The sequence below is a fragment of the Affinundibacterium seohonense genome, from assembly GCF_014284305.1.
Classification (GTDB): domain Bacteria; phylum Pseudomonadota; class Gammaproteobacteria; order Burkholderiales; family Burkholderiaceae_D; genus Undibacterium; species Undibacterium seohonense.
The window spans coordinates 115,344-225,518 of the sequence record NZ_JACOFW010000007.1 but is presented as its reverse complement, the minus strand read 5'-3'; the positions used below and the strand labels follow the sequence as shown (position 1 = coordinate 225,518).

Here is a 110,175-nt window from a genome sequence, read left to right as displayed (position 1 = left end):
TGAGCATAGAATTCGTAGTCGCCTGATTCGCGCCAGAACAGCTTTATGCAATGAAATACGCGGCCTGTTAGGTGAGTTTGGTATTGTGATTGCGCTAGGGGTATCGCAGGTTCGGCAAGCTTTGCCTGTGTTGTTAGAGAATTCCGATGGCAAACTCAATGCACGTTTTTTACAGTTATTGCGTGAGTTGGCAGAAGAACTCAGAGAAGTCGACGATCGCGTGAAGGCACATGATCAACGTATCGCAGCAGCAGTGAAATCAGATGAGCGTATTCAACGATTAATGGCAATTGAAGGTTTTGGTCCGATTTCGGCCAGCGCCTTAGTCGCAGCAGTGGGTGATGCAACACAATTCTCTAGTGGTCGCGATATGGCCGCCTGGTTAGGTCTGGTGCCGCGACAGCACTCGAGTGGTGGCAAAGAACGACTTGGGCACATCAGTAAGCGTGGCGATACGTATTTGAGAACGCTCTTAATTCATGGTGCCCGAGCGGCATTAAATGCGTGTGGCAATAAACTAGATCGACGTAGCCGATGGGCACAAGGTTTGATGTTAAGGCGAAACCGAAATATCGCCACAGTGGCCTTAGCGAACAAAAACGCAAGAATTGCGTGGTCAATCTTGAGCAAGCAAGAAGTCTATCGAGGTGCAATGATGTAGTCGCTGAGGGAAGTATTGAAGTCGAAAAAGTGTTTCAGCAGTAATTGCGAATTTTTGAAGTGATGGCAAACAGGTTAGACCGGCGCTTGAATCACCAGCCTATTGAAAAGGCCCACTGTCTTGACAGAGATAAGGTCGCTAAGGCGTTTTGGAGCAGGCGCGCAGATTCCATTATGGCTCGGGCGCGACGGTGCCCAGATAGAAGCCGGATATACGCGAGCAGTTACACCTTTTGTTTGAACAAAAAAATTTGCAATATTGGAGGAGTCCATATACGTTGATAACAGAAGATGGAACAAACCAAGCCTGACTGAGATTCAGATCGATCTGCTCTGCGTAGAACATCGAGCTACCTAACTTGCCGAGATTTTCACGCAAACCCGCTTCGGCTTTATCGGCATGCTGCGCAGTTTCTAATGTTAATTTGACTGAGGTACTGGTATTGATACCATCGGCATCTGACAGGCTCAACACAAGCCCGGTATCGGTTTCTGACAAGTTTAACCACAAGCCAATTTTGCGATCCGAGGACTTTTTGGTCAATGCCATTTCCCAATGTTGATCACGATTGCGATGGACTGACATACCGACTTTTAAACTAGCGAATTCCGCCATTTTCTCATTCGGATACACGCGCCAAATCACGCCATTATCATTAGTCGATTTCTTTTCGACGGTGTTGGCATGCACACCGACGACTTCACGTTTGTGCATATAGTTGAGGCCATCGCCATTAGCCAGATCCTCGTTGGTTTCTAATTCAAACCAATCCGGTCCTAAACGCGTTACATAACCGATATGCAAACCGACAAATTTAGGCGAGTCAAACGCACCAATATCTTCTCTGCGACCATTAGCAAAATACGCAGTATGACCGCGGTGAAACGTCTTATCGACATTGGGCGTAAAGGCGATTTGTGTATGACCGCTGGAGGCACGATAGTATTCAGGACGACGCTCTAAAATTTCATCCAACAATAAGCGATAGTGAGCGGTGATATTTTTCACATAGCCCATATCTTTATAACGACCTTCGATTTTGAGTGACTGAATACCCGCATCGAGTAGAGCTTCCAGATTGGCGCTTTGATCATTGTCTTTCATCGACAATAAATGCTTGTCATAAGCGACCACTCTGCCCTCACCATCGGTCAAGGTATATGGCAAACGGCAGGCTTGTGAACAATCACCACGATTTGCGCTACGACCATCTTTGGCATGTGAGATATAACATTGACCGGAAAAAGCCACACACAAAGCGCCGTGTACAAAGTATTCCAAGGGCGTATTGGTTTGCGCCTTGATCGCTTTGATTTGTTCCAGTGTGAGTTCCCGCGCTAACACCAATTGCGAAAATCCAGATGCGCCTAAAAAGTGGGCTTTCGCTGGTGTACGAATATCGCATTGCGTACTGGCATGAATTTGAATCGGTGGAATATCTAATTCCATCACGCCCATATCTTGCACGATCAAAGCATCCACACCTGCATCATAAAATTGATGGATCAATTTTTGCGCAGGCTCTAGTTCACTATCATGCAGAATCGTGTTGAGCGTGACAAAAATGCGGGCATGATAACGATGCGCAAATTCCACCAATTTGGCGATCTCACTGATCTCATTACTGGCATTGTGACGTGCTCCAAACGAAGGACCGCCGATATAGACCGCATCAGCACCATGCAAAATCGCTTCACGACCGATCTCCACAGTCTTGGCAGGTGATAGCAATTCAATTTCGTTGGTGCGTAAGGTCATGGCGGTGCTTAATTGTGGGGTCTAAGGAAGGCGCGATTATAACAAAAGCGAGCTGTCTCGCTCATGTCGACAGGATTAAGCGTCAGAAGTATTGCTTTGTTGATCTAACCAAGCTTGCGCTTCTGACATGGTTAAGTCCAATACCTTCTTCATTTCTGTGAAAAGTCGTTCAACCACCTCAGCTTGTCCGGCTTTGATAGCGCTTTCCAGCGCTCGAGAAGTTTCCACAAAAGCAATTGCCCCTAGCGTTCCCATAGAGCCACGCATGGTATGAAACACACGGGCTGCCTCTTCAACCCGCTCTTCCTGCCAGGCTAGTTGCGCTTGCTCAAATTGACCTTGTGCTTTCGCCACCATATTTTTTATCAAACCAATGAAAGTACTCCGGTAGGTAGGATTCCCTTCGCAGAAGGCCATAAAGCGATTCGGGTCAAAGTATTTTGCTGGCGCCTCTTCACTGCTATCCGCGACTCGCTCAAACTCGTCGCGTTGACGAATTTCATATCCCTGGAATTTCAAATAGCGTTCAAGCGCGCTTTTTAGCTCTTTGCTTTCTAAGGGCTTACTCACGTAATCATCCATCCCAGCTTGCAAACAAATTTCTTTATCACCATGCATAGCGGCAGCGGTGACCGCGATAATTCTCGGTTGGTGAATACGCGAATTCCGCACAATTTTGGTGCTTTCCAAGCCGTCCAACACCGGCATATGCAAATCCATCCACACCACTTCGAATGCTTGTTGTATCGCGTCGGCAGCTAAAATTTGATCAACCGCTTCACGCCCGTCATTCGCATACGCGGTCTGATAACCTAAACGCTCTAGCATCATTCCAGCCACTTTACGGTTGGTGGGATTATCGTCTACGACCAACATACGTATAGGGAAGCGCTCTCCCAGATTCGGCCGTCCTTGGCGGCGTTCTTGTTCAATCCGATGTTCAGCGTCAGCACCACGCGTCGCATCTGGTACGAACAATAACTGTAATAAGGCTTCCGCCAAATGCGATTCTCGTACTGGCTTTAAAAGATAAGAAGCACCTAGCTGATCTAGTTCTTTTTCACGGTTTTCGGCTTGCATCACAATCGCTAGGACGGGCAATTGCGCCAACTGTCCTGACGCCCGGATGGCATGAATGAAATCGGTTGTCTGCAGATTATTTTGTTCGACGTTCACCATAATCAGAGCCACGTCCTTGGCATCGACTTCCTGCAACTGATGAATATGTTCGAGAATTTGCGCTGGCATCCTATAGCCAGCTAAACGTTGTTGCATGACACGCGCACTGTTGGCATTCTGATCGATCAATAAAACACCCTTGCCACTCAAAGATTTCAATTGTTCGCGCGCCGCCATTTCGCTCGTATTTGGATTAATCGCTGCCTCATCCGTGTACGCTTCAGCCACTATTTGCACCGTAAAGACGCTGCCTTTTCCTTCTACGCTATGCAAGCTGATGCCACCGCCCATCAGTTCTGCCAAACGTCGACTAATCGCCAATCCTAAACCCGTTCCGCCATACTTACGGGTGGTGGCTGCATCGATTTGCGTGAATGCTGAGAACAAATGTTCGACTCGATCAGCAGGTATGCCTATCCCCGTATCTTTAACATGGATCTGCAGCATGTCTTGGCTGGCTGCATCATTGGCGACCAGACTTACCTGAATGATGACTTCCCCTTGCTCGGTGAATTTGACCGCATTACTCAAGAGGTTTAACACAATTTGGCGAACGCGCGTAATGTCGCCGAGAATAAAGCGCGGCACATCGACATCAAATTCATATAAGAGCTCCAGCCTCTTCTGGTTTGCCGCACTGGCCAGCAAGGCGATGCAATCTTCGATCATCTGTTGCAATGAAAACGGTTCGCATTCCAACCCCATTTTTCCCGACTCTATTTTCGAAAAATCCAAAATATCATTAATGATCGTCAACAAAGCATTTCCTGAAGTTCGTATTGTTTCAACATAGTCATTTTGTTCGGCATTGAGCGCAGTACCCGCTAATAAATCGGTCATCCCAATCACCCCATTCATCGGAGTGCGTATCTCATGACTCATCGTTGCCAAAAACGCCGCTTTTGCGTTGGCTGCTTGCAAAGCTTGTCCAGTTTGATGTTCTAAGTCGATCGTTCGCGCCAATACGCGAGCTTCAAGTTCGGCATTTTGCGCTAGCAAAGCATCACGAGATTGTTTCAAGGCATCGGCGGTATGTCCCAACTCATCGCTAATTTGTTTAAATTCGACGAAATTTGTTCGTATCACACCGGGATCGAGATCACCATGACCTAATTTCACGGCTGCGCGAGCAATTGCACTGATACTGACGTTAAGCCGCGCCGCAAACCAAATTCCAAAAGCCGAAGCGATCAAGGCTAACACGACCGCTAATGCGACCGTCTTCTGGCTCTTTTGCTTAATTACATAATTAAAATCTTCTGCTGGCACGGCAATGACCAAGCGCCATTCAGGAAAATTCACATCTGCACTCTGATTGTCCGCCAACACATTTGAGGTTAGGCTGCGTCCCTGATTTAACACCATCGCATGTGCCAGATAATTTTTCTGACTAAATTCAAACTGAAAATTTTCACAAACGCTGCTGCCTTTGCAAAGCACGCTGTTTGCCTGCTCTTCCGGCATCCTGACCGCGCCAGAACTCGTTTTGAGACGCGCTGGCATCGCATGCATTGCATGCCGAATCAGAGGTGAATTTGCCTCAAGAGCGGAAATTCTCGGCACATCTGGAGAGCCCAACAACATGTTTTCGATCGAGGTCGCGACTAGATCACCTCGGTTGTCAATGATGAAAGCGATCGCATTTGGACTGATATCCAGATTATGTAAGGAGTGACTCAACAATTTAAAGGACACATCCAAGGCCAGTACGCCAATGATTTCACGTTGGGCATTGCGCACCACCGTCGCATGCGCGACCTGTAATTGATTACGTGAAAATGAGGGATAGACATCAGTCCATGCACGTCTGTCACTGGCTTGACCTGTCCTATCCGCCGCCTGCATGGCAGCGCTGTACCAAGGACGTGTGCTGGCGTTATAAGGCTGTTTGTCCTTGCCTATCATCATGCGACGATCTAAAGGATAGGCGCTACGATAATGACGGCGAAAACTCTCACCTGGTTCTTGCATCACGACATCCGGCAGGGTATCTTCGTCATACACGTTGATCGCCCGATAGCCGCCATTCAATTGGGCATAACTGATGAATTTGACTAAGCGGGTCCCGCGCATGGCGCCCCATGCCACTTTTTCAAATTGATCTAAACTGGTGAAATTCTTACTATCTGGCTCGCCGTTGACCGCGTCACCATAGCTAGAAAAGGAACTGAGTAGACGTGATGGTTCGGCTAAATCGGCATCCGCAGCTTCACTGGCGCGCAAACTCGCCTGCACCATCACCGCATTGGCAGCATCCACCGCGCTTTGTTGTGCGGCACGATAGGCGAACCAAGTTATGAGCAAGGCAGGCAGCAATACCAGCACACCAATGGCAAATGGTAAAAATAACTTGAGCTGGAGATTCTTCACGCCAACGATGTCCTTTGTAATAGCAAAAAGCGTTCTCTTTGGAAATAAAACGTCGATAAATCAGTATCTAAGGCGTGCTATGAAGTGTCAATCCCTTTCACAAAAGAAGCGACATAAACCGACAAAACATGCGCTGCATAACGCACAATTTGTACCATTGACGACATAGACTAAGCGCAAAAAGCACGATAAGTGCAGTCCCAAAAAACGATGAAATCGAGAGGAAATCCAACAATAATTTCAAAAAAAAAGCAGATTACGAACAATCTGCTTTTTTCTGCATCGGCAAGCGATCAAGAGTCATACGACGCGTCCAAGAGTTTCCTTACATTTTTTGACCACTGAAAGTTCCCTGTCCAGCCTGGTTGCCCTCTGACTGCCACATACCGACCACACCACCAGTTTGCAAATCAATATTCCCAATGAACTTTGCGCCGCCCGCTTTACCACTGCCGGCTAAATGCATTTCACCATCTGGGCTGACTGAGCCACTGACATTAAAATTAAAATTGAATTTGGTCGATTTCCCCATCCCGGTGACATTGCCATTTTTATTCACCATGACGTTGACTGTACCCTCGTCATCACCCGCAAATTTCACAGTATACATCCCGACCACGCCAGACGAGGCGGCACTTGGACTACGCGTTGGCGCAGTCGCGGTAGCAGGCGCAGTATATTGCTGCGCTGCCACCTGTGCAGGTGGTGTTGCTTGAATCGAATTGGCGGCATTGTTTTTGGAAGCCTGAGATGTCGCCTGAATTAGCTGATCTTTGTTCCTGACGGTTTGTACGATTTTATTGTAGTTATCCAGCAGACTGGCCGCAATTAACTTACCTTCTGGCGTTTTGCTGTAGCCGCCGGCGCTGGCCCAACCAAAGCCGCCCCACCCCCAACCACCGAGGCTAAAGTCCATTTTGCTAGCCTGACCTTCGGCACTCGCTACTTGTATCCCAGAGCGGACATCAGCCAATAGCAAGGTGGTTTCCGCTTCCTTAAATTTGACTCCACCAGCCAATCCACCCAAAGCACCGAGAGCGCCACCAAAACGACCTAATAGACCACCGACGGCACCACCGACACCACCCGTATCACTAGCAAATTGCACTGAAGGCGTCATCACAAAATCAGCCGCTTGTAGCTGTCCACCACCGACATTGGAGCCTTGTTGTAATTGGCCAGCATTCGCCAGTTCACGCTCTTGACGAATGTTTTGCATCGCCACACCGCGCTCGACCACCGTGAAACATCCAGATTCTTCAACGATCATTCGCAACATCGTCGATGGCGAGCCCAGCTTATAGTTCGACAACGATGCCAGCATGTGGCTTTGTGGCTCGACTACCGCCAGCGTCCCGAGATTTTTTGCACATTTTTCGATCGCGCCTTTTTGTATGCTCTGTGCTTGTGCTGAAGATATTCCATAGCAACTTAAAAATAGCGCAGCCACAATAGTCAGCGAGGATTGGCGATTCATTGGTCAGGTCCTTTGGTTGAATTTACATGATCATCAGTCATTTTTTTCACAGTATCGCGCAAAAAAATGAAGCTTGCGAGTATAACTTAAATAAACGCCAACATTCGATATCAACCGATGAGAGGTATCCTTGATACGACAATTGCGACAATTACGAGCGGCAATGCAAGCAAGCGCGTCACCATTACGACACGCTTGTTTGCACCTCAATTAAAAAAGAAAAGACAGTTTACTTTGCCGCTTTATTGGCTTTTGCGCGCGCCTGAATATCGCTGTTCCACACATCAATCTGCGCTTCATGCTTGAGTAACTTCGCACCAGGATCGACGGTATACACCGCATGCATAGGCAAATTCACTTCGCCCTTGCCTTTATGCATAGGAAGCTTAATGAGTTTTTGATTGACCCGAACTTCGACAGGCAAAGGAAATTCACTGCCATCAGCAACTTTCCACTGCAAGTGCAAAGTATTACCGACTTTATTTACCAACAAGTCTGGAATAGCGGCATGCCGTAAATAGCCATTAAAAAACCAATGCCAATCTTTGTTCGTGACTTGATTTACGATCTGAATGAATTCTTTCGTCGTGCTGTATCTTGGTGAAAAATTTCCCGGTCTAGGATCATTGCGGCCGTAAATCAACAGCCGAACAGCTTTAAAAAATGCCTCATCACCGATTTGCCCACGCAGCGTATGCAGGATATGTGAGCCTTTAAAATACACATCGTTGCCTGGTCCATTGGACACATCATGTTCACTCATGGAGTGCCCAGTCACCATGGGAAATTTATTCACAATACGAATGCGCTGCTCATGCATGCCGACTTGATAATCACGCTCGCCGCGCAGATATTGCAAGTACAAAGGCTGCATATACGAAGCAAAGCCTTCGTGTAACCAGAAATCGTCCCAGTTCTCATTGGTCATTTGATTGCCGAACCACTCATGCGCGAATTCGTGATGTAAGAGCCAATCATAACCATGCGGGGATTTTTTATAATCATTACCGTAGGCATTGATGGTTTGATGTTCCATACCCAGATGCGGGGTTTCGACGACACCCATTTTTTCATCACCAAATGGATACGGTCCAAATTTGCTTTCAAAAAAATCCAACATCGGCGCAAACTCCGCCATCAGACCCTTAGCTTTTTGCTGATTCCCGGGCAAATACCACATGCGTAAAGGAATTTGATTGCCAAAACGACTTTGGTACACATCTTCCAACAATTCATACGGGGCAACATTAATAGCAATGCCGTAGGTGCTAGGTTGCTTAATCTGCCAATGATAAGTACGCCAACCCTCTTTCTCATCCATCCCTTGCGCCACGCCATTACCAGCCACCACCAAAGGCGACGGTACGCTAATATGCAAGGTCATTAACTTTGGCTTACCCATAGGATGATCGATACAAGGCCAAAACAAATCACAGCCTTCACCCTGCACCGCCGAGGCGATCCACGGTGCTCCCGTCGGCGTTTTACTCCATACAAAACCGCCATCCCACGGCGCACGATTAGCGATCCTTGGCACACCCTGATAAACTATCTTGACTTCGGCACTCGCTCCTTTTTTTAATGCTGTGCTTAAACTCAGAGATAATCGTCCATCTGGATTACTGATCGCTTCTTGGCTTAACACTTGCCCATTGACGCTAACAGAACTTATCGGCAAATTTTTATCTAATTCCAAAACGATGCGTTTCAATTCTGCAGTGGCAGTGAAATTTAAGATCGCCACGCCATTAATACTGCGTGTTTGCGGATCTAATCGCAAGCTCAGATCAGCTTTTTCAAATACCATTGCTAATTGTTCGGGACTACGCTCAGTTCCCGAACTCATGGTAAAAACGCTGGGAATCGAAGACGCTGGCAAAGGCGCTTGCGCGTGCACATTGCCCGCAAAAATCAAGGCAAGGGAAAGACTTAAACTAGAGAGTTTGATCATCATTGGCGTCAATAAGTGAAGATTGTGGAATAGATATATTTAGAGTATACGCGAGGCAATAAAGTTCCTCAAGCTGTCAGTTTAAAGAATTCGCAACTCAGACATGGCATACTACGGAAAAAATTCTCTGGAAAGCCGCATGCTCACCCCTAAAATATTTACCGCCATCCTACTTAATCTAGGCCTAGCGTATGCGCTCACGCAGCCTGTCATGGCACAAGACAAACTGCCCCCCACAGTTGAAAATCTATTGATCAAAGCCGGCTTACAGAAACAACATATGCAAATGCTCGTGATGCCAGCACGTGAAGGGCTTCCGGTATTTAATCACCAGTCCGACAAAATCGTCAGTCCCGCATCCACCTTGAAACTACTCACCAGCTTTATCGCCTTAGATCAGCTCGGCCCGAATTTCCGCTGGAAAACACAAATTTACAGTGAAGCGTCGATTCAAAACCAGCAATTACGTGGAAACCTGTACCTCAAAGGCGGTGCCGATCCGAATTTAACTTTCGACAAACTCAGCCAATTATTACGAAGCCTGCGTCAACAAGGTCTGCGTGACATCGTCGGTGACATCGTGCTTGATCGCAGTTACTTTCAACCGACCAGACCAGAAATAAATGCGCCCATCTTTGATGAAAATCCATCGGCCTATTACAACGTGATTCCGGATGCATTACTTGTACACAGCAATATCAGTGGCTTTGCCATCAATGCCGATACCAGCACGGTCGATGTCAAATTAACGACACCGATGGATAATCTACTGTTGAACAATCAGATGTCATTAAGCAACGCCCCATGTAGTGAATGGAAAAATAGCTGGCAAGCACCACAGGTCACCATCACGGAGCAAACCCAAATCAACATTACGGTGCGCGGCACCTTTCCCAAAAATTGTCAAACCAATGTCTATCTCAATCTAATCGAGCGAAATAATTTTATCGGCAGCATGATACGTGCACTGTGGAAGGAGTTAGGCGGTAACTGGCAAGGACAAATCGTCGATGGCACGGTACCACCTACCGCCAAGTTATTACTGCAAAAAGATTCAGAAACGCTTGCCGACACAATCCGCATTATCAATAAATTTTCTGACAATGCGATGGCGCGTATTTTGTTTTTGACCATGGGCGCAGAGTCGCCGATCGCCAAAAATTTTGCTGACACCAGCCAGGCAGCCAATGCTGTCGTACGCGACTGGTTTGCCCGTCATGGGATCGTAGACAGTGGTTTGGTGATAGAAAATGGCTCAGGCTTATCGCGACTTGATCGTATTAGCGCGCAGCAGTTAGCCGGGATTTTACGTGTCGCTGCGAATAGTAATTGGTATCCAGAATTCGCCACTAGCTTACCTATCGTCGGCATTGATGGCAGCATGCGTTCACGTTTGAAAGCCAGCATGGCAGAAGCCAAAGCGAGAATCAAAACGGGTTACCTAAAAAACGTCATGGCCATCGCTGGCTATGTACGCGATGTTCAAGACAAAGACTGGATCGTCGTGGCGATTATCAATACCGATGAACAAGCCGCCAGCAAGGGCAAAGCGGCATTAGATGAAGTCATTAACTGGTTAGCCAATGGCAGGCAGTAAGGACATCGAGCCATGGGAACTCTACCGAATTGACAGCTCATACCCAAGATCCTGTCGTTGGTCTAAAAAACCGAAATTAGCAAAGCTTTTTGTATAAAGTGCAGCTCTTGTTCACATGACGTTTAAGGAGTTCACATGATAGGCTTTTTAATCTGGATCGTATTGTTTGTGCTGTGTTGGCCATTAGCACTGATCGCCCTACTGATGTATCCCATCATATGGCTACTAACACTACCATTTCGCTTGATCGGTATTAGTGTCGAGGCCATTTTTGAACTACTGCGTGCAATCTTGTTTTTACCTGCACGAATTCTAGGTGGAAAACCACGTTAAAGGCTTTCCGCTGACATTGTCATTGGCATTGAATTTAATGCCCGCTTTTAATGCACAGTATTGAACAGATCCTGTAATTCTTCGCACCAGTCTTCAGCATCATGCAAGCTGATGCCGAGATACTGACACACCATGGCACCGGCTTTATGCCACTCTGGAAAAACATCTTGGCCTTCGTATTTTTGAATCGCGTATTCAGCTAGAGCGGATAAGGCAATCAGGCCACGCACGCCATCTTCGGTCGAGGTGTCCTCTAAGGTTCGATAATCATGATGTAGCAAAATCGCCGTATAGACTTGCTCTGGCAATCCCCAAGTCCGCGCCATCAAAGAACCAATTGAGGCATGATTGGTAATGTGATGTTGATCTTCGATCTGCGTCAAAGGCAGGTCAAATTCGCTATTCGCCTTTTTCCAAGTATCAACATAATCAGGAAACCGCTCCATCAAAATTGGCACCCCGATATCGCAAAATAAACCAAACGTGTGTGCCACATCAGGAGAGCAAACGGGCAAACGACGTACCATTGCGCTCAAGGCTTGCGCTCGTTTGCTAGAAAAATCCCAAAATTTGCCCATCGAACTTGCGCTACTCGTGATGGATTGACGGGCGATGATGCCGGTCATCAAAGTCCCAGTTTGATTAATCCCAATTAAACTCACCGCATGATCAACCGATTGCGCTTTGAGACGCAAACCAAAGAACGACGAATTCGTCAGCTTCAACAAGGATGCCGCCAATGCCACATCATTGGCAATGATCTTTGCCAAGCCCTTTGCACTCGGGTCATCCTTATTCAACTCTTTCTGCAAATCCACCAATAAACTAGGCCGTGGAGGAATACGGATGGTTTTTAATAAACTATCCACCGCTTGCTTATCAGTCACCGGGGCTCGGACTTGTTGATTCATGTTAAGGTCAAAATAAGGTCAAAAATTATAATGAATTACCTGCTCTTGTTTGCCCGACATTAGACATTATTTCCAAGTGGAAATCAATTCAACATTGCAAAAATAAGCACTAATTTTATTTTAAAGGTATAGCCAATTGTCTATCAACCGGTACCGCCGTCACGCTATTTTGCGGAGAACCTTCAATTAACTTGTCAGAATAAGTCAGATAGACCAAGGTATTGCGCTCGACATCGACCATGCGAACGATACGTAGTTTCTTAAACAAAATTGACAAACTCTGATTAAAAACTTCCTCTTGCTGTTTCAATGGCTTTTCAAAACTAATTGCACCAACCTGACGACACGATATCGAGGCCTCGGCTTTGTCCTCAGCTAGGCCCAAGCCTCCTTTAATCCCACCAGTCTTAGCGCGAGAGACATAACAAGTCACGCCTTTCACTTTCGGATCATCATAAGCTTCCACCACAATTTTGTGATCGGGGCCTATGAATTTAAACACGGTATCCACACTGCCAATTTTTTGCGCATGCACCATTCCGGAAGTCATCAATAAAATCAATGCGACTACTTTTGTCCGTTTCATATTTCATATTCCTTGTAAGAAAACACCCCGTTCACTTTACACCTATTTTCAGTTTGCTCAAATCGATGCCAGCCGACTCTGAGACCATAGCACTAATTTCCTGCTACAATCTTGCCCCATGTTCTCTTTATCCCTTTTTCATCGCCTACGTCGCGCCAACAGGCTCGTGATCGCTGTGTTATTCCTTTACGGACTAACCCTCAGCGTTGCGATGGCGGCGCCTATGGTGGAGGGAAAAGGCATGAGCATGCTGTGTACCAGCACCGGCATCAAGTTCGTCAATGAATCAGGCAAGATCGTTGACGGCAAAACCACCACGCACACTTTAGAGTGCTCGTTCTGCGTGCCGACAGCAATTGCTCCTGCTCTGCCTGCGATGGATGTATGCCCACCTGTACACACGCTTTCTTACGCGACATTATCTATCCCAGCAGCACGACTTGCTGCCATTGTTTCCGCGCCCCTGCCCGCTCGTGGGCCACCACAGTTCAACTAAATCACACTATCGTCCGCACACAACTTTTGTTTGTGCGACAAATTATGACGAACTTTACCGCGTGAGCATCAAGCAACGCGCGTTCTGATCGTTCGATTATTGATTTATTTGTGCGCTATCAACGCAGGCCAAGCACGGTCTGCGCCAAGTTGCCACAGCTGTTGAACTTTAGCTTATGAAAACCTCTTTCCAACAAAACGCGATCGCGTTTGCCATTGCTGCCGCATTCCCGATTATTTCTGCAACTGCGTTTGCCGATGACAAATCCCTCGAAGATCTACAAACTCGCAAAGATCAAGTCGAGCGGGTCACGATTAAAGGCGATCGCCCAACCACTTTACCAACCGAAATCCCAACGACAATTGAAGGCATCAGCGCCAAACAATTAGAGAACAGCATCAATGCAATCGATGCAGAAGACGCGTTAAAGTATCTGCCAAGTCTGTTGGTTCGTAAGCGTTATGTAGGCGATTACAATCACGCCGTATTAGCAACACGCGCCTCTGGTACAGGCAATAGTGCGCGTTCGATGGTGTATGCAGACGGCATACTTTTGTCAAATTTACTCGGCAATGGCGCAACCTATACACCACGCTGGGGCTTGGTAACGCCTGAAGAAATCCAGCGCGTTGATGTTTTGTATGGCCCATTTTCTGCAGCCTATTCAGGCAACTCGGTTGGTGCGGTCGTTGACTATGTCACGCGCATGCCAGAAAAATTCGAAGCGCATGCCAAGTTAGTCGGCTTCTCAGAAAATTTTCAAGAGTACGGCACCGATAAAAAATTCAGCGGCAAACAATTGAGTGGCAGCCTCGGTGATAAGCAAGGCGCATTTTCTTGGTGGGTGAATATCAATCGTTTGGATAGCGACGGACACCCGATTGCTTTCACCAATAAATTAGTTTCTGCTGGCGTCACTGGCACCGCCGGAAAACCCGTTACTGGTGCTATCGCTGGTAAAAATCCGCAAGGCCAAGATTGGTGGTTAATGGCAGCAACAGGCCAATATCACACTATCCAAGATCACGCCAAAGTCAAAATCGCTTACGACATCACACCAACACTCAGAGCTAGTTACACTTACGGAGTATGGCGCAACGATATGGATAGCACAGTAGAAAGCTATTTGCGCGATGCTTCAGGCAATGCAGTTTACAGCGGCGACGTGAATATCGCGGGTAAAAAATATACGATCAATCCTACCGATATGGCGAATAGCAAAAATCAGCTTGAGCATATCACCCACGGTCTGCACGTGAAGAGCAACACCAAAGGCGCTTGGGATTGGGAAGTCGCGGCGAGTTTGTACGACTACAACAAAGACATTGCACGTGCACCGACAGTCGCAATCCCGACGGCAAATTCCGGTGGTACTGGTCGTATCACCGACGGCAGTGGCACAGGATGGAATACCTTTGCGTTGAAGGGTATCTGGCGTCCAAACGCAGAGCACACAACAGAATTTGGCTATCAACGAGAAGCCTTCCAACTGCGTACGCTCGTTTCTGACACCGCAGATTGGATCAATGGCGCACCAAGCAAACGCTTCTCTGCTTTCCAAGGCGATGCTGAATTAAACAGTTTTTATTTGCAAGATGCATGGCGCATTAATTCGACTTGGAAAACCATTTTGGGTGGCCGATTTGAACAATGGTCAGCGCATGATGGTGCCATTTCGAATGCGACCACCACTTTGGGATTTGTTGATCGCGACGAAAACTATTTTTCACCCAAGGCTGCAGTCGCGTTTCGAGCGAGTGATGAGCTGACACTCAAAGCCTCACTCGGTCGCGCGGTGCGTATGCCCACCGTGTCTGAGCTCTATCAAGGTACAGTATCGACCCAAACCATCGTCAACAACGATCCGAATCTCAAGCCTGAAAAATCGTGGACGAGTGAATGGAGTGCAGAACAATCATTGAACGATGGCAAAGGTTTATTGCGCGCCACCTTCTTCCATGAGGACACGGTCGATGCCTTGTACTCACAAACCAATACCTTGCTCACACCGAATATCACCAATATTCAAAACGTCGACAAAATTCGCACGAATGGTTTAGAGCTGGCCTATCAAAACAGTGATGTCTTCGTTTCTGGACTAGACCTCGCAGCCAGTGTCACTTATGCCGATTCCAAAATCGTCAAAAATGACAAATTCCAAAAGAGTGTAGGCAAGTGGCAACCACGTGTTCCGCAATGGCGCGCCAACTTTGTCGCCAGCTATCGTGCCAATGACAAGCTGACGACGACGTTTGGCGTTCGCTACAGTGGTCGTCAATACGGTTCATTAGACAATAGCGACAACAACGCTTTCACTTACTTTGGTTTTTCTAGTTTCTTGGTCGCTGACCTGCGCGTCCGCTACAAGTTAGATAAACAATGGAGCGCTGCGATTGGTATCGATAATCTCAATAACAAAAAATATTGGGCTTTCCACCCTTATACGCAACGTAGCGTTGTTGCTGAGTTGAAGTTTGATTACTAACTGAAGGTCAGATTGCGAATATCTTACGCGATGAACGTGTACGACTGAACTTGAAAAGGACTTTGGGTGATGAGCCTAAATGTCCCCACTCCCGCATACGGGAGAGGGCTAGGGTGAGGGTGATTCAGAAACCGCACTGCCATTTCACAAGACAAGAAGTGAAAAGACAGCGTGGTTTAGATTTTTGAATATCGTAAATCTAGTCTGACACCCCCTCATGCCCGCCCCTTCTCCCGCTTGCGGGAGAAGGGAGTTACCAGTATTGGGATCAAGTCCGACTTGAGCTCATGTGAATTGCAGATTTACTCAAAAGAGATAAGGATTTTAAGATGACTTGCAAATCAGTGTTATCCCTCAAGCGTCGACAATTTCTGGCGATTAGCTTGGCTTTGGGTCTATCAGCTTGCGACAAAAATGCAGTCAGTTTCAATAGCATCGACATCACTGGCGCAGACTATTGTCGCGACTTCAAACTCAGCGATAGCGACGGAAAAGTCCGACAGCTAGCTGATTTCAAAGGTCGTTACGTCTTGGTCTTTTTTGGTTTTACACAATGCCCAGACATCTGTCCAACGGCACTCGCACGCGCCGCGGAAGTGAAGCAAAAACTCGGTAAAGACGGTGATCAGTTACAAGTCATCTTTATCAGTATTGATCCCGAACGCGACACCGCTGATTTAATGCGTGCTTATACCCAAAATTTTGATGCTAGCTTTCTTGGCCTGCGCGGCAGCGATGAACAGACAAAACAAGTTGCCGATGAATTTAAAGTCTTCTATGCTAAGGTCGCCACTGGCAGTAGCTACACCATGGATCACTCCACCTTGAGCTATCTATTCGACACCAAAGGCAAAATCCGATTGGCAATGCGACACGAACACAATGCAGATCAATTTGCAGCTGACATTCGCCAACTGATGAAGCAAGCATCCTGAGTTCTTTATTTTTTACTTTGTAGTAAATAAATTTTTATGTAGTCCCCACCACCGAAAGGAAAGACCATGAAACAAATCATCACTCCCCTCTTCGCTGCACTCAGCTTAACACTCAGTGCTGCTGCGTTTTCTCAAGTCGCGGTAAAAGATCCATGGGTACGCGCCACAGTCGCTCAACAAAAAGCAACCGGTGCCTTTATGCAATTGACCGCAACACAAGACGTGAAGCTGATCTCTGCAACTTCACCAGCAGCAAAAATGGTCGAAATTCACACCATGGAAATGGATAAAGACGTCATGAAAATGCGTCAAATCATGAGCCTCGATTTGCCAGCAGGTAAAGCAGTCGAATTAAAACCTGGCAGCTACCACGTGATGTTGATGGGCTTAAATGCGCAAGTGAAAGAAGGTGATATCGTGCCTTTGACCTTGACCGTTGAAGGCAAAGACAAAAAGACCCAAACCATCGAAGTCAAAGCAGTGGGTAAAGCAATGAATACCTCTGCACACAAGATGAACCACTAAACGAATACTGCTGTTCAGTTAAACCCAAAAGATCGAGGTGTCATCCCTGCGTAAGTAGGCCCATATTCCCTCTCCCGCATGCGGGAGAGGGTTAGGGTGAGGGTAGTTCAGATATTGCATAGTAATTTTTAAGGCAAAGTAGCGCAGAAGTCGCTTTTTTTACTTAAATATTGCTAGTCAAAGCTAAAACTCCCTCATACCCGCCCCCGACCAAAGCATTCAGGAGCAGGCATTCCGTGTGAATGGCATTACGCAAAGCAATGCTCAACTGAACAGCATGAACACCAAACAAATAAAGAAAATATGCAAAAAGCAGGAGGGAAAATGAAGTCCAATTTATCGATGTTTTTCAGCACGATGCGTTGTTTCAATGTCGCTGCGATTGTGGCATTAGCGATCTGGCACGGCTATGCCTTTTATCTGAATCAAGCGATACAGAGAACACCGCCAACGCCAGTCATTGAACTCAAGCTGATAAGTCCAACAAGTCACCAAACACAACACCACGCAATACAAGTGATGCAAGCAAACAATGCCATCCATAGCGCAATCTAAATCGACATCATGAAAAAAATTTTATTACCTCTCTGCTTACTCACTTTCGCCAACATCGCCAACGCCCATGTCACGCTAGATCAAGCCAAAGCAAAGGCAGGCAGCTATCACAAGCTCACATTTAAGGTCGGGCATGGCTGTGAAGGTAGCACCACACACACCGTCAAAATCGTACTACCTGAAGCAGCGACTGGCGCCAAACCCATGCTTAAACCAGGCTGGAAAATCGACACGGTCAGCCAAACCCTGAGCAAGCCCTATGAGTCGCACGGCAAAAAGATCAGCACAGGCGTAAGAGAAGTAACTTGGAGCGGCGGCCAATTACCTGACGCTTTCTACGATGAATTTTCAATCCAAGTCAAACTCAGTGATGAAGTCGGCAAGCTGTATTTCAAAGTCACCCAACTCTGCGAAAAAGGTCGTCTCGATTGGATAGAAATTCCAGCAGAAGGCCAAAGCAGCAAAGGATTAAAAGCGCCTGCCCCGGTTCTCGAAGTCGAAGCGAAGAACGAGCCTGCACCACATCACTAAGCCATCTGACATTCTGCTTACTGAATTTGTATGAGCAAAGGCAGCAGCATTCACTGCCTTTGAAAACATTTGTTCCAATCACTTTTGACTCTGTTTTTACAATTGAAAAATCCCATCAAAGCTTCTTGGAAACGCCCCGCCACCTGGTTTCGCTGGCATCGCTGGCTTGGTTATCTGATCGGCTTGCAATTACTCGCGTGGATATTAGGCGGTTTGTTATTTGCCATTGTGCCCTTTCAAACCCTAGTCAAAGGAAAAGATCTCGTCAGCAAACCTAGTCTCAATTTTCCTGAGCAATGGCAAATAGATCCTAGCAAATTCCCAAGCGAACATGGCGCTTTGCAAGGCTTACAAAGCATCGTGTCTGCACAAGGCTTGGCTTTGCGACTGCAATTCAAAAATAAAAGTCTTGTTACCGACCTTCACGGCGCGCCACTCAATGCACCGACACGAGAACAGATTCAAACTTTCGCCAAACAAATTTATCGCGGCGATGGCGATTTCGTAGCGGTACAACACCTCTCCTCCGTACCAACGCAATTAGCCATCGTCAAAGAGCTAGGTGCGCGCAAGAATGTTTGGTTGGCACAGTTCAATGATAGTCAGAGAACGCGCCTTTATTTTGACGCCAACACGGGCGAGTACATCACGGTTCGCACCGATGCTTGGGTCTGGTACGACTTTTTCTGGCGCTTGCATGTGATGGATTATTCTGAGGGAGAAGATTTCAACAATACTTTGCTACGTATAGCGACGATATTCGCCTTCTTGATGATGGTGACAGGTCTGGTTTTGAGCGTGCGGAATTTGTTGCGTAAGCGGTTTTGATGAAAATCGTGACTCATAACGGCAATGCAAAAGGAAATCTACATTTTCACTATGCCTCCAATTCTTATTCTCCTTAATGAACGGCAATAGTAGGAATGTAAAAACTATTGACTTGACTCTCGCAAACCGATTGATAGAATGACCAGCTTTCGTAATGACGCTTTTCATCAATTTTTTAGTACAGCTGAAATTCTGAAAAGTTAGAGAAAAACGTTTATTCATGCGGGTTTGGAGGGTTTCAATTGAAGAGCATTATGCGTCAAAGGCCTTTTTCACCCGTCATTTCACCGTCTATATCTAATTAAATTTCATGAAGATATTACTGTCTCGCGTCATTTCAGCTGTAGTTTTCTTTAAGTTGTTATCTCCAACTCTCGTGTTCTCATGTACGCCTCCTGCTCCATATTCTGAGTCTCAAGAGGAGCAAAGAATTAAGTCATATAGGGAAGCTCATTCTGTATTTACCGCCACAATCGTTAAAGTTAAGAAGGTGGTTATTAGGGAAATGGACTTCGATATGCCTGGTGAGATAGTAGTTTTTAAAATAGATCGTATTTTTAAGGGTAAAAGGAAAGCAGGTGAGCTTTACACAACGAAGACTAATCTCTCAAACGGGTCTTGCGGAATTAGCGCCCTTAATGATCCTCCTTGGTTGGAGGTTCCGCCAGGCGACAAGCCTATAAAAATGTCTCGCCAATGGATTATTTATAGTTATAGTGATGGGAAATCGGTAGACGCTCTTAATCGCGGTGGTTCAGCTCTGCCCGTAAATATCAGTTCTAATGGTCTAGATTTTGAATCTCTTGAGGCGCTTCATCAGTCCGAGCTGAAAGCAAAAAAGAATGCGCGGCAATCAAAACATTGAAAATATTTAACTCAACAATCGACTCAGACGCTACGCGCCAGTCATCTTTACATTGAGACACCGCCCATGGCGCGCTTAGAAATTCTCGAAGAAAGTGTTTCATTTCCACTTGAGCTTGCCCCAGGCACGGCAAGTTACTCAGGTGTGCCGGACTCAGTGCTTGAGTTATCGGCACACGTCAAACCATGGCATTTGGTTGGTTGGCACGATGAAACTTCGAATACATTTGGTCTCGCAAAAAAACATCAATCTGTTGTAGTCGATCGAGCGGGAATAGCTAGCCTTTCGGTTAGTTTCATGCGTCCAGCCAAAGGGCGCGGCTGGGTTTCCCTTGAAGCAAAGAGCAAAGAAGGCATAGCCACAGTGGTACTGCTTCAAACGCTTATCTACAGCAGCGAGGCATTAGAATGGCTACAAGCGAAGCAAAAAATGTTGGAATCATTGTTCGCCTATCCACTAGCCTTCGATGATTACGGTTCGGGCTACTAATGCAAGTTAAATAGCGTAACCCTGCAGTCGCGTTGGACCGCCAACAACTTGCGCTTGTTAGTTCTCTCAGAGCGGTGCGGTGCGGTGCAGTGCACTCCACCTCCTTCACTTTCACGATAAATATCGCGTCTAGGTCGTGAAAGTCTTTTGACAAACATTTGCCATCGTCGACAAGGCGATAAGCAAACATTGAGCTATCTGAAAACACATTCAGCCCAGTGCGCAATAATTTGCTTTACACTTATGCGCCGTCAATGCCAACTCAATGATCTTGTTTGTCGATTCAAGGATTAAGAGCTGACTTTTAGGACTACTTATTGAACTTGGCTGTTTAACTTGACTGCTCGACTCAATTGCCCATTTCGCGCTTTTCGCCTTTAGCCAGACACTAACTCCGTACCATGCTCAAAAAACTCGTCAACTATTTCTTGCAAGGCTTACTGTTTATCTCGCCTTTAGCTTTAACCGCTTACATTCTCTTGCTTTCATTTGAATTTACCGATGGATTGTTAAGAGAGAGCTTAGTCATGTTGATTGGTCATGACATTCCTGGCTTGGGCTTAATGATCATTGTCATGCTGTTGATTTGCGTTGGCTATTTTGGGCAAACCTTTATCGCGCAACCCATCAAGCGTTTAATCAGAAAATCCATCGCGAATATTCCTGTATTGAATGAAATCTACTCGTCACTCAATGATCTTTTTTCGGCTTTTGTCGGCGATGAGAAAAAATTTAATCGCCCGGTTTTGGTGCTGATCAACCCCGAAGCCAAGTTAGAAAAACTAGGCTTTTTGACTGAACATGATCTGTCGATCTTAGGTCTTGAAGACAAAGTGGCCGTGTATTTTCCGCACTCGTACAACTTTTCTGGTGAGTTGTTTATCGTACCGAGCAATCAAGTACGCGCGATTGATATCAGCCCGACTAATGTGATGAAATTTATCGTCTCTGGCGGTGTTTCTCAGCTAGAGAATAAGCACCTAGATTAAGAGCGCAATTGTTTGAGTCAATCATAAATAATTTTAATGGCGCATTACCATTCAATAATGGTTAAAGCTCTGAGAAGGCGCTTATCGTTCCTGAGGTGTACGAGTTCTCAGCTTCTTTTATCCTTAAGTCGGAAGAAGATGTCTATTTTTGCAGTGCAAGGTTTCATACCTTGATTTCCAAAGTCGCAATCTTGTCAGCTTCGATACGAAAAAGGTAGCGAAGATCAATCTGATTTCCAGGGAAGTTACCCGTTAAACGACCAGTGACAACGGTTAGATCATTTTGCTCCACGCATCCAAGTATCTCAATTGCATAAGTATATTTATTTGATGCTGCCGCTTTCCATTGCTTAATCTGATCAATCCCCTTGTAAGTTTTTCCTTCATCTTTTACAACCGCAATCTCAGTGAAACATGCTGCTATGGTTTCACTATCACCTTTATCAGCGAGGAAATAGCTTGCGATTGGTTTGGGTAGTTGGACTTGCATGTTATTGACCTCTTAAAATGACGTGAAAATCGACGTGGGCGATCTAAATTGATATGTCGCTAGGATGGGGCTAAACTCAGCATTTAACAAGAACCCACTAAAAAGTAAGGTACACACAAAAAAGTATGCAGAAGCAATGGACTCCCGTATCTGCCGCAGATGGCGTAGAGCAGGCACTAAAGATTATTGAAGGAAAGTGGAAGCTCGTGATTCTTTTTCATTTATTCGATGGGAAGCTATTGCGATTTTCCGAACTAGAAAAAGCCATTCCCGCGATCACACAAAAAATGCTCACTCAACAGCTTCGCCAATTAGAGAATGACGGAGTGATCAAACGAATCGTGCATCCACAAGTGCCACCGAAAGTTGAATACTGTCTAACCGAATGGGGCCAAGCAATGTGCCCTGCGCTCGATGCGTTGTTGACATGGGGATCTACGCGCACTAATGCAGATTGATTTTCAATCGTGTCAAGGAAATTAAACATGTCTCGAATTTTTATGCGCGTTAAACGCGAATCTCAACTATCTATTAATTGGCAGCATTCCCAACGAGACATTTAGCTAGCGTCATTCAACAATTTAATGCTCCCTTTGCGTTAACATATTTCTTCGCAAGGATGTTCGTTTTGCGCATACAGGCTCAAATTATGGATACTCCTTCAAAGACACTGTTCAAGCCTCACTTTTTGAAATGCATTTCTATCGGTGAAGCACCTCCCCCCAAAGCCTTGTAAAGGGCGATGAGATTGCTCATTTCTGCGCGGCGTAATTCAAGAAGTGATAGTCGTGCTGCATGCATTTGCCTTTGCGAATCGAGCAATTCTAGCCGGCTTTCAATACCTGCACGGTAACGCAAATTCAATAGCTCAAGCCGTTTTTCTGCACTCCGTACGACCGATTGCTGTGCCTCGATCTGAGGAGCATAAGTTTCACGACCAGCGAGGCCATCCGAAACTTCGCGGAATGCGATCTGGATTGCCCTTTCATATTCTGCAACAGCACTGGACTTACGAACTTCAGCCAATCGCAACTCGGAACGTAGTTTTCCTGCACTGAAAATTGGCACAGTGATTTGAGGTACGAAGTTCCATACGCTCCTTTCGTTGCCAAAAAGATTCCGCATTTCAGGACTGCTGTAACCGAAAGAAGACGTCAAGGAAAGGCGCGGAAAAAATGCGGCACGCACCACGCCTATGTCGGCATTAGCCGCCCGTAAATTATTTTCGGCTTGCAGAATATCTGGACGGTTTATCAACAATTCGGAAGGCAAGCCAGATTGTAAAGCGTATCGAGGTAGCTGTTCTAGCAGCGGGGCGACTGGTAAATCATCTGGTAGCTCTACGCCAAGCAACAACCGCAAAGCATTACGTGCCTGTGCGACAGAACGGGTACGCCCCTGTAGATCTGCCTCGGCACTAGCGACCTGCCCTTCTGCCTGTGCTATATCAAGTCCGCTGACTTGATTAGCAGCTTTTAATCCACGCGCGAGATCCAAGGACTTTTGCCAATCCAGCAATGTCTGTTTGGCTACTTGCAGTTGTTCCTGAGCGACCAATTCAACGCAGTAAGCATCTGCGACCGCGGCGATTAAAGAAATCTGAACCGCTTTTCTTCCTTGTTCACTCGCCAGATAGCGCTCGAACGATGCATCAGATGAGGCGCGCGCCCGTCCGAACAGATCAACTTCAAATGCATTCATGCCAAATGCAAAACTAAACTGGGTTCCAATATCAGTTGCGTTACTACGTTGGCGTACGACGCCAGTGGCTACGTCGATAGAAGGCAATTGGGCCGCACGCTGAACGCCGAATTGTGCCTTAACGGCTTCGACATTCAATGCAGCTAATCGCAAATCTCGATTATTCGTCAATGCAAGCTCTATCAGACGTTGTAAACGTCGCTCGGGAAAAACCACTTGCCAGTCCAGCTGAACTGCACTAGTCGAACTGTCGATCGATTGTGTCAATGGATAATTCTTCGGAACCGGTGCCGCCGGCAGCATTAAGACAGGCGTCAATGAACACGCTGATAGCTGCAGGGCAATTAGTAGTGTAAGAACACGCTGCTTCATTGAATCACATCCTTCTGCTCCAAAGCAGTGTCTGACAGTTGTGTTGCGTGCATGGCTTTAATTCGTTCTTGTACCCTCATAATAGATACAAAAAATATCGGAACAAAGAATATAGCCAAGAAAGTCGCGCTGACGATGCCCCCAAAAACTCCGGTGCCGATTGCGTGCTGACTCTCAGCACTAGCGCCAGTCGCAAGCATTAGTGGCAACACACCGAGGCCAAATGCGAGCGAGGTCATCAAAATTGGCCGCAAACGCAGACGCGAAGCCATAAGCACAGCTTCTGTCACACTCTTACCTTGCTCACAAAACTGTTTCGCCACTTCGACGATCAAGATTGCGTTCTTTGTGGAGAGACCAATTACGGTAATCATGCCAATCTTGAAAAATACATCGTTCGGCAATCCACGTAGCAACACTGCAGTTACTGCACCTAGGAGGCCCAAAGGTACGACAAGTATGACAGTCAACGGAATACTCCAACTTTCATAAAGTGCCGCAAGCACCAGAAATACGACCAACATCGACAAAATCATCAACATCGGTGCTTGTGTTGCTGATTGCCGCTCCTGTAAGGATTGCCCTGACCAATCTACACTAAAACCTGGTGGAAGTTGTGCCGCCAAACGTTCTATTTCCGCCATCGCTTCACCACTAGAAATACCAGGTGCGGCGGCACCAGAAATTCGCGTAGAAGGAAAGCCCTGATAGCGCACCATCTGAAGTGGAGTTTCATTCCACATCGGACGCACCAACTCAGACAAGGGAACCATTCCTCCATTCAAATTGCGCACATGTAGCTTAAGTACATCGTCAATTTGCATGCGCGCTGATGCATCTGCCTGAATAATGACTTGCTGCATACGTCCAGCGTTCGGGAAGTCGTTAATGTAAAGTGAGCCCATTGCGGTAGATAGCGTGTCGCTAATATTTGTGAAAGAAACTCCCATGGCTTCAGCTTTTCCCCTATCGACGTCGAGACGAATACTTGTACCATTAGGCAGCCCTTCTGGGTAGACGCCAGATAGCTTTGGACTCTTCGCCGCGAGTTTTATCAATTGTAATTCAGCAGACTTCAATGCCGCATAGCCCTGATTGGCACGATCCTGCAGTCGCAAGCTAAAGCCAGAGCTAGTGCCCAGTTCTTCGATCGCTGGTGGTAATTGATGCATGACCGTCGCTTCGGCGACCTCCGACATCGCGGCCGATGCTATTGCCATTTCTGCTTGTGGCGAGGTCCCCTTTCGTTTATCCCAATCCTTCAGGGTCGCGAAACCCATCGCAGCATTCGATCCAGAACCAGAGAATCCGAAGCCAAGTATCGATAAGCTCGAATCGATACCTGGACGCGATGCAGTGTGTTGTTCAAATTTCTTCACGACTTCTAAGGTGCGCTCCGCAGTGGCATCTGCCGGCAACTGAATAACCGTCATAAAGTAACCTTGGTCTTCTTCGGGCAAAAACGCCGAGGGCAAAAACTTGAGTCCCATAACTAGTGCCAGAGTCAATACAGCAAATACCAACATCACACGACCGGAGCGCAAGATTAACTTGGCGACTCGTGATTCATAACGACATGTCAGCTGCGCAAACCACCGGTTAAACCAGCCCAAAAAGCCCAGCTTGTGATGATGCATTGGACTAAGGGGCTTCAGCATCGTCGCGCAAAGAGCTGGCGTCAAGGTGAGCGCAAAAAATGCAGAAAAAAGAATTGAGACAGCCATCGATATACTAAATTGCTGGTAAATCACACCGACGGAACCACTTGCAAACGCCATGGGAATAAACACGGCGGTAAGCACCAACGTTATACCAACGACAGCGCCAGTGATTTCCTGCATTGCCTTGATCGTTGCATCACGAGGAGATAAACCTTCTTGCGCCATAATACGCTCAACACTCTCGATGACGACGATCGCATCATCAACGATAATACCGATCGCCAACACCATGCCAAACATAGTTAGTACGTTGATTGAAAATCCCGCTAGCAACATCACGGTAAATGTACCCAGTAAAGCGATAGGCGCTACGATGGCTGGAATCAACGTATAACGGATGTTCTGAAGAAAGAGAAACATCACCAGAAATACCAACACCATCGCTTCCACTAGCGTATAAATGACTTTTTGAATTGAGAGTTTGACGAACGGTGCAGTATCGAACGGGATGGAATAGCTCATACCCGTCGGCAAAACTTTATTCAGATCATGTAGTCTTGCCTTAACTGCGTCTGCTGTCCTAACAGCATTCGCGCCTGGCGCAAGTTGAATCGCCGCCGCTGTCGCAGGCATACCATTCTCGCGGATAGCCATCCCGTAAGACTGTGCGCCCAACTCAACCCGCGCGACGTCACCCAATAAAACTTTTGATCCGTGGGTATTGGCTTTGAGAATAATGGCAGCAAATTCTTCCGAGTTAGTGAGTTGACCTTGCACTGTCATCGGTATGGTTACGCGCTGTCCAGGGATAGTAGGCGATCCGCCAAGACTTCCTGGTAAAATTTGGGCATTCTGTTGACTGATGGCGCTGGACAAATCTGCCATGGTTAAACCGTAGCCAATCAGTTTAACTGGATCGACCCAGATTCGCATAGCCTTTTCGGCACCAAACAATTGCACACGTCCAACGCCATCGATACGGCGCAATTCATCCACCATATTACGCGCCATGTAATCACTTAATTCAACTTCACTAAATTGGCCGCTCTCTGCTTTCAATCCGATGATCATCAAGAATCCCGAGGACGCAGATTCCACAATCAATCCATTCTGACGCACGACCTGAGGTAACCGTGCCTCAACCGATTTGAGTTTATTTTGTACATCAACCTGCGCCATCTCTGGATCGGTACCTGGCTTGAAGGTAATCGTAATCGACGCTGAACCAGAGGTATCAGCGGACGACTCGAAGTACAATAAATTTTTCACACCGGATAGTTCACGCTCTATCAGATTTAACACGCCATCATTCATGGCTTGCGGCGAAGCTCCTGGGTAAGTTGCCATAATGGTGACGCTAGGCGGAGCAACCGACGGATAACGTGCAACCGGAAGCTTCGAAACAGAAATCACTCCGATCAAAATGACGAACAAAGCGATCACCCATGCGAATACCGGACGATGAATAAAGAACTTAACCATAGCAATGTATCCTTAAAAATCAGCGTGCAATGGTTTTTTCGACCGGGCGTTCAAGCAGTTTCACCATCAAGCCGTCAGACAATCGTTCCATGCCGTCAATTGCGATGCGTTGACCTTTTTTCAAACCCGACACCACACGATAATTACCCTGAGATAGCTCTCCAACTTCAACTGGAGTAAGTTGTGCCAAGTTCTGGGAATCAATCGTCCAGACATGTGCTTTACCACCCAAGCGAACCACCGACTGTTGTGGCACTGTCAAAGCATCGCCATAACTCGCCAGCGGAACCCGAACTTGTACGAACATTCCAGGTAGCAGTTGTCGCTTTGGATTTTCGACCTGCACGCGCAATAGCACATCACCCGTACCTGAATCGACATTTATGCCTGTAAATAAGATCTGACCAGGGCTCTCGTACATATCCCCATTGCTAAGTAAGATTTTGACTGGCAAGCTATTTCCGATGTCAGCACTTCCTTGACTAAGCGCCTTTTGCAGAGTATCGAGCGATGCCGCCGGTCTGCGCACATCGACATACACTTTGTCGATTTGTTGAATTCGCGCCATCGGACCGCTATCGGTACTAGCAACAAGTGCACCTTCGGTGACCAGCGCTTGATCAATGCGCCCCGAAATCGGTGCTTCTATTTTCGCGAACTTCAAGTCAAGTTGCCGACGAGCGAGTGTCGCGTTGGCCTGAGCCACATCAGCGGACGCTTGTTCTCGTTGAGACACAGCGTCGTCGTAGACTTGACGACTGACGGCTTCAATCTCGACCAGCGGCGCCAAGCGCTGCGCTTGTAACTTTGCGCGTGCAAGTGCAGCCTCCGCTCCTCGCAGAGAGGCAGCGGCGATGTCTCTCTCAGCGATAAACGTTGCCGGATGAATCTGAAAAAGCGCCTGTCCTGCCCGAACCTCTCGGCCTTGCTCAAATAAGCGTTGTTGTACGATGCCGCTCACTTGGGGGCGAATTTCCGCAACTCGCAAAGGTGCCACCCGACCGGGGAGATCCTCAGTTATGATTAAGGGGGACGATTCCACCAAGACAGCGACCACCTGTGGCGTAGGAGATTTTTCCAACGACTGCTCTTGCTCACAACCTGCTAGTATTATGGCAAATGTTAATACGCGAAAACGCAAAAAAAAACGAACCATCTTCATGCAAAAATCTCTTCAAAAATTGAGGATAACCCGCTCATTATGCGTTGACTTAGTGGCGTTTTCGAGGAGAGAATGTGGAGATTTGATGGAGACTATTCAGCAATGTTAGAACCGCGAACAACAACCTCCATTGCTAAGGAGCTTATTCTAATTGCAGAAGATGAGGCTGAAATCTCCGAAATCCTCACTGCATATTTATCTCGCAGCGGTCTACGTTGTTTACATGCCAAAGATGGCTGTGAAGCACTGGATTTGCACCTGTCCCACAAACCAGATCTTGTGCTCCTCGATGTCCAAATGCCCAAACTAGATGGCTGGCGCGTACTTTCCGAAATTCGCCGTCGCGGCAATACTCCGGTCATTATGCTTACAGCCATGGATCAAGACATCGACAAACTGATGGGCTTACGCATAGGCGCAGATGATTATGTGGTCAAACCATTCAATCCAGCCGAAGTCGTTGCACGAATTCAGGCCGTGCTACGCCGAACATCCGCGCAGTGCGTCTCCGACAACCAACGAATTATGCGAGTAACTCCGTTCGAAATTGATCAGGAAGGCCATAAAGTAACGGTAAACGCGAACGGAGAAATGCAGCCTCTCGAACTCACATTAACTGAATTCAAACTACTCATACAACTTGCACGGGCACCTAAGCGTGTCTTTAATCGTACAGAACTATTAGCTAATTGTTTACCTGAAAGTGATGCTTTAGAACGTACTGTCGATAGCCACATAAGCAAGTTGCGCAAGAAACTAGAACTGTTGGGTATCACGGGTATCCCAAGTGGCGTCCGTGGCGTTGGCTATCGTCTATGGGATCAAGCATGAAATTAGTCGGGTTAAGCCGCCAGATCGCACACACCATGGCGGTGATGGCCTTAGGCATCACATCTCTCGTAGTGATCGCAGCCTATGTCTTCTACTACGTATGGGAAACCTATTGGCCTGAGCAAATTCCGGCAATTGGACTTATTCCAACCGGTCCAGAATGGCTATTGATTTTGTGCTCCGCGACCATCGGATTGACGATAGCGATCATTGTGGCAATTAATCTTTCACGCCGTATTTTAGTTCCTTTGAACTCTGTGACAGATAGCATTAGAAAGCTGGCGCAGGGTGATTTATCGGCACGAGCAGTTGCGAATGACCATTCACTCGGCGAGGCAACGCAGTTAGCGGAAGATTTCAACTTACTTGCCAGCAAATTGCAACGCATGACTGAAGAACAGGCATTCTGGAATGCAGCAATCGCGCACGAACTACGGACCCCAGTTACAATTTTACGTGGACGTTTACAAGGTCTGGCAGAGGGAGTCTTTTTGCCGGATGAAAAACAATTTCAAAGTTTGCTTACTCAGGTTGAGGCACTAAATCGCCTGATTGAAGATTTACGTGTAGTAAGCCTCGCGGAAAACGGACATCTTTCCTTAAGCCGCCAAGAAGTCGATCTAACGGTTGAAATCCGATCACTGGTCGACTTTATGAGCGCGCCACTTGCTGAAGCAGGCCAACATATAGTCTTGGATCTACAAGCAACAATCGTCTACTGCGATCCGGCTCGGGTCCGTCAGGCGCTGTTAGCATTACTCGAGAATGCAAGAGAGCATGCAACGCCAGGCAAGATATTAATTCAAACCTACGTGAAAAATGAGGTATATCGACTATGCGTTATCGATGAGGGACCTGGGATCCCAGATGCCCTCGTTCCTCATGTATTTACAGCCTTCCGACGCGCACCTGACGCCCGCGGCAGTGGAACCGGATTAGGACTAGCGGTGGTTGCGGCAATTGCACGGGCACATGGTGGGCAGTCAAAGTATAGTACGACATCACAAGGTGGTTCCAAAATCGAGATATGTTGGCCGTATCAGATTGCAAAATCTGGAGGAACTCATGCTTGACCAATCTGATTAAAAGGAAAAAGAAGACGCCAGCTCCACACGTCTTGTTCAAACCTACTTGTATGAACAAGCCATACGTCGCTACTACCGCAGCAAAACCCGTCACACAAAACAACTGCCTAAAGTTAGAAGCTTGGTGAGTAATCAACTAGAGTCTATGCAAATCTAAACGAGCCAAATCATCCGATCGTTCTTACTGCGGACTAGCAAACTTCGGATTCTTCAGGAATTTCTCATCCGTCAAAGTGCCCAAAAAATTCACCAAATCAATCTTGTCTTGCTCACTCAAATTGATCCGCGTAATCAAATCACTTTTATAGGGATTTAATCTGCCATCGCCAGCATTTTGTCCGCTGGTAATGTGTCGTCCACCAGCCGCATAAAAGTCCAAAACGTCTTTCAAACTAGCAATAGAGCCATCATGCATATACGGCCCTGTGACCGCTACATTGCGTAAGCTCGGTGCGCGGAAAGCGCCCATGTCTTGTGGCTTTGATGTGAATTCAAATAGGCCACGATTGGGGAAAGGAAATCCGCCTTTGCCGTCAATGTTATACAAACCGGTATTGTGAAATGGCGTTTCCACTGGACTTAATCCAACGAACTTGGGTTGATCGTTAAAATTAAAACTGCCATGGCAGTGAAAACATTCTGCGGTTTCGCCCATGAACAAATTCATGCCACGTATTTCCGATTCGGTGAATGTCACCTGCTTGCGTAAAAACTGGTCGTACTTAGATTCATTCGAAATTAAAGTACGTTGAAAACTAGCAATCGCTGCGATGATGTTGGTGAACGTGACAGGATCGGTCTCTTTAGGGAACGCGGCTTTAAACAAATTAACGACTTTGAGATCATTTTTAAAGCGATTCAACACCTCTGTTTTATTGCTATCGTTGATCCCCATTTCGACAGGATTATCGCCAAACATGGGTACTTCCATCTGCCTTTCAAGTTCGGTCAGTGCTGGATTCGCCCAAGTCAAAGTGGCGTGATAAACCACATTCGCTAGGCCTTGCGAATTGCGAGGATGAACATCGCCAGTTGAACCTATCGCTAGCGGCTTACCATCTGTAAATGCCTTGTCTTGGTGATGGCAAGAGGCACAGGCTTGCGTGCCATTGCCTGACAAACGCTTGTCATAAAATAGTTGACGCCCCAATTCGACTTTTTCATCCGTCAAGGGATTAGAGATCGGAATCACAGGCGCGGGAAAACCATTCAACGCTGGCGTTGTTGGGGTCGCATGTGAATGCGTTGCAGAGGGGCCACCTCCGCCACTACCACCTGCTCCACACGCAGTTACCAGAAAACTGGCAACTGCGATACTACTCAGAGCAGCGATAAATCTTCGGCTACGTTGATTGTTCACGAATCTATGCACTTACTTTTTTCATTAATCTCATTATTTGGTACGAGCGACGAAGATTGATTGAACGCCCGCAGAGGTCGTCGCACCTGTCGCTAGATTGATTTTCATGTTGTCGAAAATCGCTTTGCAATCAGTGTCGGTCGCGCCAGACATACAGCCTGTTGCACCAGCCAAATCGGTGGTCAAATCGCTGCCTGCAAACAAGGCATTTAAATCCAAAGAGATTTTTTGTGTGTTGTAATCAAAGCTCGCCAATTTGACTAACATGCGATTGGAATTCGTACAGCTATAGGCACCCGTGGTTGCATTGGTTGTGCAACCGCCTGAGCCCAAATGGACATTCCATGTACTAGCCTTGTTGGTCGTTGTCGTTGGAGGAGTTGTCGTTGAATTGGTTCGTACCACGTCCACGCCACCGACAGGATTGACTTCTAACTTCATGAACTTGCGGCCGGATGTCCAGCTCCATGCCATTGCTTGCACGTTCATAGGCTTTGCGGCAGCCGCATAGTCTGTGTGATTTAACTCGGTTGGTACACCAATTTCATAAGAAATACCTTTATAGGCGGCACCAGGAACCGTCCCCGTTATTACGGCGTTAGTTGGTAATGTTGTGCCGCCACAAGCAGCGCTTCCGCCATCAATCAGGCTAATCAAGCTGACCTTATCGTTCTGCCAGTCGTTCGCAGTTAAGGTAACTGGAACAGCTTTATCGTTCGCATCAATCAGATTCACATTAGAAATATAGAAGCGCGCATCTTTCAATTCTGCGGTCGTAGCTTTACTTCCAAGACTGGTAATCGCTGTGCCGCATTTCACTGCACTGCCATTTGCCAGCAAATCAAAATTGACGCTAACTTGCATGGTCGCAGGGTAAGTCGGCGCAGTTGGTGCCGCTGGGCTACTGGAGCCTCCACAAGCAGCCAGAGTTAAGCTTGCTGCGATGATCGTCAATGATGTGATCGTTGAAGCATGTGAATGTTTCATTGTATTTCCTAAAAAAATGGGTAAGAAAAGGGGGGTAAGAAACTAAGCAATCGATTAAAAGTGCGATTGAATGCCGACGGTCGCTGCCCATTTAGGGCTTAGTTGTTGACCCATGACATGTTGATAAACGGGGACTTGCACGAATCCATAGGCATGGGTCTGCGGTGTAATTTTGTAGCTCAGCCCTGGACTAATCGACAAGCTGCGCCCGCCTGAATCGGCTGGTTCGGCATAGATGCCGGAATCAGATGCGCGTTGCTGGAAATTCAATTGCAACATGGGCGACAAAGAGCTAGTCCATAGCGTACGTATACCAAGATCGACACCGATTTTACGACCCGGTTTGAAGCCATCCCGTTCTTGCAACGGTGCTTCCAAATTGGCTTGTACAAACCATGTCGTCGCGATATCCGAGAGCACTCTACGGTAGTAAACACTTGCCAACAGATCATTGGTTCCCGTACCAGGCTGCAAACTTCTTTCCGCTTTGGTTCCCGTTAAATTGGCAATATCAAATTTACCGGTAGCGAGTTTGATTCCTACATGTGCCCCGACCACTGCTGCGCCGCCATCCTTGGTATCTTGTAAGCCAGTTTGATAACGGGCGGTGATCCGTGCATCACCGATTTGGCGAAAATTCCAACTAACCGGCTGCCCTGCTTCTGCATGTTGATGACGCCGATCAATAAAAGGAATGGCGGCAGAGACGCCCCAGTTTTCGTTAATGCCATGATCGACATTCAACAACCAACGGCGGCTGTCTGTTTCTTGCTCTGCATTGCGCGCTTCGAATCCCGTCAAATTAACTTTTTTGAAGCCGCGCATTAGCTGATTTTGACGCACGGTTTCAAAACGCAGATCGTAGCGATATCCACGTTCCATCCACGCGCCCTGCACCGCCCAATCGGTATTCACCAAGCAGAAGCTACTACCGCAAGAAGCCTGCGCCTGCTCCGAATAACTCAGCAATTCGAACGCTGAGCAAACCAAAACGGCCACTTTCAATGGCATTAAATGATTGTTGTGTTTCATAATTTTATCGTGAATAAGTAAAGCTTTTTCCACTGCATCGGCCTCAGCGCGTTGTCACGCTCCACCCAAAAAAAGAGCAGAACGTGACTACGCAGAAGCGATCGGATCACGCGGCTAGCGCATGTGTCGCAACTCTGTGTTGGTGAAAATCCAAACCCTTGCTACGAATATTGGTCGGGGTGGTTTTTTCCAGTACGTGCTGCTTACGCAGGCTAGCCAGTACACGGCAGACAGTTTCGGGAGTTGAGTGAACGATCTCAGCGATATTGCCGAGGCTAGGAAGATTGCAGGTTGCCGACACATCAGAGTTAGTCTCAATAACCGACAAAATGCGCAACAATCGTTTGATACGGTCTTCGATAGCGCCTGTTCGCATGCTCACCACTTCGCGACAACGTTGATGTACCTTACTTAAGGATTCAAGCATGAGTGGCATAAGCTGAGGTGTCTCGACGACATTTAAGGGCGCCAAGCACACAGGAACCAGCGCACGAATCAATAAAGATTCGTTCAAACCTGCGACGTGTTCCATTCCCAAAATGTCGCCAGCAATCGCCAAGCGAACGAAGTTCAAACTGCCATCCTCGCCGACACTATCAATTCGCATAGAACCTGACTCGATGCGCCAAAGTAATTGCATATCACGTGAGCTCAACTCTTCACGCGCCTCAAGATGACGCGCACGACGGTGGGTTAAATGATGTTTCATTTCTTATCCTTCGCCTGCTTCCAACATAGAAACAAGCAATGCGTTTTAACAAAACCAGAACAGATTGAGATCAGCTCGCCACAGCGAAGCGAAGCCTGATCAAAATTGATCAAACCTGTTCAAGGAACACAAAGGGAATTAAGAAATGAGGCGTGGGGGCGCGCGGACAGCGGGTGCCATCCAAGCTGTTTGGGTATGAAAGAAGGTCGAAAACGGACTATACGACTGCGCGTGTTCCGCCAGAACAAAGGAATAGACAAATTGCGTAACAGCGAGCCCAAAACTACCTGCGTGCGTCACACAGTAAGAGCAATGCTCAAGATGAATCGAGTTAGGAGCGTCGGCTGGTTTTTCCTTGCTTTGAGCAAGAATACTTCCATCAGCGGCGAGCTTGATCCATACCGAGCCATTGGCAGAACACAATTCTTGCCAAGTCCCCGACTCCGACACTTGCGACTGAGAAGTAAAATTAAGTCGCTTACCCGTCTTCAATTCCACTGCTTGAGAAACCAAAGGCATAAGCGTGTTTAGAAGAATCGCAAAAATGGCGATCCAGCTATACAGACGCTGATTTAGTAGGGTTCGTAGCATGGAAGCAAAAGAGATTTATGAATCAATACAAAGACAGAAAATTCTATCTGCGTGCGAATTTTAACCGATGTCGCTGGTGGCTAATTGATTCAAATCAGTTTTTTAATGGGCAAAATTACATTTAAGTTCTAAATTTATCAAAATCATCAACACGGATGGCGTGGCGATATCACGTCTTCAGTGCGAGAAATTGATGACGCTTTACAACTTCATGGCACTGAAAATTTTGGCGATAAGCTGTTCGATGTAATTATGAATTCTTTCGTGTGAGTTTTGCCTGACTTTTGCGTGTGGATTGCATCTCCAAGGATTTTTACAATCAGCAAATGCAGAATATCGATATGAAGAACGAGATAAGCTAATTGCGTACCACTCGCAGCTTTTATCTGTTTAGTTGAATACTATTCAGCATTCACATCGAAGAACAATCAGACGCAATTCGTGTGTTAAAAGTGTGGAAACAAATTGTTTTTTTATTGGTGTTCGGGTATGTTTGCATTTTATGAAATTGACTCACATCAAATAATACGGAGAACTAATGAGCATTTTATATCTAGTAAAAAAGAATGATGAGTTCGTTTCATTTTGCTCTTGTAAAGAAAGTTTAGTTGGTGATCCTGGCCAGTTGGATTGCCCTTGGTGCGGTTGTGGATGGTTATTTTCTTGCACAAAATGTAGAAAAGCATTTTCTTTTGCGGTCGCTACCGAGATAGACAAAACGTGGGAAGAAATTGCGGTAGAAGATCTTTATGGCTACAGTAAGAAACAGCCAACACATGAAGAAATATCTGAATGGGTTGAAGCTATGAAGGCGATGCAATCCGATATCGAGTTAGGAAAAACTTATGTTTATCTTGACGGTGTTTTTATACCCGCAGACGAAGAAAATTTTTCAATGGAAGGTTGGTACGCTAAGCATGAATTTGAGTACGTACCTCAAGTTGCAGCGCTTAAGAATGCAGAAATTGAAAAACTGGTTTTATCAAATCCAGAGTATTGGCGTAATAATCGAATGTAAAAAGTTGCTGAAGGACCGCACACTTCGTTGCTAGATAGTTTTTAAATCGCTGTTTGCGGTCTTGATGCGCAAAAGTATTCGATAAATTGACCATTTATAGCTTGGCGCTTAGCTCGGTCTTGGATCTCGCAAACAAACCTCGTACTGATACCCTCAATTGAAAAAAAGCATGACCGACCTTGAATCCGTCTTCAAAGAACTCCGAACAATCATGCTTCCCTATGCAGAAAAGCTTGTTTCAATCAAAGACGATGCCACCGAATTGTATGTGGATACAGCGCACATTCAAAAGAACAAGAAGCCGCTGTTCTTCGGCGCGGTTCAGATCAAGAAGGCCTACGTCAGTTTTCACTTAATGCCAGTCTACATAAAGCCAGAACTCTTGGAAGGCTTGTCGCCAGAGCTCAAGGCGCGAATGCAGGGTAAATCTTGTTTCAACTTCGCAGCGTCCGACAAGACACTCTTCAAGGAACTCGCTGCACTCACCAAGGCGGGCTATGCCAGCTATAAGGAACAAGGCTTCGTGTAGGTAGTGAGATCCATAAGCTCAATAAGCTCTCATGGATTGCAATCGGTCGTCGATACGTATAAGCATTTTCGCAAATACACTCTTGAACTGCCGATCAACGTCATGCGTGCTGACTAAACAGCACGCATGATTTTACCTAAGATGACAAATGAGAGATGTCTCAAGTACCATGCCTGCTTGATTGCGGACGCAGCGCGCTTGCTGCACCAAATGTCGCCAAAGCCAAAGCGACACAGGCGCCACTCGGTGCATCAAAATACCAAGATGCACTCAGACCTAAACCGGCTGCCACAATCGTCACGGCTATCGCTAAGCTCAAAGATAAGCCGCGGTGCACCCACAAGGCTGGGCTGATCAAACTGGCGAACACCACAAACAAACCAAGAATTGGAACTGCCATACTGGCGATCACGGCAAAGAGTGGATAAAAAATCAGATCCTTCTTTAACGATGACTGCGCCAATAACAAAACCAAACCAAGAACGACTGCACAAGCCGCTAATGAAGCGACTTGTGGCCAGCTTGCCCACAGCATATCGGCAGCTAATAACTCCGCCATTCTTTCGCGACCATGAGCATCGATACGCGCCCCCAATAAAGACAAACTCGCACCCGCGACATACACTAAGCCAATCAAAGCCTCACGCTGTGCAGGCCAGCGCTTTGCCATACCCGCCACCAAACCTGCACACAAGAGAGCACCCAAAGCCGCGAAAATTTGCGTGGTCACGGCATTGGAATCATGCAACAAGACAGACACCCAAAGTGCCGCTGCGGCGGCAGCTTGTGCCAGTGCCAGATCAATGAAGACCACACCACGCGACAAGACTTGCACACCCAGCGGTGCTAATGCCATGACCCCAAACGCTAGCGCTAGGATAGGCACTAAAAACCACCACTCCATCATTTGGCTCTCACCCTCACCAAGCTCGTGACTAGTTGCTCATACCAGGTCACTAAGGCGTCGGCTGCTAAAGGGTTTTCTGTCGTAGCAGGTAAGACCAATAAAGGCGCTTGAATACCCGCTTGGCTAGTTAACCACTTAGCAGCGCGCGGGTCTTGGTAAGCTGCCACGACCACCGCTTCAACAGGCGTCGTTTGTAGCAAACTCAATTGACGCTGCAGATGCGCTGGTGTTGGTGCCATCCCTGGTTTCGGTTCCAAATCACTGATTTGCTCGATACCAAGCCAGCGCCATAAGTAGGCAAAGGTCGTGTGTTGCGATGCTACCCGCATTCCCTTGAGCGAGGCAGCACGCTTCTCCCATTGCTGGACTTGCTGTGACCACATTTGGCTAAATGCTTGTGTACGCTGATTGATGGCAGAAGCTTCTTGTGGAAACAAACCAGCAAAGCGTTTGGACAAAGCATGTGCCACTTTCAAAAAGCGATGCGGGTCAGTATGAAAATGTGGATTTCCCTCGGCGTGGACGTCACCGGAGAATGGTGTTCCGACCACACCAGGACGAGGATCAATCATCTCGATCTGTTCCGACGCGAAAAACATGCCTTGAGCACCATTCTGTACTTTTGAGTTACCAGCCCGTTGTTGCAGCATCGGCAGCCAAGCAGATTCCAATTCGCCACCAGTGCAGACCGCGACATCTGCGCTACGCAGTTGCGCGATCAAGGCTGGTCTTGCCTCGATGTGATGTGGATCTTGCTTGGCATGGGTCGCCACGTGAATCTTGGCATTCGGCAAAAGCACGCGCGTTAATGCTGCCCATTCCGGTTCGCAAGCGAATACTGTTATCGTCTGTGCCCCAGCGTTGGCAACGAAAGCGCCGCTGACCAAGACGACTTGTAACGTGGTTTTGAGTTTAGAAAGTATGTGCACCGTGCGCTCCAAAACTAAATATCGTTTGTAGTTGTACTGACCGTTTGGTGACGTTTTCCATGCCATAGGCATCACGCTGCTGCGCCACCTGCAAACGCACGACTTGGCGATGGCTTTGTTTCCACGCCAAAGTCACGCTGTCTTCTTTTAGTCGACCAGGATGAAAGTGATCACCGTGCGGAGTGCTGACTTTTAGCCTATCCATACGACCACCTATTTCCCACGATGGATCAAAACGCCACACCAGGCTAATCGAGCTTGCATAGTGCTTATCGGATGGTGTCGCAAATCGATTCAATTGTGAGACGCGCGCAAATTCAGCATTGAATTTAATCTGCTCACGTTGATTGTTTCCATCCGGCGACCACTTCCAGGTCAAGTCCGCCATCCACATTTTTTTACCTTGGAACAGCGCACCGTGAGCATGGTTATGTTCTTCTCCATGCCCTTCGTGTTCGTGATGATCGTGCTCGTCCTCAAGCAGCGCTTCACGTTTGTTATGAACGCGCGACAAGCCAACTTGCCAGCTATGCGATAGACCGACATCGCCGCCCAATTTGGCAGTCAAAGTGCCTATCCCGAACTGCGGGCTGGGCATCGCTTCCTGCACCAATTGTTTGCCACGAAACACTTCAGCACCAAAACTCAAATACAGTGCCGTCGGTGCCGTCCAATTCAAACGCAAACCATCATCAAACCAATGTCCACCCAGAAAGGCGCGATACAACAAGGGGCGTTCAGAGAAATCATCGGCATGCGGGTGCTGCTCATTTTGATACCCGATTTGCGAACCGAAACGACCGACACGTGCCTGCAAACCGAAAGGCAAGGCACGCGTTTGCAACCAAGCTTCCTCTAATTCGGTTTCAATTTTTTTCTCGTGACTATGGGTCGCAACACCGAATTGGGCGCTGAAATAATCACCTAATGGTCCTTGCGCCATCACGTCACTATGACCCAGAGCCAAGCCTGATTGACGTTGGCCCAAGCCCAATTCTTTGGAAGTGTAGGCGACATCAAGTACCGCACCGAGTTTCCAATCCTTCATTTGTGCCATCACTGGCGCGCTCAGCATCAGGCCGGCGCAGATAAACATTTTTTTCATCGACTAATCCCCACCCATAATGCCGTTGCTGGAACAAAACTCAGATCGCGGCGAGCCGATACGCTGGCAGTCGCTGTATTGAAGTGAACCAGTTGACGCGCAACCGGATCGGTAAAGTAGATTTCGTCCTTCGCCCCATTCGCACTAATTGCAGGCCAAGGCGCGGCTGTTGGCATGCTAGGAATCAAACCAACAATGCGCGATACATTGCTCCAAGTCGTGCCTTGGCGCTGCAGAATACTGAGATTCCCTTTGTTATCCAAAATGTAGAAACGATTGCCGCTGCGGTCAAAGCCGGAAGCGCGCTGTACCGTACCGTTTTCCCAACCGGTGACCGTGATTGCTGTTGCGCTCGCATTAGTCCCAGCGATGGCGTAGAAACGCGTTGTCACTGGCGCTGGCGCAGCACCTTCTGATCCGATGGCGATGAATTGTTCCGGTGCTTTGACATGTCCCATCAAAGTGCCGATGCGAATCGGCGTCAGAATTTTCTTATCACTAACGGTGTTAGGACCTGTATGTTCGATGAGCATCACGCCATCCATACAACCCACTGCAGTGAATTTACCCGCTGTAAAACTGCCGTGCATGCCATTGCAGCGCGTTGCCAGTTGGCGATCTAAAGTGTAAGTATTGCCATTGCGTTGATAGAGTTGCACATGGGTCGGCAGAGTGTCACTCGCATCGGCAGCACGACTTACGCTAAGAATTTTATTGTCGATAGGCTCAGCAAAACCGTGGATAGAGAAATTCAAATCAAAACCTGCTGCAACCGCACCGCTAGCGATCGACGCATCGGTAATCAATCGAACGCTGGAATTTTTAATTGGAGTAACGGCGCTATCGCCATCAAAAAATATCGCAGCTTGCTTGCCAACTTGAACGTCATAATGGGTTGGACGAGAACCAGCTAATTTCCAAGTCATCAGCTTTGATCCCTGCTTGTAATCATGTAAGTGATTCACATGATCTTCTTGCCATATGCCACCATCAACAAACTGCACCAGATCTTGCGCGCGCTGTGTTGCAACGACATAGCGACCGTTCGGGCTGGCGTACAAACCAGCGCCAGCATTGTCTAATTGATGCGTGGCTTCGGTAACGTGACTATCCAAGTCGCGCAAGATAAGATTTTTACTATCTTTTTCAGCGATCGCGAGGCGGCCTGCGGTATCGATGGTGACAGTCGTGTCATCCTTCTTTTCTGTCGTTGCAGTATCACTACCACCGCACGCCGCCAACAGACTTGCCAAGCTCAATGCCAGCAGTGTTTTTACCGGTTGGTACTTATTTTTCTGTTTCATGAATCACTTTCCTTTTGTCTTTATTTCAATAGTAGGTAAAACGAATTTGCTTGGAATACTTTGTGTTGAGCATGGTGCTTGACTATGCTTTCAACGATTACTCAAACTTTTTATTCTTATAAATAAACCGTAGAAAACAGATGAAGTCGTCACATTTCAAGATATTGATCGAATATGGCGATTGTTAAGAAACCAAAAAAGCCACTAAAACCCTCAAAAAAACATCTTTATTGCTAGACTAATTTATAGCACCAACTTGCAACAGGGTTGCATAATAGGGTAAAAAATTTGTTTGTGCAACAGAGTTGCATTTAAATTTGCGTTCAACTAGAATTCTGCAATTGCAACTGTGTTGCAATTATTTTCTTTTAATTTTCGGAAAACGGCGACCACAAAAAGGCTGTTTTTCTCGCCCGATCAAGCGATCGGCAGGCAAATTTAAACGCAAGGAATTCAGGTTGAAGATCATGATTAAACTCGGCGACTATCTTGGGGTATTTGCATCGGCACTTTGCCTGCTGCATTGCGCGCTGACGCCCGTCGCTTTATTGATACCCTTCTTGACGCAAATTCCGCATCACGATGACTTCCATTATTGGATGATCGCCGTGGTTGCCTTACCGATTATTTTTTCTTTAATCCCTGGCTTCGCGCAGCATCGCAAAGCCATCGTATTGCTATTCGGTTTAACTGGTTTTGTCTGTTTTCTGGCATCAATTTTTTGGGTTGGACCACGTTATGGCGAAATTGCGGAACTCATTCTGGCTAGCATAGGTGGCGTCAATTTGATCATTGCGCACATCAAAAACCGTGGCTACTGCAAGGCATGTGCATTGGCACCTGGAATGACGCGTGCAGCTGCGACTTCAAGTACAGCAACTTCACTTAACAATTGATTGATTTCAATTCGACGACATCTTTTACAACTGATCACTTTTCCTACCAATGAGCACACACATGACTCCCCCCTTACTTCCTGTTACGGTCTTATCTGGTTTCTTGGGCGCTGGTAAGACGACCCTACTCAATCATATTTTGAACAACCGCGAAGGTCGCCGTGTGGCAGTGATCGTCAACGATATGTCAGAAGTGAATATCGATGCCGATCTGGTGCGTGAAGGTGGTGCTCAACTATCTCGTGCTGAAGAAAAATTGGTTGAAATGAGCAATGGTTGTATTTGCTGTACCTTGCGCGAAGACCTGCTTGTTGAGATTCAACGACTAGCAAAAGAAGGTCGCTTTGATTATTTATTGATTGAATCAACCGGCATATCTGAGCCTATGCCTGTTGCAGAGACTTTTACATTCCGCGATGATGAAGGCCGCAGTCTTTCCGACATCGCATGTCTCGATACCATGGTCACGGTGGTCGATGCGTTTAACTTCTTACGCGATTACAAATCGACGGATTCACTGCAGGAACGTGGCGAATCCATGGGGGAAGAAGACGAACGAAAAGTCGTCGATCTCCTGATTGAACAAGTCGAATTCTGTGACGTCATCGTTCTTAATAAAGCCGACTTAGTTAGCCAAGATGAGTTCGAACGACTACACGGCATTTTGCGTAGCTTGAACCCACGTGCTGACATTGTTCCCGCTAGTTTTTCCTCCGTGGATTTGGATCGCATTTTGAATACCGGTCGCTTCAATTTTGAACAAGCCTCAGCTGCGCCAGGCTGGTTAAAGGAAATGCGCGGTGAACATGTTCCTGAGACCGAGGAATATGGCATCAGCAGCTTTGCTTATCGCGCACGACGCCCTTTTCATCCGCAACGTTTTTGGCAGCAAATTCATTATGGCATGCAAGGCGTGATTCGCTCTAAAGGCTACTTTTGGCTAGCAAGCAGAATGGAATTAGCAGGCGAATGGTCGCAAGCAGGCAGCATTTGCCGCCATCATCCCGCTGGACTTTGGTGGTCTGCGGTGGATCGCTCCGAATGGCCGCAAGACCAAGATTATCTTGATCGTATCTTGAATAAATGTATTACGCCTTATGGCGATAGACGACAAGAATTAGTGTTCATCGGTATGGGGCTTGATCAAGAAGCGCTGTCGTCGCAATTAGATCTGTGCTTACTAACCAACGCTGAAATGGCGCTCGGCGAATCTGGTTGGAAAAACCTGCCTGATCCGTTTCCAAGTTGGATTGATGAAGAATCTCAAGACGCAAGCGAGGACTTCGAACAAGAGATAAAAGTGCAACAAGTCGAGAAGGAAATCAGCAATGCTTAATTTTGTCGAACTCAATAGCACCTCCCAACCCATTACGGGACACGCGCTCAATCCTATCTTTGACGATAAGGGCCTAATTCCTTGCGTCGCTCAAGATGCGAAAACCAAACAGGTTCTGCTTTTTGAGTGGATGGATAGACGGGCTTTTGAACGCACGATTAGTACTGGTGTTGCTCATTATTTTGTACAGCATCGCAAAGGAGTGTGGCGTCGCTATCCGCGCCCGGTTGGACGATATCCAGTACGCGAAATGCTACTCAATGAGGAGCAAAACTGCCTACTTTTAGTCGTTGATGTGCCAAAAGAAGATAGCCCCACCCATGTCAGCTCTTCTTGCTTTCATCGAGAATTCGACTGGCAGGATTAAAGATGCAATTTCAACTGTCTCAGAGTTTTATATTTGAAGCAGCACATAGCCTGCAAAGGAAATTCGACCAAGCCAGTAGCGCCAGAATTCACGGTCACAGCTATCGTGCCACGGTTTGGTTATCAGGAGAACCAGACACAAAGACCGGCATGGTGACAGATCTCGACTTGATCAGACAAGCAATTGCCAACGTCCGTGACGAGCTCGATCACCGCTTACTCGATGAAGTGCAAGACCTAGGTCCGGCCACCTTAGAAAATTTGTGCACCTATATATGGCAACGACTTTCACCCGCCCTACCCCAACTTTGTCGTATCAAAGTGGCTCGCGGCCTGACTGGTGATGCTTGCGAATTGATCAAATAAACAAAGCACACAAATAAAAACCTAAGACAACGACAAGTGACTTTCCAATGACTATGAAAAAAATCCTCTTTGCGCTGATTGTTGGCATCCTCGCCTTAAGCCACGCGCCAAGTTTTGCACAACAAAAGAGTTCCTTGCACGCCCACGTGCACGGACAAGCGCAGTTGCAACTAGCGATCGATGAATCGCAAGCAGTGTTGAGCTTTTCCAGTCCACTCGATAATTTCTTGGGCTTTGAGCGTGCGCCTAAGGATGAAGCCGAACAAGAAAAAGTAAAGCAACTGCTCCTGCAATTACAAAATCCGCTTCTATGGATTGAATTAAGCCCAGCAGCGCAATGTCAAGCCGGGCAGATCAAACTCGACTCTCCTGTAATCACCGGTAAGCAAAAGACAAACGACGAGAAAAAGCATGGTGATTTGCGTTTTGACTTGGAACTGCAATGCAAAAACCCACAGCACTTGCGCAGCCTAAAAGCCAAGCTATTGCAGCAGTACAAAGGCATACATCGTCTCAAAGTAGAAGTCGTACACGCAGGAGGACAGCATGCCAAAACCTTACAGGCAGACGAAATCAACATGACTTGGTAAGGCCAAAGACTTTGTTCAAAACAAAAAAAGATAGCTTTCGGACTATGCCATGTATGCCATAAATAAAAACAACAACAATACGGACGCCCCTTTATTGCAAATGCAGGATGTGCAATTTGCGTGGAAAAACACCGATCCCAACTCCACATCAGCACAAATGCATATCGCTGCTTTCAGCATGAAGGCGGGCGAGCGAGTATTCATACACGGGCCTAGCGGTTGTGGCAAAAGTACCTTGCTGAGTCTATGCTCAGGTATCAATGAACCGACTAAGGGCCATATCCAACTATTAGGGCAAGATCTCAAGCAACTGAAAGCATCGCAACGCGATCAGTTTCGGGTTGACCATCTCGGCATCATTTTTCAACAATTTAATCTCATCCCTTATCTCGATTTGATTAGCAATGTCATGCTGCCTTGCCAGTTCTCCACACGACGCTTAAAAGCGGCCTGTGCCAGCACGGGGAGTGATCAAGTCAAACCATCGATTGCACAGCAGGCTGCCAAACAGTTATTGACGCAACTCGGCATCGCCGAAACCAACTGGAACAAGCCTGCTGCGAATCTCAGCATAGGCCAACAGCAACGTGTCGCCGCAGCACGTGCCTTAATCGGTAGCCCGCAACTCATCATTGCCGATGAGCCGACCTCTGCGCTCGACGAAATGCATCAACAAAGTTTTATGGAACGCCTGATCTCTCAATGCGAAACCTCGATGGCTGGCTTGATTTTTGTCAGTCATGATCAACGCTTAGCTCGACATTTTGACCGCCAAGTCGATTGCCAACAATGGCAGGTAAGAACATGAAAGCCTTATCAAAAATCGGCGCAAGCTTGCGCATGAGTCTGATCTTGCAGATCGCCCTTAAGAGCGCCTTAAATCGGCGCTACACCTTGGGATTAGTGGTGTTCGTGATTGCAATTTCTTGCGCGCTCTTACTCACAGTAGAACGAGTGCGACAAGATGCGCGCAGCAGTTTTGCACAATCGATCGCAGGAACCGACTTGATCATCGGTGCCAGAACCAGCCCGATTCAATTGATGCTGTACTCGGTTTTTCGCATCGGTGATGCCAGCAACAATATTCGCTGGGAAAGCTATGAAGCCATCACGCGCCATCCTGCAATTGCATGGTCAGTGCCGATTTCTTTAGGTGATTCGCACAAAGGCTTTCCGGTACTTGGTACCAGTGCCGCCTACTTCCAACATTTACGTTATGGACAAAAACAAGCCTTGCGTTTGCGTGAAGGTCGCTTCTTTGAAGACGGCGCAGATCATGTGTTTGGTGCAGTGATTGGTGCAGAGATTGCGGCGCAGTTAAGTTATCAAGTGGGCGACAAGATTGTTCTGAGTCATGGTATGCCTACAAAGAAAATACAACAAGCGCAACTGACGCAAGAACACGCCGACAAACCATTTCAAGTGATCGGCATTTTGGCACGCACGGGTACGCCAGTGGATCGCACCGTGCATGTCAATTTGCAAGCGATAGAAGCGCTGCACTTGGACTGGCAAGCAGGCGCGCCCATCCCACAGTTTTCCATCGCCCCAGAACATGTGCGTAAGTTTGACTTACAGCCACAACAAATTACGGCTGCCTTAATCGGCTTAAAGAATCGTAGCGCGGTTTTTCGTGTGCAACGCTCCGTCAATAGTTTTGCGGATGAAGCCCTGCTCGCGGTGATTCCTGGCGTAGCGCTGGACGAACTCTGGCAAATGCTAAGCCAAGTAGAACAACTACTCTTTGGTATCGCTGCCTTGGTTGCTCTGATTAGTTTTTGTAGTTTGATCGCGGTCATTTCCGCCAGCTTGAATGAGCGACGGCGCGAACTCGCGATTCTGCGAGCAGTCGGTGCAAGCCCGATGTATATCGCAAGTTTATTGTTACTTGAAAGCGCCATGCTGAGTTTGCTTGGACTGTTCTTTGGCATTGCCATCGTCGATTTGATGAGTCTGATCGGCGCTAGCCATTTGCAAGATCATTTCGGCATTAGCTTGCAAATGAGTTTGATACGCAGCAGTGAATTACCCGCTATTGGAGGGTTATTGTTAGCGGGTCTTTTAGCAGGATTGATTCCCGCTTGGCGTGCCTATCGCTACACCCTCAGCGATGGTTTATCGACGCGCTTATAAATTAGCAATTCTCAAAAAACATAAAACAAATTTACCAAGCCATGACTATGACTCTAAAAAGAATGAAACTCTTAAGCATTGCTGCTATCGCGATCACCCTACTGATCAGCCTCAACATGCTTGCAAGCAAACCCAGCGCTGCGCAAAGTAAAGAAGCAGAAAAAACAAAAAGCTCGGCCGCGAAAGCCGATCCACATGGCGAATACAAAATTGGGGAGCGACTAAAGCCAAACAAGCCAAACAAGTCAGCAAATAGCGCAGTCCAGAGTGCGAGCAAAGACAGCCCAAAAGATGCGACAGGAAAGCCGATTAGCTTTAAGACCATCTCTTGGGAAGATCTCATTCCCGCTAGCTGGGACCCGAGCGCCGACTTTAAAGATATGGATCTAGGTAACTTTAACGATGCTGATCCACGCGCGATTTCTGCTCTTAAGAAACTCAGAACGGCATGGGATAACGCGCCAACCAACCCTTTGTTCAATCAGAAGTATGTTCGGATTCCTGGCTTTGTCGTGCCGCTCGATATCGAAAACGGCAAAGTCGGTACTTTTTTGCTAGTTCCTTATTTTGGTGGCTGCCTACACACCCCGCCCCCACCTGCGAATCAGATCATCGAAGTCCAGTTAGAACAAGCGCAAGCGATTAAGACCATGGAACCTGTCTGGGTCAGCGGTCAACTAGATAGCGTGCGTAGTCAGGCCGAACTGGGAACCGCAGGCTATCGACTCAATGCGGTCAAAGTTGTGCCTTACAAGTAATCGACGCGCCGCAAATTTTTTCTTTTTTTTACACTTTTTTTAATCAATAATTCACGAATCAAAGCAAATGAACCAAACAACTCACACCGCATTCGCCATCTTATTGGCAAGCTTATATCCGCAACTGGCGAACGCTGAAGAAACGGCTTTAGCAAAAAACAGCCAAACAAACACCATCGAATCTTCGACGCAGACATCTGAGCAAATCAAAAAAAAAGATGTGCCGCAACAAGTCAAAGTGCAAGGGCAAAAGCAATATAGAAATTTATCTGTCGCTGGTGCCACCAAAAACGATAGTTTGCTAATTGACTTACCACTGGCTGTACGCGTGATCAGCGCAGAACTCTTGCAGGACACTGGGGCAAACACCTTGCGCGATGCCTTGGATCTGAGCAGTGGCATTCAACGTCAAAGCAATCTGGGTGGCTTGTGGGATAGCTATGCGATGCGTGGTTTCACAGGTGATCCTAATTTTGGTTCTGACTACATGGTCAACGGCGTCAACTCAAGTCGCGGCTACAACGGTATTCGCGACAATGCAAATACGTATGCGATTGAAATTTTGAAAGGACCGGCTTCCGCACTCTACGGCCGCGGTGAGCCTGGCGGCACTATCAATATTCTCACGAAGAAACCACGTTTCGATTCTGTCTACCAAGTTGACATGAAACTAGGCAGTTTCCAAGAAAAACGCATCGCGGTAGATTTGACTGGTCCCATCAGCCAACAATTCGCCTATCGCATCAATCTCGCAAGCGAGTCTAGCGAAAGTGGCCGTGACTATCACAAGACAGACAGAACCTTCATCGCTCCATCTTTTTTATGGCGCCTCAATGACCACACGACCTTGTCTTATGAGTTAGAAGCGAATGAACAGAAATCACCGTTTGATCGCGGCGTGGTAGCGGTAAAGGGCCAACTTGGCCTCATACCAAACTCGCGTTTCCTAGGCGAACCAGCAGATGGACGCATGCAAACGAAATCCTTAGGACACCAAGTATTCTTCCAACATGACTTAAATCCAAACTGGACTTTACAATCCGGCCTCTCATATCGCGACAGCGAAATCAAAGGTTTTTCAACCGAAGCGAGCAATCTTTTGCCCGACAATGAGACCTTACGTCGTCAACGCCGCCATCGTGATTTTTCTGCGTCTGACCGCAGCGCACGTATCGAGATCGCTGGCAATCATCAGATCGCCGGTGTACAACATCAGACTTTATTTGGCGTCGAACATGTCCAGTTTGCAGACGAGCGAGTCCAACTCAGACGAAATCCCTCCGCAAGCAATCCTTATAGCATCAATATTTTCAAGCCAGTCTATGGAAAGCAGGCTGACCCTTTGACGATGTCGATCAACACGAAGGAAAATCAGGAAGCCAACGCCGTTTATTTGCAGGACCAAATACACTGGAACACGCAGTGGAAAACCTTGCTTGGCGTTCGCTTTGATCGCTATCAACAACGTGTGGAAAACCGCCGCACAGCAACAGTCAATCAACAATCTTTGCAAGCCAGCAGCCCGCGTATTGGCGTCGTTTATCAAGCCACGCCTAGCCTAGCTTGGTATCTCTCCGCGGCACAAGGTTTTCGGCCGAACAGCGGCGTTAGCATCAACAATACCGCGTTTCCCGCAGAAGAAAGTCGCTCTTACGAACTTGGCATGAAGTGGGAGAATGCCAAGAAAAATTTAAGCAGCACGATCGCGATTTTCAACATCGATAAACGCAATGTACTCACGACCAATCCAGTGAACACAGACTTCTCAGTCACCGCTGGTGAGCTCAAGAGTCAAGGGATAGAAGTAGATGTAGAAGGCCAATTGCAAGACAATCTCCGCATCACTGCGGCTTATGCTTACACCGATGCGAAGGTCAGCCGTGGTGATAACTTAATCTTGACTGGCAGCCGCTTCCCGAATGTTCCAACCCATAGCGCCAACCTCTTTCTTAAACAGAGTTTTCAGCTAAACGGCAATGCGAGCGGCATCGGTCTAGGCTTGCAATACATAGGCGAACGCTATGGCGACGTGGCGTTGAGTAGCAACTTCATCTTGCCTGCATATACAACGGTCAAACTGGTTGCCGACTATCGTATTAACTCGACAATGCAACTGCATGTTCAAGTGAATAATCTAACGAACCGTCAATACTTCGCCAGCGCTTACAGTCAAGTGTGGGTACAACCTGGAAGTGAGAGACAGATCAGCGCCAATCTGCGCGTAGCTTTCTAAGACTTTCATTAATTTAAACGAGAGCTGAATGAGTCGGTAGCGTAATTGGTGAATGATCCAATTTACGCTGCCGCACTTGTCAATCCAAAGCGATTTTTCCATAAGCCAAGTTCGACCTCACTCCACCTTCAGTATAAATAACAGCGTGAATACCAGCATGAATACTAGCATCGCAGCCAACATCAACATAACGCGAAACAGAATCAATGCGATCGACAGCTTGCGAGGCGTCATCATGCTTCTCATGCTGGTTGATCACGTACGCGAAACAATTTATCTACACAGGCAAGTTGGCGATCCTATGCTGGTTGAGCAAACAGATCCTGCTCTATTTTTTACCCGACTAACAGCCCATTTTTGCGCACCCATATTTGTATTTTTGGCGGGCTTGTCTGCATGGCTCTACGCAAATCCCACACATCTTCATGGCGCAAAGCGCGATGCTACTGGCTTTCTCGTTAAGCGCGGGTTATTTCTCATTGCACTCGAGTTCACGATAATCAATTTTGCTTGGGTGGGACATTTCCCGCCAACGATTTGGTATCTACAGGTCATCTGGGTTATCGGTTTGGCGATGATTTGCTTAGGATTGCTCCATAAGCTTCCACGTTCCCTATTGTTATCGCTCGGTATTTTGATAGTGGCGGGACACAATATGATTAGCGATATCAAGATCGTTAGCGACCACCCTGCCTACACGATTTGGACCATCCTCTTTCAACGCGGATTTTTACCAGAACCTCTTGCGACGATTAAAATCAGCTATCCCTTATTGCCATGGATAGGCATTATCCTGATTGGTTTTGCTTGTGGACCACTGTATCAACAAGGAATCAGCAGTTTGCAACGCCAACGCCGCTTAATCACCATTGGACTAGCCGCACTTGCTGCCTTATTGCTCTTGCGCAGTTTCAACATCTATGGCGAGAACCAACATTGGCAACACTACCCCGATTTCATCAGGACCAGCATGTCCTATCTCAACTTCCAAAAGTATCCGCCGTCTTTACTCTTTAGTTTACTAACCATAGGCACTGGCATGCTCTGTCTCGCATGGTTTGAACGCAGCAACAATCGTTTCACGCAACTCTGCGCTGAGATCGGTTCTGCACCAATGTTCTATTACATCCTACATTTGTATGTATTGTTGATTTTGCAGACACTCTTAGTGCATATTTTTGGTGCCAATCACGGCAATCGATTTGGCGTCGATTATGTCTGGCAAGTTTGGCTTTGCGCTGCACTCTTGGTCCCAATATTGTATTTTCCTTGCCGCCAATTTGCGGTATTCAAGCGGAATAGCAAACAAGCTTGGGTGCGGTATTTGTAATTTCATGCGGTTAGAAAAAATACCTTTGAAATCTAATGCGATGAACTTCACATCGATTCGCCTAGCGACTGCAAAGAATTAGCGCCATCTGCGCGGATTTCAAAAGATTGGAAACAAACTGTTTTCCTTTTGAAGTCCGCATGAATTTTCCTCTTACTTAAATCACACCACTATCAAAATAGATATCTCCACGGAGAATGTACTGTGCTAGATTCTGGTTCACGGACAACAAACCGCCCTCATCAACAAAAACCAGGAAACAAAATGAAGTGCATTATTCTAGGTGCTACCGGCTTGGTGGGACAGCAATTACTTAAACTGGCATTGATCGATCCGCGTGTTGAACAAGTCATTGCACCGACTCGAAGAGCCATTGCAGTGCATCCAAAACTGCTGAATCCTATTGTCGATTTTGCGCGATTGCCAATGAATGCAGATTGGTGGCATGCCGATTTGGTGTTGTGCGCTTTAGGTACGACGATGCGGCAAGCTGGTAGTCGGCAAGCTTTTTTTGCAGTGGATCATGATTACGTGTTGCAAGCAGCGCAGGCGTGCAAGAAAGCGGGTACGCCAACTTGGGTGTATAACTCCTCACTCGGAGCCGACGCCAAAGCGCGGTCATTCTATTTACAGGTAAAAGGACAGATTGAGTCTGACCTTGCGCAAATAGGATTTACCTCGCTTGGTGTTGTGCGCCCTTCATTTCTTGACGGTGGTCCTCGACCAGAAAAACGCATAGGCGAAGCAATCGCGATTCGCATTGCAAAATGGATTGCACCTATTCTTCCCCAACGTTACCGCGCAGTTAGCACCAACAAAGTGGCTCGCATGATGTGGCAACTTGGAATCGCAAAAACAGCTGGTCTAAGGGTGATCGAATCTGAGCAGATTTATCAACTGCCAGAAACTTCGTAAAGAATAGTCAAATCAAATCTCTTTCAAACCGCCATCGAGTTCTAGTTCTATACGCTTGCATAAAGTACGCAAAATTTTGACCCTGGCAAAATTTTTGTCGTTGGCTTCGATGAGTGTCCATGGTGCTTCGCCTGTGCTGGTGCGATCGATCATGTCGCACACTGCCTGTTGGTAGGCGTCCCATTTCTTACGGTTACGCCAATCTTCGGCGGTTATTTTAAAACGCTTGAACGCAATCTTTTCGCGTTCTTTGAAACGCCGCAATTGCTCGGCCTGACTCACTTGCAGCCAGAATTTAACGACAATGACGCCGGCTTCGCTTAGCTCATGTTCAAAGTCGTTAATCTCGCCGTAAGCGCGTGACCAATCGGCTTGTGTACAGAATCCTTCGACTCGCTCGACCAGCACACGACCGTACCAAGTGCGGTCAAATATCGTGAAACGACCAAGGCTAGGAATGTGTCGCCAAAACCGCCAGAGGTAGGGCTGCATGCTCTCTTCTTCGGTTGGTGCAGCGACGGGAATGATCTGATACTGACGCGCATCTAATGCGGCGCTGATTCGTCGAATCGCGCCACCCTTACCTGCAGCATCGGCGCCTTCAAAAGCGCACACCACCGAGCGACCTTTAAAGCGTGGGTCGCGCGCCAGCTCGGCTAATCTTGCCTGCCACTGCGCCAATTGTTTTTCATAGCTGCGCTCTGCGAGTGATTGTGTCAGATCTAATGCTGACAATACTGAGCGGAGATTGATGGTACTCGGTTGAGGCAACATGGGGGCACTCTCAACCGCCACTGTATTTTTTACCGCCGCGAGTTTGGCGCGAATCGCATCGAGCAAGGTCTGGCCCACCGTCAAATAGCGATAGCGATCATCAGTACCTTCGACGATGATCCATGGTGCGGCCGCCTTGCTCGTCATTCTGAGCATGTGCCCTGAGACTTTCTGTAATTTGTCATAGGTTTTTAACCTATCCCAATTCCATTTCGTCACTCGCCAGGCGGTGCGGGGATTACTTTCTAGTTCTTTTAGACGTTGCTTCTGTCCTTCGTAAGTCAGATGAAACCAAAATTTCAATACCAAGGCACCTTCGTTGATCAGCATCGTTTCAAAGCGATTGATTCTATCGATCTGTGCATCGAGCTCGATTTTCGACATGCTACCTGCAAGCCTTTGCCCAATCGGGTCGGAATACCAAGAGCCAGCAAAGATACCAATTCGTCCCTTAGGCGGCAACGAACGCCAAAAGCGCCACATCGCTGGACGACTGCGTTCTTCGTCACTTGGCTGCGAAAAAGCGATTGTTGAAATGAAACGGGCATCCATCCATTCGTATAGAACATTAATGGTTTCCCCCTTGCCCGCGCCATCTTGACCGCTAATCAATAACACGACGGGGAATTTCCCGTGTTTGAATAATTCAATCTGCGCATCGAGTAAATCCGCTCGCAAAGCTGGGACTAATTTCTTATATTTTCCCTTGCTGACTTTATGGCCTAACTCGGCTGATTCAAACATGATGTCCGCCCTTAATTGAAATTTGCTCTTGTGAACACACAACTAACTTATACAGGTTTCTAACCGATCTTTTCAAGGAGTAGTTTGTACCCTGCATCAACTACAACAACCACATAATAAATTCATATTTTTTTCATCATAGGTCGATCGAATTACATGTAAAGGCAAGGTGAAATTACATGCCAAAACACCGATACAACAAGCTGAAATTCGACAAATAACTATATTCCACACAGAAACAAAAACCAGAGTAGTATTTAGGAGGAATGGAATATTTTTTTCATTAATAAGCAACGCTCTTCAAGTTTGTAAGCGATGAGGATCAAAGATGCAAGACATATCGTTTGAAGATTTGACTACCCTCTTCTCTTTGGTACTTGACCACGTACCGATTGGCGTTGTGATCTTGGATCAAGATCTGCGCCTGCGTTTTATTAATCAGCGTCACGCACAAAATAACCGCCTAACAGCATCCGAACAGCTTGGCAAAAGACCGAGCGAATTCATTCCTGATATCGCCTCCATCATAGAACCCAAACTGCGCTTTGTTATCGAGCATGGCATTCCTTTGCTCAACCAAGAGATACATGGCAAGACAGGGCAAGAAAATAGCCCATCTCTACACAGACTAGCAAATTATTATCCTTGGAAAAATTCCTCGGGTCAGATCCTAGGTGTGATCGGCATCATTCAAGACTCTCAGGTTGATCAATTCTCGCAAAAAATGCTCGAAGAGAGTGAATTGCGTCTACTCAATGTCTTGGACAATCTATTTACTTTCGTCGGTGTTTTAGAATTAGATGGCACACTAAGCCACGCTAACAAAGCACCACTGGACGCCGCTGGGATTTGTATCGACGATGTGCGTGGCAAAAAAGTATGGGATTGCTTTTGGTTTGAACATGATGCACATTTGCAGGGACAAATGCAACAATGTGTACAACGTGCGCTTCGTGGACAGGTATCCCGTCTCGATATGCAAGTTCGTATGCGTGATGGGCAGTTGATGTGGATCGATTTCATGATGGCACCACTACGCGACAGCCAAGGCAACATCACGCATTTGATCCCATCTGGGAACGATATCTCGCAACGTCATCATGATGCGGAAGCCTTAAAGATTTCAGAGTCACGTTTTCATTCCATCGTCGATTCATCCGATGAAGCGATCATTTCGAAAAATCTCGATGGCATTATTACAGCGTGGAATCCAGCAGCAGAGCGGCTACTTGGTTATACCGAGATTGAGGCTCTAGGCAAAAAAGTGACCTTGCTCTTTCCGCCGGGTAAAGTGAATGAAGAACGTGCTCTGTTAGAACGAATCGGTAAAGGTGAACATATCTCGCCATTTGAAACCATGCGGGTGCATAAAGACGGTCACCTTGTGGAAGTCTCGGTCACCATTTCTCCCCTACGCGATCAACATGGCAACATCATTGGTGCTTGCAAACTAGCGCGTGACATTAGTCTGTCCAACAAACAGAAAGCGCAAATACAACGCTCACTCGAAGAAAAAACTTCGCTACTACATGAAGTCCATCATCGCGTTAAAAATAATTTACAAATTGTCTCTAGCCTCCTAAACATGCAGGCGCGCAAAGTTTCCGATGATGCAGCCCAGGCCATCAATGAATGCCAAATTCGGATTCGTTCTATGGCCTTAGTACATCAATTACTGTATGAATCCGAGAACTTATCGAACGTCGATTTGTGTGAGTATTTACAGCAATTGATCACACTGACAAAAATTAGCTATCAAGATCAGGACATGCCAATCGAGATGGAATTTATTCACGATAACGAGATCATTTCGCTCGACGTTCAACGGGCAATTCCGTGCGGACTCATCGTGAGTGAATTACTGTTGAATGCAATGAAGCATGCCTTCAAGCTTTCTCAAGCGGGGAAAGTCCGTGTACACCTTGTCAGAAACGATGCCGAATCTAACCAAGTGGTTAGTACGTCGTCAAGAGTCAAGAGCTCCTATATCACCCTGACTGTCAGCGATAACGGTTGTGGACTTCCTGCGAACTTCGTGTGGGGCGGTCGCAAGAGTTTGGGCGCACAATTAATTCCTATGTTTGTACAACAACTTGATGCAACATTGCAAACCACCTCAAGTACAGAGGGTGCGATGTTCACCATTCAGATACCTGAGCGTGATGAAGGAGCCGACTATGCAAACTGAACGTATCTTAATCGTCGAAGATGAGCCCGTCGTTGCACTTGATCTGCGACAGACACTGGAAGAAATGGGACATGAGGTGGTGGCGATCAGTCACAGTTTTGAAACCGCGATGGAATCCGTGATTCGTGACAATCCAAGCTTGATCATGATGGACATCAACTTAAAAGGCGATATCGATGGTATCGATGCCTGTGATGCTATCTACCAGGGATGGCAGCTACCAGTGATTTTTTTAACTGCCTACGTCGATGAAAAGACCGTCAATCGCGCCGCAGCCTGTGGGCCATTTGGTTACATCATCAAGCCCTATCAAAAAAAAGAACTCTATGCATCCTTACAAATAGCACGCGCTCGACACAATGCTGAAAGTGCACTTTCACGCTCTGAGGAACGGCTTGCTTTGGTCATCGAAGCCGCCGATCTAAGTATTTGGGAATGGAACTCGACCGATCAAGAGGTTTGTGGTGATCCTAAATTCGATAGTATCTTTGGTCAATACCTTCGTCCTTACACTAGCAACTTGGCCAAAATGTTAGAACGTGTGCATCCAGACGACCAAGCCCACGTCGACCTCATGTTACAGACCAAGGGTTTCTTTAATTTTATTTTTCGCTATCAACGCGACGACGGCGACTATTCTTGGTTGGAGCTGTATGGCAATTTACGTGAGAAAAAAGATAGCAGCATCTTTATCCTTGGCGCGGTTCGTGACATCACCAAACAAAAAGACCTAGAGCAGCAACTCTTGCAATCGAGTGTGGTTTATAGTGCGGTGGCCGAAGGCATTATGATACTGGACAAAAACGGCCAGCTTATTTCCACCAATCCGGCCTTCACGCGTATGACTGGACACACGACTGAAGACATTATTGGTCAAGTCCCAACCGATTTTCTGTTGATCCGTCAGGATGCGACTCCCAGCTATCAAGCGATTGCGGATTCTGCCGAAGGAGCGTGGTCAAGTGAAGGACTGTGTCAGTGTCGCGATGGGCGCATTTTTAATGCACTTCAACAAATTTGCACCGTCCGTGATGAAGAGGGAAAACTACTACAGTTTGTGCACACGATTTCCGATTTGACCGCGATTCGTGCCAGTGAACGTCAACTTGTCTTTCTTGCTTATCACGACTCACTCACCAAACTACCTAACCGGCGCATGTTCATGGATCGCTTGAAGCACGCGATGGCAAACAACGAGCGTAGCCACCAATACGGTGCGATCTTATTTATCGACCTAGATGATTTCAAAATGCTCAATGACACCTTAGGTCATGATATGGGCGATGCACTCTTGGAGATGGTCGCACAACGTTTACAATCTTGCGTCCGTGAATGTGACACTGTTGCACGCTTGGGCGGTGACGAATTCGTCGTCATGTTAGAGCAACTAAGTGCCGATCAAGCACAAGCATTAGAGCAGACCGCCGTCGTCGGCAAAAAAATCATTGACGCACTCAATGAGCGTTATCTGCTCGGAAGTCATGAATACTACTCAACGCCAAGCATCGGTGCAGTGCTATTTCATGGCGCGGCCGTGTCAGCGGACGACATCATCAAACAGGCTGACGTTGCCATGTACCAATCGAAAAAGAATGGGCGGAATCAGCTCAATTTCTTTGACCCAAACATGCAACGATCCATGTCCAAGCGCGCAAGTTTAGACGCGGAACTTCATAGAGCGATAGACCATCATGAATTCGTTTTGTACTACCAAGTTCAGGTCGATAATTGGCGCCAAGCGATCGGTGCTGAAGCATTGATTCGCTGGCAGCACCCCGAATTAGGCTTGATTACACCCAATGATTTTATATATGCAGCAGAAGAAAATGGTCTGATCGTACCAATTGGCTTATGGGTCCTAGAGACCGCGTGTCAGCAGATTTTAGCCTGGCAAGATTCACCGCTCACGCAACATTTGGTACTGGCTGTCAATGTGAGCGCCCGACAGCTCAAGCAAACCGATTTTGCAGACCAAGTGCTGAACTTACTCAAGCTTTACCCAATACCAACAAATCAACTTAAGTTAGAAATTACCGAAGGTATGCTGCTCGACGATATTGATGCCACGATTGCAATTATGCGCAAGCTCAATGCGGTGGGCATCCGATTTGCTCTCGATGATTTTGGGGTCGGCTATTCCTCATTGCAATACCTCAAGCGCTTACCGATAGAACAGTTAAAAATTGATCGCTCATTTGTGCAGGATTTAGAAGACGATGAACATGACCGAACGATCGTCCGAACCATCGTCAGCATGGCACATAGCTTGGGACTCGACGTCATCGCCGAAGGAGTCGAAAATGAACTGCAGCTCAGGCTCTTACGGAATAAAGGCTGCGTCCATTTTCAAGGATATTTGTTTGGCAAACCCGTGGACATTCGACAATTTAATGCCTTATTAATGTGAAGCAGGATGTCATCCAGCCCGATCACACCGCGAACAGCAATGCAGAACTGATCAGTCGACTGGCTTTACACACGTTCTCTGCATTATGTCGAACCGTGCTAATTTATCCTTCCCTTGAAGAGGCGCCCCTTCAAGGGCGCTACCTGAGCTTTAATTAGGCTTTGCTACCCAACTTGGCGCTTTTATTTGTGGCGGGATTTATTGCGCTCCAACGATACCACCAGACTTTGGATTAGGCATTTCACCATTTCGATCCCCACACCAATCGCCAAGTCGTCGCTGACTGTTGTTGACTCTGTTCGCTCCAACGTGCGCTCGAACTTGTGTAGTTTGTGGTATCTACTCTATTTTGATGTAGAAGATTGGTGCCTGAAAAACGCAACTGATGTTCAGGTGACAATTGCCAAGCGATATAAAAATCCAGGAGACGTTTCGGTTGACTATGCCCATTTAGATAGACAGATTCTCGCAAGTTATCTGCAGCCTGAAAACTATAGTCTGCGCCTAGACGTATCTCAGGGTGAAATTGATAATCGCCACCAATACTGATGAGCAAACCTGTCTGTTGCGCCAAACGATTATCCGGTCCTGGTACTTGCTCTAACTTGGACCAATTGCGATTGAGATTGGCATGCATTTCTACCGCAGGCAGCCTCGCTGACAATTGTTTCAAATTGAGTTTAGTTTCGATTTCCAAGCCCATCAGTCTGGCTTGCCCATGATTGATAAAAGTCGACAACCAACTATTCCCATTCAAGGATAAATGCTCAGTGATCACATCGTCCACTCGACGCCAGTAGGCGCTGGCGCTAATCACACTACTGTCACTCAGATAGTGTTCATACGCCAGCTCCAAGCCCCAAGAGCGTTCCGGACGCAAATTGGGATTGCCCTGCGTATCGGGATTCAGCGGGGTATTATTGTTGTCTATGCGTAATAAGCGTGGCACCAAATTGGCGACGACGGGAAGCTTAAAGCTGCGATTCAATGCCATGCGCCATTGCCTTTGTTTATCGAGTTTCACCACGCTTTGCAGTATAGGACTCAGTAGACTAGAGCTGTTTTGAACGTCAAAAGCCCCCTGCTCTTTACTGCCACTACGAATATTTTCCATTCGCAAACCGAGATAACTTGACCATGCGTTATTGATCGTCCATTCATCTTGTAGATAAGCCGCTAGTTTGCGCACGTTAGCCTGATAGTCATGCGCAGTGTGATCCGAAATACCTGAAGGCATAGCACGCTCTTGTTCTTCACGATTTTCGTGACGTAGTGCATGACTCATCTCCCAACCTACACTAAAGACATGGGATGCGGAGTATGGCGCTAAATATTTACCATGAAAACGCGCTTCAGTTTCATCTGCATCCCCCGCCACATAACGATGGACGCGCAACGCTCCATCCTGATTTTTACCCCAAAACTGAAACCGCCCAGATCTATCAAAACGATTCCAACCTAGATTCATGCTTAACTTTGCACTATTCGCTAAACGGCGCTCCCAGCCAACATCTTGGCGCGAGCTAAAGACATGCGCATTCCAAACGCTACTATTATTGGGAAACTCTGTACTCTCACTAAGGAGGGAATTTTCGTTTTCATATTTATTCTGCCCAAGTCGACTGAGATTGATGCTTGCTTGCCAATTGACATTATTCTGCGCATCCATTTTCCAATTCAGACGGGGCGAAAAACTTGCGACATCACGACGATTTTTTTGGCTCTGTTGTAACAGTCTGTCGGTTTGCAATTGCCAATTCTCAAGGCCATTAGGACGTATAGCATAAGCTTCGCTTTGCTGCTGATTGATCTCATTGCGGCTACTTTCTAAAGTACCTGCTAACACAAAAGATAGATTCGCAAATTGGCTCGGGAGTTGATCTGCCATGCTCCAACTTACATTGCCTGACAACTCTCCATTCTCTTGGCTGATAGCGGACTTTATTTCGGTGGGCTGCTGACTGCTTTTTTTCTTGAGTACGATATTGATCGTTCCTGCAATGCTTTGCGCACTCACATCGGCTCCGGCGACTCGCATCACTTCGATACTCTCAATCAAATCGGGCGCGACACTATCGATAGAAAAACCGACTGGCGTGGCCTGACCATTCAATAATATTTGGGTGTAACCGTTGCCAAGTCCGCGCATACGGATCTCAAGCCCTTTTCCTTTGCTCTCGCTGATACTAATACCTGGAAGTCGTTTTAACACCTCACTAATATTGGTATCGCCATATTTCTTGATATCGTCGCTGCCATAGACGACGCGCATGCCGATATCATCCTGCCTATCGCGATTCGGTTGCACCTTTGCTGTAACCTCAACGCGCACGGGTGCTGTTTGCCCGACCACTTCTTGCGATTGCGCATAGGTGCAGGAACTCAAGATCAAGATACTGAATGCGATGTTCGTCTTCACCATCGTAATAGGCTTGCTTACTGGTATCTGTACAAGTTTTCGCTGGTCTGACAAATGGTCAAGACGTGTTGAAGTCTGCTGATTAAGCATAATATTTTCTTTCATTCAAAATGTAGGGGCGTGAGTTCTCTTGCGCCTGTTCTGGCGCAAGACAGTCACGTAAGTGAAAAGGAAAGCGAAAGCGGAAGGCTTAGCCCGATGTAGCGTCTTCCAGGGCTGTTCGTATATTCATGACGTCGTCGGTACGCACATCAGTATTCTTTGCATTTAACAAAATAACGATAATCGGCCTGCCAGCAATGGTGGCGCGCATACTGATACAACGTCCTGCATTCTTGGAGTAGCCAGTTTTTGATAAACTGAGGTCCCAATTTTTATCGACGATCAATGGATTCGTGCTTTGGTAGTCGACCACTTTACCGTCACGACGATACTGACCTCCGCTACGGCTAGTCAATTGACGTAGTTGAGGATAGCTAGCGGCTAACTTGACCAAATGCGCCAAATCTCTAGCACTAGACCGGTTATTCGGTGAGATCCCTGTGGCGTCCTCTAAATGCGTTGCACGCAATCCCAAGCTCGCGATTTTCTTTTGTAAGGCAGAAACAAACGCCGCCTTGCCGCCTGGATAGCTTCGTGCCAGAGCCTGCGCCGCTGCATTACTAGATGGAATCAGGCTCAACTCTAATAGCGTTTGCCGCGACAAACTCATCCCTTGGTACAACTTCACTTGGGTATTTTGCCAGCCAGCGACATCGCCCTTATCAAGCGTGATCATCTCGTTCATATCCAACTTCGCATCAAGAGTTACCATCGCGGTCACCAGTTTGCTGAGTGAAGCGATTGGTACCACGCTATCCGCATTTTTTTCCAACAAGACTTTGCCACTTTGTTCATCCATTACCATGACATGCTCAGAACTCGTTTTGACATAGGCACTGAGTAGAATAGGATGCTGAGATGTCGACTTGGCAGGCGCCGCTTGGTCAGGTGCAGCATTGACTTGCGTTTGTAACACCAGAAACAAAGCAGCCACAATACCGAGAACGGGTGCTGCCATTTTCCAATGCCAGGGCTGTACATCCGGACGCACTAAACGTTTGATACGTGACAGTAAATCCCCACCATTGGCGGCCATTGCCGTCTGGGTCAAGCCAGCTATCTGCAATTTATCCAGCGCCTGCAAGGCACGTGCCAAGGGCCACGGCTGACCGAGTATGGACGCTGCCATATCGTCAGCAATAAGCTCTCTTTCCGCTTCTATACGCTTAGAAATCTACCAAACGGCTGGATGATAAAACAGCAGTGACAAGACCAAATTTTGCAGGAAATTTACCGCGAAATCCCAGCGTTTTATATGGGCTAGCTCATGGGCCAGGAGCGCCTCTATCATCTCTGGCGACATTCCAGTCAACAATGAAACAGGCATCACTATCACTGGCGTAACGCAACCATAAGTCACCGGACTTAAAAGATCTTTTTGAAATTTTAAATGTACCTTGCGACGAATCGCAAACTGGTAGGCCATTTGATTGGTGCGTATCTGCCATTGCTGAGCTAAAGCGCCCATGTCATTGCCATGTTGCCCTAAGCGATAGACCCATAATAGTCCCAAAGCTAAACGCAATAACATCAACAGTACGCCGATGCTCCAAATACTAACGACGAGCGGCATCCAAGCCTCAATCCAAGTAGCCAAACTACTTTGTGCGATCCAAATTGGATTCAAGGACGCGCCTAGCTCACTCGCCATTTGAATTGCGCTATGCAGGCTAATGGCTTGCGGATCATGCCATTGTTTTAGCACGCCCAGCGCCGGCCAAAGCAAACAGATCAACATAGCACTACAGGCCACCAGATAACGCCATTGCGGTCTCGTATTGCGGCTAAAGGCCAAGATAATGGCGCAGACACTTGCGATCAACGCACCTTGCCAAACAAAATTTAGTAAGGGCCAACCTAGTAAATCAGTTAAGGAGTCAGCAGGCATCATGATTTCTTTTCATTCTTCAATACTTGCTCGATTTCATCACGCTCTGCCTCTGTCACATGCCCACGCAAAGCGGCCAATATCAAGGCTTTGCCTGAGCCAGCAAAAACTTTTTGTATCATGTCTTTGAGCAGATTCGTTTGCAAAGAATCCTGAGCCTGAGAAGGCGCGTATAAATGCGGGCGCTGACTGTCATCCCGTGTCAGTATGCCCTTCCCATGCATGATTTGCAGATGACGCAAGACGGTAGCATAAGCAAGATCAGGGCGCTCAAGCTGTATGCGTTCATGGGCTTGCTTAGAGTTCATTGGGCCGTATTGCCAGAGTAACTTGAGCAGATTCAGCTCCGATGCAGTCGGTTTGGGAATAGAAATTTTCGTCATAGAGGTAAGTATTTCCAGCAGTGCGATTCGATAGTGAAGGCACTATAAATGCTGTAGAAACTTTTGTCTAGAAATTTTTTTCTACAAAATGCAATGAATGTAATTGCCCTGATGGCGACGCTTTTTCTCCCAAAAAAGTACAAATCCTATGATTAATTTTCTAGCGCAAAACCTGTGGCGCTTGATGTGGCAGTTTTCTGTTATTTAGCATCGCCCACGTCATCGCTGCCATTACCTGAGCATTTTGGATCAAATTATCTTTCGATACATGGTCCACCGTATCGACCTGGCTATGCCAAGTGTGCGAACGATAATCCAGAGGATCTTGGATAGGCGCGAAGGCGGGGATGCCTTGTTCGAAAAAAGCTTGATGATCTGAGCCGCCGCCTGCCGCATAGGTAATGTCAAGATGACTCAATTCTTTGGTCTGTTCTTTCGCTTCGTTCAAGGAAGCAAACCACTCATCGACCTTCATATCCAGAAAGCCCGTGATACGTCCGCCACCAGCGTCTTGCGTCAGCATTGCCTGTATTTTTGGCTGCTCCGCTGCATGCGCTTTCAGATAAGCTTTGCTCCCCAATAGGCCTTGCTCTTCGCCCGAGAACAACACGACTCGCAGCGTACGTTTGGGTTTTAGTTTTAGCGCATGCATAGCTCGCAAAATTTCCATCGTCACTACCGTACCGACACCATTGTCAGTCGCCCCCGTTCCTAAATCCCATGAGTCTTGATGCGCGCCAAGCACCACGGTCTCATCGCTCAATTCTGTACCAGGAAAGTCTGCAACCACGTTATAGGCCTTCACGACATCTTTACTCAAACGTCCACCGAATTCAAACTCTAGCTTCGGTGTAATGCCTCGTGCGACTAGACGCTGCAATAAATTTGCATGCTCTTTGGTGATAATCGCGGCGTTCTTTTTGTAACGAGTATTTGGGCCGCCAAACATATCTTGTATATTGCCCTCTCTGCCAGAGACAAAAAATATCGCCGCGAAGTCCGCTGCGCGTATCGCTTTATTCAATTCATCAGAATATTGTTTGAAGTTTTTTTCTTGTTCCGGAGTCGCTTTGGGTGTCGATAAGGCCAGTACTATTTTCCCTCGCAAACGGGGTGCAATTTCTTTGAATTCGTCTAAAGTCTTCACATTCATGACCACCACTTCCGCGAAGGTTTTGCGCGGACTACTATCGCTCCAGGCTTGCTGCTGAACATCGAGCAGCATGCCATTGGCGTTTAGTAGTCGGACACGTGCTACGCCTCTTGTCCAAGCCCTACCCAACTCGTAGGCTTCTTCATGCACATTAACCGCGCCATAGCTTTTGAGTTTTTCCATCGCCCATTGTTGCGCTTGGCGTAATTGTTGCGAGCCAGTCAGGCGTGGTCCTATGCCGTCACACATTTCTTCTAGATTCAGCATTAATTGATTGTTTTGAGCGATCTCAGCGAATAAGTCTTGGGAGATGTTAGCGCTGGAAGGTTGAACAGCAGTGACTTGCTGCTGGGCATAGCCAATACTAAATGGTAATAAATTTGCGCTCAAAACAAAGAGCACAAGTTTGAGCTTGCGTGAAAAAAGAGTAGTCATAGGAATCACAAGGAAAGGCGGTGAGTAGCAAAATTTTTACTATCGTTGGACGAAAGAGCGCGGCGGAAACACGCTCTTTTCAATCAACATTAACGACTAGGCATATGCGGCATTTTTTTTACCAATTCCGCCAATCCACCTTTATTGCGTGCAGCGATCAGATCATCAATCGCAGGCACACGATTATCAGGACTCTTTGCCACCAGTGATTCATAAGCACGCAACACGCCTTCGACACCTGCCAAGGTTTTAGCCTCGTTATCGGCTTCATTTCTCATAGGGTCTTTGATTTTCTTTTGCAACTGAAAAGCCGCAGTGCTCACCGTATGATGAAAACGCAAGACACGCATCAAATCGCCCTTAGCAACACCATTGTGAAACCAAAATACGCCTTTGTCCGGACCAAACATATAGTCGGGCACATCGTCTGCCCATTTTTGAAACCAACGTCCTTCGGCAGAACTCATGGCAGCTAAAGGATCTTTGTCCGCGACCGCCGCCAGCTTGACTATGCGTTCACCCTCCTCTGCTGTTGCCGGGCCTCGTTCTGCTTGAGCAGCGCCAGTACTAAGCAAACCGCAAGCAACAAAGCTGGTAACTAAGCCAGTAACAAAAAATTGTTTAAAACGACGAAAAAAAGTCATGTTGATTCTCCTGAAAATTTTGTAAATCAAAGAAACGAAAACGATTGAGATGCTGTCCGTTCAGCGAGTCTGGAGAATAATCATTTGAAAAGTATAATTCGATCAATTTCCGATGAAGAGGAATTTTAAGAGGCAAAACATGGTTTTTGGAGTGTGAAAAATAAATCGCAAATTGCAAAATGAGATCATGCTGATGCCAGCGGTATCTATATCAATCTACAGTTGTAGCTCAGCATGGGCATCAACATAAAAAAACCGCTGCAGAACCCAATCTGCAGCGGTTTTCGAAACAACAAAAGTCAAGAACTAAGAACTTAGTGACCCTGCTTATCTAACCAAGCACGAATTGCCGGCACACGTTCCTGTTTCACTTTAGCTTTATAGAGAATGCCCGCAATCACGGTATCGAGTTCACCACGTGCACTTGGGTCGAGGTGACTTTTCGCATACGCATTTAATTTGTCGATCATCTTTGCATCAGAAGATGCGCTAGCGAGTCCTGGGAAGAAACGGCTGCGTGAAGTGGCATCCACTCTGTCATTCACTTTTGCCATATTCGCGATGGCAAAATCAAATGCCAAATCAGGATGATTGCCCGCCACTTGACGGATCATGCCTGCACTGATGGTGAGACCAGGTTCTTCGGTTAGTGCTAAATCTAGTGCGCGTTGCGCCAATACCTTGTCGTCACTCGACGCCAGCAATGTGTAAAGGCTTTGACGAATCAAGGAAGACTTTTCTGCAGCAGCTTTGGCATGCAGAGCATCCCAGGTCTTTTGATCGGCGTTTTCGGCGACGATACCGAGAATCAATAAGCGAAGTGCCGCTGGTGCAGCGCTTGGGTCACTATCCATCGCTGCAAAGCGACGTTGCGCTTCAGCCAGCACACCTGGTTCTCCAAGCGATCCCAGCACAGCAATTAAACTAGCGCGGAAATTCGCTATATACTCTGGCTCTCCTGCCTTAGCTTCCCATCCTAGGTTTTGCATGATGGGCGTTAAACGCTGTAAGGCGAATTGTTTGAAGATTTTTTGACGTGCAGGATCGTCTTTCAGGTAGCCTGACACGGTTGCAAAAGTCGCTGCGATATTCTCCCAGACATGAGAATTCGCAGTCACTGGCGTCACTTTCGCTAAATCCAGATAGGCCGTGATGTCTTGCAGCCCGTTCATGCCGAGTGCCCAACTATCCGTCAAAATACCGACCTGATCAATCGCCGCGACTTGCGAGAAATGTTGTGCCAATTGCGCAAAAACTTTAGGTGCATACAAAGTGCGGTAATACCCCATCTGTCCCGCATTCACTACGACTGTGCCACAAGCTGGCAATTGCAAACTACCCTTGCCGTTGACCACTAAGGTCGTTCCAATGACCTGTGTTCCGGCGATCTGGGCGACGACTGGAACGCGCCAGTGAAGAGGTTTTTTGTTGGGCAAATCTTTGGAGAACTCTCCCTGACGGAGACTGACGATAGCTTTACCATCTTTGCACACGACATCGTCAACATGGATCAAAGGCACGCCCGGTTGCTCGGTGAAATCTTTCGCAATGGCGACAATCGGTTTGCGCGCGGCTTTTTCGACTTCTGTCCATAGGTCGCGCGATTGCGTGTTGCTGTAGGCATGTTTTTTCATATACGCACGGACCGCATCACGCCAGGCATCGGCACCGACATAATTCTCCAACATGCGGATCACCGCCTCACCTTTTTGATACGTGATGGTGTCAAAGGCTTGACTAGCTTGATCCACAGTCTTGATCTTTTGCACGACGGCATGCGTGGTCGCTAAGGCGTCACGACCAATCGCTTGTTCCCGTACGGAGATCGCATTAAATTCTGGTAGCCATTCTGGGTGCAGACGCATCATGGTGCGGTTTTCCATCCACGACGCGAAACCTTCGTTCAACCACAAATCGTCCCACCATTGCATCGTCACCAAATTGCCAAACCATTGATGAGCGGTCTCATGCGCCGCAGTGACAAAGGCGAGCTGTTTATCTGCATGAGTCGAGATACTTGGATCGAGCAGAATTGAACTTTCAAACGTAAAAATAGCGCCCCAGTTCTCCATCGCACTAAAGAATTGGCTGCTGCCTGGTGCTGCGACATTGTCCAACTTCGGTAAGGGGTAACGGATGCAGAAGTAATCATTGAACTCGCGCAAAATACCTTTGGATTCTTCCAAGACATAGCGTGCTTGATCCAGACTACCGCGCTTGGCAATGACGCCAATTTCGGTTCCTTCCGCCATCACGGTTGCACGTTCAAAATCACCAACGCTCAAAAATAGTAAATAGGTCGACATCTTGGGTGACGTGCCGAATTTGACCAGACTGGTGCCATTGCCTAAATCGGTTTTTGATTGCACTGGCATATTACTGACTGCCAACTGCGCGCTCGGCACGATCACTTCTAAATTGAACGTCGCTTTGTGAATCGGTTCATCCCAAGATGGGATCACGCGTCGTGCATCAGAATTTTCAAACTGGGTATAGAGTGCGCGTTGCTTGCCTTCGGCATTTTCATAATCGAGCGAAAATAAACCGACAGCTTGGGTACCGATCACGCCGTCATATTCTAACTCCAACTTGTAAGCGCCTTTTTGCAGCGCTTTGGCAAAGGTAAAGCTAGCGGTTTGTGCTTCCACATTGAGCTTAATTTTTGCGTCGCTACTGATCAAGCGACCATCGCTAGCAAATAACCGAACTTTCTTAAAACGTAGATCCGTGGCGTTTAATGTGATGGTGCGATTGGCTTGCAAGAGGTGTAAACTTATCGCCACCTTACCGCTAAAGCTTGCGTCTTTTGCGTTGGGCGTTAATGACACATCGTAATGCACTGGTCGCACGCCTCGCGGCAGCTGCGTCGTCACTTTACTAAAATCAAGCTGAATATGCTTATTTGCTGACGCAGATTCCGCTGCAAGACTCGGCAAGCTGCTCCAAGTTGCGAGCGCGCAAATTGCCGTAGAAATCAATGTTCGTTTCATGCTTTCCCTTACTTCTGTTATTTTTTATGTTTATCTATGTTTAGCGCAATGAATTATTGCTAACGCTTAGTCAACATCAATCGCACAGAAGTTCCCCAAAACACCACGCTTAGTCCAGACTCGCTGTACGATATGGATTGACTTCAGCGGCACTCACCACACTTCCCCGATTACCCCAGGCATTACGTGTGTAGCTCAACACCAAAGCGACTTCACCGTCGTCTAAAAACGGTGCAAACGGCGGCATGCTGTAGGGGCGAGGGTTGGCCTTCGTTACTGGCGCAAAGCCGCCCGCCAAAATCATGCGGATAGGATTGCTCAAAGACTTGGTTTGTAAGGAGGCATTACCGCGCAATGCCGGATAAATGCCAGCTTGCCCTTCACCATTTTTACCATGGCATTCGGCACATTGCGCGCGATAAATCACTTCGCCACGTAACATGATGTCTTGCATTTGTTCTTTACTCACTGCGGTTCGGGTGATTGCCTGATCCAACAAATCTGGCGCTGCTTGCACTTGCTGCGGCAAAGCACGTAAGTAGTTTGCCATCGCACTAGCATCCTTATCACTCAAGTGCTGCAAACTCTGGCTGACCACCTCGGCCATTGGTCCATTGACACTACTGTGGCGATTCACACCGTGTTGCAGTAATTGCGCAAGATCCTGATTCGTCCATTGCGAGACATTCAGTTCATCTTTCGCGGTTAATGAGGGTGCGTACCAGCCAATGCCCGCCATCTCGCCACCAGAAAAATCCGCGCTGCCGCCATTTGCGCCCAAACCATTGCGACTACTATGACAAGCACTGCAATGCGCAAGACCACGGGTCAAATAGGCACCGCGATTCCACTCCGAACTCTGATCCGATTGCGGCTTCAATTCGCCGGGCTGGAAATACATCGCACGCCACAATGCCAAGCCAAACGCTTGGTTATAAGGAAAAGCGAGGCTATGCTCGCGCTTGCTTTGCGATACCGCTGGCTGTGACTGCAAATAGGCAAACATCGCATCCGCATCACTGCGCGTGATATGGGTGTAATTCGTAAACGGAAAGGCTGGGTACAACAAACGCCCATCTTTGCTCTTACCATTATGCAGGGCATTCCAAAAATCTTCTGCCGTCCAATTGCCGATACCGGTCTGCTTGTCTGGCGTGATGTTTGGTGTGACAAACTGACCAAACTCCGACTGCATGATCCTGCCACCAGCAAAGGGCGCACCACCGCGAGCGGTATGGCAAGCCATACAATCTGCTATTTTTACCAGATAGGCACCATGTTCCAAAACAGGCAACTTCTCGTCTGCAGAGGACAAGCTTGATGTCGACGTAAGTGGCGCGGCTTGATAGGCGTCGCCTAATTGATAACCGTACCACGCGAATAGCAGCACCGCCACCACACCACTAACGAGAAGTAATTTCAGTACTGTCCAAATCGATTTGATCGTCATTTTCATGGTTTCACGCTCCCGCATGCCACTGGCAATGTAAATCCAGTGGGCTGTTCAGGCGCTTTTGTTTGTGCGGGTAAAGTCTGCATTGCCAGCCACGCTGACACTGCCGCGATGTCATTGGCATCTAATTGTTTTGCGACACTCTGCATACAATCTGGCGCTGCTGCATGTCGGCTGCCGGTTTGCCATGCACCTAATTGCGCCACCAAATAATCACGCGGCAAACCTAAGAGACCAGGGATAAATGGTGCAAGTCCAGTCATCTTATCGCCATGACAGGCAATGCACGCCGGCAGCTTTTTATTAGTGTCACCCAGCTTCACTAAGTCACGTCCGCGCGCTAGCATGTCGGCGGATGCAGCATTGGCTTGCGGAGCGGCATACGGGGGGTTTAGCTCAGAAAAGTAATTCGCGATTTCCTGCAGATAGGCATCATTCAAATGCGCGACCATATAAGTCATCATGGGATAAACGCGCTTGCCTTCTCGAAAATTACGCAATTGATTCAATAGATAACCAGCTGGTTTGCCAGCAATACGTGGATAAAAACCATCCGTCGTGGCGCGTCCTTCTTGTCCATGACAGGCCACACAGGCTTTGACTCTTTGCTGCAAAGTATCAGGAATGGTCTGTGCATTGGCGGTCGTCATGCTACCGAGCACGATCGCCACACTCGCTACAAATAAGCTACCCAACAAAGTTGCGTGAACATTCTTCAACATTCTCATTCGCATATTTTTAAATCCTCAAAAGCCAAGACGCCTGCTGTTTGCACTTTACGAACCAACTCGGTTGTAAAGCACATCCAACAAGCGTCTTGGGTATTACGTAGTATGTACTGATGACTCTTGAGATGACACGATCCGATAATAATCGCGTCGACAGTCGATATCTCAATTCATCTCTTTACTCTTGGCACTGGCACGTGAAATCGTTTTGTCGGCCAAACGCTTGCTCGATTTTGCTAATTCAATTTCGTCACTCAAGATATGAGCAGCTTCGATCAAATATACATCTTTGGCTTCTTTGCTGGCTTTCTCAGCGGCTAACTCAGCAGCCAGACTACGCTCACTACCTTGCAGTCCATCATCTTGTGTTGGCAACTTATTGGCATCGGCTTTACCAGCACCTTTTGTTTTGCCGTCCAGAGCTGCACGGATCGCTTCACGCTCTTTGCTTTTCTTCTCACGCAAATCGCGTTCGGTACGACGTTCTTCTTCGTTCAAAGAAATAACTTTGTTCTCTTTTTGCTTTTTAAATTCAGCAATATCTTCTTTAATGAATTGGAACTCTTTATCTTTTGCGATGCGCATTTCGTGACGTACTTGCAGCATGCCTTGTACGTCTTTCAAATTACCGATGGCATGATAATTGGCTGGCTTGATTTGCACCCATGGCAGCGCATTGTCATAGCTAGATTCGCCATAACTGTCCGCATCCGTGAAACTAGGATAGGCGATATCGGGTGTCACGCCACGCAATTGCGTGGTACCGCCATTGACGCGGAAAAATTGCGCCACGGTCATTTTCAGATCGCCGTATTGTGGCTTGTCGCTGCGTGCCATTTGATCCAGACTAATGACAGTTTGCACAGTGCCTTTACCGAAACTGTTTTCGCCAATAATCAAACCACGACCATAGTCTTGAATTGCCGCTGCAAAAATCTCTGATGCCGAAGCAGAGCCACGATTGATCATCACACCTAATGGACCATCCCAAGCCACCACGCCAGCGCTGTCATTCTCGACATGCACTTTGCCTTGGGAATTCCGTTGCTGCACCACAGGGCCTTTACCGATGAACAAGCTAGTCAACTCGACCGCTTCATTCAATGAGCCACCGCCGTTGTCGCGTAAATCGATCAAGACGCTATCAACTTTTTCTTTCTTCAACTCACCCAAGAGTTTAGCAACGTCACGCGTTGCGCTCTTAAAGTCTTTATCGCCACGACGACGTGCGTCAAAGTCTTGGTAAAAAGTTGGCAAAGCGATGACACCAATACGACGAGTCCCATCGGCTGTCTTCACTTCTTGAATCGATTTTTTTGCAGCTTGCTGCTCTAAGGTGATTTTATTTCTGACCAAAACCACCGTTTTATGCGCGCCATCTGGACCGGCATCAGCTGGCAAGACATCTAACAACACCGTCGTATCTTTCGGGCCGCGAATCAACTTCACGACATCATCTAGACGCCAGCCCATCACATCAACCGGTGTACCGTTAGCGCCTTGACCAACGCCGACGATACGATCACCGACTTTCAACTTACCAGACAAAGCAGCTGGGCTGCCAGGCACCATCTCGCGCACAGTCGCCATTTCGTCACGATCTTGCAAAGTCGCACCGATACCACTCATCGACAGGCGCATCGCGATATCAAAATCTTCGGCGGCTTTTGGCCCAAGATAATTTGTATGCGGCTCCACCGACATGGCATAGGCATTCATAAAGAGTTGAAACACATCTTCACTCTTTAACTTGTTCATGCGAGTGAGCGTTGTTTCGTAGCGTTTTTCCAAAGTCGTCTTGATGGCTGCGGCATCCTTGCCCGCCAATTTCAAGCGCAACCAATCATTCTTAACCCGCTGACGCCACAGATCGCGCATCTGCGCTTCGGTCTGAGGCCAAGGCTCTTTTTCACGCTGATAGCGATAGCCCTCTTTTTGAGAGAAATCAAATTCTGTACCTAATAATTCACGCGCATAAGTCAAACGCTCTTTGAAGCGCTGATGATAAAGATTGAACATCGCAAACGGTGTCCTCAGATCTTGTCCCAAAATCGCATCATCCATTTTGTCGCGTGCAGCAGAAAATTTGTCGATATCCGCTTGTATGAAAAAAATTCTATCGCCATCTAAGGATTTTAAATAACGATCAAAAATCTTCTCCGACATCGCATCGTCTAAGGGCGTAGCTTTGTAGTGAAAACGGGTAAAAAATTCGGCGGTCATATTTGCCGCCTGAATTTGTTGCGGCAAGGGCTGGAAATTTAATGGGGCTTTTGCCGCATTACTAACATCAGGCGTTGCAGCAGCAGATACTGGACTAGATTCCGCAATGGCAAAATGGGTAGAAACTGCCAAGGCGATGGCCAACCCTAACAAAGTCTTTTTCATGTTCTTTCTCCAATGATTCGTATTGCGATGGACACTTTGACGGGCACTTTCATAGTGTGCAATAACAATGAATACTTTTAAATAGCAAAATACGAATATTTTTTATCTCTTTCGCAAAATTCTCGCACTCTATCAGCAAGAGCTGCGTTTTAAGTTGAACAAGCATATCACTTGTTGAGAATTCGCACAGCTAGCTACCGCAAGAGTTCTAGGGGTTTTTCACGCTATTTTGTAACGAGTTGTTGTTATGACCTGTGAGGGTTTCTAAAGTTCCTAACGAGTTCCAAGCCTTCAAAGGCAATTCAACGCTATTAGGATTTGGCGTGTATTTGAAAAACCTGGATAGCAATAATCAAACTATTGCTACGCAGGAGTGTAAGTTGGAGAAGCGTAGTGGGCGACGTCGATGATGTATGAAGTCACTTAAATTTTCGAAACTCTTTGCTCACCTAGGTACCCGTACCATATACACCATTAGTGGATAGCAAATATTTCAGAACCTTTTGATCATTCATCGCAATCTAGTCTTTCCAATTCAGCGGTTTTAATAAATCTTGCTAATTTTTTCTCAATCCAAGGGCTCGTTTTGCTAATTCTTGAATATCATCACCAGCATGAGAATCAAGTTCTGAAACTTTGCGCGCAAATTGATTTGGCAGATAAACTACATGTTCAAAATCACCAAGTTTGCGTTGCTGTGCGTATGGTATTTTGTCGTTCACTGGACGGAAAGCGATTACCAAACCAAGGTTAGTTTGGTCAGAAATTTTCGACTTCTTGACCACTCCTGTAATGCTATCAAATGACATAAAGTCAATCCCATAAAAAATATCCTTAAAGAAACTTTCATTGTAAATTTCACTCAACTGAATCGTAGTTTTATCTTCAGACAACAAATACAATCCAACCTGAGATGCCTTAAAGATAGGCTTCACGCCAGGTTTAGGGTTTTGTTGATTTTTCTTTCGAACTTTTTCCTGATCAAACATGTTATTTGAGATCAGGAAAACACTAGGCAAAATCGCAGGCATGTAATAGGGAAGATCATTTTCTTTTGGTAACTTGACCTCACCTTTAATATAAATCTCAAAGCGCAACGACCTCGCTTTATTGCAGACTTCCACGCGATCTCCCCATCCACAAATCTCTTCATCTTGCTCTTCACGGATCTTGACGGCAACTGCCTCTGCGCCTTTTAAATCTGGATCAATGAAGGCTTCTGGCATACAATATTTCGCAGCAAACTCAGGTGTCACCACCCAAATCCAAGGATCTTTGGTATAGCGCACGCGCCCAGGCCTTGGCCCGCCATAGTGACCGTTAGGGCAACTCCGATAACTCTGTTCCAGTTTTTGTCGCTCTTTGACTTCATTCGACTTCGTATCCACTACGGCAGCTTTCGTGCTACTGATTTTTTGCAAAGGGTGTGATTGCGAACTCGAACTCAATATCACGAAAAAAACAAAAATTTTATTCAAAAAAAACCGCGTATCGTAGGCGCGACTCCATACACTTTTACGCATTTATTTCTCCCATGGTATCTAGCGCCGTAGGTGCGATTAGCATCGCGTAATCGCACGCATGTCATCTTTCGCCTCCAGCCATATTCAAATGAACATCGCGAACCACATTCTAGATCAACTTTACAAACCGATTACACTAAATTTCATCATTTGAAACATCGCCGTTTTCATACGTGCGATTACGCGATGCTAATCGCACCTACAAAGAGATTGTTTCGCTATAAAATCGGACGACGGTGAATAACGGCTATTGAAAAAAACCACACACGATCATCTAACCGAAGCGTGTTTTGCGGCTTTGATCCTGTATCAATTTTCATTTTTAGAGATCAGCTTTTTTCGGAGAATCGAAAAAGCGTGTTGTACTGTCTGAGCATCGATCAGCAACGATTGCATGTCCAGAAATCACAGGTGAGAACACGACAACAAGTCGCAAATCAATGAAGCACTTCAAACTTAGTCAACACTTGCGTAGTCTGACATAGCTCAGGCCTACGTGCTTCCCACGAAAGCAACCACGATGGTATGTCACCAACCGGTAATACCTTAGAAATGAAGTAACCTTGCGCGACGTCGCAGGCTTTATCTTTTAAGAAGTCCCAATCCGCTCTATCTTCAACGCCTTCTGCAACGGCTTCCATGTGCAATTGCTTCGCTAGACCCAAACTAGCGTCAAAGGCGGCGCAACGGGTGGCGTCGATGTGCGCACCGTGGACGAATCGCTGATCTATTTTTAATTCATCGAACGGGATCGCTGTCAATTGACTGAGCGATGAATTACCAGTCCCAAAATCATCGATCGACAAGCGAAATCGATTGATATGTAAGCGCGTAAGTATCTCTAAAGGTATTCTCAAGTCATCGGCGTGATAACTCTCGGTTACCTCAAGCTCCAGCATCTGTGGTTCAAGGCGTGCTGCCAAGGTCATCGACAAAATCTGATCGAGAAAACGCAATGAGGCTAGATTTTTCATGGAGATATTGACGGCAACGCGCCATAGCTTGCCCGCATCTTGCCACTCACGTGCTTGTTTCAAGGCGCTCTGCAACACTTGCAAAGTCATCTCATCGACCATATCAAATTCTTCCGCAACGCTAATAAATTGGTCAGGGAAAAGTAAGCCTTGGGTTGGACTATTCCAACGCACCAATGTTTCGAATCCGACGACTTCGCCGGTTTGCAGATTAACCTTGGGTTGATAATAATTGATCAGCTCACCATCAGCAATCGCAGCGCGCAGTGTCTCTGGATTCACTTTCGATAGCGGTGCCACTTCTTGGCTCGGTACCGAGGTCGACCAAGTCTCAAAGATGTCTTGCAATGCGCTTCGATTGATCGGCTTGATGAGGATGCCGATGCAACGAAGGTAACGCGCTGCTCAGAGAAATTTGTTTTCTCTCGTGCCATTTATGACGCCATCCCAGCACATCAAACTGGGCTCTTGGCAAACAACTATTCGGATATGCTGGTCATTACCATCGTGTACTAGGGACAGTTGTATATCGTGATCTATGTAAATACTGTCTGGTCGATTCAATGAATTCTAGATTAATCGACTGCCGACACAAAACAAATCGCTATTGCATTTATTGACTGTCGGATCGACGCGACCATCGCTGAAACCGACAATGATCGCGTTTGGGAATGTCGCGTCATTATTCAAAACATAGGCGTTGGTGCCAGTATGGGAAATGGATTATTACCATCACGCACATGCATCACAACGTAAGTCTTGGCATCGCTAGCTTCACAACCCAATAGAAGCCGCACATCAGTCTGAAAACCCGTTCCTGCATTGGTCGATTTGATTTTAGAATTTTCAACTTTGAGCGACGACAGGTTCGTATTAACAAACTTTTTACGATACTGCATCGGGGTGAAAACTGAGAGTCATGCGACTAGAGTAAAGTAATAAAAATACCAAGCAATCTTGTTGTATAAATACATGAAAAAATAAAAAATGTTTGCGGTAGTTTCGCGACAAGTTTATCTTTTTCCTTATTTTACGGACACGAAAAGCGCAAGCCCTCCTTACGATTACAGCTATTGGTGCTAATATTACTCTCAGGAAAACAACGCCAATCAAGTTAACTCAATAAAGGATCGTTTATGCTCTCTCAGATGAGCATAGCAAAACGGCTATATTTAGTTTCTTTTGTCCTCATTTTTGCATTAGGCATAGTCGCCATTGATGCATGGGTTTCCCTCAAAGGAATCAAGAGCTTAGTCATTCAAACCGAAGAAAAGCGAGTACCGCAGTTAATGCAAATTGCGGCAATCGAGTTGAATGTCACACGGACATCACTCCTACTAAGACATGCAATATTGGCTAGAACACCTGAAGAGCTAGACACGACATTCAAAGAAATCAAAGAAAAGCGTCAAATTATCGATGCCACATTAAAGGAATTTGAAAGCGGTGTTTTTACGGATGAAGGTCGTACTTTCATTAACAAGTTCAAACCTGTTGTTGGGGCCTTTTGGGTCGTTGGGGAAAAGAATATTCAACTGATCTCCGAAGGAAAAAAAGATGAAGCTTTCGAATTTTTGGTGAACCAAACTATTCCTGCACGAAACATTCTGCTTGTCGCAAGTGGTGAAGAAAAAACACGGCAAAGTAAGCAACTGAAAGTCGAGTTAGGTAATTTTGCAAAAGAAGCCGATACAACGAGCTACCAGATCGTCGGTCTAGTAATGTTGGTTGCGATCGGATTGACTGTATTTTCCGGCTATTTAGCACGTGTGCTGCGCTCTAGAGTTCAAGTTTCGCAACAAATAGCAGAGCGAGTGCGCGATGGTGACTTAGTCCATTCGATCGATGATGATTTCAAGGATGAGTTTAGTCCACTCCTGGCATCCTTGAAGGCAATGCAAAAATCCTTGACCCAAATTGTTACAAAGGTGAGAAATTCATCTGACGGCGTCGCCAGCTCTAGCGCCGAAATTGCGTCCGGCAATGAAGACTTAAGCACTCGAACAGAAGCCCAAGGGCATGCACTTGATAAGACCATTGACGCGATGGCGCAATTAAGTTCGACAGTAAGACAAAATGCCGACAATGCGCAACAGGCCAATCAGTTGGCCTCATCGGCTGCGGAGGTTGCCGCCAATGCGGGCAAAGCTGTGTCCGAGGTAGTAGAAACGATGAAAGGCATTAATGCAGCGTCAAATAAAATCTCTGACATCATTAGTGTCATCGATAGCATCGCTTTTCAAACTAACATTCTGGCGTTAAACGCCGCGGTCGAAGCCGCACGAGCTGGCGAACAAGGACGAGGCTTTGCAGTGGTCGCATCGGAAGTCAGAAACTTAGCTGGGCGTTCTGCCAATGCGGCAAAAGAAATTAAACAATTAATTAGCGACAGTGTTGAACGTGTCAATCAGGGGTCCGCATTAGTCGATCAAGCCGGAACTACGATGGAGAAGGTAGTTCGCTCGATTTCGCGTGTCAATCTCATTATGGCGGAAATCAGCAATGCAAGCGCTGAGCAATCACATGGCGTTGTGCGAGTCGGCGAAGCTGTCAATGATATTGAATCTAGTACACAACAGAACGCTGCATTAGTCGAAGAAATGTCCTCCGCAGCATTGAGTCTAAGAACCCAAGCGCAAGAGTTAATTACAGCCGTTTCGGCTTTCAAACTACCTTAAACACGAAGCTTTCCTCTACCACTTAATCCGGGATTGAAATGGCGATCATGTGATGCTCGTCGCGCCTACTAATGTGGTTAATGCTAGCCCTAGCCACAGGCGCGAACCAGATTATGGCGATTTGACCGCAGCAATCTCGGTTTCAAACAACCAAAGCATAGCCCGACGATAAGTCTCACCTATCGTTGCAGCATGTGTGCCACCGTCAATCTTGATTAGATTGACCGCCCAAGGAGCATCAGCGCGGGATGACCATGTTGTACCCCACTCTGTTGCATTACGCTGTCTTAGTTCGGTATCGCGCGTGCCGGAAGCGATGGCGAGCTTTAGGTCTTTTCTGGTGTGACCTGCCGCAGCTTCAAAAAAACGTACTCGACCTGGCGCTAAGGCTGGATTACTGGCAATGCGTCCCCAGAATAAGTCCGGGTCTTCCAGCGCCGACCACAATACAAAATAACCACCGCGCGATTGTCCGACCAGTACGCGTTTGGCTGCGTTGGCACGAAATTGATTTTCAATTTTGGGTATCAGTTCGCTTTTCAAAAAAGCTAAAAAGCGTGGCGCACCATCTTCGCCTGGCTTAGCGTCAGCTGCGGGGGCGTTAAAGTCGATGTCGCGTTTATTGATCGCCGGATCAAAGCTGCCATAGCTGATGCCAACAATGATCGCTTCTGGCAATTTTTCGTCAAGGTTCAGAAAAAGATGCGTCGGTGCTAGTAGCGGAAACAGACTATCGCCATCGAGCACATACACCACAGGATAGGTCTTGGCATCGCTGGCTTGATAGTCCAGCGGAAGTCGTACATTGATATGAAAATCTCTGCCTACATGGGTCGATTTAATTTTGAAATAATCGCCTTGTAATGATGGAAGATGATTGTCATGCTGCAAGGCTTGCGTAGTTGCAGGCGCTTGATACGATGTTGAGGCACATGCGCTAACAAGAACGCTGAAAACAAGGGTAAGGACGATTTTCATTTATGGACGTATCATGAAGATTGATTGTTTTACTGGTCTAATAATTCTCAAATTTTCATCAGAACCAAAGTGAATGCTCGCCGAATTCAACAAGATCACTCCAGTGCGATTATGCGATATAAGTCACCCCTACAACAAAATTATTGTGTGATGATTAGAGTATGAAGTGCATGGGAAAGCGATGAAAACCCTGAAAGTGTCATGACATTTATTTGCCCCTACAAACTTCGTATTCTCGTCTTTCGTCCATGCAAGCGGCTCCTCTCTTGGTGCCTTAGTGGCTGCCGCATTTGCTATAAATCAGCAATTGCGATTCCTATTTAGCATTGGATTTCCATTGGTAGTCGGTGATATTACCAACGTCTTTTTTGCTGTCATGACCACTCTAGTTGAATGCTGCAGACATAAGCGCGGCTTATCTTCCTATGGTATTTTTGCCGGGAACGGCGGCGAGGATTTACGCGCGTGATAGGTACAAATTAAAAAATGACATGGAAATGAAGCATGACCGGAGCAACTTTTTGCGCCGGGCTTGGGCAGACCGGCGAGTAATGCTTGCCGCAAATTACTCGCCTGCTAGCTACCTAGCCTAGGTCAGGGCCCAAGACACATTGCTGCTTGTTCGGCCCCATACCGACTGTCTGTTACGAAGGCAAATTTTCTCGTTCATACAGATCTCATTGACCTAAAGCGTTCTTAATCTGTTGCAGAGATTGTGGGTCTTCGATGGTAGTCAAATCACCTGCATCACGGCCTTCACAAACGGCTTGTATCGAACGACGTAAGAGTTTGCCGGAACGCGTTTTCGGTAACATCGCCACAAAATAGACCCGCGCAGGACGTGCCACCGCACCTAACTGTTTATCGACCACGGCCATCACTTCGGCTTCCAACGCTTTCGCTAACTCTGGTGATGCCGCACGCTCTGGATTTTTGATAATCGCAAACGCTACCGCGACCTGCCCTTTCAGCTTATCTTCAATCCCCACCACCGCGACTTCAGAAATCTGCGGATGACTGGAGATACTTTCTTCGATTTCACGAGTGCCGAGACGATGTCCAGCGACATTAATCACGTCATCGGTGCGTCCCAAAATGAAGAAATAGCCATCCTCATCACGTATGCCCCAATCGAAGGTGGAATACAGTTGATCATGCGCGAAGTTCGACCAGTAAGTCTGCACAAAACGCGCGTCGTCACCATAAATGGTTTGCATACAACCCGGAGGCAATGGGCCTTTAATCGCCACCACGCCTTTTTCATTTGGACCACAAACCGCACCTGTGGCTTCGTTAATAATCGTCACGTTATAGCCATACATCGCAATACCGGGACTGCCAAGTCGTGTGTCTTTATGTTCAACGCCACGCGCGACGGATAAGATCGGCCAACCAGTTTCGGTTTGCCAGTAATTGTCGATAATTGGTACGCCCAGTTCGGTCGCAATCCAATTCGATGTCGTTTCATCCAAAGGTTCACCAGCCAAATACAAAGCCTTGAGAGAAGAAAGATCGTATTTCTTCATCAATTCTACCGGATGTTTTTTCAAGACGCGTACTGCGGTCGGCGCTGAAAACATGCGCGACACTTTATATTTCTCAACGATACTCCACCACACACCAGCATCAGGGCGAATCGGTGTGCCTTCATACATGATGGTTGCCATGCCGGCGATCAACGGACCGTAGACAATATACGAGTGGCCTACGACCCAACCAATATCGGACGTCGCGAAATAGGTTTCTCCAGGATTGCCGCAGAAAATATTTTTCATGGACGAAGCCAAAGCAACCGCATAGCCACCTACATCACGTTGCACACCTTTGGGTTTACCTGTTGTACCAGAGGTGTAGAGTACATACGACATTTCATTCGATTCCAACCACGTTACTGGAACCTGGGCGTGCATATGCTGCTCACGCAATGCCGCGTAATCAACGTCACGATCGGCAACCATCATCGCATCGAGTCCACGATTCACTAACAAAACCTTTGCTGGCTTATGGTCGGCCAGTTGAATCGCTTCATCCAGCAAAGGTTTGTAAGGCACAGCTTTACCACCGCGCATCCCAGCATCAGCAGACACCACCAATACGGGTTTAGCATCATCAATACGTGTTGCTAAACTCTTAGAGGCAAAGCCACCGAACACCACGGAATGCACAGCACCGATGCGCGCACAGGCCAACATGGCAAATGCCGCTTCGGCAATCATGGGCATATAGATTAAAACTCTATCGCCCTTCTTGACGCCGAGATCCAACATGATTGCTGCCATGCGTTGTACTTCGGCATGCAGTTCAGCAAAGCTGTAGGTTTTCTCGGCATTGGTTTCAGTCGAAATGGCGATCAATGCCGCCTTATCCGACTGTGTCTCCAACCAACGATCAATCGCGTTATAACAAAGATTCGTTTCGCCACCGACAAACCATTTGGCGAATGGTGGTTTGCTGTGATCGAGCACTTGGCTATAGGGTTTATGCCAGCTGATGAGTTGGGCTTGTTGATCCCAGAAGCTGGCTGGGTCTTGAATTGAGGCTTGATAAAAATCTTGGTAGTTCATTTTGTCTCCAGTTTTTTATAGCGTTTTGGTTTGAATTCTGTTTGGCGTTTTATTGATTGTTATTCGTTTTATCTATTCGCCTTTTGTACTACATCAAAAGTTATCGTTCTCGTGATGTCTTTTTCGTCGGTACGATCCAATTTCTCGGTTAATCAGCTTGCTCTGGCCGGGTGTGGCCCGGCGGCCAGTTACCTTTTTTGCTTCGCCAAAAAAGGTAACCCAAAAAAGGCGACCACGCTGCCACTGGCCTTCGGCTTCCCAATTGTGCAGGACAAAAAATGGGAAAGCCTTGAAACTCGCCTTCGGCTCAAACAGCAAGGCTTTCTTTATCCATTTTCTGTCCTGCACAATTGGCAGTGTCAGAAGTGGGTGAAAGTCAAAAGCAACGACCTACAACTGCCATCAGAAAACCTGACTTCCGGCGATACTGATTGTTTTGGTGTTGCCGTTGATTTTGACCTACCCCCGTTTGAGACGATGTAATTTGTGCGTCACAGAAAATGGACAAGAAAGTGTTGTTGTCTGAGGTGCAGCAGGGGTTTCGAGGCGCATGCGCCTCGCATGCGGAACGGTGTTCGCTTGCAAGCGAACATTCCTGAGCACAGTTTCAACACTTTCCCATTTTTTGTGACGCACAAATTATGCTGAAGCGAAGCGTAAGCACCCGCAGGGCGAGTCTACGGTCGCCTTTCTTTTGCTTACCTTTTCTTTGGCGAAGCAAAGAAAAGTAAGTAGCTGTCGGGCTACCCCCGACCAACAGACCGTAAATCAACAGCAAAAGTCACTCAAAAACAATCGCCAGGCACCCGAACAAATCCCTCCATCAACACGCGAGCACTACGACTCATACTAGCCTTCTTCACCACCCACTCTCCATTCACTAACTGCGCCTCAGCCCCAACGCGCAAAGTGCCAGATGGATGGCCGAAACGAACTGCAGAGCGTTCTCCTCCGCCTGCTGCCAAACTAACTAAAGTGCCGGGAATCGCAGCAGCAGTGCCGATGGCAACAGCAGCAGTCCCCATCATCGCGTGATGCAATTTACCCATAGACATAGCACGCACACACAAATCAATTTCACTCGCATGAACCTGTTTCCCACTAGAAGAAACATAATCCAAAGGCTTAGAAACAAAGGCCACCTTCGGCGTATGTTGACGCTTCGCTGCTTCGTCAATGTGCTTGATCAAACCCATACGCACAGCGCCATAGGCACGAATAGTTTCGAACTTAGCCAAAGCGGCAGTGTCGCTGTTAATGACATCTTGCAATTCTGTACCGGTATAACCAATCTCTTCTGCGTTCACAAAAATCGTTGGAATCCCAGCGTTAATCATGGTCGCTTTTAAGGTACCGATGCCTGGCACTTCTAGATCATCGACAAGATTCCCCGTTGGGAACATAGAACCGCCAGCGCCCTCTTCTTCCGCAGCAGGATCCATAAACTCAAGTTGAACTTCAGCGGCCGGGAAGGTCACTCCATCAAGTTCGAAGTCGCCCGTTTCCTGCACTTCACCATTCGTCATCGGCACATGAGCAATAATCGTTTTACTGATATTTGCTTGCCAGATGCGCACAACAGCAATGCCGTTTTGCGGCACATTGTCAACCAAGCCCATGCTGATTGCGCAAGAACCAACTGCCGCGGATAAATTGCCGCAATTGCCGCTCCAATCAACAAACGCCTTATCGATAGCAACCTGTCCAAACAGATAATCAACATCGTGATCTGACTTCCTGCTCTTGGCTAACAAAACTGTTTTTGAAGTACTGGAAGTCGCACCACCCATGCCGTCAATTTGTTTGCCGTAAGGATCGGGGCTACCGATAACGCGCAACAATAAAGCATCACGCGCAGCACCTGGCTGCTGCGCTGTTTCTGGCAAGTCTTGCACGCGAAAGAACACACCTTTGCTGGTGCCACCACGCATATAGACGGCTGGGATTTTAATTTGGGCTGGGTGAGGCATGTTTTATTCCTATTTTTGGTTTTAAGTCCCCTCTCCCGCGAGCGGGAGAGGGTTAGGGTGAGGGTCGTTGAGGCACCGTAATACGTCTAAAAAACAAGTGAGCTGTTCACAAATGCCTTGATAACGATTTTCGAATACATTGATCAACCACCCTCATCCCAACCCTTCTCCCGCCTACGGGAGAAGGGCTTATTTCATCACTTACACATTCTTACTAGACTCCAAAAAGTCTTGAGCAAATCGCTGCAACACACCACCCGCTTCATAAATCGATACTTCTTCAGCAGTATCGAGACGGCAAGTAACAGGAACTTCAACACGTTCACCGTTTTTACGATGAATAACCAAAGTTAAAGTCGTGCGCGGTGTACATTCGCCAGTGACGTCATAGGTTTCTGTTCCATCTAGAGCTAAAGTCAAACGATTGACACCTGCTTTAAACTCAAGTGGCAACACACCCATCCCCAACAAATTGGTCCGATGAATCCGCTCAAAACCTTCCGCCACAATCACTTCCACGCCTGCCAATCGCACGCCTTTCGCTGCCCAGTCACGTGAAGAACCTTGACCGTAATCAGCACCTGCAATAATGATCAGCGGTTGTTTGCGTTCCATGTAAGTTTCGATGGCTTCCCACATGCGTGTCACTTTGCCTTCTGGTTCAATACGTGCCAAAGAGCCCGCTTTGACTTTGCCATCCGCGTCACGCACCATTTCATTCTTCAAGGTGGGATTTGCAAAAGTCGCACGTTGCGCAGTCAAATGATCACCGCGATGCGTTGCATATGAATTGAAATCCTCTTCCGGCAAGCCCATCTTGGCGAGATAAGCACCCGCCGCGCTATCAAGCATAATCGCGTTGGATGGTGATAAATGATCGGTCGTAATATTGTCACCTAACACCGCTAAAGGACGCATGCCTTTCATGGTGCGGACACCAGCTAAGGCGCCTTCCCAATACGGTGGACGACGAATGTACGTCGATGGTGCGCGCCAATCGTACAGAGGTGCCACGCTGGCTGCCTGTTCAGTGGAAATGGCGAACATCGGCTCGTAGACTTTGCGGAACATCTCAGGCTTCACACTAGACTTCACAATCGCATCGATCTCTTCATCAGTCGGCCAGATGTCTTTCAAGCGAATCTCTTTGCCATCGACGACAGTCAAGACATCTTTCTCAATGTCGAAACGAATTGTGCCAGCGATCGCATAAGCAACCACAAGTGGTGGCGAGGCGAGGAAAGCTTGTTTCGCATAAGGATGAATACGACCATCGAAATTACGGTTACCGGATAAAACGGCTGTCGCATATAAATCGCGATCAATAATTTCTTGCTGAATCACAGGATCAAGCGCACCCGACATGCCATTGCAGGATGTGCAAGCGTAAGCGACGACACCAAAGCCCAAGGCTTCCAGATCAGACATCAGGCCAGCTTCTTCCAGATACAAAGTCACGGCTTTGGATCCTGGCGCTAAGGATGATTTCACCCATGGCTTGCGAGTTAAACCAAGACGATTGGCATTGCGTGCCAGCAAACCAGCGGCGATCACGTTGCGTGGATTCGAGGTATTGGTACAACTAGTAATAGCAGCGATAATCACCGCACCATCTGGCATTTGGCCTGGCACGTCGTCCCAAGCAGCAGCAATACCTTTTGCCGCTAAATCACTGGTAGCGACACGTGCGTGAGGATTCGATGGACCCGCCATATTGCGTACGACCGATGACAAATCAAATTGCAATACGCGTTCGTATTCGGCTGTGACTAAAGAGTCGGACCACAAGCCAGCCACTTTTGCGTAGGTTTCGACCAAAGCCACTTGTGCATCTTCACGACCTGTCAATTTCAAATAATCGATGGTTTGCTGATCGATGCTGAACATCGCTGCCGTCGCGCCGTATTCAGGTGCCATATTCGAAATTGTCGCACGATCACCGAGCGTCAAGGCAGCGGCACCGCTACCGTAGAATTCCAGATAGGCGCCCACCACTTTGGATTTACGCAAAAATTCTGTGAGTGCTAACACGACGTCCGTTGCAGTGATACCGGGTTGTGGTTTGCCACTGAGCTCCACGCCGATAATATCCGGCAAACGCATCCACGATGCACGACCGAGCATGACGTTTTCAGCTTCCAATCCACCCACACCAATTGCGATGACGCCGAGCGCATCGACGTGCGGTGTGTGACTGTCGGTGCCAACTAAAGTATCAGGAAAAGCCACGCCATTTTGCGATTGGATCACGGGCGACATGCGCTCCAAATTAATCTGATGCATGATGCCATTACCGGGCGGAATGACTTCCATATTTTTGAACGCAAGCTTAGTCCAATTAATGAAGTGGAAGCGATCTTCATTGCGACGGTCTTCAATCGCACGATTTTTTTCGAACGCCTGAGGATCAAAGCCACCACATTCAACCGAAAGAGAATGATCGACAATCAATTGCACAGGAACCACCGGATTGACTTGTGCAGGGTCGCCACCTTGATCTGCAATCGCATCGCGCAAACCGGCCAAATCAACCAAGGCCGTTTGACCGAGAATATCGTGACACACAACACGAGCCGGAAACCATGGAAAATCCAAATCACGTTTGCGTTCGATAAACTGTTTTAAGGAATCAGTCAAAGTCGCTGGATCGCAACGACGTACCAAGTTTTCGGCTAATACACGCGAGGTGTATGGCAGCTTGGCGTATGCGCCTGCTTCGATGGCCTCAACGGCTTCGCGGGCGTCGAAGTAATCTAGTTGCGTACCTGGGAGGTTTTTACGAAATTGTGTGTTCATTTTTTGTCCATCTAAAATTTTTTATGCTTATTGAAGAAAAGATTTTTGCCGCAGAGGCACAGAGTGTTTTGATGTCACTCCTGCGCAGGGTATAGCAGGGAATTCAAGCAGCATGCTGCTTGCCTGCGTTACGATCACAGCATACAGGCGGTGATTCCCAAAGCGATAGCAGGAGTCCAGCGTCTTTCGTTAATCGTCCAAAGCCACTGGATTCCTGCCTACGCAGGAATGACAAAATTCCCAATTATTTGCGACCACTAGTACGTCACGCTTCAACACAAAAATCTCTGCGTTCTCTGCGGTGCAGCAGGGACTTTTAGCAGCGACGCTGCACTCCTGCGAAACGAAGCATTCTTGCAAGAATGCTTTCCTTTCTCTGCGTCTAAACTTTTAAACCCTATCCTTCAATGCCACAAACGCCAAATCCTCAGGCCCAACATAATTCGCACTCGGACGAATAATCTTGTTGTCGATACGTTGTTCAATAATATGTGCAGACCAGCCTGATGTACGTGCGATCACGAACAGTGGTGTGAACATCGCTGTTGGCACGCCCATCACGTGGTAAGACACAGCAGAGAACCAGTCCAAGTTTGGAAACATTTTTTTGATATCCCACATCACAGTTTCTAAACGTTCAGCGATGTCATACATCTTGGTTGAGCCAGCCTCGACCGACAATGTACGTGCAACTTCTTTGATGACTTTATTACGTGGGTCAGAAACCGTGTACACAGGGTGGCCAAAACCAATCACCACTTCTTTATTTTCAACGCGGCGCTTGATGTCTGCTTCTGCTTCGTCTGGGTTGTCATAACGTTTCTGGATTTCAAACGCCACTTCATTTGCACCGCCATGCTTAGGGCCACGCAAAGCACCGATTGCGCCTGTAATTGCGGAATGAATATCCGAACCAGTACCCGCAATCACGCGGCTAGTGAAAGTCGATGCATTGAATTCGTGTTCTGCGTACAAAATCAAAGACGTGTGCATCGCGCGAACCCAAGATGCTTTTGGTTTTTCGCCGTGCAATAAATGCAGGAAGTGGCCACCGATTGAATCATCATCGGTTTCAACCTCAATACGTTTGCCGTTATGACTGAAGTGGTACCAGTACAAAAGCATGGAGCCGAAAGACGCCATCAAGCGATCAGCGATATCACGTGCACCTGGGGTATTGTGATCATCTTTTTCTGGCAATGTGCAACCTAACACCGATGAGCCAGTACGCATCACGTCCATAGGATGTGAAGACGCTGGCAAGGCTTCTAAAGCCGCTTTCAAATTCGCTGGCAAACCGCGCAAGGATTTTAATTTTGCTTTATAAGCAGACAATTCAGCCGCCGTTGGCAACTTGCCGTGCACCAGTAAATGCGCGATTTCTTCAAATTCGCAATTGTCTGCCACATCCAAAATATCGTAACCGCGATAGTGCAAATCGTTACCTGTCTTACCTACGCTGCACAGCGCAGTATTACCGGCAGCAACGCCAGACAAAGCAACGGATTTTTTTGGTTTGAATGTTGGGTTTTCTTGTGTGGTCATGTTTTTTCTCCGAAAATTTGTTGAATCTATCTTGGGCCGATTACTTCGCTTTTTGCTGCGCAAATAAAGCGTCTAACTTCTGTTCGAAGTCGTGGTAGTTGATACGTTCGTACAGTTCCATACGTGTTTGCATAGTATCGACCACATTCTTTTGCGTGCCATCACGACGAATCGCGGTGTAGACATTTTCTGCCGCTTTGTTCATGGCGCGGAATGCGCTCAATGGATACAGCACCAGACCCACGTCAGCAGAAGCTAGCTCCTCCACTGAGTACAAAGGTGTGGAACCGAATTCAGTAATATTGGCGAGAATAGGCACCTTCACCGCATTGGCAAATTGTTTGTACATCGCCAGTTCCGTAATCGCTTCTGGGAAAATCATGTCTGCACCCGCTTCGACACATGCCAATGCGCGCTCGATTGCAGCTTCCAAGCCTTCCACCGCCAGCGCATCTGTCCGCGCCATGATCACGAAATTATCATCAGTACGCGCATCGACAGCAGCTTTCACGCGATCGACCATTTCTTGTTTGCTGACGATTTCTTTACCTGGGCGATGACCACAACGCTTAGCACCGACTTGATCTTCAATATGCATCGCAGCCGCGCCGAACTTGATCATAGACTTGACAGTACGCGCCACGTTGAAAGCGGAGGAACCAAAACCGGTATCGACGTCCACCAACAAAGGCAGATCACAGACGTCGGTAATACGGCGGACATCGGTTAAGACATCATCCAAATTGGAAATACCCAAATCTGGCAAACCTAAAGAACCAGCAGCAACGCCGCCACCGGACAAATAGATTGCTTTGAAACCTGCACGTTTTGCCAATAAAGCATGATTGGCGTTGATCGCACCGACCACTTGCAACGGTGATTCTTCTTGCATCGCCTTACGGAAAGCGGCACCTGCGGAATATTGAGACATGTTCTTTTCCTTTGAAGTTGGATGCAGTCACTATTGCAAAGCGCGTGCCAGTACGTCATTCCATCGAAAGAGAAAAATTCAGAAACTTTAAAAATCAAGCACTTAAGTTCAAATCAGCAGCATCAAACCTGAGTAGATTAGTGGGGTAAACGAGGAAAACACGTTGCACGCGAAACACAAATGAAACATAATTGAAACACCGTTCGAAACAAAAAGTGAAACACGAGTTGAAACACCACAAAAAATGCGGCAGTAAATCCCGAATCAAACTTCATACAACCTCAGCAAACCATCAATCTCATGAGCCGACGCCCCCCCGTCCCGCGTGACCCACAAGACAAACCGATTATTTGGACGGTGTCGATATCACGCCTTTTTGATTTATTTCGCGACATCATGGTCGAATATGATGCCAGCGCCGATATCGAGCCTATCCATCTAGGTTTCGAAGAAGCCGCACAAGTATTGCGCGAACGATTGCAAACAGAGCGTTGCGACGCCGTGATTGCAGCAGGATCCAATGGCGCCTACTTAAAGAACCGACTCCCGATTCCCGTCGTCATCGCCAAAGCCAGCGGCTTCGACGTAATGCAAGCCTTGGCGCGAGCACGTAAAGTGTCGCGTCAGATTGCCATCGTCACTTACCAGGAAACCATGCCGGAATTAGCAGACTTCAAAGCAACCTTTGGCTTTCAAGTCGAGCAAAGAACGTATGTGACCGAAGAAGACGCAAAAAGTCAGATCAGCGAGCTCAAAGCCATGGGCATACAGGCCATCGTCGGCGCTGGTTTGATTACCGATCTGGCGGAAGAAGCAGGCTTGACCGGCATTTTTATGTACTCCGCTGGCTCTATCCGTCAAGCCTTTGATGATGCGATTGAAATTTCCCGACTTACCCGATTGGAAGCTTCCAAAGGGCGTCAGCAACCTGTGGGGGAGTTACGGGCGAAACATGGTTTACAAGATTTGCGTGGCGACTCGCAACCCATGCAAGAAGTACGACAATCCATCATGCTCTATGCGCGCTCAACCGCCACGGTTTTACTCCAAGGTGAAACCGGCACTGGCAAAGAACTGGCTGCGCAAGCCATTCACAGAGAAAGTGCCCGCGCCAGACAAGCCTTTGTTGCGATTAACTGTGGCGCGATCGCTGAATCTCTTTTGGAATCAGAATTATTCGGCTATGAGGAAGGGGCATTTACTGGTTCACGCCGTGGCGGCCATGCTGGCTTGTTTGAGGCTGCTCATCGTGGCACTTTGTTTCTCGATGAAATTGGCGAAATGCCTTTGAATCTGCAAACACGATTACTACGTGTTTTAGAGGAGCGTGAAATCGTCAGAGTTGGCGGCATACGCCCGATTCCCATTGATGTGCGTATCATCAGCGCTACGCATTGTGACCTCGAACAACGTATACGGGAAGGACGTTTTCGCGCAGACCTGTTTTATCGCCTCGCAGTCTTACGTCTGCGCCTGCCTGCGCTACGCGACCGTCCGGAAGATTTGGTAGCGCTTGCCCAATGGAGTCTAAAACAAGCGAGTGCTGCAATCGGCAATCGCCCTCATCCTAATTTACATGCAGAAGTCAACCGCTGCTCTGAAGTATTTGCTAGCTATGCTTGGCCAGGCAATGTACGCGAGTTAAGAAATGTCATGGAGCGCGTTGCCTTACATTTATCGGCGACGCCTTTGCAAGCGATCACGCCAAGTTTCTTGATAAAACTCATTCCCGAAATGGAAACAACAAACCCACAAGCCTATTTGGAGCGCCCGACAAACGCCGTCGCCACCGATATCATGGTCAATTCTGACTCTGAGCCTTCCTTGCTTGAACTCTTAAAAAAATTCAACAATAATCGGGAAGCAGTTGCCCACTACCTTGGCATCAGCCGCACAACCTTATGGCGGCGACTGCGAATACTTTCACACGACCACAAAAAGAAACAATAAGTAACAAATCTAGCCACAGTTTTGTCGTTCAACAAAGTCGATTGCTTTGACAATAATAGGCATAAGGTAGAATATCGAATTTACCCAAGAGCATAAGCCAACAGGACGATTCCATGACAAGTAATACAGCAATAAAGAAGCTATTAATTGTTGACGATAGCAAAGTCTCTCGCATGATCATTCGAGCCAGAGTGCTAGATGTTTATCCAGACTGGGAAATTATTGAGGCCACCAACGGAACCGATGGCATTGCCGCAGCCCACGAGCACAAGCCAGATTTTTGTACCATGGATATTAATATGCCAGGGATATTGGGAACGGAAGCTGCCGAACGAATTTTGCAAGAACTGCCAAACATTCGGGTGGTCATATTTTCCGCCAATATCCAGGAAAGTTTTCAAGACCGTGCTTCAGCGATGGGGGCTATTTTTGTTGCAAAACCTATCACTGAAAAATCTATCGCAGAAGCTTTACGTTACTTTTTAGGATAATTGTGGATAGCCTAAGCGAACTCCATTTAGATGCACTCGGCGAGGTATTTAATGTCGGTGCAGGCCGAGCTGCCGCGAGCCTGAGTGAAATTGTCGGCGATGAAGTCAAGTTATCGGTTCCCTCTGTTGAGATCCGAAAATCATCCGAGGTCGATTCAGACCTGATGGCCTTGACGAGCTTAAAATTCGGCGTCGTCAGCCAAAATTTTTCGGGGCCATTTGAAGCCCAGGCACTTCTTTTGTTTACAGAAAGTCATGCCCTAGAAATCGTCCGCGATATGATGGGCTCACAAATGAGCATAGAGGAATTAGCTGAGTTTGAGCAAGAGGCCATGTGTGAACTTGGGAATATCATTCTCAACGCTTGTTTGTCGGCGATGGCAGACATGTTAACGATTTCCTTAAATAGTTCTTTGCCAGATTATAAAGTTGCATCTGCTGAAGATATTTTCAGAAGCTTGCGCAATTCAGAAGATCAGCCGTATATTTTAGTATTACACATTGATCTTTCAATTGAAAAACGCCATTCCGAAGGTCACCTGATTTTCTTGCTCAGCTCCATGTCTTTGCGTAGTTTAGTTAAGCAATTGGAACAGTTTTTGGGAAACATAGAATGAGTTCGGCACCACTTTATCAAGATAAGATTTTAGACACAATCAATCTAGGCTTGATCGTTGTCGATGCCCAAGAACAAATTCTGATGTGGAATGCGTGGCTAGAGAAACATACGGGCATTGCCGCTGAACAGGCCATCAATCAAAAGATAGCTGAGGTGTTTTCGACCGCACCAAGTGCGGCCTTTTTGTCTGCACTACGCAATACACTTAGCTACGGTCTGCCAGCTGTGTTGTCGAACGCCCTACATCGTTCTCCACTAGCGCTATACGCACCGGATGAAAATTTAAGTAATCCAGTAGCAATTCATCAATCGATCACGATCACACCATTAGATTTAGAAGATAGTAATCGTTGTTGTCTAATTCAAATAAGTGATTCAAGCACCTCAATTCGACGTGAAAAAATGTTGCGCTCGCATTCAGAAGTGCTGAAAAAAGATGCCACCACCGATAGCCTGACAGGACTGTACAACCGCCGCTTTTTTGATGAGCATTACAAAATTTCACTAGGTCAGGCCATTCGACAAAAACATCCACTGTCGATTTTCATGGTCGACATCGATTACTTTAAACAGTACAACGATTACTACGGCCATCCAGCCGGCGATAAAATTTTAATTCAGGTAGCGTCTGCCTTGAAGTCGCAAATTTCCAGATCTTCAGATATGTTGGCCAGATACGGCGGTGAAGAATTTGTATTAATTTTGCCAAATATGGCAGAAGATAATGCGATGCAATTTGCCGAAAAACTAATTGCATCAATTAGGCATTTATCTTTAGCGCATCTAAAGTCTAAAAGCGAAAAATTCATTAGCATCAGCATAGGTATCAGCACCTACGATCCGAACAAACACCGAGAGGCATCCGCCTTAGTCGATGCCGCTGACACTGCCTTATACAAAGCTAAGCAACAGGGACGAAATCAGGCCTGCTTTTTGGCTTTAGAAACACTACTGTCTCATCGGCTGCAAATACAACATCTTGGATAGTGCGTCTTGAACATGTGACCGCCGTCTTAGCACTACACCGAAGCGATGTCCTAATGATAGTCACGCAAAACGGCAGCTAAACTGCCGTCCTTTTTGCCGCGCGTAATCGCCTTGTCTATTTTTGCAATCACATCAATATACTTTCCTTGAGCACTAGCAAAATGGGTTGTGTCGAGAAATAAGGGATTCTCCGTGACATCAAAATGCACTCCTTTTAATTCCGGGTCATTAGACTCTTGCACCAACACACGGTTAAGATAATTTTCGACGTCTTTAGTATGCTCGAGGCCACGTATCGGCCACACCATCATATCACTGCGCTTAGCCATTAACTTCTTAAACCTGGCGATGATCGATGCGGAATCTTCCTGTACCGTAAAAATCACATTGCGAGCCTGATCAAACTCCATACCGTGACTAAAGCCACGCCCGATACTAACCACCTTACCCCGTAAATCTTCGGGCCGCTTGTATTTCGGTTTAGGCGAGCCATAGGTCACACCCCAAATTTTTTCTGTGACGAACGGCTGTGAAAAATGGTAAACACGGTTGCGTTCAGCTGAACGTGAAAACCCATAAATGATTCCTTTGCCATCCAAAGTTTCAATTTGTGCACGCTTCCAAGGCAAGATCACGGTCTCAAATTTCAATCCAGCCCGACGCTCAAAGTAGTCTAGGACTTCCATCATCTTGGGGTCTAAGGCGACTTGCTTGCCTTGCGGATCAAGATTTTCTTGAAGAAATAAGCGCACCGCTACCTTCTCAGCAGCTTGGAGTGTACCGAGCCCCATACCAAGAAGGATCACTAAAAGTAAGATAAAGCGGACAATTCTCATGTCAATTCGCACTAAGAAAATGAAACGTCCGGTATTGTAGTCGAATTCAATTTAAACCTAGCCTAAAAATTCTAGCCCCGAATCGTCCGCGACGATAGGCAATAGCAACACTTGTCTTGATGGGGATGCGGACTTCAGGGATACTGTGTGTCGATATGAATAGTGCTTAGCATTAATGTGTTCCTAAAAAATCGTTATTTAGTCCATTAATTCTTTCATTGTTAACTCTCTTTTTTAGCTAGGAGTGCTCTGCATGGAATCACCGCAAGTTCCTCAGAACGATAGCATCAGACTGCAAGCACTCCGAGAATTTAATCTCCTAGATACCTTGCCTGAGGAGCGCTTTGATCGCCTTACTAGACTAGCGCAGAATATTTTTGGCGTAGAAATTGCGCTGATCTCGTTAATCGATTCTAATCGGCAATGGTTTAAATCGAAACAAGGTTTAGATGCCTGTGAAACCGATCGAGATATTTCATTTTGTGGTCATGCGATCCTAGGATCAGAGATTTTTAATATTTCAGATGCCCTGCTCGACCCACGCTTCTCTGACAATCCTTTAGTGACTGGCGCGCCACATATACGGTTTTATGCAGGTGCACCATTACGTCCAGATGGCAAAAATACGATAGGCACACTTTGCATCATTGATAGCCAACCGCATCAATTAAGCATCAAAGATTTACGTATACTCAGGGACCTTGCCGATAGCGTAGAACAAGAAATTTTCCAAATTCATCAAACGCAACAACATCAGGCTTTATTGGCGCTGACAAAAATCTCTTCTTTGCTTGAGGCCGACTATCACCAATTGCTGACGCAAGCGCTGCAGCTCGCCCAAGATTTTTTAGGCATGCCCAACGCCATGATCAATCGTATTCGGGATAATGACTGCGAAATTTTGATTCAGGCTGGAGTTGACTGTTCGTGCCAAGGCAAGATGGTGAAGCTCGAAGATACCCTCTGCTCCATCATCATCGAAAAAAACACGCCGGTACTCTTACCCGATGTAAAGAAGTCAGCATATGCGCATTTAACAAAACAATCACTGATAGCCATCAATGCCTATATCGGGGCACCTATCACTATACGTGGGGAGCCGTTTGGTAGCTTAGTATTTTCATCTCCGGATAGCCATGTTCCCTTGTTCTTTAGTCAGATTGAAGTGGAATTTATTCAACTGTTTACGGAGTGGCTCAACAATAAAATACATGAGTGGTCACTCGATCAATCGCTAGAATCACAAGAAAAATTAGCCCTCGCCATTTCTAGCGCCCAAGAAAAATTTATCCATGGACAAGATCAAAGCAAAGGCTTTAACGGCTTGTTGCAAGACATACTCGCCTTAAGTGGCTGCGAATTTGGCTTCATCGGCGAAATCATCAACAATTCTACGGGCGCGAAACAAATCAAAATATTCGCTGAAAGTGGCGTTGATGAACGCAATGACACCACTATCCCAAAGTATATTGACATCACAGAGCCTGCAGATTTTTTTGCGATCGCTGCTAGCAAAAATTGCGTTAGCATCATTGACCACGTGCCGGATCAACACGTCTTTCAACAAGTTTTCAGGACGGCACCATCGCTAAAAAACTATCTAGGAATTCCTATCCACTATGACAATCAATTAGTCGCCATCATAGGATTGGCAAATCGCCGCTATGGTTTTAAAGCAGATTTTATCCAATTCCTCGATCCGATCTTGCTCACTATCGGCCAGCTTATACAGGCAGCACGAGTACAGGAACAGCACACCGAAAATAAGCGTCGGCTAGCAGATATCATCAAGGGTACAAATATAGGCACCTGGGAGTGGAATGTCCAAACCGGACAAACAACGGTGAATGCACGCTGGGCCGAGATCATTGGTTATACCTTAGAGGAGATATCACCCGTCAGCATAGACACCTGGATCCAATATGCCCATCCAGAAGACCTGCAAACATCAAACGAATTACTGAAGCAACATTTTAATGGATCTCTAGATTATTATGAATTAGCAAGCCGGATGCGACATAAAGATGGTCACTGGGTTTGGGTACTTGATCGTGGCCGTTTAGTGAGTCGCACAAGCGACGGCAAACCTCTGATCATGTCAGGTAGTCACGAAGATATTTCTGAGAAGAAGAAGGCCGAAGCTCAGCTTGCGCATGCCTATGATTTATTGGAACAATCGAATACCGCCGCCAGAATTGGCACATGGGAAATCGACATAGCAGATACCAGTGCCAAATGGAGCACAGTCACAAAAGATATCCATGAGGTTCCATTGGACTACACTTGCTCGATGACTGAAGCGATTCACTTTAGCAAAGCTGGCAAACATCAGGAACATTTCATTCAACTTATACAAAATGCGCTGAATGATGGCATCCCTTTCGATGCCGAAATTCAAATCTTAACTTACAAAAAAAATGAGCGGTGGGTACGCATCGTGGGTGTCAGCCAATTCAAGAACGGTGTATGTGAACGATTGTATGGCACGATGCAAGACATCAGTGAACGGAAGCGGATAGAGAAAATGAAAGACGAATTCATTTCCACCGTCAGTCATGAATTGCGTACGCCGCTAACTTCGATTTCTGGTTCATTGACACTAATGAGCAATGGGGTAATGGGAGAAATTCCTGAGAAGATAAAAACCATGTTGCAGATTGCCCAAAAAAACAGTCAACGTCTCAGCCTGTTGATTAACGACTTACTTGATATGGAAAAAATTTCCGCCGGGCAGTTGCAATTTCAGATTGAACGACTGTCACTTGCGCCCATTCTACAAACTGCTTTGGAAAGCAATGCTGCGGCTGGCATAGAGCGCATGATATCGTTTGCAATTGACAATCCTTATCCTGAGTTCCAAGTCGCCATTGATGTACAACGTTTTCTCCAAGTGCTATCCAATTTACTCTCCAATGCCATCAAATATTCGCCAAATCACGGACATATACAAATCACGGTCAGCAAAGAAACACATGGCATCAGAATCACAGTTAAAGACCAAGGTCCCGGTATTCCTTTAGAATTTCAATCACGGATATTCCAAAAGTTCGCTCAAGCCGATTCTTCTGATACCAGACAGCGCGGCGGTACAGGATTAGGTTTGGCCATCAGCAAAGAATTAACGGAGGCGATGCATGGCAGCTTACACTTCCAATCCACTTACGGCGAAGGTGCCAGTTTTTTTATTGATTTGCCGCTTTACACTTCATAGAAATGTTTAACACCTAATAATTCCCTCTACGACCACAACCAGCAACCACCTACCACCAACCACCGATAAAAAATATATGAAAAAAATAAGCTATCTCACACTCGGCATTATTTGTAGCGCAGCAAGTATGAGCGCACCTGCACTGGCGGCAACTACCGTGATTGATTGCGGCAAATTACTCGACGTCAAAACTGGCGTGTGGCGTGACAATGTCAGCGTCACCATCCAGAACGATACGATAGTTTCCATAGCGCCTATGAAATCTCAAGCGTCGCATATCGACTTGCGTGCCTATTCTTGCTTACCTGGACTCATCGACATGCATGTTCACTTGTCTGATGACCCAAAGCCTCAGGTTGAAGAGCTCCGCAACACCTTGACCTCAGATGCTGCCGATTATGCTTATCGCTCCATTAAACTAGCAGAACGGACCTTACTGGCCGGCTTCACCACTGTCCGTGATTTGGGCGCTGCTGATGGATTAAATGTCTCGATGAAACGCGCTATCGATGCTGGCAGCATTATCGGCCCGCGGATGTTCACTGCTGGTAAAGCAATTGGTACCACAGGCGGGCACGCTGATCCATCAAACGGCTTATCACATGCCATGCGAGTAGCGATGGGCAAACCCGGCGCAGAAAATGGTGTGATTAATGGCGTAGATAGCGCACGTGAAGCAGTTCGCAGTCGTTATCAAGAAGGTGCCGATCTGATCAAAATCACCGCCACCGCTGGTGTATTGAGTCAGGCCAGTAGCGGTCAAAACACCCAATTTACCGATGAAGAACTCACGAGTATCGTCAAGACTGCCAAAGACTATGGCTTTCGTGTTGCCGCGCATGCGCATGGTAATGAGGGAATCAAACGGGCCGTGCGGGCTGGCGTCGATTCGATTGAGCATGGCACTTACATGGATGATGAAGCCATCGCTCTTTTTAAGAAACATGGCGCTTGGTACGTGCCGACCATTTCTGCTGGCAAGTTTGTGGCTGCAAAAGCCAAGATTCCAGATTACTTTTCCCCCGTCGTACAACCAAAAGCTGCTGCAATTGGCCCCTTGATCCAGTCGACTTTTGCTCGCGCGTATAAAGCTGGCGTCAATATTGCCTTTGGCACCGATGCTGGCGTTTTTCCGCATGGTGAGAATGCCAAAGAGTTCACTTATATGGTGGAAGCTGGGATGCCGCCGCTAGCGGCGATTCGCAGCGCCACTTTGGGAGCAGCTGAATTACTCAATCAAAGTGCACGTCTGGGTTCCATTGAGAATAATTTTGCTGCTGACATCATTGCAGTCAAAGGCGATCCACTCAAAGAGATCGGCAGTTTAGAAAAAGTTGAATTCGTGATGAAAAATGGTGTGGTTTACAAAACACCTATCAGTAAATAATGTCAACTTTGGCATACTAGGAAGCAAGGATAGGTCGGCGCTCTGTTACTATTTAAATCAGCTGCAAGCCCTATCTTTGCCACAAATTTCTGAATTAATTTTGCTTATGTTACCGCTACCGATTCCCGCCACTCCTTTACCATCAATACCAGAAATTGCCCCCAAATTAGCTTATGAAGCCTTGGAACATGGCCAAAATTATTGGATCGTCGATGATGTGTTATCCAATGCAAATGAGATTTCGGAACGCTGCTTTGCACGTGAAAAATGGGAATATGGTGCCCCCTATCAGCCAGAAAGCTGGCCGGGCATGCGTTTTCATGGTGCCCTCACCCCAGATGAACTGGAACAAGTCGAAACCAAAGTCAAACAATTGATCGGTAAAGATAAACTTTGGATGGAACAACCGCCGGGTGGTTTACGCCTCGATTGTAACGTCGCGCAACTAGTTGGCGCCACTGAGAGCTCCCCTCATCCGCACACCGACAGTCGCCGGCTATGTCGTTACGCTTGCGTCATTTATCTAAGCCCTAACCCACCGCCGGATACCGGCACCAGCTTCTGTCGCTTACGCTATCCAAATGGCGCCATCGGTGGCAATATCGTGCTACCACCGCATAATAATTTAGTGGATGCCTTACGCGTCAAAGCACTACCGATACAAGCGTGGTACGAAGATATGCGAGTACAAAACGTCTTCAATCGCATGATTTTGTACAAAGCGAATATAGTCCATTGCGCCAGTGGGTACTTCGGTAAAGAGCTAAGAGACAAACGCTTAACCACGGTATTTTTTTGGATGACAGAGGACTAAGCTCTGTCATTTCCACGCCCTTAAATCGAAAACGCTAAATTCAGAGCATTACCTGCCAAATCTGAAACACCAACCAAAGTCACGATATCACCAGAAGCGATAGTCGTGCTCGCCCCTAACGTTAAGGTCAACTGCGTACCATCGGCACTCCAGCTAACGCTAGCACCCGAGCCAAAGCTATGGGAATTGTTCACCAAAATATCATTAATCGTAATGCTCTTATTGGTCGCCTCGGAAATTGTGAATACGTAAGTATCCCATTGATTAATCGTCCCTAATCCATCAACGTCGGTATATACCGGCAGGCCGACGGCGGTGGGAATCGAGGTTTCTAAAAACGTTGTCAAGCTACCACCTGCCAAACCGGTATTGCCTGCCGCATCGATAATTCGTGCTGACAAGGTTTTTACACCGTCTGCGCCCCAACCAGACGTACTGTCGATGAATACACTCGCACTTAAGCCTGTGATGTCTGAACCGCTCAGCGTATGTAACACCGGCGTACTAAATGATACCCCACCCAATAGAATCTCAACTTTGTCGCCGACTACCGCATTGGTGCCCATCAAATCAACGATGACGCTAACACCTAAAGTTTTTTCCGTTGCATTAATTCCATTTGCCGCTGCAGCAACCATGACCGCTGTACTTGGCGCATTTGGCAATGTGGTATCGAGCACCACCGTCACGTGACCTCCTGGCAGGCCTGTATTTCCAGCGACATCTGTGATGATCATACTGAGAACTTTGCTACCATCCCCTCCCCATCCATCACCACTACCAACCACAAAATTAAAATTGCCGGCACTCACTTCTCCGGCTGTGATGGTATGTGTAACGGGGATAGAAAATCCAGCGCCGTCAATTCGCAAAGTCGCGACATCGCCAGCTGCTGCATTCGTACCAATCAAATTCGCAAGCACCGATACTCCTGCATTTTTTTCACTGACGTTAATACCATTCACTGCTGCCGCAACTGCCATGGCCACATTCGGAACATTGGGCGGCGTAGTATCCAGCATCAACACAGTTGCAGCACCTGCACCAGCACCAACATTCCCAGCCTGATCAATGAATCTTGCGGTCAAGGTTTTACTGCCGTCAGCCCCCCAACCATCTCCAGCAGCAATCGACAATATCGCCAGATTGGCGCTAATATCAGAGGCGTTCAAAATCCGAATTACCGGCGTCGCAAAAGCTGCACCACCAATTAAAAGCTCTACGCTGTCGCCCACCACTAAACCTGCGCCTAGCAAATTAACATCGACCAATACGCCTGCATTTTTTTCAGCTGCAGTAATGCCACCGCCACCGTCTGCCGCAACTACCAGAGCATTAGTCGGTCCATTTGGGGCCGTCGTATCCAAGTTCAAGGTTAAATCACCACCGCCAACACCAGGATTGCCGGCAATATCAATGCCTCGAGCACTGATGACTTTACTACCATCGGCACCCCAATTGGCGGCTCCGGGAATGGTTAAATTCACGACGCCGTTGCTGACATCCAAAGCTGTCAACAATCTGCTGACAGCGGTCGGGAAGGCAAAATTATTCAGTAGCAGCTCGACACTGTCCCCAGCGACTAATCCGGAACCGGTTAAATCGACACTGACGCCGACACCTGCATTTTTTTCGGTCAAGCCGATACCGTTCGTTGCTGCTGCAATAATGACAGGGTTGACCGGCGCAGACGGCCCGGTGGTATCGAGCATGACGATCAAATCCCCGCCCGCAGATCCAACATTGCCCAAGGCATCACTGAAACTGGCGGTCATCAATTTACTACCATCACTACCCCAAACAGCCGCCCCAGGAATGATCACAGTAGCTGATTGGGCGGTAATCTGCGACGCCGTAATGGTATGCACGACTGGCGTGGGGAAGGCCGCTGTATTTAATTGCAGATTAATCGTGTCGCCTGCAACAGCGCCGGTACCAACCAAACTGACCACGACCGTGACACCGGATAGTTTCTCAGCATTACTAATGCCATTAGTCGCGGCGGCCACAACTAATGGCGTCGCAGGTGGATTCGGCGCACCACCATCGACCGTCACCGTGAGTGCGCCAGAGGCATTACCAAGGTTTCCAGCGATATCGGCGAAACGAGCAGTCAAGATTTTCGTACCATCAGCTCCCCAACCATCTGAGGCACCTATGGTCAAGTTGACGCTTTTTGCAGTGACCTCAGCGGCTGTGAGCACGCGGCTCACTGGATTTGCAAAGGCGGAGCCACCGATCAAAATCTCAACCATATCACCGGCAACAACCGTGGTTCCATTCAAATTAACCAGCACATCAACACCTGCATTTTTCTCCGCTGTGGTAATGCCACCGCCACTATTTGCACTAACGACCAGCGTTGAAGTCGGGCCAGCGGGTGCCGTGGTATCTAAAACGACACTCGTTGCGACTCCGCCGACGCCGATGTTGCCGGCAACATCGACAAAACGTGCGGATATTAACTTCACGCCATCGATTCCCCAGCCAGCAGCCGAAGGAATATTGATGTTCACAACACCTGCAAGCATGTCCGCTGCGGTTAACACATAGCTTACCGGTGAGGTAAAGACCAGGCCGTCAATTAATAAATCCAAACGATCACCAGCAACTGCGTTTGATCCAGACAGATTCACAGAAACCGAAACGCCTGCGGCTTTTTCTGCCGTACTGATGCCGTTAACAGCGGCGACAATCGCAACCGCATTCGTTGCCGGAGTCGGCCCTGTTGTATCTAACACCACGCTGACATCGCCACCCGTTGTCGATACGTTACCCAAAGCATCGGTGATTGTGGCACTCAAGACTTTAGTGCCATCGACGCCCCATTGGGCAGTCGCAGGAATGAGCACCGTCGCTAATTTGGCAGTAATTTGCGCGGCGGTAATTTTATGCGTGACCGGTGTGGCAAACCCAAGTCCATCAATCAAAATAGTAATTGTGTCGCCCGATAGTGCACCAGTTCCATTGAGATCAACCACGACGCTAACGCCAGCCAAACGCTCAGCATTACTGATGCCATTTGTCGCTGCAGGAACGACCAATAGCTGCCCAGTTGGATTGGGTGGAACACCATCGATCAAAATATTCACTAAGCCAGACCCAGTACCTAGATTACCAGCCGAATCGACGAACCGTGCTGTCAGAGCCTTGATGCCATCGTTACCCCAGCCACTACCAACAGGAATCGTTAAGGTCACTGTCTTTGCCGTAATATCAGCAGCAGTTAGCACTCGAGTCACTGGTATGTTGAAGGCATTGCCGGCTAAGAGAATTTCGACCGTATCGTCCGCTGCGGCTTTAGTGCCGTTCAAATTGACAACGACGTCAATACCAGAATTTAATTCCGTGGTCGTGATTCCACCACCCGCATTAGCAGGAACAACCAATGGGTTGGTCGGGCCTGCGGGCGCGGACGTGTCTAATGTAATGATTAGATTGCCACCACTCGCACCAACGTTCCCTGCAATATCGGTCACCCGAGCTGATACGTTTTTGAGTCCATCCACGCCCCAATTGGTCGTTGGCGAGATGAATAAGGTAGCAAAACCATTGATGATGTCAGTATTGGTAAGGTTCTGTGAAGTATTGGTAGAAAATGCTTTACCGTCGAGTAACAGCTCGATGGTGTCACCTGCCACGACACCCATCCCCGCTAGACTCACAACCACAGACCCGCCGGCCGCTCGCTCTTGGTTATTGAGGCCATTGATTGCAGCGGGAATACTGATCGGCACGGTCGGTGCGATAGGTGCAGTGGTGTCTAAAACAACAATCACATCACCACCAGAAAGACTTACATTGCCTGATTTATCGATCAAGTTCACCGATAATACATGCGCACCATCGACTCCCCATACGGCATTACCGGGGATCTTAATGGTCGCAAATTTTGCCAGTGCTTGCGCCGCGGTGATGGTGTAGATGGCGGGCGTTGGAAATGCCGCACCATCAATTAGGATTTGGAGCTTATCCCCATTGACAGCGCCCGTCCCGTCCAGATTCACGATCACATCCACCCCTGCACTCTTTTCCGCATTACTGATGCCATTGGCAGCGGCAGCGACAACTAGGGGACTAATGGCAGGGTTCAGTGAATTCGTATCGAGGTTGACCGCCGCAAGTCCAGAGCCAGAACCAATATTGCCAGCGATATCGATAAATCTAGCTGTCAAATTTTTAGGTCCGTCAGCCCCCCACCCATCCGTTGCGCCTATCGTCATGGTTAGGGTCTTTGCGGTCACCTCGGCCGCAGTGATGACACGTTTAATCGGCGTTGCAAAAGCACTACCACCAATTAATAATTCAACGCTATCTCCAGCAATCACCGAGGTGCCGCTCAAATTGACGATCACATTGACGCCTGCATTTTTTTCAGAAAGCGAAATACCACCATCGACGTTCGCGGGAATCACTAAAGGATTGCTTGGTCCAGACAGCGATTGGGTATCTAGATTAACCACCAACAGGCCGCCGCTGGCACCGACATTGCCTGCTGCGTCGATCAATCTGAACGACATATTTTTCAGGCCATCAGTTCCCCAATCTGCATTTCCCGGAATGGTAATACTGAGCGATCCAGCGCCGATATCACTGCTGCTCAAGGTCTGCATAATTGTGGATTTAAAGCTCGCGCCGTTAATGAGTATCTCAAATTTGTCAGATACTTTTGCGCCTGTGCCTGTCAAGTCAGCCTGAACCACGACCCCAGCGAGTTTTTCCGCACTGCTAATGCCATTGCTAGCTGCAGGAATCACTAACGGTACGGTTGCGCCGCTCGGCCCCGCCGTATCGACCACCACCACTAAGGAGCCGCCAGCGCGACCAGAATTACCTGCGCCATCGGTAATCACAACGCTGAATAAATGGTTCCCATCTGCGCCCAAATCGACGTTGGCGGGAACTTTGATGGTAGCTTGTTTGGCCGTCGCCTCTGCTCCCGTTAGAGTTAAGGTAATCGGCGTCGCAAATGGTTTTTCATCAAGATACAACTGAATAATGTCACCACTAATCGCGCCAGTTCCACGCAAATCGACAAATACGTCAAAACCGGCCGCTTTCTCTGCACTATTAATCCCATTTTGTGCTGCTGGAATTGAGAGAACAACTTCAGTGGGATTTGGTGCCACACTATCTAATGTCACCGTGACATTGCCAGAGGCTACACCAAGATTTCCCGCGAAATCTATAAACCTGGCAGATAAAACTTTATCACCATCACTGCCCCAGCCATCGCTTGGCCTCACATTTAAGAATACCGCTTTCGCAGCCAAATCTGAATCAGTTAAGATCGCCGTAACCGGATTGGCAAAACCTAGGCCTCCGATCAGTAATTCAACTCGATCACCAATTTGTACATTGGTACCGCCCAAACTGACTTTCACCATTACACCCTGATTTTTTTCGGCAATAGAAATACCACCGCCTTCGTTGGCTGGTACGACTAAAACACTCGATGGCCCATCTGGTGCAATCGTATCGATTAGCACGTCAAGTACAATTCCAGGCGCACCAATGTTGCCTGCCACATCGACCACCCGAGCACTGATTTGTTTATTACCATCAGCGCCCCACGCCGCATTGCCGGGAATAAGCACCGACACCAAATTATTTGCGATATCAGCGGCGGTCAACACATAAGTTACCGGCGTGGCAAAGGCCGATCCGGCCAACAGGATTTCGACCTTGTCCTTGACGACCGCTTGGGTACCAGCCAGGCTGACATTGACCAAGACACCAGCGACTTTCTCAAGGGTATTGATCCCATTTAATCGCGCTGGCACTTGCAAATCGACCGTCGAAGCCGAGGGCGCCTGCGTATCGAGTATCACGACGCTACTGGGACTGGCGATACTGACATTGCCAGCAACGTCTGTAAAACTCACTGCCAATACTTTATTGCCATCGCTGCCCCAATTGCTGCTAGCGGGTACGGTTAAAGTAACTTGCTTGGCACTGACATGTGCAGCGGTCAACACCTGACTGAACAACACGGATTGCGACTGCAGTCCGCTTAGTATCGTAATCGTGTCCCCAGCGACCACGCCGGAGCCTACCAAATTCACAACGATGCTGACGCCAGCGTTTTTTTCTGCTGCGCTAATGCCATCCGTCGCCGCTGCAATTGTGAAGCTGGTGGTTTCCGTTTTTGGCGCAATACTGTCAACCAACACCGTCAGATTGCCTCCGCTTTTACCAACGTTACCAGCGCTATCGATCAGGCGCGCAGAAATGCTTCGATTTCCTTCGGCAAGATTCCAAGCGGGATCGAGCGGCGCAATCGACACCATGACAAACTTCGCCAAAATATCCGCAGCACTTAATTCTTGTAGGGTGCTTGAAGCAAACGCTTTATCGTCAATCAGCAATTCAACGGAATCGCCTAATGTCGCATTGATCCCAGTTAAATCGACTTTCACCCGCACTGGACTGGCGCGCTCTAAGTAATTTAAACCGTTAGTCGCCGATGCGATTTGTACTGCATTGAGTAGTGCTACCGGTGCTGTGGTGTCGATGTTCACCACGACTGTTCCACCAGAACCACCTATGTTGCCAGCCCTGTCCAATATTCTGGCAGACAGTAATTTGTCACCATCTAAATTCCAATTCACACTGCCCGGAATGAGCATATTGACCGTTCCACTCTCCACGTCAGCACTAGTAATGGTTGCCAACACTTTTTGCGTGAAACTCTGCGAATTAAGTAGCAATTCAAGCTTGTCGCCAACGACCGCGCCAGTACCAAGTATGGTCACCCCCACCGCAACACCGCTGGTCTTTTCTACCAAGTTAATACGATCGGCCGCAGCGGGAACAGATAAGGCATACATTGGGGCTTTAGGGGCAACGATGTTCAAGTCGACTTTAATGTCACCACCTGGGGGGCTGACGTTTCCCACACTATCTTTGAGAAATACCGTCAATAACTTTGTACCATCATTGCCCCAGTTCACCGTCTTTGGAATCACCAAACTAACTTTTTTTGCTTTGACCTCGGCATCGGTCAGCGCCCGCGTGATTGGCGTGGAGAAAGGACGATTATCAAGTAATAACTCTAAGACATTGTTCGCCACGGCATTCGTGCCGGTTAAGTCTACGACGACCGCCACCCCAGCATTGACCTCAGTCGTACTTAATCCATCAGCCGCGGCAACAATCGTCATTGCATTAACTGGCGCGCCCAAACCTACCCCTGTCACACTCGACCCTAGCAATTTATTTGCCGCCGTGACGGTGTCTGGATTGGCATTGACTGACAGCATGACGTTTTTCAGATAATTCGGTGTCAAATCTGCCCGTTGTGCAAACTGTTGATCCACTGCAAACTGCGCCACGGCTAAACGGTTAATGATATAGGCTTTGCCTTCGGTGCCGTCTTGTGAAGTTAAGCCGGCATTGATCATATCCATCACAAGATTGCCACGGCTGCGACCATCTAGCATTTGCTGCTTCCAATAATTCAAACCTTCCAAATCTGGTGATTTACCAAATACATTGACATAAATTAGAGTCACAAACGATTCAGGTGGCAAAGCTGTAGGATAAACATCTTTGACAATATCCAGACTAAATACGGTTTCCAATACATTGTCAAAACTCTTGCCGCTGTCGAGCTGCAATAACCAATATTCCAAGCCTGATTTTTCCGGCGGCCGGATAAAAGCAGCTAGGTACATTTTGATTAATTCATATTGATAATTGATGCTAGCCATATTGACTTTCAAAAAATGACATTGACTGCGAATGAGTTCGACGCTGGTGCCCATCAAGGTATACGGCAACAATCTAACATTACTTTACAGAAATAGTCCTGTTGCCAGCAATTATCTATGCTGAGCGCTTGCGCCTCATCCTGTGCGGAAAAAAAACACGCAAGACACCCTAATTATCCAACATCATGCAAAAATTCCGCCCCATTCAATCGGGGCAATAAAGAGTGGAAACCCTGTCTAATCAGGCAATCGGTGACGCCGACTTTCGATACACTATACAAAACTAGACGAAACTTGACCTCACCTTCCTGTTTGTCTTTGCCTGTAATCCAACTGCACCATCGAACTGATGACTATGACACCACGCTTATCTCGACTCAAGTCCACTGGGCTCTTTTTGTGCTTGGGCGCATGCCTAAGTTTAGTATTGTCTGCTTGCGGCGGAGGCAGCAAGGACAGTACCACCACCACGACCACCGTTCCTAGCTTGGTTTCTATTAATATTAGCCCAGCCAATCCCACCATTGCTTTAGGTTTAACGCAACAATTTACCGCGACTGGCAGCTATTCCGACGGTAGTACTGCCGCGATTACCAAAGATCTGGTGTGGAGCGCACCTGGCACTGTTGCCAGTATTGTTCAAGCGACAGGCATCGCCACCAGTAAGGCCATGGGCGTCGAAACGATTACCGCCACCATCGGTAAGGTGAACGGGACAACAAAATTGACAGTACAAGCACCCTATGTCGGCATCGCCGCGGGTGGCAGTCACTCACTGATCGTAAAAGCCAATGGCACTGTAGTTAGTACCGGCTTAAATCGTACTGGCCAACTCGGTAATGGCACCGCTAACGATCAAGCTGAGTTGGTAGCGATGGGGAGCGCAAATACGTGGACGCAAATCGCGGCGGGTGAGTTTCATACCGTCGCCCTTCGTAGTGATGCATCGCTATGGTCATGGGGTTTTAATCAAAATGGCCAACTTGGCGATGCGAGCTTTGTCGATAAACTCAATCCCAGCAAAATCGGCAGTGCCACTTGGATCGCCATCTCAGCAGGAAAATCACATACTGTGGGGATAAAAAAAGACGGCACATTATGGGCTTGGGGTCGAAATTTTAATTCACAACTCGGTGATGGCACTGTCATAGACCGAGTCGAGCCTGTGCAAATCGGCACGGCCAAAAATTGGACCTCAGTAGCAGCCGGCGCAAGCCACACGATCGCCCGTCGCTCAGATGGCACCATCTGGGGCTGGGGCAGCAATCTGAGCGGTCAAGTCGGGGTAGGACCGAGCGTAACGGTCGCGACCCCAACCCAAATCGGGACTGCCACATGGGTATCTATCGCTGCAGGTCACTCACATAGCCTAGGAATTCGTGCAGACGGTGCACTGTATAGTTGGGGGGGCAATGATCAAGGTCAACTTGGCAATGGAGCACTTTCCGATCGACTCAATCCCAGCGTCATCAGCACGCAAAATACCTGGGCTATGGTAAGCGCTGGCGCTAAACATAGTCTGGCGTTAAAAAATGACGGCAGTATGTGGGCATGGGGTTCGAACGCCGATGGTCAACTCGGGTTGGGAAATAATCTCAATCAATTGGTCCCAGTACAAATTGGCGACGGAAAGAATTGGAAGCTGATTTCAGCAGGCTACTACCATACGCTGGCAATTCGTACCGACGGCAGCCTCTGGGTATGGGGTCGAAACATCGAAGGCCAATTAGGTGATGGCAAGCGTGTCAGCCTCAATTCTCCCAGCAATGTCCAATAAAACTACACGACGCTGAGGCGACTACTCAGCAAAACTTCTCAGCCAAACTTCACAGCTCGCACGAAACAACAAAGCACAAGAAATAAAACCATTCCACTGTTCCGCAGCGCAACAGTGGGATGGTTTTACGCTAAAATGAGATCCAAAATTTAGGTTTAACACGCGTCTGGGAAATCAGCATTTTGCGCAATCGGATTCAACAACTTCTGCTTTGTATTTGCATCTATTCCAGCGCCTTGGCTGGAATCGCTAGCGCTATGCCAAACACTTCTAGCATTGCGGTTCGACCCACCGTCGCCGTTTTAATGCCGGAACAAAAAGGGGAGCGCGACCAAATTCTCCCCCTTACCAAAAACATATTGCAGCTATTTAACTACCTCGAAGAAACGGCCAAAATTGACTTCGATATCCGCCGCTATCCTTGGCGTCGGGTTTTACACAATGGCGAAAATGGCGAAGGTCTCATTTTTGGCATCTATAAAACCGCAGAGCGTTTGAAAATTTTTCATTTCTCCGAACCTGTTTACACCGACAAGGTATGGCTAGTTAGCCGTTGTGAAAGCAATTTCGTCTTTAACACTCTACAAGATCTCAAAGGAAAAACCATAGGCATCGTGCAAGGCTCCAGTGCTGGTGAGGAATTTGATAGTCAAGTTAATATCAGCTTCAAAGCCGAGTACAACACCAGCAGTTTGGCTGGACGTTTTTCAAAATTGCACCAGAAACGGATGGATGCATTCCTCTTGTACGAGCCCCGCACGAATTTAAAAGAAGTGCAAAAAGAACTTAATCAATTGTATGCCGCTGACTTGGACGAGTACAAAAAGAAAAAGACCGATATCTTCTGTATCGTTCCCCACCCTGTTTCTGTGATTGATGCCCACTTTGCCATGAGTATCAATGGCGATAAAACAATCTTGGATAAGATCGATAAAGTATTAATACAAGCAAAGAAAAATGGCGAACTCGATCGTATTTTTGCCAAATAAGCCAGATCACCCATCCTTCCATTTTTACGCATGGCCAAGATGCAAATTCAAACTGACATCATCGCGCCCATTTCGGCACACGCGATTTATTTACACTGCACCCGCAACCCTGCCATTGACGCCGCATCTTTACTACAGACTTTGCGCAATGCCAGTGAGCAGCTTTCGAATCATCAACTCGTACTCGGTCTAGGTGCTTCACTCCTTGCTTTTCTCGAAGTCGACATACCGGGCATGCGCCGATTTCCTGATCTATCAAACTCTCATATTGACATGCAGGCACTCGACATCGATTTATGGATATGGTTAAAAGCGGAGGAACGTGGTGAACTATTCCATCTGACCCAGAAAGTAAAAAACTTACTGGCACCAAATTTCGAAGTCAACCAACAAATTGACGCCTATCAGTATCAAGGAGGTCGTGATTTAACCGGCTATGAAGACGGCACTGAAAATCCTCAAGATGAGGCTGCGCTCGAATGTGCGTTCGTACAAAGTGAACATGTTGCCTTGAATGGCAGCAGCATGGTCGCAGTACAACAATGGCACCATAGTTTTGCTGCCTTTCATGCCATGAGCGAAACGCAACAAGATCACATGATAGGTCGTCGTCTCAGCGATAACGAAGAGCTTGATGATGCGCCCGAAAGTGCCCATGTCAAACGTACAGCACAAGAGAGCTTTACGCCAGAAGCGTTTATCTTGCGCCGGTCTATGCCTTGGTCGTCGCATGATAATGCAGGATTATATTTCACCGCATTTGGCAAATCATTTGATGCTTTTGAAGCACAATTGCGACGCATGTTGGGATTGGAAGATGGGATCGTCGATGCGCTATTCCAAATATCGACGCCAATGATCAGCAGCTATTTTTGGTGCCCGCCGATGCAACAAGGGCGCTTAAATTTAAGCGCCCTTGTGAACTCAGAAAATCTTAATCGCTAACGCAACACTTAGCCATCACTACGCAAAGCAGCGATCGGGTCTAAACGCGACGCCTGCTTTGCAGGAAAGACCCCAAACGCCAGACCGACGGCAATACACATCG

85 protein-coding genes (1 of these 85 cut by a window edge) are annotated in these 110,175 nt (G+C 47.3%); 43 read left to right on the top strand and 42 right to left on the bottom strand.

What is annotated here, in order from left to right:
* Positions 1 to 661, top strand: a 661-nt coding sequence (locus H8K52_RS09035) for an IS110 family RNA-guided transposase (protein ID WP_186922567.1), incomplete at its 5' end; no start/stop codon positions are given.
* A gap of 171 nt (positions 662 to 832) precedes the next feature.
* On the opposite strand, the gene H8K52_RS09030 is transcribed toward H8K52_RS09035, so the two are convergent.
* The 4 genes from H8K52_RS09030 to H8K52_RS09015 form a co-directional block, all read right to left on the bottom strand.
* A complete protein-coding gene (locus H8K52_RS09030; RefSeq protein ID WP_186922566.1) occupies positions 833 to 2,419 on the bottom strand; it encodes a peptidase U32 family protein in 1,587 nt (528 codons plus the stop codon).
* Between the two features lie 75 nt (positions 2,420 to 2,494).
* Entirely contained in the window at positions 2,495 to 5,968 is a 3,474-nt protein-coding gene (locus tag H8K52_RS09025) for an ATP-binding protein (protein ID WP_186922565.1), read from the bottom strand.
* Between the two features lie 325 nt (positions 5,969 to 6,293).
* Complete coding sequence (locus tag H8K52_RS09020) at positions 6,294 to 7,445, bottom strand: CsgG/HfaB family protein (RefSeq protein WP_222613739.1); 1,152 nt, start codon at positions 7,443 to 7,445, stop codon at positions 6,294 to 6,296.
* A 229-nt stretch (positions 7,446 to 7,674) separates the two neighbouring features.
* Positions 7,675 to 9,399, bottom strand: a complete 1,725-nt coding sequence (locus H8K52_RS09015; protein ID WP_246464387.1) for a M1 family metallopeptidase — start codon at positions 9,397 to 9,399, stop codon at positions 7,675 to 7,677.
* Positions 9,400 to 9,535: 136 nt separating this feature from the next.
* On the opposite strand from H8K52_RS09015, the gene dacB reads away from it, so the two are divergent.
* Both dacB and H8K52_RS09005 read left to right on the top strand, forming a co-directional pair.
* Positions 9,536 to 10,993 (top strand): D-alanyl-D-alanine carboxypeptidase/D-alanyl-D-alanine endopeptidase, encoded by a 1,458-nt coding sequence (dacB, locus tag H8K52_RS09010; protein WP_186922563.1) that lies wholly within the window; start codon positions 9,536 to 9,538, stop codon positions 10,991 to 10,993.
* A gap of 135 nt (positions 10,994 to 11,128) precedes the next feature.
* Entirely contained in the window at positions 11,129 to 11,326 is a 198-nt protein-coding gene (locus H8K52_RS09005; RefSeq protein ID WP_186922562.1) for a hypothetical protein, read from the top strand.
* A gap of 47 nt (positions 11,327 to 11,373) precedes the next feature.
* Here H8K52_RS09005 and H8K52_RS09000 read toward each other — a convergent pair whose 3' ends face one another.
* Both H8K52_RS09000 and H8K52_RS08995 read right to left on the bottom strand, forming a co-directional pair.
* Entirely contained in the window at positions 11,374 to 12,237 is an 864-nt protein-coding gene (locus tag H8K52_RS09000; RefSeq protein WP_186922561.1) for an HDOD domain-containing protein, read from the bottom strand.
* 115 nt (positions 12,238 to 12,352) lie between these two features.
* A complete protein-coding gene (locus H8K52_RS08995; protein WP_425507531.1) occupies positions 12,353 to 12,787 on the bottom strand; it encodes a CreA family protein in 435 nt (144 codons plus the stop codon).
* 211 nt (positions 12,788 to 12,998) lie between these two features.
* Here H8K52_RS08995 and H8K52_RS08990 point away from each other — a divergent pair, with 211 nt between their 5' ends.
* The 10 genes from H8K52_RS08990 (at position 12,999) to H8K52_RS08945 (ending at position 21,521) form a co-directional block, all read left to right on the top strand.
* Entirely contained in the window at positions 12,999 to 13,319 is a 321-nt protein-coding gene (locus tag H8K52_RS08990) for a hypothetical protein (RefSeq protein WP_186922559.1), read from the top strand.
* Between the two features lie 175 nt (positions 13,320 to 13,494).
* On the top strand, positions 13,495 to 15,804 hold the full coding sequence (locus H8K52_RS08985; RefSeq protein ID WP_186922558.1) for a TonB-dependent receptor: 2,310 nt from the start codon (positions 13,495 to 13,497) through the stop codon (positions 15,802 to 15,804).
* A gap of 329 nt (positions 15,805 to 16,133) precedes the next feature.
* Entirely contained in the window at positions 16,134 to 16,739 is a 606-nt protein-coding gene (locus H8K52_RS08980) for an SCO family protein (RefSeq protein WP_186922557.1), read from the top strand.
* A 66-nt stretch (positions 16,740 to 16,805) separates the two neighbouring features.
* Positions 16,806 to 17,264 carry a copper chaperone PCu(A)C gene (locus H8K52_RS08975; RefSeq protein WP_186922556.1) on the top strand — a complete coding sequence of 153 codons (459 nt, stop codon included), beginning with the start codon at positions 16,806 to 16,808 and terminating at the stop codon, positions 17,262 to 17,264.
* A gap of 324 nt (positions 17,265 to 17,588) precedes the next feature.
* A complete protein-coding gene (locus H8K52_RS08970) occupies positions 17,589 to 17,819 on the top strand; it encodes a hypothetical protein (RefSeq protein WP_186922555.1) in 231 nt (76 codons plus the stop codon).
* A 9-nt stretch (positions 17,820 to 17,828) separates the two neighbouring features.
* On the top strand, positions 17,829 to 18,350 hold the full coding sequence (locus H8K52_RS08965) for a YcnI family copper-binding membrane protein (RefSeq protein WP_186922554.1): 522 nt from the start codon (positions 17,829 to 17,831) through the stop codon (positions 18,348 to 18,350).
* A gap of 84 nt (positions 18,351 to 18,434) precedes the next feature.
* Positions 18,435 to 19,178 carry a PepSY domain-containing protein gene (locus tag H8K52_RS08960; RefSeq protein ID WP_186922553.1) on the top strand — a complete coding sequence of 248 codons (744 nt, stop codon included), beginning with the start codon at positions 18,435 to 18,437 and terminating at the stop codon, positions 19,176 to 19,178.
* A gap of 310 nt (positions 19,179 to 19,488) precedes the next feature.
* Entirely contained in the window at positions 19,489 to 20,043 is a 555-nt protein-coding gene (locus tag H8K52_RS08955; protein WP_186922552.1) for a hypothetical protein, read from the top strand.
* 66 nt (positions 20,044 to 20,109) lie between these two features.
* Complete coding sequence (locus tag H8K52_RS08950) at positions 20,110 to 20,532, top strand: hypothetical protein (protein WP_186922551.1); 423 nt, start codon at positions 20,110 to 20,112, stop codon at positions 20,530 to 20,532.
* A 401-nt stretch (positions 20,533 to 20,933) separates the two neighbouring features.
* A complete protein-coding gene (locus tag H8K52_RS08945) occupies positions 20,934 to 21,521 on the top strand; it encodes a DUF502 domain-containing protein (protein ID WP_186922550.1) in 588 nt (195 codons plus the stop codon).
* Between the two features lie 163 nt (positions 21,522 to 21,684).
* On the opposite strand, the gene H8K52_RS08940 is transcribed toward H8K52_RS08945, so the two are convergent.
* A complete protein-coding gene (locus H8K52_RS08940; RefSeq protein ID WP_186922549.1) occupies positions 21,685 to 22,011 on the bottom strand; it encodes a nuclear transport factor 2 family protein in 327 nt (108 codons plus the stop codon).
* Positions 22,012 to 22,136: 125 nt separating this feature from the next.
* Here H8K52_RS08940 and H8K52_RS08935 point away from each other — a divergent pair, with 125 nt between their 5' ends.
* Complete coding sequence (locus H8K52_RS08935; RefSeq protein ID WP_186922548.1) at positions 22,137 to 22,469, top strand: winged helix-turn-helix transcriptional regulator; 333 nt, start codon at positions 22,137 to 22,139, stop codon at positions 22,467 to 22,469.
* 223 nt (positions 22,470 to 22,692) lie between these two features.
* On the opposite strand, the gene H8K52_RS08930 is transcribed toward H8K52_RS08935, so the two are convergent.
* From H8K52_RS08930 to H8K52_RS08920, 3 genes are read right to left on the bottom strand one after another with little or no spacing between them, the layout of a single operon-like run.
* Complete coding sequence (locus tag H8K52_RS08930) at positions 22,693 to 24,084, bottom strand: efflux transporter outer membrane subunit (RefSeq protein WP_186922547.1); 1,392 nt, start codon at positions 24,082 to 24,084, stop codon at positions 22,693 to 22,695.
* A complete protein-coding gene (locus H8K52_RS08925) occupies positions 24,081 to 27,227 on the bottom strand; it encodes an efflux RND transporter permease subunit (RefSeq protein ID WP_186922546.1) in 3,147 nt (1,048 codons plus the stop codon). Before H8K52_RS08925 ends, H8K52_RS08930 begins: the two co-directional genes overlap by 4 nt.
* 19 nt (positions 27,228 to 27,246) lie before the next feature.
* Positions 27,247 to 28,389: an efflux RND transporter periplasmic adaptor subunit gene (locus H8K52_RS08920; RefSeq protein ID WP_186922545.1), complete on the bottom strand. Its 1,143-nt coding sequence runs from the start codon at positions 28,387 to 28,389 to the stop codon at positions 27,247 to 27,249.
* Between the two features lie 102 nt (positions 28,390 to 28,491).
* Between H8K52_RS08920 and H8K52_RS08915 the strand changes: the two genes are divergently transcribed.
* Both H8K52_RS08915 and H8K52_RS08910 read left to right on the top strand, forming a co-directional pair.
* Positions 28,492 to 29,220 (top strand): response regulator, encoded by a 729-nt coding sequence (locus tag H8K52_RS08915; protein ID WP_186922544.1) that lies wholly within the window; start codon positions 28,492 to 28,494, stop codon positions 29,218 to 29,220.
* Positions 29,217 to 30,293, top strand: a complete 1,077-nt coding sequence (locus tag H8K52_RS08910) for an ATP-binding protein (protein ID WP_186922543.1) — start codon at positions 29,217 to 29,219, stop codon at positions 30,291 to 30,293. Before H8K52_RS08915 ends, H8K52_RS08910 begins: the two co-directional genes overlap by 4 nt.
* 193 nt (positions 30,294 to 30,486) lie before the next feature.
* Here H8K52_RS08910 and H8K52_RS08905 read toward each other — a convergent pair whose 3' ends face one another.
* The 5 genes from H8K52_RS08905 to H8K52_RS08885 all read right to left on the bottom strand — a co-directional run bounded on the left by H8K52_RS08905 (position 30,487) and on the right by H8K52_RS08885 (position 34,984).
* Complete coding sequence (locus tag H8K52_RS08905; protein WP_343044162.1) at positions 30,487 to 31,665, bottom strand: MbnH family di-heme enzyme; 1,179 nt, start codon at positions 31,663 to 31,665, stop codon at positions 30,487 to 30,489.
* 33 nt (positions 31,666 to 31,698) lie between these two features.
* The gene (locus H8K52_RS08900) at positions 31,699 to 32,652 is read right to left on the bottom strand and encodes an MbnP family copper-binding protein (RefSeq protein ID WP_186922542.1); all 954 of its coding nucleotides are present in this window, start codon (positions 32,650 to 32,652) and stop codon (positions 31,699 to 31,701) included.
* A gap of 54 nt (positions 32,653 to 32,706) precedes the next feature.
* Positions 32,707 to 33,684 (bottom strand): hypothetical protein, encoded by a 978-nt coding sequence (locus H8K52_RS08895; RefSeq protein ID WP_186922541.1) that lies wholly within the window; start codon positions 33,682 to 33,684, stop codon positions 32,707 to 32,709.
* Positions 33,685 to 33,790: 106 nt separating this feature from the next.
* On the bottom strand, positions 33,791 to 34,393 hold the full coding sequence (locus H8K52_RS08890; RefSeq protein ID WP_186922540.1) for a Crp/Fnr family transcriptional regulator: 603 nt from the start codon (positions 34,391 to 34,393) through the stop codon (positions 33,791 to 33,793).
* A 138-nt stretch (positions 34,394 to 34,531) separates the two neighbouring features.
* Positions 34,532 to 34,984 (bottom strand): DUF2946 domain-containing protein, encoded by a 453-nt coding sequence (locus H8K52_RS08885; protein ID WP_186922539.1) that lies wholly within the window; start codon positions 34,982 to 34,984, stop codon positions 34,532 to 34,534.
* 538 nt (positions 34,985 to 35,522) lie between these two features.
* Here H8K52_RS08885 and H8K52_RS08880 point away from each other — a divergent pair.
* Positions 35,523 to 36,002, top strand: coding sequence for a hypothetical protein (locus tag H8K52_RS08880; RefSeq protein ID WP_186922538.1), 480 nt, complete (start codon positions 35,523 to 35,525; stop codon positions 36,000 to 36,002).
* 169 nt (positions 36,003 to 36,171) lie between these two features.
* A complete protein-coding gene (locus H8K52_RS08875) occupies positions 36,172 to 36,531 on the top strand; it encodes a hypothetical protein (protein ID WP_186922537.1) in 360 nt (119 codons plus the stop codon).
* A 160-nt stretch (positions 36,532 to 36,691) separates the two neighbouring features.
* On the opposite strand, the gene H8K52_RS08870 is transcribed toward H8K52_RS08875, so the two are convergent.
* The 4 genes from H8K52_RS08870 to H8K52_RS08855 are packed head-to-tail and all read right to left on the bottom strand — an operon-like array spanning position 36,692 to position 40,776.
* Positions 36,692 to 37,438: an ABC transporter permease family protein gene (locus H8K52_RS08870; RefSeq protein WP_186922536.1), complete on the bottom strand. Its 747-nt coding sequence runs from the start codon at positions 37,436 to 37,438 to the stop codon at positions 36,692 to 36,694.
* A complete protein-coding gene (locus H8K52_RS08865; protein ID WP_343044158.1) occupies positions 37,435 to 38,367 on the bottom strand; it encodes a metal ABC transporter solute-binding protein, Zn/Mn family in 933 nt (310 codons plus the stop codon). Before H8K52_RS08865 ends, H8K52_RS08870 begins: the two co-directional genes overlap by 4 nt.
* A complete protein-coding gene (locus H8K52_RS08860; RefSeq protein WP_186922534.1) occupies positions 38,351 to 39,472 on the bottom strand; it encodes a hypothetical protein in 1,122 nt (373 codons plus the stop codon). The genes H8K52_RS08865 and H8K52_RS08860 overlap by 17 nt, the downstream gene beginning before the upstream one ends.
* Positions 39,469 to 40,776, bottom strand: a complete 1,308-nt coding sequence (locus H8K52_RS08855) for a hypothetical protein (protein ID WP_186922533.1) — start codon at positions 40,774 to 40,776, stop codon at positions 39,469 to 39,471. The genes H8K52_RS08860 and H8K52_RS08855 overlap by 4 nt, the downstream gene beginning before the upstream one ends.
* A 467-nt stretch (positions 40,777 to 41,243) precedes the next feature.
* On the opposite strand from H8K52_RS08855, the gene H8K52_RS08850 reads away from it, so the two are divergent.
* The 11 genes from H8K52_RS08850 (at position 41,244) to H8K52_RS08800 (ending at position 51,699) form a co-directional block, all read left to right on the top strand.
* Positions 41,244 to 41,672, top strand: coding sequence for a MerC domain-containing protein (locus tag H8K52_RS08850; RefSeq protein WP_186922532.1), 429 nt, complete (start codon positions 41,244 to 41,246; stop codon positions 41,670 to 41,672).
* A 61-nt stretch (positions 41,673 to 41,733) separates the two neighbouring features.
* Entirely contained in the window at positions 41,734 to 43,008 is a 1,275-nt protein-coding gene (gene zigA, locus H8K52_RS08845; protein WP_246464385.1) for a zinc metallochaperone GTPase ZigA, read from the top strand.
* A complete protein-coding gene (locus H8K52_RS08840) occupies positions 43,001 to 43,375 on the top strand; it encodes a phosphoribosyl-AMP cyclohydrolase (RefSeq protein WP_186922530.1) in 375 nt (124 codons plus the stop codon). The genes zigA and H8K52_RS08840 overlap by 8 nt, the downstream gene beginning before the upstream one ends.
* Positions 43,376 to 43,377: 2 nt before the next feature.
* Positions 43,378 to 43,740, top strand: a complete 363-nt coding sequence (locus H8K52_RS08835; RefSeq protein WP_186922529.1) for a 6-pyruvoyl trahydropterin synthase family protein — start codon at positions 43,378 to 43,380, stop codon at positions 43,738 to 43,740.
* A gap of 53 nt (positions 43,741 to 43,793) precedes the next feature.
* Positions 43,794 to 44,330 (top strand): ZrgA family zinc uptake protein, encoded by a 537-nt coding sequence (locus H8K52_RS08830; protein WP_186922528.1) that lies wholly within the window; start codon positions 43,794 to 43,796, stop codon positions 44,328 to 44,330.
* A 49-nt stretch (positions 44,331 to 44,379) separates the two neighbouring features.
* Entirely contained in the window at positions 44,380 to 45,138 is a 759-nt protein-coding gene (locus tag H8K52_RS08825; protein WP_186922527.1) for an ABC transporter ATP-binding protein, read from the top strand.
* 32 nt (positions 45,139 to 45,170) lie between these two features.
* Positions 45,171 to 46,463, top strand: a complete 1,293-nt coding sequence (locus H8K52_RS08820) for an ABC transporter permease (protein ID WP_186922577.1) — start codon at positions 45,171 to 45,173, stop codon at positions 46,461 to 46,463.
* A 62-nt stretch (positions 46,464 to 46,525) separates the two neighbouring features.
* The gene (locus H8K52_RS08815) at positions 46,526 to 47,221 is read left to right on the top strand and encodes a DUF3299 domain-containing protein (RefSeq protein ID WP_186922526.1); all 696 of its coding nucleotides are present in this window, start codon (positions 46,526 to 46,528) and stop codon (positions 47,219 to 47,221) included.
* Between the two features lie 67 nt (positions 47,222 to 47,288).
* On the top strand, positions 47,289 to 49,454 hold the full coding sequence (locus H8K52_RS08810; protein ID WP_186922525.1) for a TonB-dependent siderophore receptor: 2,166 nt from the start codon (positions 47,289 to 47,291) through the stop codon (positions 49,452 to 49,454).
* A 157-nt stretch (positions 49,455 to 49,611) separates the two neighbouring features.
* The gene (locus tag H8K52_RS08805; protein ID WP_186922524.1) at positions 49,612 to 50,784 is read left to right on the top strand and encodes an acetyltransferase domain-containing protein; all 1,173 of its coding nucleotides are present in this window, start codon (positions 49,612 to 49,614) and stop codon (positions 50,782 to 50,784) included.
* A 264-nt stretch (positions 50,785 to 51,048) separates the two neighbouring features.
* The gene (locus H8K52_RS08800; RefSeq protein WP_186922523.1) at positions 51,049 to 51,699 is read left to right on the top strand and encodes a Rossmann-fold NAD(P)-binding domain-containing protein; all 651 of its coding nucleotides are present in this window, start codon (positions 51,049 to 51,051) and stop codon (positions 51,697 to 51,699) included.
* A gap of 12 nt (positions 51,700 to 51,711) precedes the next feature.
* Here H8K52_RS08800 and pap read toward each other — a convergent pair whose 3' ends face one another.
* Positions 51,712 to 53,217 (bottom strand): polyphosphate:AMP phosphotransferase, encoded by a 1,506-nt coding sequence (gene pap / locus H8K52_RS08795; RefSeq protein WP_186922522.1) that lies wholly within the window; start codon positions 53,215 to 53,217, stop codon positions 51,712 to 51,714.
* 328 nt (positions 53,218 to 53,545) lie between these two features.
* Between pap and H8K52_RS08790 the strand changes: the two genes are divergently transcribed.
* Together H8K52_RS08790 and H8K52_RS08785 are read left to right on the top strand one after the other, a co-directional pair.
* Complete coding sequence (locus H8K52_RS08790) at positions 53,546 to 55,405, top strand: PAS domain S-box protein (RefSeq protein WP_186922521.1); 1,860 nt, start codon at positions 53,546 to 53,548, stop codon at positions 55,403 to 55,405.
* Complete coding sequence (locus H8K52_RS08785) at positions 55,395 to 57,812, top strand: two-component system response regulator (protein WP_186922520.1); 2,418 nt, start codon at positions 55,395 to 55,397, stop codon at positions 57,810 to 57,812. The genes H8K52_RS08790 and H8K52_RS08785 overlap by 11 nt, the downstream gene beginning before the upstream one ends.
* Before the next feature lie 241 nt (positions 57,813 to 58,053).
* Here H8K52_RS08785 and H8K52_RS08780 read toward each other — a convergent pair whose 3' ends face one another.
* From H8K52_RS08780 to H8K52_RS08720, 13 genes are all read right to left on the bottom strand, one after another.
* On the bottom strand, positions 58,054 to 60,321 hold the full coding sequence (locus H8K52_RS08780; RefSeq protein WP_186922519.1) for a TonB-dependent receptor plug domain-containing protein: 2,268 nt from the start codon (positions 60,319 to 60,321) through the stop codon (positions 58,054 to 58,056).
* A gap of 100 nt (positions 60,322 to 60,421) precedes the next feature.
* A complete protein-coding gene (locus H8K52_RS08775) occupies positions 60,422 to 61,462 on the bottom strand; it encodes a serine hydrolase (protein ID WP_186922518.1) in 1,041 nt (346 codons plus the stop codon).
* 45 nt (positions 61,463 to 61,507) lie between these two features.
* Complete coding sequence (locus tag H8K52_RS08770; RefSeq protein WP_222613738.1) at positions 61,508 to 62,224, bottom strand: M56 family metallopeptidase; 717 nt, start codon at positions 62,222 to 62,224, stop codon at positions 61,508 to 61,510.
* Complete coding sequence (locus H8K52_RS08765) at positions 62,221 to 62,604, bottom strand: BlaI/MecI/CopY family transcriptional regulator (RefSeq protein ID WP_186922516.1); 384 nt, start codon at positions 62,602 to 62,604, stop codon at positions 62,221 to 62,223. The genes H8K52_RS08770 and H8K52_RS08765 overlap by 4 nt, the downstream gene beginning before the upstream one ends.
* Before the next feature lie 160 nt (positions 62,605 to 62,764).
* Complete coding sequence (locus tag H8K52_RS08760; RefSeq protein ID WP_186922515.1) at positions 62,765 to 64,192, bottom strand: M20/M25/M40 family metallo-hydrolase; 1,428 nt, start codon at positions 64,190 to 64,192, stop codon at positions 62,765 to 62,767.
* 89 nt (positions 64,193 to 64,281) lie between these two features.
* Positions 64,282 to 64,836: a hypothetical protein gene (locus H8K52_RS08755; protein ID WP_186922514.1), complete on the bottom strand. Its 555-nt coding sequence runs from the start codon at positions 64,834 to 64,836 to the stop codon at positions 64,282 to 64,284.
* A gap of 314 nt (positions 64,837 to 65,150) precedes the next feature.
* Complete coding sequence (locus H8K52_RS08750; RefSeq protein ID WP_186922513.1) at positions 65,151 to 67,826, bottom strand: M1 family metallopeptidase; 2,676 nt, start codon at positions 67,824 to 67,826, stop codon at positions 65,151 to 65,153.
* A gap of 109 nt (positions 67,827 to 67,935) precedes the next feature.
* Positions 67,936 to 69,282: a c-type cytochrome gene (locus tag H8K52_RS08745; protein WP_186922512.1), complete on the bottom strand. Its 1,347-nt coding sequence runs from the start codon at positions 69,280 to 69,282 to the stop codon at positions 67,936 to 67,938.
* Positions 69,279 to 70,001, bottom strand: a complete 723-nt coding sequence (locus H8K52_RS08740) for a c-type cytochrome (RefSeq protein WP_186922511.1) — start codon at positions 69,999 to 70,001, stop codon at positions 69,279 to 69,281. The genes H8K52_RS08745 and H8K52_RS08740 overlap by 4 nt, the downstream gene beginning before the upstream one ends.
* 171 nt (positions 70,002 to 70,172) lie before the next feature.
* The gene (locus tag H8K52_RS08735) at positions 70,173 to 72,395 is read right to left on the bottom strand and encodes a carboxy terminal-processing peptidase (protein ID WP_186922510.1); all 2,223 of its coding nucleotides are present in this window, start codon (positions 72,393 to 72,395) and stop codon (positions 70,173 to 70,175) included.
* A 557-nt stretch (positions 72,396 to 72,952) separates the two neighbouring features.
* On the bottom strand, positions 72,953 to 73,684 hold the full coding sequence (locus H8K52_RS08730) for a hypothetical protein (protein WP_222613737.1): 732 nt from the start codon (positions 73,682 to 73,684) through the stop codon (positions 72,953 to 72,955).
* Positions 73,685 to 74,355: 671 nt separating this feature from the next.
* Complete coding sequence (locus H8K52_RS08725) at positions 74,356 to 75,240, bottom strand: EAL domain-containing protein (RefSeq protein WP_222613736.1); 885 nt, start codon at positions 75,238 to 75,240, stop codon at positions 74,356 to 74,358.
* A 338-nt stretch (positions 75,241 to 75,578) separates the two neighbouring features.
* Positions 75,579 to 75,791, bottom strand: coding sequence for a hypothetical protein (locus H8K52_RS08720; protein WP_186922508.1), 213 nt, complete (start codon positions 75,789 to 75,791; stop codon positions 75,579 to 75,581).
* A 237-nt stretch (positions 75,792 to 76,028) separates the two neighbouring features.
* Between H8K52_RS08720 and H8K52_RS08715 the strand changes: the two genes are divergently transcribed.
* Entirely contained in the window at positions 76,029 to 77,570 is a 1,542-nt protein-coding gene (locus H8K52_RS08715; RefSeq protein ID WP_186922507.1) for a methyl-accepting chemotaxis protein, read from the top strand.
* Between the two features lie 111 nt (positions 77,571 to 77,681).
* Here the strand turns inward: H8K52_RS08715 and H8K52_RS08710 are convergent, their stop codons facing one another.
* Together H8K52_RS08710 and H8K52_RS08705 are read right to left on the bottom strand one after the other, a co-directional pair.
* Complete coding sequence (locus H8K52_RS08710; RefSeq protein WP_186922506.1) at positions 77,682 to 78,548, bottom strand: alpha/beta hydrolase; 867 nt, start codon at positions 78,546 to 78,548, stop codon at positions 77,682 to 77,684.
* A 677-nt stretch (positions 78,549 to 79,225) separates the two neighbouring features.
* Positions 79,226 to 81,112, bottom strand: coding sequence for a propionate--CoA ligase (locus H8K52_RS08705; protein ID WP_186922505.1), 1,887 nt, complete (start codon positions 81,110 to 81,112; stop codon positions 79,226 to 79,228).
* Between the two features lie 30 nt (positions 81,113 to 81,142).
* Between H8K52_RS08705 and H8K52_RS08700 the strand changes: the two genes are divergently transcribed.
* Complete coding sequence (locus tag H8K52_RS08700; protein ID WP_186922504.1) at positions 81,143 to 81,595, top strand: hypothetical protein; 453 nt, start codon at positions 81,143 to 81,145, stop codon at positions 81,593 to 81,595.
* 302 nt (positions 81,596 to 81,897) lie between these two features.
* Here H8K52_RS08700 and prpF read toward each other — a convergent pair whose 3' ends face one another.
* The 4 genes from prpF to prpB all read right to left on the bottom strand — a co-directional run bounded on the left by prpF (position 81,898) and on the right by prpB (position 88,354).
* Positions 81,898 to 83,082, bottom strand: a complete 1,185-nt coding sequence (gene prpF, locus H8K52_RS08695; RefSeq protein WP_186922503.1) for a 2-methylaconitate cis-trans isomerase PrpF — start codon at positions 83,080 to 83,082, stop codon at positions 81,898 to 81,900.
* A gap of 201 nt (positions 83,083 to 83,283) precedes the next feature.
* Positions 83,284 to 85,878, bottom strand: a complete 2,595-nt coding sequence (gene acnD / locus H8K52_RS08690; RefSeq protein ID WP_186922502.1) for a Fe/S-dependent 2-methylisocitrate dehydratase AcnD — start codon at positions 85,876 to 85,878, stop codon at positions 83,284 to 83,286.
* Positions 85,879 to 86,268: 390 nt separating this feature from the next.
* On the bottom strand, positions 86,269 to 87,423 hold the full coding sequence (gene prpC, locus H8K52_RS08685; protein ID WP_186922501.1) for a bifunctional 2-methylcitrate synthase/citrate synthase: 1,155 nt from the start codon (positions 87,421 to 87,423) through the stop codon (positions 86,269 to 86,271).
* 40 nt (positions 87,424 to 87,463) lie between these two features.
* On the bottom strand, positions 87,464 to 88,354 hold the full coding sequence (prpB, locus tag H8K52_RS08680) for a methylisocitrate lyase (RefSeq protein WP_186922500.1): 891 nt from the start codon (positions 88,352 to 88,354) through the stop codon (positions 87,464 to 87,466).
* A 300-nt stretch (positions 88,355 to 88,654) separates the two neighbouring features.
* Between prpB and prpR the strand changes: the two genes are divergently transcribed.
* From prpR to H8K52_RS08660, 4 genes are all read left to right on the top strand, one after another.
* Positions 88,655 to 90,304: a propionate catabolism operon regulatory protein PrpR gene (gene prpR, locus H8K52_RS08675; protein ID WP_186922499.1), complete on the top strand. Its 1,650-nt coding sequence runs from the start codon at positions 88,655 to 88,657 to the stop codon at positions 90,302 to 90,304.
* A gap of 113 nt (positions 90,305 to 90,417) precedes the next feature.
* Positions 90,418 to 90,795 carry a response regulator gene (locus H8K52_RS08670; RefSeq protein ID WP_186922498.1) on the top strand — a complete coding sequence of 126 codons (378 nt, stop codon included), beginning with the start codon at positions 90,418 to 90,420 and terminating at the stop codon, positions 90,793 to 90,795.
* Between the two features lie 2 nt (positions 90,796 to 90,797).
* A complete protein-coding gene (locus H8K52_RS08665) occupies positions 90,798 to 91,412 on the top strand; it encodes a chemotaxis protein CheC (RefSeq protein ID WP_186922497.1) in 615 nt (204 codons plus the stop codon).
* Positions 91,409 to 92,401: a sensor domain-containing diguanylate cyclase gene (locus tag H8K52_RS08660; RefSeq protein ID WP_186922496.1), complete on the top strand. Its 993-nt coding sequence runs from the start codon at positions 91,409 to 91,411 to the stop codon at positions 92,399 to 92,401. The genes H8K52_RS08665 and H8K52_RS08660 overlap by 4 nt, the downstream gene beginning before the upstream one ends.
* A 50-nt stretch (positions 92,402 to 92,451) precedes the next feature.
* Here H8K52_RS08660 and H8K52_RS08655 read toward each other — a convergent pair whose 3' ends face one another.
* Positions 92,452 to 93,237, bottom strand: coding sequence for a substrate-binding periplasmic protein (locus H8K52_RS08655; protein WP_186922495.1), 786 nt, complete (start codon positions 93,235 to 93,237; stop codon positions 92,452 to 92,454).
* A gap of 253 nt (positions 93,238 to 93,490) precedes the next feature.
* Here H8K52_RS08655 and H8K52_RS21060 point away from each other — a divergent pair, with 253 nt between their 5' ends.
* The 3 genes from H8K52_RS21060 to H8K52_RS08630 all read left to right on the top strand — a co-directional run bounded on the left by H8K52_RS21060 (position 93,491) and on the right by H8K52_RS08630 (position 98,649).
* Positions 93,491 to 96,448: a GAF domain-containing protein gene (locus H8K52_RS21060; protein WP_222613735.1), complete on the top strand. Its 2,958-nt coding sequence runs from the start codon at positions 93,491 to 93,493 to the stop codon at positions 96,446 to 96,448.
* A 76-nt stretch (positions 96,449 to 96,524) separates the two neighbouring features.
* Positions 96,525 to 97,835: a metal-dependent hydrolase family protein gene (locus tag H8K52_RS08635; RefSeq protein ID WP_186922494.1), complete on the top strand. Its 1,311-nt coding sequence runs from the start codon at positions 96,525 to 96,527 to the stop codon at positions 97,833 to 97,835.
* Between the two features lie 106 nt (positions 97,836 to 97,941).
* Entirely contained in the window at positions 97,942 to 98,649 is a 708-nt protein-coding gene (locus H8K52_RS08630; RefSeq protein ID WP_222613734.1) for a DUF6445 family protein, read from the top strand.
* Positions 98,650 to 98,669: 20 nt separating this feature from the next.
* Here H8K52_RS08630 and H8K52_RS08625 read toward each other — a convergent pair whose 3' ends face one another.
* Positions 98,670 to 106,361: a DUF4214 domain-containing protein gene (locus H8K52_RS08625; RefSeq protein WP_186922493.1), complete on the bottom strand. Its 7,692-nt coding sequence runs from the start codon at positions 106,359 to 106,361 to the stop codon at positions 98,670 to 98,672.
* A 355-nt stretch (positions 106,362 to 106,716) separates the two neighbouring features.
* On the opposite strand from H8K52_RS08625, the gene H8K52_RS08620 reads away from it, so the two are divergent.
* The 3 genes from H8K52_RS08620 (at position 106,717) to H8K52_RS08610 (ending at position 110,072) form a co-directional block, all read left to right on the top strand.
* Entirely contained in the window at positions 106,717 to 108,138 is a 1,422-nt protein-coding gene (locus H8K52_RS08620; protein WP_186922492.1) for an RCC1 domain-containing protein, read from the top strand.
* A 257-nt stretch (positions 108,139 to 108,395) separates the two neighbouring features.
* Positions 108,396 to 109,127 carry a substrate-binding periplasmic protein gene (locus H8K52_RS08615; protein WP_186922491.1) on the top strand — a complete coding sequence of 244 codons (732 nt, stop codon included), beginning with the start codon at positions 108,396 to 108,398 and terminating at the stop codon, positions 109,125 to 109,127.
* A 39-nt stretch (positions 109,128 to 109,166) separates the two neighbouring features.
* Positions 109,167 to 110,072, top strand: coding sequence for a Dyp-type peroxidase (locus tag H8K52_RS08610; protein WP_186922490.1), 906 nt, complete (start codon positions 109,167 to 109,169; stop codon positions 110,070 to 110,072).
* A gap of 8 nt (positions 110,073 to 110,080) precedes the next feature.
* On the opposite strand, the gene H8K52_RS08605 is transcribed toward H8K52_RS08610, so the two are convergent.
* Positions 110,081 to 110,175 carry the end of an ABC transporter permease gene (locus H8K52_RS08605; protein WP_186922489.1) on the bottom strand. Its footprint extends 1,141 nt past the window's final position, so only the last 95 of its 1,236 coding nucleotides appear in the window; the start codon falls outside the window, past its right edge — the gene reads right to left on this strand; it ends in the stop codon at positions 110,081 to 110,083.

Excerpts from the sequence above, each read along its gene's own strand:
- H8K52_RS09030 (WP_186922566.1), bottom strand. The coding sequence starts at position 2,419 with ATGACCTTACGCACCAACGAAATTGAATTGCTATCACCTGCCAAGACT.
- H8K52_RS09020 (WP_222613739.1), bottom strand. The coding sequence starts at position 7,445 with ATGAATCGCCAATCCTCGCTGACTATTGTGGCTGCGCTATTTTTAAGT.
- H8K52_RS09015 (WP_246464387.1), bottom strand. The coding sequence starts at position 9,399 with ATGATGATCAAACTCTCTAGTTTAAGTCTTTCCCTTGCCTTGATTTTT.
- dacB (WP_186922563.1), top strand. The coding sequence starts at position 9,536 with ATGCTCACCCCTAAAATATTTACCGCCATCCTACTTAATCTAGGCCTA.
- H8K52_RS09005 (WP_186922562.1), top strand. The coding sequence starts at position 11,129 with ATGATAGGCTTTTTAATCTGGATCGTATTGTTTGTGCTGTGTTGGCCA.
- H8K52_RS09000 (WP_186922561.1), bottom strand. The coding sequence starts at position 12,237 with ATGAATCAACAAGTCCGAGCCCCGGTGACTGATAAGCAAGCGGTGGAT.
- H8K52_RS08995 (WP_425507531.1), bottom strand. The coding sequence starts at position 12,787 with ATGACTTCCGGAATGGTGCATGCGCAAAAAATTGGCAGTGTGGATACC.
- H8K52_RS08985 (WP_186922558.1), top strand. The coding sequence starts at position 13,495 with ATGAAAACCTCTTTCCAACAAAACGCGATCGCGTTTGCCATTGCTGCC.
- H8K52_RS08980 (WP_186922557.1), top strand. The coding sequence starts at position 16,134 with ATGACTTGCAAATCAGTGTTATCCCTCAAGCGTCGACAATTTCTGGCG.
- H8K52_RS08975 (WP_186922556.1), top strand. The coding sequence starts at position 16,806 with ATGAAACAAATCATCACTCCCCTCTTCGCTGCACTCAGCTTAACACTC.
- H8K52_RS08970 (WP_186922555.1), top strand. The coding sequence starts at position 17,589 with ATGAAGTCCAATTTATCGATGTTTTTCAGCACGATGCGTTGTTTCAAT.
- H8K52_RS08965 (WP_186922554.1), top strand. The coding sequence starts at position 17,829 with ATGAAAAAAATTTTATTACCTCTCTGCTTACTCACTTTCGCCAACATC.
- H8K52_RS08955 (WP_186922552.1), top strand. The coding sequence starts at position 19,489 with ATGAAGATATTACTGTCTCGCGTCATTTCAGCTGTAGTTTTCTTTAAG.
- H8K52_RS08950 (WP_186922551.1), top strand. The coding sequence starts at position 20,110 with ATGGCGCGCTTAGAAATTCTCGAAGAAAGTGTTTCATTTCCACTTGAG.
- H8K52_RS08945 (WP_186922550.1), top strand. The coding sequence starts at position 20,934 with ATGCTCAAAAAACTCGTCAACTATTTCTTGCAAGGCTTACTGTTTATC.
- H8K52_RS08940 (WP_186922549.1), bottom strand. The coding sequence starts at position 22,011 with ATGCAAGTCCAACTACCCAAACCAATCGCAAGCTATTTCCTCGCTGAT.
- H8K52_RS08935 (WP_186922548.1), top strand. The coding sequence starts at position 22,137 with ATGCAGAAGCAATGGACTCCCGTATCTGCCGCAGATGGCGTAGAGCAG.
- H8K52_RS08930 (WP_186922547.1), bottom strand. The coding sequence starts at position 24,084 with ATGAAGCAGCGTGTTCTTACACTACTAATTGCCCTGCAGCTATCAGCG.
- H8K52_RS08925 (WP_186922546.1), bottom strand. The coding sequence starts at position 27,227 with ATGGTTAAGTTCTTTATTCATCGTCCGGTATTCGCATGGGTGATCGCT.
- H8K52_RS08920 (WP_186922545.1), bottom strand. The coding sequence starts at position 28,389 with ATGAAGATGGTTCGTTTTTTTTTGCGTTTTCGCGTATTAACATTTGCC.
- H8K52_RS08915 (WP_186922544.1), top strand. The coding sequence starts at position 28,492 with ATGTTAGAACCGCGAACAACAACCTCCATTGCTAAGGAGCTTATTCTA.
- H8K52_RS08910 (WP_186922543.1), top strand. The coding sequence starts at position 29,217 with ATGAAATTAGTCGGGTTAAGCCGCCAGATCGCACACACCATGGCGGTG.
- H8K52_RS08900 (WP_186922542.1), bottom strand. The coding sequence starts at position 32,652 with ATGAAACATTCACATGCTTCAACGATCACATCATTGACGATCATCGCA.
- H8K52_RS08895 (WP_186922541.1), bottom strand. The coding sequence starts at position 33,684 with ATGAAACACAACAATCATTTAATGCCATTGAAAGTGGCCGTTTTGGTT.
- H8K52_RS08890 (WP_186922540.1), bottom strand. The coding sequence starts at position 34,393 with ATGAAACATCATTTAACCCACCGTCGTGCGCGTCATCTTGAGGCGCGT.
- H8K52_RS08885 (WP_186922539.1), bottom strand. The coding sequence starts at position 34,984 with ATGCTACGAACCCTACTAAATCAGCGTCTGTATAGCTGGATCGCCATT.
- H8K52_RS08880 (WP_186922538.1), top strand. The coding sequence starts at position 35,523 with ATGAGCATTTTATATCTAGTAAAAAAGAATGATGAGTTCGTTTCATTT.
- H8K52_RS08875 (WP_186922537.1), top strand. The coding sequence starts at position 36,172 with ATGACCGACCTTGAATCCGTCTTCAAAGAACTCCGAACAATCATGCTT.
- H8K52_RS08870 (WP_186922536.1), bottom strand. The coding sequence starts at position 37,438 with ATGATGGAGTGGTGGTTTTTAGTGCCTATCCTAGCGCTAGCGTTTGGG.
- H8K52_RS08860 (WP_186922534.1), bottom strand. The coding sequence starts at position 39,472 with ATGAAAAAAATGTTTATCTGCGCCGGCCTGATGCTGAGCGCGCCAGTG.
- H8K52_RS08855 (WP_186922533.1), bottom strand. The coding sequence starts at position 40,776 with ATGAAACAGAAAAATAAGTACCAACCGGTAAAAACACTGCTGGCATTG.
- H8K52_RS08850 (WP_186922532.1), top strand. The coding sequence starts at position 41,244 with ATGATTAAACTCGGCGACTATCTTGGGGTATTTGCATCGGCACTTTGC.
- zigA (WP_246464385.1), top strand. The coding sequence starts at position 41,734 with ATGACTCCCCCCTTACTTCCTGTTACGGTCTTATCTGGTTTCTTGGGC.
- H8K52_RS08840 (WP_186922530.1), top strand. The coding sequence starts at position 43,001 with ATGCTTAATTTTGTCGAACTCAATAGCACCTCCCAACCCATTACGGGA.
- H8K52_RS08835 (WP_186922529.1), top strand. The coding sequence starts at position 43,378 with ATGCAATTTCAACTGTCTCAGAGTTTTATATTTGAAGCAGCACATAGC.
- H8K52_RS08830 (WP_186922528.1), top strand. The coding sequence starts at position 43,794 with ATGAAAAAAATCCTCTTTGCGCTGATTGTTGGCATCCTCGCCTTAAGC.
- H8K52_RS08825 (WP_186922527.1), top strand. The coding sequence starts at position 44,380 with ATGTATGCCATAAATAAAAACAACAACAATACGGACGCCCCTTTATTG.
- H8K52_RS08820 (WP_186922577.1), top strand. The coding sequence starts at position 45,171 with ATGAGTCTGATCTTGCAGATCGCCCTTAAGAGCGCCTTAAATCGGCGC.
- H8K52_RS08815 (WP_186922526.1), top strand. The coding sequence starts at position 46,526 with ATGAAACTCTTAAGCATTGCTGCTATCGCGATCACCCTACTGATCAGC.
- H8K52_RS08810 (WP_186922525.1), top strand. The coding sequence starts at position 47,289 with ATGAACCAAACAACTCACACCGCATTCGCCATCTTATTGGCAAGCTTA.
- H8K52_RS08805 (WP_186922524.1), top strand. The coding sequence starts at position 49,612 with ATGAATACTAGCATCGCAGCCAACATCAACATAACGCGAAACAGAATC.
- H8K52_RS08800 (WP_186922523.1), top strand. The coding sequence starts at position 51,049 with ATGAAGTGCATTATTCTAGGTGCTACCGGCTTGGTGGGACAGCAATTA.
- pap (WP_186922522.1), bottom strand. The coding sequence starts at position 53,217 with ATGTTTGAATCAGCCGAGTTAGGCCATAAAGTCAGCAAGGGAAAATAT.
- H8K52_RS08790 (WP_186922521.1), top strand. The coding sequence starts at position 53,546 with ATGCAAGACATATCGTTTGAAGATTTGACTACCCTCTTCTCTTTGGTA.
- H8K52_RS08785 (WP_186922520.1), top strand. The coding sequence starts at position 55,395 with ATGCAAACTGAACGTATCTTAATCGTCGAAGATGAGCCCGTCGTTGCA.
- H8K52_RS08780 (WP_186922519.1), bottom strand. The coding sequence starts at position 60,321 with ATGCTTAATCAGCAGACTTCAACACGTCTTGACCATTTGTCAGACCAG.
- H8K52_RS08775 (WP_186922518.1), bottom strand. The coding sequence starts at position 61,462 with ATGGCAGCGTCCATACTCGGTCAGCCGTGGCCCTTGGCACGTGCCTTG.
- H8K52_RS08770 (WP_222613738.1), bottom strand. The coding sequence starts at position 62,224 with ATGATGCCTGCTGACTCCTTAACTGATTTACTAGGTTGGCCCTTACTA.
- H8K52_RS08765 (WP_186922516.1), bottom strand. The coding sequence starts at position 62,604 with ATGACGAAAATTTCTATTCCCAAACCGACTGCATCGGAGCTGAATCTG.
- H8K52_RS08760 (WP_186922515.1), bottom strand. The coding sequence starts at position 64,192 with ATGACTACTCTTTTTTCACGCAAGCTCAAACTTGTGCTCTTTGTTTTG.
- H8K52_RS08755 (WP_186922514.1), bottom strand. The coding sequence starts at position 64,836 with ATGACTTTTTTTCGTCGTTTTAAACAATTTTTTGTTACTGGCTTAGTT.
- H8K52_RS08750 (WP_186922513.1), bottom strand. The coding sequence starts at position 67,826 with ATGAAACGAACATTGATTTCTACGGCAATTTGCGCGCTCGCAACTTGG.
- H8K52_RS08745 (WP_186922512.1), bottom strand. The coding sequence starts at position 69,282 with ATGAAAATGACGATCAAATCGATTTGGACAGTACTGAAATTACTTCTC.
- H8K52_RS08740 (WP_186922511.1), bottom strand. The coding sequence starts at position 70,001 with ATGTTGAAGAATGTTCACGCAACTTTGTTGGGTAGCTTATTTGTAGCG.
- H8K52_RS08735 (WP_186922510.1), bottom strand. The coding sequence starts at position 72,395 with ATGAAAAAGACTTTGTTAGGGTTGGCCATCGCCTTGGCAGTTTCTACC.
- H8K52_RS08720 (WP_186922508.1), bottom strand. The coding sequence starts at position 75,791 with ATGCAGTATCGTAAAAAGTTTGTTAATACGAACCTGTCGTCGCTCAAA.
- H8K52_RS08715 (WP_186922507.1), top strand. The coding sequence starts at position 76,029 with ATGCTCTCTCAGATGAGCATAGCAAAACGGCTATATTTAGTTTCTTTT.
- H8K52_RS08710 (WP_186922506.1), bottom strand. The coding sequence starts at position 78,548 with ATGAAAATCGTCCTTACCCTTGTTTTCAGCGTTCTTGTTAGCGCATGT.
- H8K52_RS08705 (WP_186922505.1), bottom strand. The coding sequence starts at position 81,112 with ATGAACTACCAAGATTTTTATCAAGCCTCAATTCAAGACCCAGCCAGC.
- prpF (WP_186922503.1), bottom strand. The coding sequence starts at position 83,082 with ATGCCTCACCCAGCCCAAATTAAAATCCCAGCCGTCTATATGCGTGGT.
- acnD (WP_186922502.1), bottom strand. The coding sequence starts at position 85,878 with ATGAACACACAATTTCGTAAAAACCTCCCAGGTACGCAACTAGATTAC.
- prpC (WP_186922501.1), bottom strand. The coding sequence starts at position 87,423 with ATGACCACACAAGAAAACCCAACATTCAAACCAAAAAAATCCGTTGCT.
- prpB (WP_186922500.1), bottom strand. The coding sequence starts at position 88,354 with ATGTCTCAATATTCCGCAGGTGCCGCTTTCCGTAAGGCGATGCAAGAA.
- prpR (WP_186922499.1), top strand. The coding sequence starts at position 88,655 with ATGAGCCGACGCCCCCCCGTCCCGCGTGACCCACAAGACAAACCGATT.
- H8K52_RS08670 (WP_186922498.1), top strand. The coding sequence starts at position 90,418 with ATGACAAGTAATACAGCAATAAAGAAGCTATTAATTGTTGACGATAGC.
- H8K52_RS08660 (WP_186922496.1), top strand. The coding sequence starts at position 91,409 with ATGAGTTCGGCACCACTTTATCAAGATAAGATTTTAGACACAATCAAT.
- H8K52_RS08655 (WP_186922495.1), bottom strand. The coding sequence starts at position 93,237 with ATGAGAATTGTCCGCTTTATCTTACTTTTAGTGATCCTTCTTGGTATG.
- H8K52_RS21060 (WP_222613735.1), top strand. The coding sequence starts at position 93,491 with ATGGAATCACCGCAAGTTCCTCAGAACGATAGCATCAGACTGCAAGCA.
- H8K52_RS08635 (WP_186922494.1), top strand. The coding sequence starts at position 96,525 with ATGAAAAAAATAAGCTATCTCACACTCGGCATTATTTGTAGCGCAGCA.
- H8K52_RS08630 (WP_222613734.1), top strand. The coding sequence starts at position 97,942 with ATGTTACCGCTACCGATTCCCGCCACTCCTTTACCATCAATACCAGAA.
- H8K52_RS08625 (WP_186922493.1), bottom strand. The coding sequence starts at position 106,361 with ATGGCTAGCATCAATTATCAATATGAATTAATCAAAATGTACCTAGCT.
- H8K52_RS08620 (WP_186922492.1), top strand. The coding sequence starts at position 106,717 with ATGACACCACGCTTATCTCGACTCAAGTCCACTGGGCTCTTTTTGTGC.
- H8K52_RS08615 (WP_186922491.1), top strand. The coding sequence starts at position 108,396 with ATGCCAAACACTTCTAGCATTGCGGTTCGACCCACCGTCGCCGTTTTA.
- H8K52_RS08610 (WP_186922490.1), top strand. The coding sequence starts at position 109,167 with ATGCAAATTCAAACTGACATCATCGCGCCCATTTCGGCACACGCGATT.